Annotated in this window: 112 protein-coding genes, 6 tRNA genes and 1 pseudogene (2 of these 119 only partly in view); 39 read left to right on the forward strand and 80 right to left on the reverse strand. The window is 65.1% G+C overall.

Going from position 1 to position 110,746, the window contains the following annotated elements; translation table 11 throughout:
* The 6 genes from radA to hpnC form a co-directional block, all read right to left on the reverse strand.
* A protein-coding gene (gene radA, locus DK842_RS21870) for a DNA repair protein RadA (RefSeq protein WP_114063386.1) crosses the window boundary here: on the reverse strand, nt 1-529 show its 5' end (the start). 833 nt of this gene lie to the left of the window's left edge; 529 of the gene's 1,362 nt are visible here — the first part of the coding sequence; it begins with the start codon at nt 527-529; its stop codon lies off the left edge, out of view.
* Nucleotides 530-602: 73 nt separating this feature from the next.
* Nucleotides 603-1,136, reverse strand: coding sequence for a hypothetical protein (locus DK842_RS21875; protein WP_114063387.1), 534 nt, complete (start codon nt 1,134-1,136; stop codon nt 603-605).
* Nucleotides 1,137-1,150: 14 nt separating this feature from the next.
* Nucleotides 1,151-1,912 carry an SDR family oxidoreductase gene (locus DK842_RS21880; RefSeq protein WP_114063388.1) on the reverse strand — a complete coding sequence of 254 codons (762 nt, stop codon included), beginning with the start codon at nt 1,910-1,912 and terminating at the stop codon, nt 1,151-1,153.
* The gene (gene hpnE / locus DK842_RS21885; RefSeq protein ID WP_168194956.1) at nt 1,909-3,180 is read right to left on the reverse strand and encodes a hydroxysqualene dehydroxylase HpnE; all 1,272 of its coding nucleotides are present in this window, start codon (nt 3,178-3,180) and stop codon (nt 1,909-1,911) included. Before hpnE ends, DK842_RS21880 begins: the two co-directional genes overlap by 4 nt.
* Nucleotides 3,177-4,022, reverse strand: coding sequence for a presqualene diphosphate synthase HpnD (hpnD, locus tag DK842_RS21890; protein ID WP_114063390.1), 846 nt, complete (start codon nt 4,020-4,022; stop codon nt 3,177-3,179). Before hpnD ends, hpnE begins: the two co-directional genes overlap by 4 nt.
* A 64-nt stretch (nt 4,023-4,086) precedes the next feature.
* A complete protein-coding gene (gene hpnC / locus DK842_RS21895; protein WP_114063391.1) occupies nt 4,087-4,899 on the reverse strand; it encodes a squalene synthase HpnC in 813 nt (270 codons plus the stop codon).
* A 204-nt stretch (nt 4,900-5,103) separates the two neighbouring features.
* Here hpnC and DK842_RS21900 point away from each other — a divergent pair.
* Nucleotides 5,104-5,179, forward strand: a tRNA-Ala gene (locus DK842_RS21900).
* Nucleotides 5,180-5,322: 143 nt separating this feature from the next.
* On the opposite strand, the gene DK842_RS21905 is transcribed toward DK842_RS21900, so the two are convergent.
* From DK842_RS21905 to DK842_RS21920, 4 genes are all read right to left on the reverse strand, one after another.
* Entirely contained in the window at nt 5,323-7,365 is a 2,043-nt protein-coding gene (locus DK842_RS21905; RefSeq protein WP_114063392.1) for a restriction endonuclease, read from the reverse strand.
* An 86-nt stretch (nt 7,366-7,451) separates the two neighbouring features.
* Nucleotides 7,452-8,219 carry an amino acid ABC transporter ATP-binding protein gene (locus DK842_RS21910; RefSeq protein ID WP_114063393.1) on the reverse strand — a complete coding sequence of 256 codons (768 nt, stop codon included), beginning with the start codon at nt 8,217-8,219 and terminating at the stop codon, nt 7,452-7,454.
* Entirely contained in the window at nt 8,216-8,896 is a 681-nt protein-coding gene (locus tag DK842_RS21915; RefSeq protein ID WP_114063394.1) for an amino acid ABC transporter permease, read from the reverse strand. Before DK842_RS21915 ends, DK842_RS21910 begins: the two co-directional genes overlap by 4 nt.
* 14 nt (nt 8,897-8,910) lie before the next feature.
* Nucleotides 8,911-9,675 (reverse strand): amino acid ABC transporter substrate-binding protein, encoded by a 765-nt coding sequence (locus tag DK842_RS21920; protein WP_114063395.1) that lies wholly within the window; start codon nt 9,673-9,675, stop codon nt 8,911-8,913.
* 302 nt (nt 9,676-9,977) lie between these two features.
* On the opposite strand from DK842_RS21920, the gene DK842_RS21925 reads away from it, so the two are divergent.
* From DK842_RS21925 to DK842_RS21945, 5 genes are all read left to right on the forward strand, one after another.
* Nucleotides 9,978-10,053: transfer RNA gene (locus DK842_RS21925), tRNA-Ala, on the forward strand.
* Between the two features lie 8 nt (nt 10,054-10,061).
* Nucleotides 10,062-10,137, forward strand: a tRNA-Glu gene (locus DK842_RS21930).
* A gap of 11 nt (nt 10,138-10,148) precedes the next feature.
* Nucleotides 10,149-10,224, forward strand: a tRNA-Ala gene (locus DK842_RS21935).
* Nucleotides 10,225-10,243: 19 nt separating this feature from the next.
* Nucleotides 10,244-10,319 (forward strand) — tRNA-Glu (locus DK842_RS21940).
* A 7-nt stretch (nt 10,320-10,326) separates the two neighbouring features.
* Nucleotides 10,327-10,402: transfer RNA gene (locus DK842_RS21945), tRNA-Ala, on the forward strand.
* 119 nt (nt 10,403-10,521) lie between these two features.
* On the opposite strand, the gene flgJ is transcribed toward DK842_RS21945, so the two are convergent.
* From flgJ to DK842_RS22035, 18 genes are all read right to left on the reverse strand, one after another.
* Nucleotides 10,522-11,172 (reverse strand): flagellar assembly peptidoglycan hydrolase FlgJ, encoded by a 651-nt coding sequence (gene flgJ, locus DK842_RS21950; RefSeq protein ID WP_232538555.1) that lies wholly within the window; start codon nt 11,170-11,172, stop codon nt 10,522-10,524.
* Nucleotides 11,173-11,212: 40 nt separating this feature from the next.
* The gene (gene flgN / locus DK842_RS21955) at nt 11,213-11,638 is read right to left on the reverse strand and encodes a flagellar export chaperone FlgN (protein ID WP_114063397.1); all 426 of its coding nucleotides are present in this window, start codon (nt 11,636-11,638) and stop codon (nt 11,213-11,215) included.
* A complete protein-coding gene (gene flgM, locus DK842_RS21960; RefSeq protein ID WP_114063398.1) occupies nt 11,638-11,901 on the reverse strand; it encodes a flagellar biosynthesis anti-sigma factor FlgM in 264 nt (87 codons plus the stop codon). The genes flgN and flgM overlap by 1 nt, the downstream gene beginning before the upstream one ends.
* A 119-nt stretch (nt 11,902-12,020) precedes the next feature.
* Nucleotides 12,021-12,710, reverse strand: coding sequence for a Crp/Fnr family transcriptional regulator (locus DK842_RS21965; protein WP_114063399.1), 690 nt, complete (start codon nt 12,708-12,710; stop codon nt 12,021-12,023).
* A 218-nt stretch (nt 12,711-12,928) separates the two neighbouring features.
* A complete protein-coding gene (locus tag DK842_RS21970; protein WP_114063400.1) occupies nt 12,929-13,915 on the reverse strand; it encodes a flagellar motor protein MotB in 987 nt (328 codons plus the stop codon).
* A gap of 3 nt (nt 13,916-13,918) precedes the next feature.
* Entirely contained in the window at nt 13,919-14,785 is an 867-nt protein-coding gene (motA, locus tag DK842_RS21975; RefSeq protein ID WP_114063401.1) for a flagellar motor stator protein MotA, read from the reverse strand.
* A gap of 16 nt (nt 14,786-14,801) precedes the next feature.
* Nucleotides 14,802-15,497, reverse strand: coding sequence for a FliA/WhiG family RNA polymerase sigma factor (locus tag DK842_RS21980; RefSeq protein WP_114063402.1), 696 nt, complete (start codon nt 15,495-15,497; stop codon nt 14,802-14,804).
* 4 nt (nt 15,498-15,501) lie between these two features.
* Nucleotides 15,502-15,939, reverse strand: a complete 438-nt coding sequence (locus DK842_RS21985) for a flagellar basal body-associated FliL family protein (RefSeq protein WP_114063403.1) — start codon at nt 15,937-15,939, stop codon at nt 15,502-15,504.
* 18 nt (nt 15,940-15,957) lie between these two features.
* Entirely contained in the window at nt 15,958-16,953 is a 996-nt protein-coding gene (locus DK842_RS21990) for a flagellar hook-length control protein FliK (protein ID WP_232538556.1), read from the reverse strand.
* Entirely contained in the window at nt 16,950-17,237 is a 288-nt protein-coding gene (locus tag DK842_RS21995) for a hypothetical protein (protein WP_114063405.1), read from the reverse strand. Before DK842_RS21995 ends, DK842_RS21990 begins: the two co-directional genes overlap by 4 nt.
* Entirely contained in the window at nt 17,224-17,616 is a 393-nt protein-coding gene (fliS, locus tag DK842_RS22000) for a flagellar export chaperone FliS (protein ID WP_114063406.1), read from the reverse strand. Before fliS ends, DK842_RS21995 begins: the two co-directional genes overlap by 14 nt.
* A gap of 25 nt (nt 17,617-17,641) precedes the next feature.
* Complete coding sequence (gene fliD, locus DK842_RS22005) at nt 17,642-19,003, reverse strand: flagellar filament capping protein FliD (RefSeq protein WP_114063407.1); 1,362 nt, start codon at nt 19,001-19,003, stop codon at nt 17,642-17,644.
* An 86-nt stretch (nt 19,004-19,089) separates the two neighbouring features.
* On the reverse strand, nt 19,090-19,521 hold the full coding sequence (gene fliJ / locus DK842_RS22010; RefSeq protein WP_114063408.1) for a flagellar export protein FliJ: 432 nt from the start codon (nt 19,519-19,521) through the stop codon (nt 19,090-19,092).
* A complete protein-coding gene (fliI, locus tag DK842_RS22015) occupies nt 19,518-20,831 on the reverse strand; it encodes a flagellar protein export ATPase FliI (protein WP_114063409.1) in 1,314 nt (437 codons plus the stop codon). The genes fliJ and fliI overlap by 4 nt, the downstream gene beginning before the upstream one ends.
* A 3-nt stretch (nt 20,832-20,834) precedes the next feature.
* Nucleotides 20,835-21,506 (reverse strand): flagellar assembly protein FliH, encoded by a 672-nt coding sequence (fliH, locus tag DK842_RS22020; protein ID WP_114063410.1) that lies wholly within the window; start codon nt 21,504-21,506, stop codon nt 20,835-20,837.
* On the reverse strand, nt 21,503-22,561 hold the full coding sequence (locus tag DK842_RS22025) for a flagellar motor switch protein FliG (protein WP_232538557.1): 1,059 nt from the start codon (nt 22,559-22,561) through the stop codon (nt 21,503-21,505). The genes fliH and DK842_RS22025 overlap by 4 nt, the downstream gene beginning before the upstream one ends.
* Nucleotides 22,545-24,218, reverse strand: coding sequence for a flagellar basal-body MS-ring/collar protein FliF (gene fliF, locus DK842_RS22030; RefSeq protein WP_232538558.1), 1,674 nt, complete (start codon nt 24,216-24,218; stop codon nt 22,545-22,547). Before fliF ends, DK842_RS22025 begins: the two co-directional genes overlap by 17 nt.
* 13 nt (nt 24,219-24,231) lie before the next feature.
* Nucleotides 24,232-24,570, reverse strand: a complete 339-nt coding sequence (locus tag DK842_RS22035; protein WP_114063412.1) for a flagellar hook-basal body complex protein FliE — start codon at nt 24,568-24,570, stop codon at nt 24,232-24,234.
* Nucleotides 24,571-24,797: 227 nt separating this feature from the next.
* Here DK842_RS22035 and DK842_RS22040 point away from each other — a divergent pair, with 227 nt between their 5' ends.
* The 8 genes from DK842_RS22040 to DK842_RS22075 all read left to right on the forward strand — a co-directional run bounded on the left by DK842_RS22040 (nt 24,798) and on the right by DK842_RS22075 (nt 32,207).
* A complete protein-coding gene (locus DK842_RS22040) occupies nt 24,798-25,640 on the forward strand; it encodes a FliM/FliN family flagellar motor C-terminal domain-containing protein (protein WP_114063413.1) in 843 nt (280 codons plus the stop codon).
* Nucleotides 25,641-25,654: 14 nt separating this feature from the next.
* Nucleotides 25,655-25,999 (forward strand): flagellar motor switch protein FliN, encoded by a 345-nt coding sequence (gene fliN, locus DK842_RS22045; protein ID WP_114063414.1) that lies wholly within the window; start codon nt 25,655-25,657, stop codon nt 25,997-25,999.
* Nucleotides 25,999-26,745: a flagellar type III secretion system pore protein FliP gene (gene fliP / locus DK842_RS22050; protein WP_114063415.1), complete on the forward strand. Its 747-nt coding sequence runs from the start codon at nt 25,999-26,001 to the stop codon at nt 26,743-26,745. Before fliN ends, fliP begins: the two co-directional genes overlap by 1 nt.
* 13 nt (nt 26,746-26,758) lie before the next feature.
* Entirely contained in the window at nt 26,759-27,031 is a 273-nt protein-coding gene (gene fliQ, locus DK842_RS22055; protein WP_043576093.1) for a flagellar biosynthesis protein FliQ, read from the forward strand.
* Between the two features lie 2 nt (nt 27,032-27,033).
* The gene (gene fliR / locus DK842_RS22060) at nt 27,034-27,813 is read left to right on the forward strand and encodes a flagellar biosynthetic protein FliR (RefSeq protein ID WP_114063416.1); all 780 of its coding nucleotides are present in this window, start codon (nt 27,034-27,036) and stop codon (nt 27,811-27,813) included.
* On the forward strand, nt 27,806-28,945 hold the full coding sequence (flhB, locus tag DK842_RS22065; protein WP_114063417.1) for a flagellar type III secretion system protein FlhB: 1,140 nt from the start codon (nt 27,806-27,808) through the stop codon (nt 28,943-28,945). Before fliR ends, flhB begins: the two co-directional genes overlap by 8 nt.
* Nucleotides 28,942-31,032 carry a flagellar biosynthesis protein FlhA gene (locus DK842_RS22070; protein WP_114063418.1) on the forward strand — a complete coding sequence of 697 codons (2,091 nt, stop codon included), beginning with the start codon at nt 28,942-28,944 and terminating at the stop codon, nt 31,030-31,032. Before flhB ends, DK842_RS22070 begins: the two co-directional genes overlap by 4 nt.
* 311 nt (nt 31,033-31,343) lie before the next feature.
* Nucleotides 31,344-32,207, forward strand: coding sequence for a helix-turn-helix domain-containing protein (locus DK842_RS22075; protein WP_114063419.1), 864 nt, complete (start codon nt 31,344-31,346; stop codon nt 32,205-32,207).
* Nucleotides 32,208-32,284: 77 nt separating this feature from the next.
* On the opposite strand, the gene DK842_RS24175 is transcribed toward DK842_RS22075, so the two are convergent.
* The 3 genes from DK842_RS24175 to DK842_RS23500 all read right to left on the reverse strand — a co-directional run bounded on the left by DK842_RS24175 (nt 32,285) and on the right by DK842_RS23500 (nt 35,854).
* Nucleotides 32,285-34,000: an ATP-binding response regulator gene (locus DK842_RS24175; RefSeq protein ID WP_145964119.1), complete on the reverse strand. Its 1,716-nt coding sequence runs from the start codon at nt 33,998-34,000 to the stop codon at nt 32,285-32,287.
* Between the two features lie 11 nt (nt 34,001-34,011).
* Nucleotides 34,012-34,500: an oxidoreductase gene (locus DK842_RS22085; protein ID WP_114063421.1), complete on the reverse strand. Its 489-nt coding sequence runs from the start codon at nt 34,498-34,500 to the stop codon at nt 34,012-34,014.
* Between the two features lie 199 nt (nt 34,501-34,699).
* Nucleotides 34,700-35,854 carry a flagellin N-terminal helical domain-containing protein gene (locus tag DK842_RS23500; protein WP_114063422.1) on the reverse strand — a complete coding sequence of 385 codons (1,155 nt, stop codon included), beginning with the start codon at nt 35,852-35,854 and terminating at the stop codon, nt 34,700-34,702.
* Nucleotides 35,855-36,042: 188 nt separating this feature from the next.
* On the opposite strand from DK842_RS23500, the gene DK842_RS22095 reads away from it, so the two are divergent.
* From DK842_RS22095 to DK842_RS22105, 3 genes are all read left to right on the forward strand, one after another.
* Complete coding sequence (locus DK842_RS22095) at nt 36,043-37,308, forward strand: S10 family serine carboxypeptidase-like protein (RefSeq protein ID WP_114063423.1); 1,266 nt, start codon at nt 36,043-36,045, stop codon at nt 37,306-37,308.
* A 57-nt stretch (nt 37,309-37,365) separates the two neighbouring features.
* A complete protein-coding gene (locus tag DK842_RS22100) occupies nt 37,366-38,760 on the forward strand; it encodes a CoA transferase (RefSeq protein ID WP_114063424.1) in 1,395 nt (464 codons plus the stop codon).
* A 67-nt stretch (nt 38,761-38,827) separates the two neighbouring features.
* On the forward strand, nt 38,828-40,021 hold the full coding sequence (locus tag DK842_RS22105; RefSeq protein ID WP_168194957.1) for an MFS transporter: 1,194 nt from the start codon (nt 38,828-38,830) through the stop codon (nt 40,019-40,021).
* A 12-nt stretch (nt 40,022-40,033) separates the two neighbouring features.
* Here DK842_RS22105 and DK842_RS22110 read toward each other — a convergent pair whose 3' ends face one another.
* From DK842_RS22110 to rbsK, 6 genes are all read right to left on the reverse strand, one after another.
* Nucleotides 40,034-41,050, reverse strand: a complete 1,017-nt coding sequence (locus DK842_RS22110; protein ID WP_114063426.1) for a substrate-binding domain-containing protein — start codon at nt 41,048-41,050, stop codon at nt 40,034-40,036.
* 98 nt (nt 41,051-41,148) lie between these two features.
* Entirely contained in the window at nt 41,149-42,084 is a 936-nt protein-coding gene (gene rbsB, locus DK842_RS22115; RefSeq protein WP_114063427.1) for a ribose ABC transporter substrate-binding protein RbsB, read from the reverse strand.
* 58 nt (nt 42,085-42,142) lie between these two features.
* Entirely contained in the window at nt 42,143-43,081 is a 939-nt protein-coding gene (locus DK842_RS22120; RefSeq protein ID WP_114063428.1) for an ABC transporter permease, read from the reverse strand.
* Entirely contained in the window at nt 43,078-44,586 is a 1,509-nt protein-coding gene (locus DK842_RS22125) for a sugar ABC transporter ATP-binding protein (protein ID WP_114063429.1), read from the reverse strand. Before DK842_RS22125 ends, DK842_RS22120 begins: the two co-directional genes overlap by 4 nt.
* A gap of 11 nt (nt 44,587-44,597) precedes the next feature.
* Nucleotides 44,598-44,996 carry a D-ribose pyranase gene (gene rbsD, locus DK842_RS22130; protein WP_114063430.1) on the reverse strand — a complete coding sequence of 133 codons (399 nt, stop codon included), beginning with the start codon at nt 44,994-44,996 and terminating at the stop codon, nt 44,598-44,600.
* Nucleotides 44,993-45,883 (reverse strand): ribokinase, encoded by an 891-nt coding sequence (gene rbsK, locus DK842_RS22135; RefSeq protein WP_114063431.1) that lies wholly within the window; start codon nt 45,881-45,883, stop codon nt 44,993-44,995. Before rbsK ends, rbsD begins: the two co-directional genes overlap by 4 nt.
* Before the next feature lie 285 nt (nt 45,884-46,168).
* Between rbsK and DK842_RS22140 the strand changes: the two genes are divergently transcribed.
* Nucleotides 46,169-46,918 carry an MgtC/SapB family protein gene (locus tag DK842_RS22140; protein WP_168194958.1) on the forward strand — a complete coding sequence of 250 codons (750 nt, stop codon included), beginning with the start codon at nt 46,169-46,171 and terminating at the stop codon, nt 46,916-46,918.
* Between the two features lie 38 nt (nt 46,919-46,956).
* On the opposite strand, the gene zapE is transcribed toward DK842_RS22140, so the two are convergent.
* The 9 genes from zapE to DK842_RS22185 form a co-directional block, all read right to left on the reverse strand.
* Complete coding sequence (zapE, locus tag DK842_RS22145; RefSeq protein WP_114063433.1) at nt 46,957-48,120, reverse strand: cell division protein ZapE; 1,164 nt, start codon at nt 48,118-48,120, stop codon at nt 46,957-46,959.
* 89 nt (nt 48,121-48,209) lie between these two features.
* Nucleotides 48,210-48,971, reverse strand: coding sequence for a substrate-binding periplasmic protein (locus tag DK842_RS22150; RefSeq protein ID WP_145964120.1), 762 nt, complete (start codon nt 48,969-48,971; stop codon nt 48,210-48,212).
* A 67-nt stretch (nt 48,972-49,038) separates the two neighbouring features.
* On the reverse strand, nt 49,039-49,650 hold the full coding sequence (gene yfcF, locus DK842_RS22155) for a glutathione transferase (RefSeq protein ID WP_114063435.1): 612 nt from the start codon (nt 49,648-49,650) through the stop codon (nt 49,039-49,041).
* Between the two features lie 164 nt (nt 49,651-49,814).
* Entirely contained in the window at nt 49,815-50,699 is an 885-nt protein-coding gene (gene cysM / locus DK842_RS22160) for a cysteine synthase CysM (RefSeq protein WP_114063436.1), read from the reverse strand.
* 138 nt (nt 50,700-50,837) lie between these two features.
* On the reverse strand, nt 50,838-52,472 hold the full coding sequence (locus DK842_RS22165) for a lactate permease LctP family transporter (RefSeq protein ID WP_114063437.1): 1,635 nt from the start codon (nt 52,470-52,472) through the stop codon (nt 50,838-50,840).
* Nucleotides 52,473-52,598: 126 nt separating this feature from the next.
* Complete coding sequence (locus DK842_RS22170; RefSeq protein WP_114063438.1) at nt 52,599-55,415, reverse strand: FAD-binding and (Fe-S)-binding domain-containing protein; 2,817 nt, start codon at nt 55,413-55,415, stop codon at nt 52,599-52,601.
* On the reverse strand, nt 55,412-56,869 hold the full coding sequence (locus tag DK842_RS22175) for a LutB/LldF family L-lactate oxidation iron-sulfur protein (RefSeq protein WP_114063439.1): 1,458 nt from the start codon (nt 56,867-56,869) through the stop codon (nt 55,412-55,414). Before DK842_RS22175 ends, DK842_RS22170 begins: the two co-directional genes overlap by 4 nt.
* Nucleotides 56,866-57,564, reverse strand: a complete 699-nt coding sequence (locus tag DK842_RS22180; RefSeq protein WP_114063440.1) for a LutC/YkgG family protein — start codon at nt 57,562-57,564, stop codon at nt 56,866-56,868. Before DK842_RS22180 ends, DK842_RS22175 begins: the two co-directional genes overlap by 4 nt.
* Complete coding sequence (locus DK842_RS22185) at nt 57,561-58,304, reverse strand: (Fe-S)-binding protein (protein WP_114063441.1); 744 nt, start codon at nt 58,302-58,304, stop codon at nt 57,561-57,563. The genes DK842_RS22180 and DK842_RS22185 overlap by 4 nt, the downstream gene beginning before the upstream one ends.
* 546 nt (nt 58,305-58,850) lie before the next feature.
* On the opposite strand from DK842_RS22185, the gene DK842_RS22190 reads away from it, so the two are divergent.
* From DK842_RS22190 to DK842_RS22205, 4 genes are all read left to right on the forward strand, one after another.
* Nucleotides 58,851-59,201 (forward strand): ArsR/SmtB family transcription factor, encoded by a 351-nt coding sequence (locus DK842_RS22190; protein ID WP_114063850.1) that lies wholly within the window; start codon nt 58,851-58,853, stop codon nt 59,199-59,201.
* The gene (locus tag DK842_RS22195; protein ID WP_114063442.1) at nt 59,198-59,611 is read left to right on the forward strand and encodes an arsenate reductase ArsC; all 414 of its coding nucleotides are present in this window, start codon (nt 59,198-59,200) and stop codon (nt 59,609-59,611) included. The genes DK842_RS22190 and DK842_RS22195 overlap by 4 nt, the downstream gene beginning before the upstream one ends.
* A 9-nt stretch (nt 59,612-59,620) precedes the next feature.
* A complete protein-coding gene (gene arsB / locus DK842_RS22200) occupies nt 59,621-60,688 on the forward strand; it encodes an ACR3 family arsenite efflux transporter (protein ID WP_198414597.1) in 1,068 nt (355 codons plus the stop codon).
* A gap of 328 nt (nt 60,689-61,016) precedes the next feature.
* Nucleotides 61,017-61,517, forward strand: coding sequence for a hypothetical protein (locus DK842_RS22205; protein ID WP_114072696.1), 501 nt, complete (start codon nt 61,017-61,019; stop codon nt 61,515-61,517).
* Nucleotides 61,518-61,607: 90 nt separating this feature from the next.
* Here the strand turns inward: DK842_RS22205 and DK842_RS22210 are convergent, their stop codons facing one another.
* The 5 genes from DK842_RS22210 to DK842_RS22220 all read right to left on the reverse strand — a co-directional run bounded on the left by DK842_RS22210 (nt 61,608) and on the right by DK842_RS22220 (nt 65,177).
* On the reverse strand, nt 61,608-62,561 hold the full coding sequence (locus tag DK842_RS22210; RefSeq protein ID WP_114063444.1) for a chemotaxis protein: 954 nt from the start codon (nt 62,559-62,561) through the stop codon (nt 61,608-61,610).
* Nucleotides 62,562-63,283: 722 nt separating this feature from the next.
* Nucleotides 63,284-63,586, reverse strand: coding sequence for a hypothetical protein (locus DK842_RS23215; RefSeq protein WP_145964121.1), 303 nt, complete (start codon nt 63,584-63,586; stop codon nt 63,284-63,286).
* A 14-nt stretch (nt 63,587-63,600) separates the two neighbouring features.
* Nucleotides 63,601-64,110, reverse strand: a complete 510-nt coding sequence (locus tag DK842_RS23220; RefSeq protein WP_145964122.1) for a hypothetical protein — start codon at nt 64,108-64,110, stop codon at nt 63,601-63,603.
* 344 nt (nt 64,111-64,454) lie between these two features.
* Nucleotides 64,455-64,775: a hypothetical protein gene (locus DK842_RS23225; protein WP_145964123.1), complete on the reverse strand. Its 321-nt coding sequence runs from the start codon at nt 64,773-64,775 to the stop codon at nt 64,455-64,457.
* Between the two features lie 36 nt (nt 64,776-64,811).
* A complete protein-coding gene (locus DK842_RS22220; RefSeq protein ID WP_114063446.1) occupies nt 64,812-65,177 on the reverse strand; it encodes a hypothetical protein in 366 nt (121 codons plus the stop codon).
* A 129-nt stretch (nt 65,178-65,306) separates the two neighbouring features.
* Here DK842_RS22220 and DK842_RS22225 point away from each other — a divergent pair.
* Nucleotides 65,307-66,259, forward strand: a pseudogene (locus tag DK842_RS22225) (IS5 family transposase).
* Nucleotides 66,260-66,496: 237 nt separating this feature from the next.
* A complete protein-coding gene (locus DK842_RS22230) occupies nt 66,497-67,267 on the forward strand; it encodes an FCD domain-containing protein (RefSeq protein WP_114063447.1) in 771 nt (256 codons plus the stop codon).
* Between the two features lie 53 nt (nt 67,268-67,320).
* Here DK842_RS22230 and rfaD read toward each other — a convergent pair whose 3' ends face one another.
* The 10 genes from rfaD to cmk form a co-directional block, all read right to left on the reverse strand.
* Complete coding sequence (gene rfaD / locus DK842_RS22235) at nt 67,321-68,322, reverse strand: ADP-glyceromanno-heptose 6-epimerase (RefSeq protein WP_114063852.1); 1,002 nt, start codon at nt 68,320-68,322, stop codon at nt 67,321-67,323.
* Nucleotides 68,323-68,369: 47 nt separating this feature from the next.
* The gene (locus DK842_RS22240; RefSeq protein ID WP_114063448.1) at nt 68,370-68,960 is read right to left on the reverse strand and encodes a DUF924 family protein; all 591 of its coding nucleotides are present in this window, start codon (nt 68,958-68,960) and stop codon (nt 68,370-68,372) included.
* Nucleotides 68,961-68,984: 24 nt separating this feature from the next.
* Nucleotides 68,985-69,947 (reverse strand): D-glycero-beta-D-manno-heptose-7-phosphate kinase, encoded by a 963-nt coding sequence (gene rfaE1, locus DK842_RS22245; RefSeq protein ID WP_269779783.1) that lies wholly within the window; start codon nt 69,945-69,947, stop codon nt 68,985-68,987.
* Between the two features lie 8 nt (nt 69,948-69,955).
* Nucleotides 69,956-71,275 carry a UDP-glucose dehydrogenase family protein gene (locus DK842_RS22250; protein WP_114063449.1) on the reverse strand — a complete coding sequence of 440 codons (1,320 nt, stop codon included), beginning with the start codon at nt 71,273-71,275 and terminating at the stop codon, nt 69,956-69,958.
* Complete coding sequence (gene pyrF, locus DK842_RS22255) at nt 71,272-72,015, reverse strand: orotidine-5'-phosphate decarboxylase (protein ID WP_114063450.1); 744 nt, start codon at nt 72,013-72,015, stop codon at nt 71,272-71,274. Before pyrF ends, DK842_RS22250 begins: the two co-directional genes overlap by 4 nt.
* Nucleotides 72,016-72,086: 71 nt before the next feature.
* Nucleotides 72,087-73,250 (reverse strand): lipopolysaccharide assembly protein LapB, encoded by a 1,164-nt coding sequence (lapB, locus tag DK842_RS22260; RefSeq protein ID WP_114063451.1) that lies wholly within the window; start codon nt 73,248-73,250, stop codon nt 72,087-72,089.
* Between the two features lie 51 nt (nt 73,251-73,301).
* On the reverse strand, nt 73,302-73,595 hold the full coding sequence (locus DK842_RS22265) for a LapA family protein (RefSeq protein WP_114063452.1): 294 nt from the start codon (nt 73,593-73,595) through the stop codon (nt 73,302-73,304).
* 135 nt (nt 73,596-73,730) lie between these two features.
* Entirely contained in the window at nt 73,731-74,045 is a 315-nt protein-coding gene (locus tag DK842_RS22270; protein WP_114063453.1) for an integration host factor subunit beta, read from the reverse strand.
* Between the two features lie 7 nt (nt 74,046-74,052).
* Nucleotides 74,053-75,744, reverse strand: a complete 1,692-nt coding sequence (gene rpsA / locus DK842_RS22275) for a 30S ribosomal protein S1 (RefSeq protein WP_114063454.1) — start codon at nt 75,742-75,744, stop codon at nt 74,053-74,055.
* A 94-nt stretch (nt 75,745-75,838) separates the two neighbouring features.
* Nucleotides 75,839-76,507, reverse strand: a complete 669-nt coding sequence (gene cmk / locus DK842_RS22280; protein ID WP_114063455.1) for a (d)CMP kinase — start codon at nt 76,505-76,507, stop codon at nt 75,839-75,841.
* Between the two features lie 206 nt (nt 76,508-76,713).
* On the opposite strand from cmk, the gene aroA reads away from it, so the two are divergent.
* The 3 genes from aroA (at nt 76,714) to DK842_RS22295 (ending at nt 79,165) form a co-directional block, all read left to right on the forward strand.
* A complete protein-coding gene (gene aroA, locus DK842_RS22285; RefSeq protein ID WP_114063456.1) occupies nt 76,714-78,003 on the forward strand; it encodes a 3-phosphoshikimate 1-carboxyvinyltransferase in 1,290 nt (429 codons plus the stop codon).
* Between the two features lie 64 nt (nt 78,004-78,067).
* Entirely contained in the window at nt 78,068-78,487 is a 420-nt protein-coding gene (locus DK842_RS22290; protein ID WP_114063457.1) for a pyrophosphohydrolase domain-containing protein, read from the forward strand.
* Nucleotides 78,488-78,619: 132 nt separating this feature from the next.
* Entirely contained in the window at nt 78,620-79,165 is a 546-nt protein-coding gene (locus DK842_RS22295; RefSeq protein ID WP_114063458.1) for a cytochrome b, read from the forward strand.
* A gap of 1 nt (nt 79,166) precedes the next feature.
* On the opposite strand, the gene DK842_RS22300 is transcribed toward DK842_RS22295, so the two are convergent.
* Nucleotides 79,167-80,153 carry a LacI family DNA-binding transcriptional regulator gene (locus DK842_RS22300; protein WP_114063854.1) on the reverse strand — a complete coding sequence of 329 codons (987 nt, stop codon included), beginning with the start codon at nt 80,151-80,153 and terminating at the stop codon, nt 79,167-79,169.
* 189 nt (nt 80,154-80,342) lie between these two features.
* Between DK842_RS22300 and ptsP the strand changes: the two genes are divergently transcribed.
* The 5 genes from ptsP to DK842_RS22325 all read left to right on the forward strand — a co-directional run bounded on the left by ptsP (nt 80,343) and on the right by DK842_RS22325 (nt 88,796).
* Nucleotides 80,343-82,844, forward strand: a complete 2,502-nt coding sequence (gene ptsP / locus DK842_RS22305) for a phosphoenolpyruvate--protein phosphotransferase (RefSeq protein ID WP_114063459.1) — start codon at nt 80,343-80,345, stop codon at nt 82,842-82,844.
* Nucleotides 82,841-83,797 (forward strand): 1-phosphofructokinase, encoded by a 957-nt coding sequence (gene pfkB / locus DK842_RS22310; RefSeq protein WP_114063460.1) that lies wholly within the window; start codon nt 82,841-82,843, stop codon nt 83,795-83,797. Before ptsP ends, pfkB begins: the two co-directional genes overlap by 4 nt.
* 31 nt (nt 83,798-83,828) lie before the next feature.
* The gene (locus DK842_RS22315; protein ID WP_114063461.1) at nt 83,829-85,493 is read left to right on the forward strand and encodes a PTS fructose transporter subunit IIC; all 1,665 of its coding nucleotides are present in this window, start codon (nt 83,829-83,831) and stop codon (nt 85,491-85,493) included.
* A 179-nt stretch (nt 85,494-85,672) separates the two neighbouring features.
* Nucleotides 85,673-87,550 carry an NAD(P)-binding protein gene (locus DK842_RS22320; protein ID WP_114063462.1) on the forward strand — a complete coding sequence of 626 codons (1,878 nt, stop codon included), beginning with the start codon at nt 85,673-85,675 and terminating at the stop codon, nt 87,548-87,550.
* Nucleotides 87,551-87,563: 13 nt separating this feature from the next.
* Complete coding sequence (locus tag DK842_RS22325) at nt 87,564-88,796, forward strand: cytochrome c (RefSeq protein WP_114063463.1); 1,233 nt, start codon at nt 87,564-87,566, stop codon at nt 88,794-88,796.
* Between the two features lie 168 nt (nt 88,797-88,964).
* On the opposite strand, the gene DK842_RS22330 is transcribed toward DK842_RS22325, so the two are convergent.
* The 5 genes from DK842_RS22330 to DK842_RS22350 form a co-directional block, all read right to left on the reverse strand.
* Nucleotides 88,965-89,600 carry a glutathione S-transferase gene (locus DK842_RS22330; RefSeq protein WP_114063464.1) on the reverse strand — a complete coding sequence of 212 codons (636 nt, stop codon included), beginning with the start codon at nt 89,598-89,600 and terminating at the stop codon, nt 88,965-88,967.
* A gap of 146 nt (nt 89,601-89,746) precedes the next feature.
* Nucleotides 89,747-90,163, reverse strand: coding sequence for a GFA family protein (locus DK842_RS22335; protein WP_114063465.1), 417 nt, complete (start codon nt 90,161-90,163; stop codon nt 89,747-89,749).
* A gap of 63 nt (nt 90,164-90,226) precedes the next feature.
* Nucleotides 90,227-90,676, reverse strand: a complete 450-nt coding sequence (locus DK842_RS22340; protein ID WP_114063466.1) for a hypothetical protein — start codon at nt 90,674-90,676, stop codon at nt 90,227-90,229.
* Nucleotides 90,677-90,714: 38 nt separating this feature from the next.
* Entirely contained in the window at nt 90,715-91,608 is an 894-nt protein-coding gene (locus DK842_RS22345; protein WP_114063467.1) for a LysR family transcriptional regulator, read from the reverse strand.
* A gap of 146 nt (nt 91,609-91,754) precedes the next feature.
* Nucleotides 91,755-92,540, reverse strand: a complete 786-nt coding sequence (locus DK842_RS22350) for an enoyl-CoA hydratase (RefSeq protein WP_114063468.1) — start codon at nt 92,538-92,540, stop codon at nt 91,755-91,757.
* Between the two features lie 353 nt (nt 92,541-92,893).
* On the opposite strand from DK842_RS22350, the gene DK842_RS22355 reads away from it, so the two are divergent.
* Nucleotides 92,894-93,571, forward strand: coding sequence for a sulfite exporter TauE/SafE family protein (locus DK842_RS22355; RefSeq protein ID WP_114063469.1), 678 nt, complete (start codon nt 92,894-92,896; stop codon nt 93,569-93,571).
* On the opposite strand, the gene DK842_RS22360 is transcribed toward DK842_RS22355, so the two are convergent.
* The 6 genes from DK842_RS22360 to DK842_RS22385 are packed head-to-tail and all read right to left on the reverse strand — an operon-like array spanning nt 93,552 to nt 97,637.
* Nucleotides 93,552-94,454, reverse strand: coding sequence for a metal ABC transporter substrate-binding protein (locus DK842_RS22360; RefSeq protein ID WP_114063470.1), 903 nt, complete (start codon nt 94,452-94,454; stop codon nt 93,552-93,554). The two genes, DK842_RS22355 and DK842_RS22360, sit on opposite strands and share 20 nt — an antisense overlap.
* Before the next feature lie 20 nt (nt 94,455-94,474).
* On the reverse strand, nt 94,475-95,350 hold the full coding sequence (locus DK842_RS22365; RefSeq protein WP_114063471.1) for a metal ABC transporter permease: 876 nt from the start codon (nt 95,348-95,350) through the stop codon (nt 94,475-94,477).
* Nucleotides 95,350-96,093, reverse strand: coding sequence for a metal ABC transporter ATP-binding protein (locus DK842_RS22370; RefSeq protein ID WP_114063472.1), 744 nt, complete (start codon nt 96,091-96,093; stop codon nt 95,350-95,352). The genes DK842_RS22365 and DK842_RS22370 overlap by 1 nt, the downstream gene beginning before the upstream one ends.
* Nucleotides 96,090-96,275 carry a hypothetical protein gene (locus DK842_RS22375; RefSeq protein WP_114063473.1) on the reverse strand — a complete coding sequence of 62 codons (186 nt, stop codon included), beginning with the start codon at nt 96,273-96,275 and terminating at the stop codon, nt 96,090-96,092. Before DK842_RS22375 ends, DK842_RS22370 begins: the two co-directional genes overlap by 4 nt.
* Nucleotides 96,272-97,189 (reverse strand): CobW family GTP-binding protein, encoded by a 918-nt coding sequence (locus DK842_RS22380; RefSeq protein WP_114063474.1) that lies wholly within the window; start codon nt 97,187-97,189, stop codon nt 96,272-96,274. Before DK842_RS22380 ends, DK842_RS22375 begins: the two co-directional genes overlap by 4 nt.
* 13 nt (nt 97,190-97,202) lie before the next feature.
* Nucleotides 97,203-97,637, reverse strand: coding sequence for a Fur family transcriptional regulator (locus tag DK842_RS22385; protein WP_114063475.1), 435 nt, complete (start codon nt 97,635-97,637; stop codon nt 97,203-97,205).
* 151 nt (nt 97,638-97,788) lie between these two features.
* Here DK842_RS22385 and DK842_RS22390 point away from each other — a divergent pair, with 151 nt between their 5' ends.
* Together DK842_RS22390 and DK842_RS22395 are read left to right on the forward strand one after the other, a co-directional pair.
* Nucleotides 97,789-98,217, forward strand: a complete 429-nt coding sequence (locus DK842_RS22390; RefSeq protein ID WP_114063476.1) for a c-type cytochrome — start codon at nt 97,789-97,791, stop codon at nt 98,215-98,217.
* A gap of 114 nt (nt 98,218-98,331) precedes the next feature.
* Nucleotides 98,332-98,772 (forward strand): c-type cytochrome, encoded by a 441-nt coding sequence (locus DK842_RS22395; RefSeq protein WP_232538559.1) that lies wholly within the window; start codon nt 98,332-98,334, stop codon nt 98,770-98,772.
* A 134-nt stretch (nt 98,773-98,906) separates the two neighbouring features.
* On the opposite strand, the gene DK842_RS22400 is transcribed toward DK842_RS22395, so the two are convergent.
* Entirely contained in the window at nt 98,907-100,211 is a 1,305-nt protein-coding gene (locus tag DK842_RS22400) for an ATP-binding protein (RefSeq protein ID WP_114063477.1), read from the reverse strand.
* A complete protein-coding gene (locus DK842_RS22405) occupies nt 100,208-100,873 on the reverse strand; it encodes a response regulator (RefSeq protein ID WP_114063478.1) in 666 nt (221 codons plus the stop codon). The genes DK842_RS22400 and DK842_RS22405 overlap by 4 nt, the downstream gene beginning before the upstream one ends.
* 109 nt (nt 100,874-100,982) lie before the next feature.
* Between DK842_RS22405 and dsbD the strand changes: the two genes are divergently transcribed.
* The 3 genes from dsbD to dsbG are packed head-to-tail and all read left to right on the forward strand — an operon-like array spanning nt 100,983 to nt 104,346.
* Complete coding sequence (dsbD, locus tag DK842_RS22410) at nt 100,983-102,755, forward strand: protein-disulfide reductase DsbD (RefSeq protein WP_114063479.1); 1,773 nt, start codon at nt 100,983-100,985, stop codon at nt 102,753-102,755.
* Nucleotides 102,752-103,588: a TlpA disulfide reductase family protein gene (locus DK842_RS22415; RefSeq protein WP_198414599.1), complete on the forward strand. Its 837-nt coding sequence runs from the start codon at nt 102,752-102,754 to the stop codon at nt 103,586-103,588. Before dsbD ends, DK842_RS22415 begins: the two co-directional genes overlap by 4 nt.
* Nucleotides 103,585-104,346: a thiol:disulfide interchange protein DsbG gene (dsbG, locus tag DK842_RS22420; protein WP_114063480.1), complete on the forward strand. Its 762-nt coding sequence runs from the start codon at nt 103,585-103,587 to the stop codon at nt 104,344-104,346. The genes DK842_RS22415 and dsbG overlap by 4 nt, the downstream gene beginning before the upstream one ends.
* Before the next feature lie 135 nt (nt 104,347-104,481).
* Here the strand turns inward: dsbG and DK842_RS22425 are convergent, their stop codons facing one another.
* Nucleotides 104,482-105,138, reverse strand: coding sequence for a cytochrome b/b6 domain-containing protein (locus DK842_RS22425; RefSeq protein WP_114063481.1), 657 nt, complete (start codon nt 105,136-105,138; stop codon nt 104,482-104,484).
* Between the two features lie 227 nt (nt 105,139-105,365).
* On the opposite strand from DK842_RS22425, the gene tyrS reads away from it, so the two are divergent.
* Nucleotides 105,366-106,640, forward strand: a complete 1,275-nt coding sequence (gene tyrS, locus DK842_RS22430; protein WP_114063482.1) for a tyrosine--tRNA ligase — start codon at nt 105,366-105,368, stop codon at nt 106,638-106,640.
* Between the two features lie 54 nt (nt 106,641-106,694).
* Here tyrS and DK842_RS22435 read toward each other — a convergent pair whose 3' ends face one another.
* The 4 genes from DK842_RS22435 to dnaX all read right to left on the reverse strand — a co-directional run.
* Complete coding sequence (locus DK842_RS22435) at nt 106,695-107,513, reverse strand: class I SAM-dependent methyltransferase (RefSeq protein ID WP_114063483.1); 819 nt, start codon at nt 107,511-107,513, stop codon at nt 106,695-106,697.
* A 255-nt stretch (nt 107,514-107,768) separates the two neighbouring features.
* A complete protein-coding gene (gene recR / locus DK842_RS22440) occupies nt 107,769-108,365 on the reverse strand; it encodes a recombination mediator RecR (protein ID WP_114063484.1) in 597 nt (198 codons plus the stop codon).
* A 321-nt stretch (nt 108,366-108,686) separates the two neighbouring features.
* Nucleotides 108,687-109,025, reverse strand: a complete 339-nt coding sequence (locus tag DK842_RS22445) for a YbaB/EbfC family nucleoid-associated protein (protein WP_114063485.1) — start codon at nt 109,023-109,025, stop codon at nt 108,687-108,689.
* Nucleotides 109,026-109,030: 5 nt separating this feature from the next.
* Nucleotides 109,031-110,746 carry the 3' portion of a DNA polymerase III subunit gamma/tau gene (gene dnaX, locus DK842_RS22450; protein ID WP_114063486.1) on the reverse strand. Its footprint extends 222 nt past the window's final position, so 1,716 of the gene's 1,938 nt are visible here — the last part of the coding sequence; the start codon falls outside the window, past its right edge; its stop codon occupies nt 109,031-109,033.

A 110,746-nucleotide genomic window follows, 5' to 3' on the forward strand; every position in this document is an offset into this window, starting at 1 on the left:
ACAGGGTCTGGATCGAGTCGATCACCACCACGTCCGGCTGCTCGCGTTTCAGCGTGGCCAGGATGTTCTCGATGCAGATCTCGGCCAGCAGGTCGACGTTGCTGGTATCCAGCGCCAGCCTCGAGGCGCGCAGCGCGATCTGCTGCGCCGATTCCTCGCCGGACACATACAATACCTTGCGGTTTTGCCCGATCTGCGACAGCGCCTGCAACAGCAGCGTGGACTTACCGATGCCGGGGTCGCCGCCGATCAGCACCACCGCGCCGCGGACGATGCCGCCGCCCAGCACGCGGTCCAGCTCGTCGATGCCGGACGGATCGCGCGGGGTTTCCTCGGTCTGCACCTCGGACAGCTTCTGCACCTTGGTGACGTTAGCCGCCCAGGACTGGAAGCGCGGGCCGGCCGCCGCCGGCGCGGCCACCGCCTCCACCAGCGTGTTCCAGGCGTTGCAATGCGGGCATTGGCCCTGCCATTTGGGCGACTGTCCGCCGCACTCGGTGCAGCTGAATACGGTTTTGTTCTTGGCCATCAGGGGATGAGTCGGGAAAAAGCGAATGCGGAAGGATAACAGGACAGCGGCGAAGCGGCAGTCAAAAAACGCCTCAGCCCGGGTTGTGGCCCGAGTCGGACTTGTTCAGTTCCTGGATGATGTTGAGCAGGCGCTTCTGGTCCTCGCCTGCCGGCGGCGCGGAACTGCTCTTGCTATGCTGGCCGCTCCGTATCGCCTTCAGCACGGCCTCCACCTGCGGATCGTTCTTGGCGGCCCGGTCCGCGTCCTCGCTGCTCATCAGATCCGGCATGCCGGCTTGCTTCGCCGACGAAGAGGCGCCGCTGGCGGCATGCTTGCCCGCCATGGCCGGAGCCGGCGCGGAAGCCGCCGGCGCGGCCTCCGGCAAGGGCTCCATCGTGTCCAGCTTGTTCTTCGCCATGTACTCGTTCATCTCGCGCCAGCCGGCGTAAATGAAGGCCTTGTCGGCATTCGGGTTGCGCTGGTAGCACGCCTCCAGTGAACGCCCTGTCTGGCGGCAGGCGGCGCCTATCGCCTTGTCGGAATCCTTGCTCAGCCCGGTCACGCTGTTCACGTAATTGCAGCCGCCCAGCAACAGCGCGCAGGCCAACAGCAGCAGTCTCTTCATGCCCTCTCCCGGTTTCAGCCGCGCGGCTTGCGCAGGTCCAGCTCCAGCACTTCCCCGCTGCGGCCGCGGCTGTCTTCGCCCAGCCAGTACAGGAAATGCGGCATCAAGTCGGCCAAGTCGCCGCGCTCGCTCTTGTCCTCGCCCGGATGGGTGCGGTTGCGTTGCGGCGAATTGACCGCTCCCGGCAACAACAGGTTGACGCGCAGATGGGGGAACATCTCCCACTCGTCCGCCGCCACCTTGGTCAGGTACGGCAGCCCGGCGTTGGACGCGCCGAAACCGCCCCAGTAGGCCGTCGGATGCAACGCGTGATGCTCGCCGACGAACAGCACCGACGCGTCCGGCGCGTCCTTCAGCAGCGGCAGGCAGGCGCGGGTCAGCGCGAACGGCGCCACGGTATTGATCCGGTACTGGTTCATCCATTCTTCGATGGTCTGATTGGTCAACGGCGACAGCGCGTAAAAATGCGAGGCGCAGTGAACGATGCCGTCCAGACGATCGAACTCGCGTTTGATGGTCAGCGCCAGCTGGTTGAATTCATTCTCGCCCGCATTCAACAAATCCAGCGGCACCGCCGCCGGCTCCGGCCCGCCGGCCGCCACGATTTCATCGTAGACCTTCTCCAGCCCCTTGACGCTGCGCGACAGCAACACAACAGTGGCGCCGTGGCGGGCGAAGGTCAGCGCGGTTTCCCGGCCTATGCCCTGGGAGGCGCCGGTGATCAGGATCACGCGCCCTGCCAGCGCGTCTTGAGCAAACTCGGTCTTCATCGTCATGGTTCTATTCCTAAGTCTTGCAATACCGCCGCGGCCGCGGCCGCGCCGCTGCGCGCCGCGCCCTCCAGCGTGGCCGGGTACTCGGGGTGCGTCCAATCCCCGGCCAGATAAATCCCTTTGAGCGCCGAACGCGCCGCCGGCCTGTCCAGGCCGACCTCGCTGGCGAAAGTCGCGCGTTTTTCCACAACCACCCGCCGCTGAACGGGATCGGGCAAATGCGGCGCGACGCGGCGCGCGTCCGCCAGCGCCCGCGCCGCCAACTCTCCGGCGTCCGGCAACTCCGTCGGCGCGCTGAGCACCGCCGCCACCAGACCGGCCTCGCCGGCCAGCGCCTCGCGATCGAACAGCCAATCCATGCCGCCGCCGCTGACGCCCAGCATGGGCGCGGGCAGCCGCGGCGAAACGTCGAAGCGCAAGTAGACTGTGGCGATCGGCCAATAACGGAACGCCGCCAGCGCCGGCTTCAAGTCCGGCGCGTCCAGCAATTCCGCCGCATGGTAGGGCGCGACGGCGCTTATCACCGCATCATACCCTTCATCGTCCACCTTCGGCCCGTCCTCGCGCGAAACAATCCGCCCCGCGCGGCAGCCGGCTCGCAGCCGGGCGCCCCTTTCCGACAGCCAGCGCCAGGCCGGCTCGGGAAACAACGCGGACAGGCCTGCCGCCGGCAACAACAAATCGCTGTCCTCGCGCCGACCGCCCAGGCTGTCGCGCAAGGTCGCAGCCAACACCCGCATCGACGCCGACTCCGGCGGCGTATTCAGCGCGGACAGGGCCATGGGCCGCCAGAAGTCGTCGCGCAGCCTGCGGCTCTGGCCTTGCTCCGCCAACCACTCGGCCACGCTGCAATCGCGCGCCAACCGATAGCCTGCGCGCCGCAAGCCGTCCAGCGCGCGCGCCAGCCGCCACTTGTCTCGCCATCCGAGCCCCCGCGCCGCCAGCAAGCCAGCCGCCAGGTGCAGCGGCGCCGGCAGCCGGGGGCAATCCAGGCTCAAGCCCCCCTCCCGCCGCCATTGCAGCGGCCTGCGCAACAACAGTTGATCGGGATCGGCGCCGACAATCCGCATCAGGCGCAGGCATTCTGCATACGCGCCGAGCAGGATGTGCTGACCATTGTCAAACCTGCTCTCTCCGCGCCCGCTGCAACGCGCGCGGCCGCCGGGTTCGCGCCCGGCCTCATAGACGGTGACATCGGCATGCTCCGCCAGTTCCACCGCCGCGGCGAGCCCGGCCCAGCCGGCGCCCACCACCGCCACCCTGGGTCTCACGGCTTGTAGCCGAAAGTCCAGGTTTTCCAGGCCAGCCACAGCTTGCGGCCGGTTCCCAGCGACAGGCGCTGGTTCAGCACCTTGGCCGGACCATCCTGCTGGATTTCCCGCAGCGTGGCGCGGTAGATGGCCGCCATCAGGAGCCCCGGACGCTGCGATTTGCGGTCCGCCGCCGGCAGCAGCTCCCAGGCTTTGCGGTAATGCTCGTGCGCGCGCTCGATCTGGAACGCCATCAACCCCTTGAAGGCGTCGCTTTCCTCGTAATGGAGAATGTCCATCGCCGGGCAGTTGAAACGCTGCAGCTCGTCCATCGGCAGGTAAATGCGATCGCGGCGGGCGTCTTCGCCCACATCGCGGATGATGTTGGTCAGCTGGAAGGCGATGCCCAACTCGTGCGCGTACTCCAGCGTGCGCTCGTCGGTGTAGCCGAAGATGCGCGCCGCCAGTTTGCCCACCACGCCGGCCGCCCGGTGGCAATACAGCAGCAAATCCTGGAAGCGCTGGTAGCGGACCATGCCCAGATCCATCTCCATGCCATCGACGATCTCCTCCAGCTCCGATTGCGGCAGCTGAAACGCCGGCAAATGCGGCAACAGCGCCTGCATCACCGGGTGATCGGCCTCCCCGCGATAGGCGCGCTGCACTTGGCCGCGCCACCAGGCCAGCTTGGCCTGGGCCACTCCCAGGTCATGGCATTCATCCACAGCGTCGTCCACCTCGCGGCAAAACGCGTATAGCGCGGTGATCGCGCGCCGCCGCTCTTCCGGCAGAAAACGGAAACTGTGATAGAAGCTGGAGCCGCTGGCCGCGGCCTTGTCCTCGCAATACTGATCGGGCGTCACGCGCCTCTCCCCTGCTGTCGCCCGCCCGCTTGGCGGAAAGGCTCGTTTTCAGCGCCGCGCCGGCTCATTTGGCCCGGCACGCCCGCCACATCATATATATCCAATCGCCAGCGCCCAGCGCGGGCCGCTGTCCGAACACGTCGCCGCCTGACGCGTGCAGCTTGTGCAAAATACGGTCGCCGCCCATCACGATCAGCCTCAGTTCCAACCCCAGCCGGCCGCGCAGCGTTCTTCCCAGCGGCGCGCCAGCCTGCAGCATCTTGCGCGTCCGCTCCACTTGGAACAGCATCAGCGCCCGCCACTTGGCGTCGGCGCGGCCGGCTGCGATCTGCGCCTCATCCACGCCGAAGCGCGCCAAATCCTCTTGCGGCAGGTAAACCCTGCCCTTGCCCCAATCCACCGCCGCATCCTGCCAAAAGTTGATCAGTTGCAAGGCGGTGCAGATGCCGTCGGCCTGCGCCAGGCTGCGCGGATCGGTCTCGCCGTACAACGCCAGCATCAGCCTGCCCACCGGATTGGCCGAACGGCGGCAGTAGTCGACCAGCTCGCCGAAGCTCTGGTAGCGCGTCTTGACCACATCCTGGCGGAAAGCGGACAGCAAGTCGCGCATCGGCTGCAGCGGCAACGCATGCGCTGCGACGGCCGCGGCAAGCGGGGCCATCAGCGCGATTCGCGTCGGCTCGCCAGCCGCGATGCGGTCCAGGTCCGCCTCTATGCGATCCAGCTCGGCCAAGCGCTCGGCGGGGGCCGCGTCGCCCTCGTCGGCCACGTCGTCCGCGTAGCGGGCGAAACGGTAGATGGCGTGCACCGCGCGCCGCATCCGGCGCGGCAACAACAAGGAGCCCACCGGGAAATTCTCGTAATGGCCGACCGACATCGCGCCCTCCTGCGCATCCGGGCCGCCGATTATACCCGACGCCTCCCCGCAGCGTCCCGCGCGCTGACATCGACATGCGACTATGTCCTAAAGCATTCCAACAAGCCTTGCCCGGCAATTTTCACTTTTTTCATCGCAAGGTGTTTACAATCGACAAAAACGCGAATAGAATGCTCAGCACTGTGAACGCAGCGACGGACCAACGGGGGTATAGCTCAGCTGGGAGAGCGCTTGCATGGCATGCAAGAGGTCAGCGGTTCGATCCCGCTTATCTCCACCAACCGACTGCTTCACAATGAAACCAGCCCGCTCGCGCGGGCTTTTTTCATTGCGCTCCGCCATCCGGGCCGCCGGAGAATTCGAGACTGCCCGCCAGCGCCCATCCGCGCAAAAAAGCCGGACCTCGGCCGGCTTTTCCATCCATCAAGACCGGCTCAGCCACAAGCCGCCCAAAGACGCGCCACCGCCGCCGCTCTTGGCCGCCTCGGCCAGCCTGGCCTCGTAAGCCTCCCTCACCCCTGCCGGCACGCCGCGGACCGGCGTGGCCGATTCGGCCAAACGCTCGCGCAATGCGCCGCCCAGAGCATCGGCAAATGCTTCGCGCGCAGCCCCGTCCGCCACCGCCTCGGCCTGCCGCGACAAATCCTCCGGCAGCCGCAAACGCGCGAGCCTGGCCTGAAAAGCCGGCAAGTTCTCAGACGTCAAACGCTCCAGCATCGGCAGCAGATCCTTCTTCAGCATATCCTCTGCCACCTGCTCGACAAATCGCTGGCCATCCAGGCGCCGCAAGGCGATCGACTCCTGAATGAAACCCGAAGCATCGCTCTCGGCCAGATCAGGATGCCGCATGGCAAGACCCGCCCGGAGCATGGTGCGGTTGTCGTTGGTGAAATTATTCTCGCCATTGCCGACATAGGCCGGCATCAGGCCGGACAAGGCAGCGGATGCCGCCTTTACCGTGCCCAGCTGCGGCGACACTACCACGGAAGCCACTTCGGCGCCCACCTGGTTTTCCACTTCCCGCACGACGCCGCGGGAGCTTGTCTTGGCGAAATAATCGCGGGCGGCGAGAAAATCCCTCACCAGGCTGCCCAGCACATCCCAATCCGCGCGCGCGCCGCCCTCCGGCCGCATGGCCAGCAGCCCGGCCTCGATTTCCGCCGCGGACGCCCCTCCCAGCAGCATATTCGACAACGCCTCGCCCCCCGCTCCAGGCAAACGGTCCAATTGGCCCAGGATGCGTTCGGCGGCATGATCCAGATAGGTATGCTGCACCCGGCCCGCCAGTTGCGCCACCGCGGCGCCGACGACAACCAAGCCGCCATCGCTGTTCGCGCCACGACTCTGCAGGCCGAGGACGGTGCGGAAAGGCTGGTCGCTGTAAACCTGGTCATAATCGTAAACCGGCTCCAGCTGCGATGCGATTTCACCCAGCATGGTGCCGGCGCTGCCCGGCTTGTTGATGTCCTGCCCCAGCGCGTAGACGTAGTAGTCGGCCTGCAAGCGTTGCGCAGCCTGCGATACGCCGCCTCCCGGCGCGGTATAGCTCAGACTCATCCCGCCAGCCTCCGCCGGCGAGATCTCCAAGGCATCCACTTTATGCAGCGCAGTGCCAGCCAACTCCGGCGCGAATTTCAGCTGATTGCCATCCAGCAGCACTGGCGCGGTGGTGCGCACAAACCAAGCCACCTTGGCGCCCAGCTCGCCCGCGCGCTCCACTGCATCGATGCCGGCATTGGGCCCATGGACCACCACGGTTTTTCCGGCGAAACGGGATGGATCCGCGTCGCTGGCGCGCATGAACTCGTCCAGATCCATCACCTTGCCGCGCAAGGCCTCCGGCTGGGTCAGACGAATATTGCCCAGGCGCTTTTCCGCCTCAGTTTGCGGCGCGGCCTGATTCCAGATGCTGGTATGCGGCCCCGCGCCCGCGCCCAGCACGACTTGGCGGCTATCCAGCACTCTGCCGTCGTCCAGCGTCAGGCGGAAGCAGCCGTCGTCGAGACGGCTGATGTCTTTCACCTGCGCCTCCAGGCGCTCGGCGCCCAGCGACTCCAGCCTGCCGATCTGCCGGCCATTGCCGGCGGCGAATTCGCCGCGATCGGCATAGCCGGGGTCGTAAGCCGGCGCGCGCTCGCCCCACTGCCCGATGATTTCGCTCTGATGGTTGATGTAGCCTTGACCGCGCACCGACGGCGACCACGCGTCCTCGATGCCGATCACGCTGACCTTGCCCAGCAACGGCTGATCGTCCTCGCCCCCTTCGAAGCGGCCCGACATTTCATTGGCGAGATAGGCGATGCTGCTGCCCGCGCCGATGAAAGTCACCTCGCGCAAGCGGTGTGGATCCAGCCCAAAGCCGGCATCCCCCACCTTTCCGCTTTCCGCCGCGCCTTGCGCGCGGCCTGACTGCTGCGCGGAGCCGGCCGAACCTGCCGGAAGATGCAGTCTATGTCCGATGAGCATTTTCTTCTCCCTGTGTTGATACGGTCGTTTTACCTATCGGCCCCACCGGGAAATATAAAAATTTGCTCATCCATACCGTCAACAGCTCAAATCTGCACCAGATCCCTGGCGCCCGCCGTCAGCGTGGAAACATACTCCGCCGTGCGCGCCTCGCGCGGCGCGCCGAATATCTGCGCGGCGGAGCCCGCCTCGACCACGCGGCCGTTTTCCAGAAACACCACGTCGCGGGCGACGCTGGAAGCCAGACGCAGATCGTGCGTGGCCATCAGCATGGTGACGCCGTCGGCGGCCAGCTGGCGCAACACCGCCACCACTTCCGCGGCCAACTCCGGGTCCAGCGCCGACGTCGGCTCGTCGCACAGCAAGAGCTGCGGCGACGGCGCCAGCGCGCGGGCGATCGCCACCCGCTGCTGCTGTCCGCCGGACAGCGTGGACGGCCAGGCGTCGGCCTTATGCGCCATGCCCACCTTGTCCAGCAACTCGCGCGCCCGCGCCTCCGCCTTGTCCCGCGGCCAGCGCTGCACGGTCAGCAGTCCTTCCATCACGTTCTGCAGCACGGTCTGATGCGGAAACAGCTGGAAGCTCTGGAACACCATGCCGGTGACGCGGCGCACGCGCAGGATGGCGTCGCGGGACAACTTCCTGCCGGGTTCGAAACGCAAGGTCTCGCCGGCCAGCTGCAGCTCGCCGGCATCCGGCGTCTCCAGCAGATTGGCGCAGCGCAGCAGCGTGCTCTTGCCGCTGCCGGACGGGCCGATCAGCGCAGTGACGCCGCCCTCGGCCAGCTCCAGGCCGACATCATGCAGCACGGTCTGCCCGCCGAAGGATTTGACGATACGACTCAGCTTGATCATGACGCGACCCCTACCGGCGCCACGTGCCGGTCAAAACGTTTTTCCAACCGTTCCTGCAGCCAGGTCAATACGGTGCTCAACAACAGATAGATCAGCGCGGTCTCCAGATACAGCAGCAGCGGCTCGTAAGTGGTGGCCGCGATGCGCTGCGCCGCCTGGAACATTTCAGGCACCGTCAGCACCGCCGCCAGCGAAGTGTCCTTCACCAGCGAGATGAAGGAGTTGGCCAGCGGCGGCACCGCCACCCTGCCCGCCTGCGGCAGGATGGTGCGGCGCATCGCCTGCGACCAGCTCATGCCCAGCGAATACGCCGCCTCCCATTGAGCCTTCGGCACCGACGAAATCGCGGCGCGTATTACTTCCGAGGTGTAGGCGCCTACGCTGAGCACGAAGCCGAGCAGCGCCGCCGGGAACGGATCGAACACGATGCCGACCCGCGGCAAGCCGTAAAAGATCACGAACAGCTGCACCAGCAGCGGCGTGCCGCGCACCAGCCAGGAATAGCCGCGCACCAGCAAAACCAGCGGGCGCGGCCCGAACAGCCGGACCAAGGCCACCGCCAGGCCCAGCGCCAGGCCGCCGGCGAAAGACAACAGCGTCAGCGGCACGGTGAATACCAGGCCTGCATACAAAAGGGACGGCAGCGAATCCGCCATCAACTGCAACCACGGGGGCATTGCCGCTCCTCAACTCAGCGCGACACGTCCGCGCCGAAATACTTGCGCGAAATCTTCTGATAGGTGCCGTCGGCCTTGATCGAGGCCAGCGCCTTGTCGATGGCGGCCTTCAGCTCCGGGTTGCCCTTGCGCAGCAGCACGCCGGACGCGTCGCCGTTAGCCTCGGTGGCGGCCACTTTCAGGCGGGACTTGGGCTGCTTCTTCTTGAAGTCCAGGAAGGACAAGCTGTCGTTGATGGTGGTCTCCACCCGGCCGGACTCCAGCAACGCGACTGATTCATTGAAACCCTGGGTCGGAACGATCTCGGCGCCGTAGCGCTGCGCCAGCTTGCCGAAGTTGCTGGTCAGGGTGTTGGCCGACTTGCGGCCCTTCAGGTCCTCGAAACGCTTGATGTCGCGGTTGTCGTCGCGGACGATCAGCACCGCCTTGGAGACGATGTAGGGAACGGAGAAGTCGTATTTGACCTTGCGCGCGTCGGTGATCGCCACCTCGTTGATCACCACGTCGTAGCGCTTGACGTCCAGGCCGGCGATCAGGCCGTCCCACTTGCCTTCGACGAATTGCGGCTTGACGCCCAGCTTGGCGGCGATCGCCTGGCCTATCTCCACGTCGAAGCCGGTCAGGCCGCCCGCGGCGTCATGATAGGTGAAGGGCGCGTAAGTGCCCTCGGTGCCGATCTTCAGCACGCCGGCCTTGCGGATGTCGGCCAGATCGTCGGCATGAGCCACGGCACCGGCCGCGGCAAAAATCAGCGCGAACGCTGCGTTCAGTTTCTTCACTTTCGATTCTCCAAAATACGGCATCCCAGCCGGAATATCGGCCAGCCACTGAGACACCATATCAGTCGAAAATTAGAACACTAAGTAATATTATTTTACTTTATTATTCCATTTAGCAATTAAAATACCCAAAATGCCTTTCCATTGCGCCGCAAACAACGGAACGGCCAATCAAAACGGGTAAAACCTGCATTTTTCCAAAATATTTTCACAAACCGCTTGCACGGCCAAATTGGTCAAGGTATAGTTCGCCTCCTGTCGAGACCGAACGGTCGGCGCGAAAGCGAAATCGATGGATATGTGGGGGTATAGCTCAGCTGGGAGAGCGCTTGCATGGCATGCAAGAGGTCAGCGGTTCGATCCCGCTTACCTCCACCAACAATTCAGTCCCCATCGTCTAGAGGCCTAGGACACCGCCCTTTCACGGCGATAACCGGGGTTCGACTCCCCGTGGGGACGCCATAGTTTCATGTGGGGGTATAGCTCAGCTGGGAGAGCGCTTGCATGGCATGCAAGAGGTCAGCGGTTCGATCCCGCTTACCTCCACCACAATACAATTCAGAAGTAAGTCCCTATCGTCTAGAGGCCTAGGACACTGCCCTTTCACGGCGGCAACCGGGGTTCGAATCCCCGTGGGGACGCCAGCATACTGGGGGTATAGCTCAGCTGGGAGAGCGCTTGCATGGCATGCAAGAGGTCAGCGGTTCGATCCCGCTTACCTCCACCAGTTAAAAAGCCGAAATCTTATGATTTCGGCTTTTTTCTTTTTATTTATCAAAATTACACCAAAATAGAAATTGGCGCCGCAGCGCCAACCACTCCGCGGCTCACCGCCGCAAGCCGGACCTAGCGCGCGCCCCGGCGAAACAGCCGCGCCACGCCCGCCAGTTTGGACGCGTAGTCCGGGTCCGTGGCATAGCCGCCCCGCGCCAACGCCGAGGCGAAAGCCTCCGCGTCGCCGCCCACACCCAACGCCGCCCGGTAGCGAGGATTCGACGCCAGCAGGTTCGCGTAGTCGTCGAACGCCGCCCGGTAATCGGGATACGCGCGAAACGACTCTACCCGACTCTGCTTCTGGCCATGAATGAACTCGGTAGTCATCGCCGCCGCCGCGTCGCCTCGCCAGCGCGAATCAGCCTTGATGCCGAACAGATTGTGGCTATTGCTTCCATCGCCGCGCACCAGCGGCTTGCGCCCCCAACCCGACTCCAGCGCGGCATGCGCCAGAATGACATCCGGCGCCACGCCCAGGCGCGCCGCCGCAGCCTGCGCATGCGGCAGCATTTCCTCCACGAAAGCCTGCTTGTCTTTCGGCGCGAAGGCAGCATCGATCGCTCCCCCTCCCAGCTGCTGGCGAACCCGCCAGGCCTCCGGAGACAAGGCAGGAACCGCGCCCGCCTCGCCATTGGCGATATAACGCTCCACTTCGGAGCGCACGCCGGCGAATTGTTCGGCAAAACCAGCGCCGTCGGACGGCAAGTCCAGCGGCAAAGCCACTCTGTTCGCCCCCCAGCCCGCAGCCGGCGCGCCATCCATGTCACTGCGCCGCGTAAACATCGCTCTCGCCTTCCAATACCCGCAGCAACAGTTGCCTGCGCTCCTGCAGCAATTCGCCATTGCGCAAATTGCGTTCGCGGCAAGCATCTATCAGTCCGCGCAGCCGCCTCACATGCGCATCGCCCTGCTCGCGCAAGGGTGCCGGCAAAGCGCCGATCACGGCATCCACGGATCGCTCGGAGCCTGCCGGCAACAAGGCGTCGACCAGCCCCTGGCGCTCGCGCCGGCTGCCCTCCAGCCTGTCGCACAACCCGGATATCTCCGCCGCGCACGCCTCCAAACCGGCGGCATCATGTCCCAGCGCGGCGCGGAACTGTCTTTCCAGCAGATCGACAAGCTTGGGATAGTCGGACAAATCGCCGCCTATCGTGGCGAACAGCCGCCGATACAAGGCCTTTGTGTCCATCAACGTCCGCCGTGATATTGATCGATCAGCCCGGCCAGCCGTTGCGCGTCGAAACGCACCTCGCCGCGAGCCAGCGCTGCGCGGACCGCCTCCACCTTGGCCTGGTCGATTTCCGGCATCGCCTGCAGCGAAGCCGCCAGCGGAGCCTCCGCCGGAGAGAGCGCCCTGGAGGCAGGCCGCGGCGCATCGCCCGCCACCGGAGCCTCAGCCTTGCCTGCGGCCGCCTTGTCGCCGCGCCAGGTGCTAAGAGAGGAAATCTGCATCTATCTGCCTACTGACTATATGGGTGTGATACCGTTACTAGGCGACGTCGCGCCGCCAAACTTAAACCGGGAAAACAAAAAAGCCGCGCAACCAACGTCGCGCGGCCTCCCGGGGCGGATCAGAAATTCTCCGGCAACATCTTCAAGACGATGATGCGCCGATTTTCCAAACGGATGTAATGGCCGTAGATCAACTCCTTCAGGATACGCGCCACCATCTCGCGCGAGGAGCCGATCTGGTCGGCGATTTCCTGCTGGGTCAACTGCTTGCGCAGAATCAGCACGCCATCCTGCTCGATCAGCATCTGATTGATCAGGATGCGCACCCGGCCGTAGACGTCCAGCAGCGCCAGATTGCGCGCCAGCATGGTCATGTGCCGCACCAGCGAAACCAGGTAGCGCATGATGTGGCCGCGCACCTGCTCACATCCGGGCAGACCGTCTTCGCTGTCGAAAAACCGCTTGAGCGCCTCGCGGGAAAAACTCAGCAGCACACTGTCCTCGTCCGCCACCGCATTGCTGCCGCGCTCGCCGCAGTCCACAAACGACTCCATGCCCAGCAACTGGCCGGGCATGAGCATCTGCAGCACATATTTCTTGCCGCCCGGCTCGGACACATAAACCTGCATGCAGCCGCCCAGCAGCAAACCTACCGAATCGGACTCGTCTGCCTCCTCGTACCAGGATTCGCCCTTCGCCAAACGCACGGTTTCCGAATACTCCAGAACCCGGTCCAGCGCCTCGTCGTCTTCCAAATGACCAAATAGCGGCGTCTGCCGCAACATCTGCCTTACTTGCTCTTGATTCATCTCGGTAACACGTCCCCGACTTATCAGCACGCCAAACCACCAAAGAATGCTGTAGTCATTAATTATTGTTTGCTGTATGAGATATGACTCATACAGGCGACATTGTTATCAAAGGTGGGGAAATTGTAAATATTTTGGTTAAAATTTATGTGAAAAAAGCACAGAAAAAATCTATTGAAACAAAATTTTTTCTGTGCTTAACAAATTTTAACAGCAAATTACTTGATACCGATGGTATTTGATCTCAATTTTTGTAATTCATCGGCATTTGGTAGCGCTAACGCAACACCTGGCGGGGCGCCGCTGGTTTCCGCAGGCGCGCCGAACATCGACACCACCGCCTCGGCCTGGCCGGAAGTCAGCACCAGCAGCTCTATCCGGCGATTGGCGGCCGCCAGGGGATGCCGCTTGTCCAACGGCGCCCGTTCGGCCATGCCGACCACTTGCAGCACCGAATCGGCGGCCAAGCCGCCCTGCATCATGTGCACCCGGGCAGCCATTGCCCGATTGCTTGACAATGACCAATTTGACATGGCGGCGAACCCTCCCGCGCGATGATATTGCGCGGCATCGGTGTGGCCGACCAACAGCAGACGGTTGTCTATCTCGCCCAGCATCGCGCCCATTTGCTGCAGCAAGCCGCGGAATTTCGGATCGACGATGGCGCTGCCGCGCTCGAACATGCCTTGCTGGTCGGTATCATGCAGCGTCACCCGCAGGCCATACGGCGTCACCACGGTCTGCAAGTTGCTGGAAAGCCCGGCCTCCTTGCTCATCTGCGCCAGTTGCGCAGCCAACTTGCGCAGATCCGCCTCGCTGTCGTAGCGCTTCCTCGGCAACTCCGGCGGCTCGCTGGCGCGCTTGTCGCTGTCGCGCAGAGCCGACTTGCTGGCCGCCTGGCTGCCGGCCTGCCCGGGTATGGGATCGCGCGGGATCAGCGTGCCAGGCGGGTTGCCCATGTGGTCTATCTGCCGGCCATTGCCCTGCAACAACGGGCTGCCGCCGGAAGTGGTCAGCAACTGCTGCAGATTTTCCTGGTCGCGGGCCGCCAGTACCCATAACACCAGGAACAGGCACATCAGCGCCAGCACGAAGTCGGCGAAAGCCACTTTCCAGGCACCGCCATGCCCCTCATCGGATTGCCGGCGAGATACCTTCTTGATCACCGCGCCTTCATGATCGCCCTTGTTCTTCAGGCCGGCCATCGCTTAACCCAGCCCTTCCATCGTATTGATCCAAGACTCCAGCTGCGAAAAGCTGGGCTTGGTGTTCAACTGCACCAGCCGGCGGCCGGCGTCGATCGCCAACAGCGGCGGCTTGCCGGAAACGTGGGTGGTCAGCACCACCTTCACCGATTCAAAATGGGACAGCTCTTCCTTGACCAGCTGATGCATCACGTTGGACAGCGGGTCCAGCACGCCGTAGCAGAAGAAAATGCCGATGAAGGTGCCTACCATCGCCGCCGCCACGCTGTTGGCGATCTCCCCGGCGCTGGCGCCCTGGCTGACGGTGTTCATCGCCATCACGATGCCCAGCACCGCGGCCAGAATGCCGAAGCCGGGCATCGCCTCCGCGATCTTGTGCAAGGATTTGGACGGTTGGTTCAGCTGCTCATGGATCGCATCCAACTCCTGGTCCAGCACGCCTTCCAGCTCGTGGGCATTGATCTTGCCCATCGCCATCAGCCGGAAGTTGTCGACGATGAAGGCCAGCAGCTTGCGGTTTTCCAGCACCAGCGGATAGCGGTTGAACAAGGAACTTTGCTTCGGCGCCTCCACGTGCTGGTCCAGCGCCTTCAGGCCGCGGCTGGCGGTGATCAGCAGCTCGTACATCAGCAACAGCTGCTGGCGCTGGAATTCGGCACCCTGCTTCTTGCGCACCACCACGCGCTTGATCTGGCTGCCCATTTCCTTGAGGACGTGCGGCGGGTTTCCCAGCACGATGGCGCCCAGCGCCGCGCCGCAGATGATCAACAGTTCCACCGGTTGCCAGATCACCGACAGCACGCCGCCGTGCAGCATGAAGCCGCCGAATACGCAAACCAGCACGATCAGAATGCCAAACAATTGCTGCATGGGATGTTTCCTTGCCTCAGGCCGCCATCAGACAGGCCTGCATCTTTTTCAGGGCGCTCTTGTTGATCTGGCAGATGCGGGCCTCGGTCAGCTCCAGCACCGCCGCGATCTCCTTGAGACTCAGTTCGAATTCGTAATACAGCTGGATCACCTGCCGCTCGCGCTCGTTGAGCGCGGTCAGCGCGCGCGCCAGCTCGCTTTGCCGCTCCAGCCGGGATTCCGGCGACCCCTCCGCCGCCAACTCCATGCCGGAGGCCACCAGCTCGTCGAAGCTGGCCATCGCCTCGGCGTTCTCGGCCAGCAACGCTTCGCGGTAGGCGTCCGCATCCAGCCCCAGCAAGGCCATCGCTTCCGCCTCGGAAGGCTCGCGCCTCAGCTTGCGCCGCAGTTCGCGCAAGCCGTCGCGGACTCGATGAGCTTCCTGCCTCACCGAGCGAGGCCGCCAGTCCAGCCGTCGCAACTCGTCCAGGATGGCGCCGCGGATGCGCAGCATGGCGAAGCCGGCAAAGCGCTCGTCCGGCTCGCCGCCGTAGCGGCGCAGGCAATCGAGCAGCGCCATCAGCCCGATCTGCTCCATGTCCTCGCGATCGAACACGCCGCCGGCCTGGCTGGCCAGCTGGCGAGCGGCGCGCTTGACCAGCGGCGCGTAGGCCGCCAGGTGACGCCCCTCGTCGGCCGCCTGGCAGGGAAGCTCGTAGCTCTCGGCGTACATCGGCTTATTCGATGATCAGCTTGCTGACCATCACCTCGGTGAATGGCTGCTCGCGCCCCTCGCGCGCATAGTTGGCGCGATAGGAGCGGTCCAGCAGCTTCTGGAAATCGTCGATGTTCAGCGCGTTGGCCCGCTCGCGGGTCAGTTGGGACAGCGCGCGCACCGCCACGCTCTTGAGCAGCGGCAGCTGCTCCTTTACCTTAGCCTCGCTCTCCAGGCTGCTGCGGAACACGAGGTCCACCGCCATGTAGCGCGCGTCGCCGCCGGATTCGCTCTTCAACATCACGATGATCTTGTCCAAGGTGACGAAGCGGTATTCGGCCGGCGGCGGCTTCACCGGCTCCGCCTGCGCCGATTGCTGGTAATACCACCAACCGCCGCCGCCGGCGCCGGCGACCAGGACAGCCACCAGCGCGGCCACGATCAGGGTTCTGCTATTCATCAATCACCTTCCTTCTCGTCAACCCTGATCCAATTGAAAAGCGTCGGCCTGCGCCCACCCTTGCTCGCTCAAGGCGCGCCCTGGCTGCTGCCGCTCCTGCTGCTCGCGCCCCTGGCGGCCGCCCTGTCCATGGCCGGAAGGCAGGCCCTCGCGCACCTCCACCGCCACCTGGGTGTACTGGCGCCCGCCCAGGTCCTGCCGCAATGCCTCGCCTATGCCTTGCAATTGGCGCACCACTTCGCCATGCGAAGCGGTCAGTTCTACCGTCAGCGCGCCGGCATGATGACGCAGGGAGATTTCCAGCGTGCCCAACGACGGCGGATCCAACCGCAACGTGGCTCTGTCCATGTTCTGGCTGGACAAGGCCGGCAACCGTTCACCCAGCGCCGCCTGCAGCTTGCCGCTCCAGCTCTCCGGCTGCGCCGCCGGCAAGGCCAGGCTGAAACTGTCTGCAGGCTTCCCGGCATCGGCCGGGCGCGCCGCCGGCAAGACATCGGCGCCGGGATGAAGCTCCAGAACCCGCGGCGTCGCCAGATCGGCCAGCGGCGCCGGCAATGGCTTGTCCGCGAGCCTGGCCGCAGGCGCGGCATCGGCGATCCGGCCGACATCTGCCGCAGGCGCGTTATCAGCCTCAGGAGACCGGGGCGCCAGCGGCTGGCGCGGCATCAAGGCCTGCCAGGTCTGCGGCTGCAGGGCCGGACTCAGCGCGGCCGCGTCCACCGCTTTGCGCGGCTTGTCGTCCGCATCGCCCTTCTCCGCCGGCGGCTCGCCGTCGGCGGCCAAGGCGGGAACCGCCTGGCGCGAGGCATCCGCCAAGGAAGGCGCAACCGCCTCCAGCGGCGCCTCCGGCAGCGCCTGGCGCGCGCCGGCGTCGGACATCGCATCGGCGAAGCCCGCCGTCGGATCGACATCCATCCACGACAGATCGTCCATCGCCGGGTTGATCGCCGCCTCTCCCTCTCCCGGCGGCGCGGAAGCAAGGGCCGCGGTTTGCGGCGGTGCCACTCTGCTCATGCTTGTTCCCATTCACTGAATTGCGCGTAGGCCAGCCGGCCTTCGCGCTGTTGCCCGATCATGGCGATCTTGCCGCCCAGCGCATCCAGCTCGGCCTGGCTCATCGCCAGCGCCTCCCGGTAAGCGGCAAAAAGCGCCTGCCGGTCATCCGCGTCCAAGCCGCAGCCGGACTGCGTCAAAGCCTGGCGCAAACGCGCGTCGAATGCGGTCAGCGCGTCCCAATCCCCGCGCCGGGCCGCATCGACCACGCTTTGGCACCAGCGCTCGACCTCAGGCCGCGGCATGCTGGTCCCGCACGCCGATCCAGCCGCCCTTGAGCATGACCAGCAGCTTCTCGGCCTCGTCCAGCGGCGCGCCGTCGAGTTCCACGCTGGCCTGATACAGCCGGTGGGCGCAGTAGTCGTACAGCCGCGCCAGGTTGGCCACCACTTCGCCGCCGGCTTCAAAGTCCAGAGCGCTGGACAGGCCATTGAGAATATTGATGCACTTGCTGATGCTCTCGCCCTTCTGCTCGAAGCGCTGGTGCGCCAAGTGGCCGCGCGCGCGGGCAATCTCTTCCAGAAGGCCGTCGAACAGCACCAGCACCAGCTCCACCTGGCTGGCGGCGCCGGTCTGGGCTTCCAGATTGACCGCGTGATAGCTGCGATAGGCTTCGTAATCCACGATCTCGTCCTGCTTTCTTTCAAATTCAGAAGTAATTGGAATTGGCGCCGAACATGCTCATGGTCTGCGTCATCTGGTCCTGCATGCTCTGCAGCTTGGTGAACTGCGCCAGATAGCGGTTGTAGGTCTGCTCGAAATTCTTCTGCAGCGCCTCCTGGCGCCGGGTCAGATCTTTCTGGTTGCGGTCCTCGCTGTCTCGGCGCAGCTTGAGCAAACCGCTGCTGCTGTTCAGCCATTTGTCCAGGTAGTCGGCGCTTTGCTTGAGCGCGCCGTTCTGGTCGGCGCCGTTGAAAAAGCGGTCCAACGCGTCCGGGCTGGCCTTCAACGTTTCGCCCAGTTTCTTGCTGTCCAGCTCCAGCGTGCCCTCGCGGGTGGCCTTGATGCCCAACTGGCCCAGGGTGACGCCATCGTAGGACTGGCGCAGGATGGCGTTGAGCTGGCTCTTCAAGCCGCGGATGCTGGAGTCGTCGGCGAAGGCGCCTGCCTGCTTGCCGCTGCCGCCGGACTGCGACATGTCGGAAATCGCCTTGTAGATCTTGTTGTACCCGTCGATGAAGGACTGGACGTTGGCGGTGGTGTCGCTGTCGCCGCGGCTGACGGAGATTTGCAGCGGCGGATCGGTATCCTTGCTGACCTTGTTGACGGTGAAGCTGACGCCCTGGATGTTGTCGAAGGTGTTGGAGCCCTGCTGTAGCTTGACGCCGTTGGCTTTCCCACCCAGCCAGACCACGGCGTCCTGCGCCTTGCTCAACTCCTTGGGCGCGGACAGGCCGTTCTTCAATCCATCGTCGCTGATGCCGGCCAGGTCCAGCGAAATCGCGTTCTTTTCGCCGCTCTTGCCGGAAGACAGCACCAGTTGGCTGACGCCGTTGTTGTTCAACACCATGGCGTTGACCTTGCCCGAGTTGCCGCTGGCGCGATTGATGGCCAGCGCCAGCTCGCTCGGCGACAACTTGCCGTCATTGTCCCGGTCGGCGCCGTCCAGCGCGACTTCGAACGACTCGCCGCCGCCCAGTTTGACGGTGAACTTGTCTCCCGCCTTGGCGGCGGCTCCCGCCAGGTCGCCCATCAGCAGTTGCTGCGAACTGGCCAGCTGCTCGACGAATACGGTGTAATTGCCCGCTGCGGCGTTGCCTTTAGCTGTGACCGTGGCGGCGCCGTCCGGCGTGGCGGTGGCGTTCATCGCTACCAGGCTCTTCTTGCCGGTCAGCGTGGTCAGGCTGGACTTGTACTCCTGCAACGCCTTCTGCAGCTGGTTCAGCGCGTCGCCTCGCGACTTGGCCGCCTTGGTCTGGCTGTCAATCTGCGCCTGCAGCTTGCTTAACTGGCCGCGCGCCAGGTTCTCAGCCCAGGTGGAAGGGGGCACCGCGTTGAAGTCGATAGCCATCGGTATTCCTTTCGTCCGCTAACAGGTATGTACCCAGCCAAGGCGACCATCGGCGGCCCAGACTGAAACAGCGTGAATATTCACCACTAGCCACACCCCCTGAGCCACGCCTGGCCGGCGGTTTCGTCGGTGCGCTTCTGCTCCGCCCGGCTCTGTTCGGTCCGCCATTCCAGCAGTTTCTCTTCCCGCAACAGCTTCACCTGCTCCTCGCGCCTGCGCGCGTCCTGCAGGCGCAGCCGGCTGACCTCGGCGTCGGCTTGCGCCAGTTGCAGATCCTGCTGTTGCGATTGACGCAAGCCCAGCAAGTGGCTCTTGTAGCCGGCGCAATTGAGCGCCAATGCCGGATGGCCAGCCGTGCCGCTGGCGCCGCTGGCCGCGCTGAGCTGGTCCAGCCGTTCGATATTGCGCCGGTAGCGCTCCTGCAGCCGCCGTTTGGCGGCCAGCTCGGTTTCCAGCCGCTCGCCGTCGCGTTCGCGCAGCCTGAGCAGCAAGTCGAGTTGTCTTATCGGCTGGTTCATGCGGTGGCGAGCTCCTGCAATTGGCGCAAACAATCGGCGTAAGGCGCGGCTTCGCCGGCGCCCTGGCACAGCAGGGCCTCGATGGCAGGCTGCAGCCGCAGCGCGCGATCGGTGGCGGCATCGGCGCCGGGCACGTAGGCGCCCAGCGGCAACAAACCTCGCACCTCCTGGTAGCGGCTCCAGGCGCCGCGCAGCTCCCGCGCGGCGGCGGCGTGCCCGCCGTCGATCAGCTGGCTCATGCAGCGGCTGACCGAGCGGGAAATGTCTATCGCCGGGTAGTGGCCGCGCTCGGCCAGCTCCCGGCTCAATACGATGTGGCCGTCCAGAATGGCGCGGGCGGTATCCACCACCGGGTCTTGCTGGTCGTCGCCCTCGGCCAGCACGGTGTAGATGGCGCTCATGCTGCCTTCGCCGCCTTCGCCGTTGCCGGCGCTTTCGGCCAGGCTGGGCAGCAGGCCGAACACCGACGGCGGATAGCCGCGCGTGGCCGGCGGCTCGCCCAGCGCCAGCGCCACTTCGCGCTGCGCCATCGCGTAACGGGTCAGAGAGTCGACCAATAGCAGCACATTGCGGCCGCGGTCGCGATAATGGGCGGCGATGGTATGGCACAGCTCGGTGGCTTTCAGCCGCATCAGCGGCGACTCGTCGGCCGGCGCCACCACCAGCACCGCCTTGGCCAGCCCTTCCGGCCCCAGCGCATGCTCGACGAACTCGCGCACTTCGCGGCCGCGCTCGCCGATCAGGCCGACGACGACGACCTCCGCCTCGGTATGGCGGGTGATCATGCCCAGCAATACGCTCTTGCCGACGCCGGAGCCGGCGAACAGGCCCACGCGTTGGCCGCGGCCCAGGGTCAGCAGCCCGTTGATGGCGCGCACGCCCACGTCCAGCGGCGTATCGACCGGTTTTTTCTTCAAGGGATTGATTTGCGGCGGATGGGCGGCCAGCGGCGCGTCGCCGCCCAGGCGGCCCTTGTCGTCCAGCGGCTCGCCCAGGCCGTTGACAATGCGCCCCAGCCAGCCGTCCCCTATCATCAGTCCGCCGTTATCCGGCGCGGGCAACACCCGCGCGCCGGTGGCGAGGCCGACCGGCTTCTTGAACGGCATCAGGAAGGACACCTCGCGGCGGAAGCCCACCACCTGCGCCTGCAGCCAGCCGCCGCCGGCGGTTTCCACCAGGCAGCGCTGCCCAGTTTGCAGCGGACACCCCACGCTTTCCAGCAGCAAGCCGCTGACGCCCACCAGCTTGCCGCTGACGGTGGCGACCGGCGCGTCCGGCACCGAGAGCTGGCTGAGCGCCTGGCGCAGCATCGCTTAGCCCTCTTCCGCCGACAGCTGCTCGCGCAGGCTGTCTACGCAATGCTCCAGCCGCTGCTGGCAGCCGGCGTCAGCCTCGAACTCCGCCCCGCGCACCCGGCATTCGCCCGGCGCCAGCGACGGATCGGCGCAGAGCTTCCACTGCGCGGCGCGGTCCGGGGCCAGTTCGCGGATGCGCTGGCACTCTTCCGGATTGAGCAGCACTTCCACGTCGCCCTGCGCGTGAGCGCCCTGCGGCAGCGCCGCCAGCGTTTCCTCCACCAGATCGAGTATCTGCACCGGCTTCAGCGCCAGCTCGCAGCGGATCACCTGGCGCGCTACCTTGGCCACCAGCTCCACCACTTCGTCGCGCTGCGCGGCCTGGTAGTCGCGGCACAGCTTGTTCAGTTGTTCGATGGCCGCCGCTAGCGGCGCCCCCAGCGTTTCCAGCCCGGCCAGCGTCTCGGCGCGCGCGGCGGCGACGCCTTCGGCGCGGCCTTGCTCCAGCCCCGCCAGGTAACCCGCGTCGCGGCCGGCGGCCTCGCCACTGTCGAAGCCTTCGCGGTAGCCGGCGTCCATGCCCTGGCGGAAGCCGTCCGCGGCCGAAGCCTGAACTTCGGCCGCCGCGTCGGGTTCCAGCGGCGCGCCGTCTATCAGCGGCGGAAATCGGAAAGGTCGCCAGTGCTTCACTCGACCACTTCCTCAGGGAACAGCTGCAGGTCGATCTCGCCGGCGTCAGCCAGCTGCTTGACCTGGGCCATGATCTCGCGGCGCGCCTCCTCGACGCGGCTCTTGGGCACTGGCCCGGAGCGGCGCATGGTGGCCTCGAAGTTTTGCGCCTGGCGGCGCGGCATGGTCTGAATGATGGCGTCGCGCACCGCAGGCTCGGCGCCCTTCAACGCGATCGCCCACTGCTCCAGCGGAATGTCCTCGCAAATGCGCATCAACACTTCCTCGGTCTGGCGCGACAGGACGAAGAAGTCGTACATCCTCACCTCGATTTCGTCGACGATCTCCGGATCGTGCGCGCGCAGCAGCTCCATCATCCGGCTGCGGTCGCCCGGCAGACGGTTGATGATGTCGGCGGTCTGCTGCATGCCCTCCACCGCGGTGCTTTGCGTGTGCAGGCTTTCCAGGCAGCGATTGACCAGTTCGTCCAATTCGTTCAACAGTTCGCGGTCCACATCTTTCAAGCGGGCGACATTGACCAGCACGTCGTCGCGGCTGGCTTCCGGCAGCGCCTCCACCACTTGGCCGGCCAGCGCCGGCGGCAGGAAGGCGAGGAACACCGCCTGCATCCGCACGTGCTCGGCGGCGATGCGATCGGCCAGCCACTGCGGCGACACCCATTGCAGCCGCGCCATCTTGGGACGGATGGCGTCGCCGTAGATGGTGTCCAGCACGCTGCCGGCAATGTCGCCTCCCAGCGCCAGCTCCAGCGAACGCTTGAGGAAGCTGCGGCTGGCGCCGTGCACGCCGCTTTGCTCGCGGTACTCGTCGAAGAAGCGCTGCATCGTGGTTTTCACCGCGTCCACCTTGATGCCGCTCATGCCGGACATCGCCTGCGTCACTTGCAGCAGCTCTTCGCGGCTGAGGCAGCGCAGCACGGCGGCGGCGGGCTCCTCGCCCATGCACAACAGCAGCACCGCGGCCTGTTCGATGGCGCTCATCTGGCCGTTGCCGGCGGGAGGAGAAGGCGGAATGTAAGCCGGGAACTCCGGCGCCGGATTATTGTTTGCGTCCATTGTTCTGCACCCATTGCTTGACCACTTCGGCGACGCGCTCCGGCTCCTTGGCAGCCAGGCCCTTCAGGTGTTCCACCATCACGTCCACCGGCGAGCCGGCGGGCGGCAAGTCGTAGTTTTCCAGCAGCGGCACCACCGGGCTGTCTCCCGGCGCGGCGGCCAGGGCAGCCTGGCGCTGGCTCGCCGCCTCGCGCAGCGGACGGTTGTCCAGCAGCGGATCCTCCGGCGTCACGTCCAGCTCGTCCGGCGTGTAATCGCTCAGCTTGCGCTCGGCCAGCTGGCGGGCGAGCTTGAGCAGCGGCCTCGCCAGCAGCAGATAGGCCAACAGCAGCGCCACCGCGTAGCCGGCCCAGCGCGCGCCCTCGAACCAGGTTTCCGGCTGTTCCCAGAAGGGCTCCGCCGGCGCCGGCCGCGCGAAGCTGAGCGCGGACACTGCCAGCGCGTCGCCGCGCTCGGCGTTGATGCCCAGGCCATTGCGCAGCAGCTTGTCGATATTGGCCAGCTCGGCCGGCTGCCATCCCTTGCCGCCGGGTGCGGCGGCCTGGTTCAGCGCCACCGCCACGCTGAGGCGCCGCAGCGTGCCGCGCGCGCGCTTGATATTGGTGATGTTGCGGTCGTAGGCGTATTGACGGGTGACGGCGTTCTTGCTGTTGCCGGCCTTGTCGGCGGCCGGCGACGAGGAGTCGGTATTGACCGGACGGTTGCTCAGCGAGCCCGGCACGCCCAGCGCCATCCGCTCGGTGCTGGTTTCCTCGCGCGAGGCCTCGTTGGTGACCTTGGGCGCCTCCCCGTATTTTTCGCGGGTTTCCTCGACGCGGTCGTTGTCGACGTCGGCGGTGACGCTGACCTTGAAATTCTCAGCGCCCAGCGCCGGCGTCAGCAGATCGCGCGCGTTCTGCAACGCTTCTTCGCGAAAGCGGCGCGCCGCCTCGCTACTGTTGCCAGCCACGCCGCCGTCGCTCAGATCCACATGGGCGGACAGCAGATTGCCGCTCTGGTCCACCAGCGTCACCTGCGACGCATCCAGCGTGGACACGCTGCCTGCCACCAGCTTGACCACGGCGGCGATCTGTTCGCTGGACAGGCGCTGGCCCGGCTTCAGCGTCACCACCACCGAGGCGGAGCCCTTCTCGCTGCCCGCGGTGACGAAAGAGGTGCTGCGCGGCAGCGACAGATGCACCCGCGCCGAGCGCACCGGATCGAGCGCCTGGATGCTCTGCACCAGTTCGCCCTCCAGGCCGCGGCGGAAGCGCACATCCTGCACGAACTGGCTGACGCCCAGCGGATCGTTCTTATCCAACAGCTCCAGACCGGCCGGCAACTGCGCCACCACGCCCTTGGCCGCCAGCTGCATGCGGGCGCGGGCCAGATCGCCGTCCGGCACCAGCACCTGGCCAGTCTGGGGATGCACGCGATACGGTATCTTTTCGGCGTCCAGCACCGCCATCATGTCGGCGCCGCTCACCTTCTCCTGCGCGCCGAACACCGGCTTGTAGCTGGCATCGTCGCGCCATAGCCACAGGGTGGCCACCACGCTCAGGCCGATGGCCAGCAGCACGATGGGCAGCAACGTGCGCCAGGCGTCGGCGGGCAGCAGCTTGCGGCCCGCCATTCTCAGTTGTACCGCGGCCAGGCCGCTGCGCAATTGTTTGACCACAGTCGGCTCCCGCTTACAACTGCATCTTGATCAGATCGTCGACGGCGCCGACCACTTTGTTTCGCACCTGCATCAGCATCGAGAACGACAAGCTCGCCTCCTGGCTCATCAGCATCGCGCCGACCAGGTCGTCGCTCTGGCCGCTGTCCACTTCGGTCATCTTTTCCGAGGCTAGGCGGCTTTGCTGGTCGACATCGCGCACGGCGGAGATCATGGCCTGGCTGAAGCTATGGCCGGCGGACGCGTCCTCTTGCAAAGCGTTGGGCGCGGGGGCGGACTGGCCGAGCTTCGCCATCTCTCCCAGCAGCTGGCTGCGGTCGGCGTGGATCATCACTCCCAGATTGGTGGCCATCGTTCATCCTTAGAAAAGCGGTATCGAAACTATTCAATCCGCCTGCAGCGTTTGTTAAATGCAGGCTGTCGGATTTTAAACTCACCGCTTTAGCATACCGATGGTACTTTTCACATTCCCAGCCGTGAATTTTCCCCCTTTACCGCCGCCGGACAGCCAGTAAGATGCACACTCCCAGCAATCGCCGGAGGCTGCCGCGCAGCCGTCGGCCATGAAACGAAGCCCTGATGCCCAAAGCCAAAATCGTCGCACCGCAGGAAGGCGCCCGCCTGCAGGCATTGGACCTGCGAACCCTGGGCCGCCCGATACACCTGCTGCCGCTGTTTGCCCGCGCCTTGCGGCAGGAACTGGATGACTTTCTCGAACGCGAGCTGAACCGCCGCTATCACGCCGGCTTCCGCATCGACGCGCTGCGCCAGCAGCTGCCCGCAGGTGACGAGCTGCGCTGGCAATGGCACGCGCTTGGGGAGTGGCAGCTGGGCAGCCACTTCGACCGCGGCTTGCTGCTGGGCATACTCGACTACCGCTTCGGCGCGCGCGCCGCGGCGGCTGACGACGCGCTGCCGGCCGAGACCGAAACCGAGCGCCGCCTGGGGCGCACGCTGGCCGAACGGTTGCTGCCGCGCCTGGCCCGCGCCATCTGCCAATTGGGCAGCGCGCCGCAACCGGACGCCGGCGCGCCCGAGCTCATGGGCTTTCCCGCCCAGGCGGCCTGGCAGCTGGAAGTAGACCTCAGCGACGGCGGCGCCAGGCTCGGCACGCTGCGCCTGCGCCTGAGCGCGACCGCCTTCGACTCGCTGTTGCAGAATTTGTCCGGCCAACGGCCTCGCCTTCTCGGCACCCCCGACTGCGCCAACTTCGCCGAGCGCCTGCGCATCCGCCTGGACGCCCGCCTGCTGGAGCAGGAGCTGCCGCTGGGCGCGGTGCTGGACCTGCGCCCCGGCAGCGTGCTGCCCGTCTCCATGCAGCCCAGGGCCGAGGTCTGCGCCCAGCGATCGCCGCTGTTCAACGCCCAGGTGGTGGAACGGCAGGGCAAGCTATGCCTGGCCGGCTTCGCCGACATCGAATAAACCAAGGAACCCGCATGGAACTGAACCAAGATTTCGACCTGGACGGCATTCTGGACGGTCTGGACGCCGAAGCGCCGGCCGCCGTTGAACCGCCCCCTGCGCCGCGCGACATGACGCCCTTCCTGCGCAAGATTCCGGTCAAGCTGACACTGGAAGTGGGCAGCGCCGACATTTCCCTGGCCGACCTGTGCCAGATCGGCGCCGGCTCCGTGGTGGAACTGGACAAGGTGGCCGGAGAACCGCTGGACATCAAAGTCAACGGCACCGTGATCGGCCGCGCCGAGGTGGTGGTGTCGGGCGACAACTACGGCCTGCGCGTGGTGGAGCTGAACGACCTGCAACTGGACAGCCTGGCCTGATGAAACGCTTTCGCGCCTTGCCGCCGCTCGCTCTCGCGGGCCTGCTGCTGGCCCCGCCCGCCTGGGCCGAGCCGCTGAAGCTGTTGTCGGCCAATGCCGGCGGCGCGTCCGTGGACTTCACGATCAAGACCCAGATCCTGATCCTGATGACAGCGCTGGGCCTGCTGCCGGTGCTGGTGCTGATGATGACCAGCTTCACCCGCTTCGTCATCGTGCTGTCGCTGCTCAGGCAGGCGCTGGGCCTGCAGCAGGGCCTGCCCAACCGCCTGGTCACCGGCGTGGCGCTGATCCTGACGCTGCTGGTGATGCGCCCGGTCGGCCTGCAAGTATGGAACGAAGCGATGGTGCCGTTCGATCAGGACAAGATCACCATGCAACAGGCGCTGGAAATCGCGGCCAAGCCGGTCAGCCGCTTCATGCTGGCGCAAACCAACAAGGCCGCGCTGACGCAGGTGGCCCGCCTGTCCGGCGAGGAGAACATCGCCAAGCCGGAGGATCATGCGTTCACCGTCAAGCTGGCCGCCTTCGTGCTGTCCGAGCTGAAAACCGCGTTCCAGATCGGCTGCATGCTGTTCATCCCCTTCCTGGTGATAGACCTGGTGGTGTCCAGCGTGCTGATGGCGATGGGCATGATGATGCTGTCGCCGCTGGTGATCTCGCTGCCGCTTAAGCTGCTGCTATTCGTGCTGGTGGATGGCTGGTCGCTGACCGTCAACACCCTGGTCACTTCGATCCAGGCTTATTAGAAGGACGGAAAGCATGCTGACTCCGGACATCGCGGTCGACATCGTCAACGACAGCCTGCGCGTGGTGGTGACGCTGGTGACGCTCTTGGTGCTGCCCAGCCTGATCGTCGGCGTGGTGGTCAGCCTGATCCAGGCCGCCACCCAGATCAACGAGCAGACGCTGTCCTTCCTGCCTCGGCTGTTGATCGTGCTGTTGACCATCGCGCTGGCCGGCCACTGGATCACCGGCTACCTGATGGATTTCTGCGTCGCCATGTTCCAGCGCGCCGCGAGCCAGGTGGGATAGCGATGCAGGGCCTGTACGCCCAGTTGCTGGACCTGATTCCCGCCGTCTGGTGGCCGTTCTGCCGGCTGATGGCGGCCTTCGCCATCGCGCCCTTCATCGGCGACGCCGTGGTGCCGATGCGCGCTCGCGTCGGCCTGGCGCTGGCGCTGGCCGTCGCCTGCATCCCAGGCATGCCCGCCCATTCGCCCATCGACCCGTTCACGCTGCATGGCGTCGCCGCCAGCGTGGAGCAAGTGGTCATCGGCCTGTTGTTCGGCCTCGCCTTCCAGCTGACTCTCTCCATTCTCGCCTTGCTGGGCTTTTTGCTGTCTTCGCAGATGGCGCTGTCGATGGCCATCATGAACGACCCGGGCAACGGCAACAGTTCGGACGTGGTGTCCAGCCTGCTCTACCTCCTGGCCGCCCTGCTGTTTTTCGCCATGGACGGCCACCTGGTCCTGGTGCAGGTGGTGTACGCCAGTTTCCGCGCCTGGCCGCTGGGCGGCGGCATCCCGCAGGCCTCGCTGCCGGTGCTGGCCGCCAGCGTAGGCTGGGTGATGTCGGCGGCGATGATCCTGGCCTTGCCTGTGGTGTTCGCCACCTTCGTGGTGCAGGCCGGCTTCGGCATGATCAACCGCGTGGCGCCGGCGCTGAACCTGTTTTCCCTGGGCTTTCCGGTGGTGACGCTGTTCGGCCTCTCTACGCTGACCTTGCTGATGCAGGTGCTGCCGCCGCAATACCTGAGCCTGAGCGAGCAAACCCTGCGGCTGTTGAACCGCCTGCTGGAGGTTGGCCATGGCTGAAGGAAAACAGGGCGACAAGACAGAAAAGGCCACCCCACAGCGGCTGCGCAAGGCGCGCGAACAGGGCCAAGTGCCGCGCTCCAAGGACCTGGCCGCCGCGCTGGGCCTGCTGTTGGCGCTGAAGATGATGTTCTGGCTGGCGCCGGGTTGGCTGGATGACTTCCGCCAATTGTTCGCGCTGGCCTTCGCCTCGCTCTCCGGCCAAGGCGCGCTGGAAAACAGCTGGTCCAAGCTGTTCGGCGGCACCTTGCTGCTGCTGCTGAAAATGCTGGCGCCGCTGGCCGTCATTCCCGCCGCCATGCTGCTGCTCAGCCTGTTTCCCGGCGGCTGGGTGTTCGTGCTGAACCAGATCAGCCCCAAGTTCGAGCGGATGAACCCGCTGGCCCACCTGTCGCGCCTGGCCTCGCCCAAACACGCCAGCGAGATCGGCAAGTCCATTGCCAAGGCGCTGATTCTGGGCTGGCTGCTGTACCGGATAGCCCGCGACACCATAGGCGATTTCTTCGCCCTGCACAGCATGCCGCTGCTGCCCACGCTGGCCGGCGCGGCCGATCTCTTGCTGACCAGCCTGCTCAAGCTGGCGGCGGTGTTTTTGCTGTTCGCGCTGGCCGACCTGCCGCTGCAGGTATTCCTGTTCCTGAAGCAACAGCGGATGAGCAAGCAGGAAATCAAGGAAGAGCACAAGAACACCGAAGGCCGCCCCGAAGTGCGCCAGCGCATCCGCCAGTTGCAGCAGCAGATGGCGCAGCGCGGCGTGCGCAAGGCGCTGCCCGGCGCCGACGTGATCATCGTCAACCCCAGCCACTACGCGGTGGCGCTGAAATACGACGAGAACCGCGCCGAGGCGCCGTTCATCGTCGCCAAGGGCGTGGACGAGATGGCCCTTTACATCCGCCAGCTGGCGGACGAACTGAAACTGACGGTGCTGCCGCTGCCGCCCTTGGCGCGCGCGGTGTACCACACCACCCAGGTCAACCAGCAGATCCCCGCGCCGCTGTACCGCGCGGTGGCGCAGGTGCTGACCTATGTCTTGCAACTGAAGGCGTTCCAGGCGGGTAGCCGCCGCAGCCGGCCCACCCTGCCGGACCTGCCTATCCCTCGCGAACTGTCCGACCCCGAGCCCGCATCATGAACTCGCTGACCAAACTGCTTGCCGACATCGGCCGCCATAAGCTCGCCGCCCCGCTGTTCCTGCTCGCCATTCTGGCGATGGTGATGCTGCCCCTGCCGCCCTTGGCGCTGGACATGCTGTTCACTTTCAACATCGTGCTGGCCATCATCGTGATCCTGGTCAGCGTATCGGCGCGGCGGCCGCTGGATTTCTCGGTGTTTCCCACCATCATCCTGGCCACCACGCTGATGCGGCTGTCGCTGAACGTGGCCTCCACCCGCGTGGTGCTGCTGCACGGCCATGAAGGCACGCATGCCGCCGGCCGGGTGATCGAGGCTTTCGGCAACGTGGTGATAGGCGGCAACTTCGTCGTCGGCATGGTGGTGTTCGTCATTCTGATGATCATCAATTTCATGGTGGTGACCAAAGGCGCCGAGCGGATATCGGAAGTATCGGCCCGCTTCACGCTGGACGCGCTGCCGGGCAAGCAGATGGCGATCGACGCCGACCTCAACGCCGGCCTGATCAACCAGGAGCAGGCTCAACAGCGCCGCCGCGACATCGCCACCGAGGCCGACTTCTACGGCGCGATGGACGGTGCGTCCAAGTTCGTCCGCGGCGACGCCATCGCCGGCATTCTGATTCTGATCATCAACCTGTTCGGCGGCGTGGCCATCGGCGCGCTGATGCACGATCTGTCGATGGGAGACGCCTTCCGCCAGTACGCGCTGATGACCATAGGCGACGGCCTGGTGGCGCAAATCCCGGCGTTGCTGCTGTCTTCCGCCGCCGCCATCATCGTCACCCGCATCAACGACGAAGCCGACATGCCGCAACAGGTGAGCAGCCAGATGCTGGCGTCGCCCACCGTGCTGATGAGCGCGGCCGGCATGATGCTGGTGCTGGCCATCATCCCGGGCATGCCGTGGCCCACGTTCCTGGGCTTCGCCGCGTTGTTGGGCTATGTGGCCTGGCGCATGCACGCGCGCCGCCCGGCGCCTCCCAGCGCACCCAACCAGGCGACGGTGAAGTCCGCCTTGCAGGGCGAATCCGAAATCGACCTGGAATGGAGCACCCTGCCCTACGCCGATACGCTGGGCATCATGCTCGGCTACAGGCTGGTGGCGCTGCTTGACGCCGGCCAGGGCGCGCCGCTGGCCAAGCGGGTCAAGGGCGTGCGTCAGACCCTGTCCGAGCAGATGGGACTGCTGCTGCCCACGGTGAATCTGCGCGACGACCTGCGCCTCAAGCCGTCTCAATACGCGATCCAGATTTCCGGCAACACAGTGGCCGAGGCCGAGGTTTACGCCGATCGGCTGATGGCGATTCCCTCGCCCGACGTCTACGGCGAAATGGACGGCATGCCCGGCATCGATCCCGCCTTCGGCATGCCGGTCGTCTGGATCGCCCAGGCCGACAAGAGCAAGGCGCTGGGACTGGGCTACCAGGTGGTGGACTGCGCCAGCGTGATGGCGACCCACCTGAACAAGGTGATGCGCGAAAACGTGGCCGAGCTGTTCCGCCACGACGACGTGGCCGCGCTGGGAGAACGGCTGTCGGCCCTGGCCCCCAAACTGGCGACGGCGCTGGGGCAAGCGCTGACCCCGGTGCAGCAATTGCGCGTGTTCCGCCAGTTGCTGCAGGACAACGTCTCGCTGAAAGACATCGTGCCCATCGCCTCCGCGCTCCTGGAGGCCAGCGACAGCACCAAGGATCCCATCATGCTGGCGGCTGAAGTGCGCTGCGCGCTGAAACGGCAGATCATCCAGTCCATCATCGGCCCGCGCGACGAGATACGCGCCTTCAATCTGTCCGCCGATCTGGAAAACCTGCTGCTCGCCGCGCTCGGCCAGGCGCAGCAGACCGGCAAGCCGCAGTTGGACAGTTTCCCCATCGACCCCAACGTGCTGCAGCAGCTGCAAGCCAACATGCCGGTTGTCCGTGACCAAATGAAACAGCAAGGGCAGCCGCCGGTGCTGCTGGTGATGCCGCAAATCCGCCCTTTGCTGGCGCGCTATGGCCGGCTTTTCGCACCCGGCCTGCATGTGCTCTCCTACAATGAGGTGCCGGAAAACCGGCAAGTCAGCCTGACCGGCACGTTAGGCTGACCCTTTGCGCCTCCCGCGCCGGATGCTTGCCATCCGGCGCGACTCTCCGCTCCCTCCCTCCCCACCCCTCGCTCAGAGGGTCGCACGGCTTTCAATCAATTCAATGCCTTAACCGCCGAGATGGCGAAGACCGCCATTTCGGTTGTCGTTCCGCCATCAAAATGACAATTATATTTTTCGCATGTTGTGAAAATGCAAAAGCATGATTCGCAAAATTAGGAAAAATTGCCTGCATGAGCATTTTTTGCACACATGTCGCGCGCATGGGTGTTAGGATCGCGGATATGAAAATCATGTGACAGGGCATCGCCATGACCACCCCCAAATCCGCCAACGAAATCATCTGCGACAACATCCGCAAACAGCTGGACCAGTTCCGCTGGCCGGAGCCCCAACAAGCCAGCCTGATCGAACAGATCCTGGGCCTGAGCACTTCGCAGGCCTACCGCAAGCTGAACGGCAGCAGTCCGTGGCAATTGGCGCAGGTAGAGCGCCTGGCCCAGTATTTCAACATCCCCGCCTCCAGCCTGCTGGTCGACCACAGCCAACAAGAAGGCCAGACGCCGCCGGACAACGAACTGACGCCCGCCATCCTGCATCTGAACAACCAGAGCGGCGAGGCGCACTGCTGGATACAGCTGGGCGAGCAGCTGGCGGACGACTCCTGCGCGCCGCTGTTCCTGGCCAAGCGCCTCCACGATTGCTGGCACGTGTTTCCCGGCACCCAGTTCGACGGCGAAGACGGCTACGAAGTGGGCTACCTGACGATACGCCCGCCCAAGCGCGCCAACGCCAAGCGTCTGCTGGTGGCCGTGCTGGACGACAAGGATGCCGACCTGCTGTCCGCCATCCTGGTGCAGCAAGGCCTGTTCGCCCTGCCCTACCAGCAGCCCCAGGCGCTGCTTCAGGCGCTGGAGCGAGAAGACTTCGACGCCTTCGTGCTGGATTGGGTATTGGGCGAGCCCACCAGTTGCATGGAAGTGATCGAGACCATACGCCGCCGCTCCGCCACCGTGCCCATCGTGGTGCTGACCGGCTACGCGCTGGAGCACGAAAGCGAATTGTCGCGCGCGCTGCAGACCCACGGCGTCTACTACATCGGCAAGCCGGCGCCGGGCTCCATCCTGGCCCTGCAGATCAAGAACATGGTCACCAATGCGCTGGAACACGCCTGACTCTTTCCACCGCAATGAAAACAGGCTCCCAACTGGGAGCCTGTTTTTTTTTTGGGGGGGGGATAAAGCCGCGCAATCTATGGCAAAGGCAGGGAGGCCAGCGCGGCGCGCAGCCGCGCGCTGTCGAAAGGCTTGCTCAAGGTGGCGGCGAACCAGCCGGCGCGCGCGTCGTCGAATTCCTCCGGGTCAGCGCTCATCGCCAGCATCAGCGGCCGCTGCGCCTGCTTGCGCGCCAACTCGGCCAGCTGATAGCCGCTGTCGCCGCCCAGCTGCATGTCCAGCAGCAACACGTCGAAACGGCGCTGCAGCAGACAGTCGCTGGCCTGGCTCAGCGTGGCGGCGCACGCCACCTGATAACCATCCTGGCTGAGCAGCTCCGCCACCGTCGCGCGGATTTCGTCATCGTCTTCCACCACCAGCACGCTGCGGCTCCGCTCCGCCTCGCCAACCTGGCGCAGTGGCAGCCTCACGGTGAACAAGGACCCCGCGCCAACCGCGCTCTCCATTTCAATGCTGCCGCCAAACAGGCGCACTAGCTCCTTGACGATGGACAGGCCCAGGCCGCTGCTGCCCGGACGGCGATTGCGGCCCTGGCTGAACGGCTGGAAAATGCGCTGCCTGTCCTCGTCGGCGATGCCGATGCCCGTGTCTCTGACTTCGATCCACAACTCGGCATGATCGCTCTCCACGCCCCGGGCCTTCAGCGTGACGCCGCCTTGGTCGGTGTAGCGTATCGCATTGGACACCAGGTTGCCGACGATCTGGCGCAGCCTCGTCTCGTCCAGCAGCGCCATCTCCGGCAGCGTCTCCTCCTCGTAGCGCAGCGCCAAGCCCTTGGCGTCGGCCAGCGGCTGCATCACATCGATCACCGCGCGCAGCGCGGCGGACAGTTTCACTCGTCCCGGATTCAGCCGCAGTTGCATGTTCTTGATCGCGGAAATGTCCATGATGTCGTGCACCTGGCTGGTCAGCTGCGCCATGCCCGCCTTCATCCGCTTCAGCGCCAGCTGCGCCGCAGGCTGAGGCGCCACCGCCGGCTCCACCAGCTCCATGCACATCTGCATCGATTGCAAGGGCGAGCGGATTTCGTGGCCCAGGGTGCCGAGGAAAGTGGTGCGATCCAGCTCCAGCGCCACCGTCGCCTGGTGCGCCGCGCGCTCCTGCTCCAGCAGCGACTGGCGCACTTCCGCCAGCTCCTTCACCTCGCGGAAGCGCATCAGCACCAGCAGCACGCCGGCGATGCCGCCGCACAGCACCAGTTGCAGCATCAGCATTTGCGAGCGCTGGCTGGCCAGCGCCTTGGTCCGCGCCACCCGGGCGGACACTTCCGCTTCGCGGCTTTGCACCGCGAAATTGGCCAGCACCGGCCTGAGCGCATCGATGCGCACCACCATGCGCCGCGCCCAATCCGGCGTGATCCGCAGCCAGTTCCTGTCATGCATCAGCGGCCCCAGCGCGGCCACCAGCGCCTCGAAGCCCGGCACCCTCCGCAACTGGCGGTGCACCAGCACGCTGTCCGGCGCCTCGAACACCTGATAGCGGCTTTGCAGCAGCTGGAACTGGATGCCGGGATCGAAACCGGTGGGTTCCCCGGCGTAGCCGATCAGTTCGGCGCGGGTTTTCTCCAGCTCGATGTGCAGCTGGGCCACGGTCCAGTACAGCTGTTCGCTCTTGCCGCCGTCTATCAGCGCCTGGCTGGCGCGGTCCAGGCGGTAGAAATTCCAGCCGGCGGCCAACAGCAGCACCAGCAGCGACAAAATCAGCCACCACGGCGCCTGCACGTAGCGCCTCATGCCGCCCAGCCTCACATCACCTCCATCGCTTCCACCTGCCACACCAGCTTGGCGTCCAGGGGCGGTCCCTTGTCGGCGTCCGGCATGACTTGCAGCGGGTACATCAGCCACAAGGGGCCGTAGTGGGCGACATCGAACGGCTTGTTGTCGATGCGCCGCGCCAGCACCACGCTCTGCTTGGCCAGCTCGTCCACCGAGATGTCGTAGCGGTAATAATTGATCGCCAGCACCCTCACCATCGCGCCCTTGGCCTCCACCTTGGCCAGGATGTCGCGCACCAGCGGGCCGCTGAAACGCACCGACGGCGTCCAACTGGTGGAGGTGGTGAAACTGACTTGCTTCAGCTTGGCCAGATCGCTGTCGCGGAACTGGTAAACGCCGCGCTTGGCGTCGGTGAAACGGCCGATCTTGCCCGACACCGTCAACACCACCGGATCGCCGCCCGCCAGCGCGGGCACGCTCAGGCAGAGGCCTACCAAGCAGCACAGGGCCTTACGCATAGCCATCCTCGAATCGCAAATAAAAAACGGCCAATTATATTCGCCGCAAGCCCGCCGCAACCAGTGCCGCGCGCAGAAAACCGGTTTGCCGCCAATATTTCGCAACCATTTCGCCCCCCAGAGAAAGGGGAAAAAAACAAAAAAGCCAGTGGCGGGCCACTGGCTTGCATCGCCGCGGCCCGAAGGCCGCATGCCGATGTTACTGCAGCAGGGACATGGCCATGCTGCTCATGCCGCCGCTTTGCTTCAGCATGGAGGTGCTGGCTTGCATCAGCATCTGCTTGGCGGTCATGTTGGCGCTTTCGTTGGCGTAGTCGGTGTCCATGATGCGACCCTTGGCTGCCTGCGTGTTGTTGTTCACGTTGGACAGGTTGTTGATCACGTGGTCCAGACGGTTGGCGTTGGCGCCCAGCGCGGAGCGCACGGTGCCGACGGCGTCCAGCGCCGCATTGATCGAGGTAATGGTATCCGTCTTGCCCACCTCATCCGAATTGCCGGCCGCAGAAGCGGAAGCGAAGCCTTCTACGGCCTTATCCAGGTCGGCTTGCAGAGCAAGTTTCTTGGTTGCGTCGGTTTCACCATCCCAAGCGGCTTTGGCTGCCGTCAGAACATCATTCGCAGCTTTCAGATCTTTTTGAGTCGCCGGATCGATAGAGCCTTGCGCAGTCACCATCGCTTCAATGGCTGACTTATATTCTGCGTTCTTAGTTGCGTCCAAAGCCAATTCGGCCTTGGCACCATCAACAACCAGTTTCTTGGCTGCAACCAGCTTGGCAGTAGCTGCCGGGCCTGCGGCCGGACCGCCTTCTTTTTCGTACTGAGTCGATACTTTGCCCAAAGCATTGTCCAGGCTGGTCATCTCGCCAGTCAGGCTCAGCTTCATCGACTCATCCGCGCCGGCACCGATTTGGAAGCTCAGAGCCTTGGTCAGCTTACCGCCTTGCAACAGCTTCTCGCCGCCGAAGGAGGTGTTCTTCATAATGTTGGTCAATTCCTTACCCAGCTGATTGAACTCAGCTTGCATTGCTTTCTTGTCATCGGCGGTGGTGGTTGCGTTGGAACCTTCGGTGCCCAGGTCCTTCATCCGTTGCAGGATGTTGGTCACTTCGTTCAGCGCGCCTTCGGCGGTCTGCAGCATGGAGATGCCGTTCTGGGCGTTCTTCATGGCGACGGTCATGCCGCGGCTTTGCGCGTCCAGACGGGTGGCGATCTGCAGGCCGGCGGCGTCGTCCATCGCGGAGTTGATGCGCAGGCCGGTGCCCAGGCGGGTCATGGAGGTGGACAGCGCCGTTTGGGTGCTGTTCATGTTGGACTTGGTGTTCAGTGCCGCGATATTGGTGTGCAGGCTCAGCATGGGAGTGCTCCGTCGGTTTGGTTGTTGAGCGGCATCGCTGCCGTTACCCCAGCAAGGCGGCGGCGCGGCGCGGGAACTTAAATATCAATCGAATGTGAAAAATCACATCATCTTTATCAAGCGAATTTCTTCATCTCCGCTGTCTATACTCAGACATCACCGTCCTGCCACGCCGCGCGGCCCCCCTCATGAACGTGCAATCGAATCCCTTCCTGTTCGAAAGCGCCATCCTCAGCCACCTGCCCGGCTTCGGCGCGGTTCGGACCACCCAGCTCGCCGGCTATCTGTCGGTGGGCGACGCGGCCGGCGGCTGGCTGTATTTCTGGTTCAGCGAAGCCGGCGGCCAGCCAGAGCAAGCGCCGTTGCTGGTATGGGTCAACGGCGAGTCGACCCGCAGCGCCATGGACGCGCTCTTCGACGAGCACGGCCCCTATCTGCTGGATCCTTCCGGCCGCGTGTACCCCAACCCGTTCAGCTGGCACCACCATGTCAACTACCTGATCATCGATCAGCCGCTGGGCCAGGGACTGTCCTTCGCCACCCATGCGCGCTACCTGCCGGAAACCCATGACGAAGCCAGCCTGCAGCTGTACCACGCGCTGCAGGAGTTCCTGCTGCGCTGGCCGCGCTACCGGGAACGGGATTGCTATCTGTTTGGCAGCGGCTCGACCGCCCATACGCTGGCGCGCCTGGCCCACCGCATCCTGGACGGCAACGGCAGCGGCCAGCCGCAGATCGAACTCAAGGGGCTGGGGCTGGGCAACGCGCTGCTGGCGCCGGAAATCCAATTGCCCAGCCACATCGAATACGCGCATCAACACCGGCTGATCAATCTGAGCGAGAAAAACCGGGCGCTGGAGCGGCTGGAACAATACCGCCACGCCCTCGCCTCGCCAAACAGCCTGCAACGCCAGCTGGCCAGCGGCGTCGCCATCGGCATCGAGCGCTTCATCCAGCAATGCTGCGGCCGCGATCTCCGGGACATACGCCATCCGCCTGCAAAACCGTCCCGCCTGCTGGATGAATACTTGAAAAAACCGCCGGTGCAACAAGCGCTGCGCCTGGATGCCCGCGCCGACGGAGTGCCGCCGGCCTTGCCCATCCAGCTAGGCGAAGCCGCGTGGCTGGAGAGTTCGTCCCATCTGTTCCCGCCGCTGCTGGACCAGCTGAAAGTCCTGTTCTTCCATGGCGAGTGCTCGCTGGAGGGGAATTACCTCGGGCTGGACGCCTGGCTCAACACCCTGTCGTGGACGCAGGCGGATAATTTCCGCCTGCAAAAGCGCGTGGCCTGGCGCCCCTACGGCATGGCGGCAGGCCTGATTCGCCGCCATGGCGACCTCTCGCAAATCATCATCCAGAATGCCGGCCTGAGAGCGACTCGCGACCAACCCGCCGCAGTGCAGGCTATGCTGCGGGATTTCCTTGCCTGCGACTACGTCAAACATGACATTTGAGTTGACCATCCGGCGCGGCGACGGTGTAATTAGCCATCGTCTACACGGAAGCCATCCATGTCGAAACATTCCCCACGCGCGGCCGAACAGCTCTGGCAGGCCTGCGGCTTGGATGCCGCCGCGCTGTCGCGCCTGGCGCTGCCCTCCTCGCGTCCCATCCTGCCCTCGTCCTTCGACATCGCCGCCGCGGCGCAAGCCGGCATCGGCGCTTGCGCGCTGGCCGCCGCCGAGCTCTGGCGCCAGCGGGGCGGCGAGGCCCAAACCGTGCGCGTGGACGCCGGCCACGCCGCTGCGGAATTCCGCAGCGAGCATTATTTCCGGGTCGATGGCGAGCTGCCCGCCGACCCTTGGGACAAGATCGCTGGCCTCTATCGTTGCGGCGACGGCCGCTGGGCGCGCATCCACACCAACTTCGCCCATCACTGCCAGGGCGTGCTGGGGCTATTGGGCTGCGACTACGATAAAAGCGCGGTGGCCGCCGCGCTGGCCTCCTGGTCCGCCCTCGACTTCGAACACGCCGCCGCCGAACGCGGCCTGGTCGTCGCCGCTTTGCGCGGCTTCGACGAATGGGACGCCCATCCCCAAGGACAAGCGGTCGCGGCGCTGCCGCCGCTGACGCTCACCCGGCTGGACGACGCCCCGCCCTTGCGGATGGGCGACGCGGACAGGCCGCTGGACGGCGTGCGCGCGCTGGACCTGACCCGCATCATCGCCGGCCCGGTGGCCGGGCGGGCGCTGGCCGCCCACGGCGCCGACGTGCTGCGCGTCACCTCGCCCAGGCTGCCCACCATCCCCACGCTGGACATCGACACCGGCCGCGGCAAACGCAATGTCCAGCTGGACCTGCTCGACGCCGGCAGCCGGGAAATCCTGCGCAGCCTGCTGGCCGACGCCCATGTCTTCATCCAGGGCTATCGCCCCGGCGGCCTGGCCAAGCTGGGCTTCTCGCCCGTGGACGCCGCCAGGCTGCGACCCGGCATCGTCTACGTCAGCCTCAGCGCCTACGGTAAAGCCGGCCCCTGGGCCGGCAGGCGCGGGTTCGATTCGCTGACCCAGGCCGCCAGCGGCTTCAATCTGGCCGAGGCGGCTGCCGGCGGGGGCGAACAGCCGCGCGCGCTGCCCGCCCAAGCGCTGGACCACGGCGCCGGCTATCTGGCCGCGCTGGGGGCGATCGCCGCCCTGCTGCGCCAGCGGCGGGAAGGCGGCAGCTGGCATGTGGAGGTGTCGCTGGCCCAGGCCGGCCACTGGCTGCGCGGCCTGGGCCGGGTGGAGAACGCCATGGAACTGCCGCTGCCGTCGCTGGATGACGTCCGCCCCTGGCTGGAGGAGAGCGATTCCGGCTTCGGCCGCCTGCTGGCGGTGAGCCATGCCGCGCGGATGGAAAAAACGCCGGCGCGCTGGGAGCGGCCGGCCATGCCGCTGGATAGCCATGCGCCGTCCTGGACTGGCTGAAATGACAGGTTCATCTCCGCGCCGCCGCGTTGAAACTGGCGGTTTTCCCATGCATGGCGAGGATTGGATGAAAACCAACAAGTACCTGATCGAGGCGTTGCTGTTCGCCAGCTATGTGCTGTTCGGCATGAGTTGGGCCGGCGGCAGCGCTTTCATTCCGCAGATCATGCGCGAGCTGGGCCTGCACGATCTGGCCGCCGGCTCCCACATCAGCAACGCGGTGGCCGCCGCCAAGCTGCTGGGCACCTTTGTCGCGGCCGGCATCCTGTCCCGGCTGATGGCGAAGAAGGCGGTGGCGCTGGCGATGGCGCTGATGGCGGTGGGCGCGCTGACGCCCTTCGTCCACAGCTATCCCTGGCTGCTGCTGGTGCGTTTCCTGATGGGACTGGGCGGCGCGCTGATCATCGTCTATTTCGCGCCCATCGTGATGCAATGGTTCGAGCCCGGCGAGCGTCCCTTCGTCAACGGCCTGAACTCGGTCGCCTTCAATGTCGGCACCGCCGCCATCCTGTTCGGCCTGCCGGCCATGCTGGGCTGGTTCCGGGACTGGCAGACCACGCTGCTGGCCATCTCGCTGGGCAGCGTGGCCTGCCTGGGGCTGTGGCTGGTCTTCGGCGCCGACGGCGCGCAAGAGAAGAAACCTGCAGCCGACGGAACGCGCCACACGCTGGGCCAGGGGCTGAAAGAGCGCTTCAACTGGCTGCTGGCCTTCACCTACAGCGGCACGCTGTCCTTCTACGTGATCCTGTTCAGCTTCTATCAGAACGCCGGCATCCAGCAGGCCAAATTCGTGGTGCTGGCCGGTTTGGCCGGCACCGTGGCCGGCATCTGGCTAGCCCGTAAAATGACGCGTCGGCTGCCGTTGCTGCGCGTCTCCGGCCTGCTGCAGTTGCTGGCGGTGATGGGCTTGCACGCGCAAGTATGGGGGTGGAGCGATGATGCCGGACTGGTCACCGCTTCGGCGCTGGCCGCGGGCTTCTTCATTTTCCTGCCCATCACCAGCCTGGTGACGCTGGCGCAAGAACAAGCCGGCATGACGCCTGAGAAAGTGGCGGTCACCTTCAGCCTGTTCTGGTTCCTCAGCTACCTGCTGGCCACAGTGTCGCCTTATCTGTTTGGCTTGCTGGTGGACCTGCGACATGGCGACTACGGCCTGGCGATGGCCTTCGCCACGCTGCTGTCGTCCACCTTCCTGCTGGGTTCGCTGCTGATGCGCGAAACGCGCGAGCCCGCCGCCCGCCAGGCCGCGCAATCCGCCTGAGGCCGCCAGCCGCTAGACGGCCAGCCTGCGCAGATTGAGGCTGGCCGGCACCCGGATGTCGCGCTCGGCCAACGCCACGCCCTGCAACAACGCCAACGCCTGGCTCAGGCTGGCTTCGGCCAGCGCGCGGCTATCCTGGCGTATGGCGTCCACCGCCAGCGGCAGGCAATCCAGCAGCGGATGATCATCGAAAGTCAGCAGAAATTGCGGCGCCTCGCGCATTCGGTGGCGTTCGCGGATGAAAGACAACACTCCCTCCAACAGCGTGATGGACGCGGTGAACAGCGCGCGCGGGTAGCGGCCGTTCCCGGCATGCCAGTCGGCCATCATCCGGTAGCCGGACTCTCGCTGGAAATCGCGCTCTGCCACCCAGTCCGCGCCCTCGGCCAGCCCCGCGGCCGCCAAGGACTGGCGATAGCCCGCCAAGCGCTCGCGACTGGCCGACAGCGCCGGCTGGCCGCCAAAATACGCCAACTCGTCCACGCCCGCCGCCAGCACCGGCGCCAACAGCCGCGCCACGCTGTCGCCCGCGTCGGTGACCGCCGACGGGATGCCGCTGCCAGGGATATGGCGGTCGGCGAACACCAAGGGCAGCCTGCCGGTCCAGGCCTGGTAGCGGCCGGCGTCTGCGCCGCACGGCACCACGATCATGGCATCCACCTGGCGCGCGGCCAGTTGGCCGATGCCGGCGCTCTCTCGCTCCAGGTCTTCGTCGCTGGTCACCATCAGCAACTGGTAGCCGCGCTCGCGGCAGCCGTTCTCCAACGCCTGCGCCAGCGCCGCGTGGGTGGTGTTGGTCAGGTCCGGCACCACCAGGCCTATGCTGCTGCTGCGCCGGCTGCGCAAGCTGCGCGCCTGCTGGGAAGGCTTGAAATGATGCTCGCGCGCAGCCTTCTCCACTTTCTCCACCGTGGCCGGAGAGATGCGGTAACGTTCGGCATGGCCGTTCAGCACCATGCTGGCGGTAGTGCGCGATACGCCGGCCAGCGCGGCGATGTCGTCTATGGTCAGGCGTTTGAAGCTGCTCATGGTCGATAGCGGGATCGATGATGCGGAAATGATAAACGCAATATGGCAAAGCGGGGCCGCGCGCGCCCGGCGCCGGCCCCGCTCGGCTCAGCCCTGGATTATTGATGAACCAGGTTCAGCGGCACCGGGATGAACTTGTCGACCTGCTGGCCGTCCGCCAGTTTCTTGGCGGTCTGCACGCCGTACTGGCCGATCAACGCCGGCTGCTGCTGCACGGTGGCGGCCAACGCGCCGGACTTGACTGCGGCCACCGCGTCCGGGGTGGCGTCAAAGCCCACCACCACCACATTCTTCAGGCCGGCGGCCTGGATCGCCTTCACCGCGCCCAGCGCCATTTCGTCGTTATGCGCGAACACGCCTTGGATGTCCTTGTTGCCCTGGATGATGTTCTCCATCACCGACAGGCCCTTGGCGCGGTCGAAATCGGCCGGCTGCTTGGCCAGCAGCTTGACACCCTCCTTCTTGTCCACCACCTGGTGGAAGCCCTCGCCGCGCTCGCGGGCGGCAGAAGAGCCGGCAATGCCTTCCAGCTCGACGATGCGGCCCTTGTCCCCCAGCTTCTCCAGCAGGAACTTGCCTGCCATCACGCCGCCGGCGATGTTGTCGGACGCGATGTGGGCGCTGACTTCGGCGCCGTTGACGCTGCGGTCCAGCGACACCACCTTGATGCCCTTGGACGTCGCCTCCTTCACCACGTTGGCCACCGCGGACGAGTCGGTCGGGTTGATCAGGATCACGCTGACCTTCTTCTGGATCAGGTCCTCCACGCTGGCTTGCTGCTTGGCCGGATCGTCCTGCGCGTCGACGGTGATCAGATTCACGCCCTGTTTCTTGGCTTCAGCCGCCGCGCCGTCGCGCAGCTCGACGAAGAACGGGTTGTTGAGCGTGGACACCGCCAGGCCGACAGTGATCTTGCCATCGGCCGCCGCGGCGCTGGCGTCGCCGGCCGGCGCGCTGCCCGGACCCTGCTTGGAGCAGGCGGCGATGCCGAAGGCCAGGATGCCGGCCACGAGCGGGGTAAGAATGCGTTTCATGCTGATGCTCCCTGAGAAATGGTTAATGCACTGCATTGGGCGGCGCGCGCCGCCATCGTCACTTCTTGTTGCTGCGATCCAGCAATACCGCCAGCAGAATCACCGCGCCCTTGATCACCTGCTGGTAGAACGAAGACACGCCCAGCAGATTCAAGCCGTTGTTCAGCACGCCGATCAGCAGCGCGCCGATCAGGGTGCCGAAAATCCAGCCTCGGCCGCCGCTGAGGCTGGTGCCGCCCAGCACCACCGCGGCGATCGCGTCCAGCTCGTAGCCGGTGCCGGCCGTCGGCTGCGCCGAATTGAGGCGCGAGGTCAGCACCACGCCGGCCATCGCCGCCATCGAGCCGGAAGCGGTGTACACCCACAGCTTGACCCGGTCCACCTTGACGCCGGACAGCCGCGCCGCCTCCTCGTTGCCGCCGGTGGCGTACAGGTGGCGGCCGAACACGGTCTTTTTGAGCAGGAACCAGAAGCCGGCGAACAGGATCAGCATCCACGCCACCGGCACCGGCACCAGGCCGGCGATGTAGCCGCCGCCCAGCATCGAGAACAGCTCGCTGTCGAAGCCGGTGATCGGGCTGCCGTTGGAAAACACCAGCGCCAGGCCGCGCAGGATGGTCATCGACGCCAGCGTGGCGATGAACGGCGCCACCTTGCCCTTGCTGATCACCAGGCCGTTGAACAAACCCATCGCCGCGCCGGCCAGGATGCCCAGCAGCGTGGCCAGCATCGGATCGACCCCGGCTTGCAGCAAGCTGGCGGTCAGCACCGAAGACAGCGCCAGGATGGAGCCGACCGACAAGTCGATGCCGCCCAGCAGGATCACCAGCGTCATGCCGAAGGCGATCAGCGCGTTGATCGACACCTGCCGCATCACATTCAGCAGGTTGTTGACGGTGAGAAAGTCCGGGCTCATCACGGACAGGCCGACGGCCACCAGCACCAGGGCGATGAAGGGGCCTAGGCGTTGCAGATTGGCTTTCTGTTGCGGGGTCATGCTTGCTTCCTGGTTTCGATGTCAACGGCCCCGCCGGTCGCGGCGGCCATCAGGGTTTCCTGGCTGCAGCCGGCGGCGTCGAAGATGCCGGCCTGGCGGCCCTCGTGCAGCACCAGGATGCGGTTGCTCAGCGCCAGCACTTCCGGCAGCTCGGACGACACCATCACGATGGCGGCGCCGGCGGCGGCCAACTGGTTGACGATGTGGTAGATCTCGGCCTTGCCGCCGACGTCGACGCCGCGCGTCGGCTCGTCCAGCAGCAGCACCTTGGGCGGATTCGCCAGCCATTTGGCGAACACCACTTTCTGCTGATTGCCCCCGGACAGCGATTTGACGTCCAGCTCGGCGTCGCGGGTGCGGATGCGCAGCTGCTCTATCAAGCCGTCCACCGCCCGCTTCTCGTCGCCGGCGCTCACCACGCCCAGCCGGGCATAGCGGTCCAGATGCACCAGCGTCGCGTTCTCGCGCAGCGACATGCCCAGCACCAGGCCCTTGCTCTTGCGGTCTTCCGGCACGAAGCCCAGGCCGGCGGCGATGGCGTCGCCCGGCGCGGCCACCTTCAATTCCTCGCCGTCCAGCGCCACGCGGCCGGCGGTGCGGCGCTTGGCGCCGAACAGCGTCTTCAGGATGTCGCTGCGGCCGGAGCCCATCAGCCCGGCGATGCCCAGCACCTCGCCGGCGCGCACCTCGAAACTGATGCCGGCGATCATGTTCTCATCGGCGAGGTTTTCCACCTTCAGCCGCACCGTGCCCGGAACGGCTTCGCGCTTGGGATAGCGGTCGCCGATCTCGCGGCCCACCATCATCCGCACCACCTCGTCGAAATCGGTGCGGGCGATTTCGCGCTCGCCGACGAAATAGCCGTCGCGCAGCACGCTGATCTTGTCGCACACCCGGAAGATCTCCTCCATCCGGTGCGAAACGTAGACGATGGCCACGCCGTTTTCCTTCAGCTGGGCCATCAGGCCGAACAGCGTGTCGATCTCGCGCTCGGTCAGCGCCGCCGTCGGCTCGTCCATGATCAGCACGCGGGCATTCAGCGCCAGCGCTTTGGCGATCTCCACCATCTGCTGCTGGCCGATGGACAAACCGCCGGCCTCGGCGTCGGGATCGATGCCGCCGACGCCCAGCGCCGCCAGCTGCGCCTTCGCCTCACGGCGCATGCGGCCATAATCGATCAGGCCGAAGCGCGACGGCTCGCGGCCGAGAAACAGGTTTTCCATCACCGACAGCTGCGGGATCAGGTTCAATTCCTGGTGGATGATGGCGATGCCGGCCGCCTCCGCCGCCGCGGTATCGCGCAGCTCGGCCTTGCGGCCATCCAGCAGGATGTCGCCGGCGTCGGCGCGGTGCACGCCGCTGAGTATCTTCATCAACGTGGATTTGCCAGCGCCGTTCTCGCCCATCAGCGCGTGGATCTCGCCGCCGCGCAGCGTGAAATCGACATTTTCCAGCACCTTGACCGGCCCGAAAGCCTTGCTGATGCCGCGCATGGTCACTTGCATGGTCCGGCTCCTCAGAAGATCACGCCGGAATGCAGGATCACGTTGGCGTACGGGGTGCATTCGCCAGTGCGGATCACCGCGCGCGCCGCCTGGCAACGCTGCTTGAATTCCTCGTGGCTGACGAAATCCAGCGCCGCGCCGGCCTGCGCCATCTCTTCGGCCTTGTCCTGCACCGCCTGGTTGTGCAGGCGGCACTCGATGGCGAACACCGCCCGCTCGCACTGGAAATCGGCCAGGACGCTGTCCAGCGTCTCAATGAAGCTAGGCTGGCCCAATTTCAGCGACAGGTCCACGCACTCGACGCCGGGCGGAATGGGCAGGCCGCAATCGGCGATCACCAGGCTGTCCGTATGGCCCATGGTGGCCAGGATGCGAGCGATGTCGCGGTTCAAATGGCCATGTTTCTTCATCCCTCGCTCTCCAGAAAAGCTTCCAGTTCCGCCAGCGTGGGCATGCCGCCCTGCGCGCCGGGACGGGTGACGGCCAGCGCGCCGGCCGCGTTGGCGCGGCGCACCGCTTCTTCCAGGCCCAGCGGCAAGAAGGTCGCCAGCGCGCCGTTGAAGGTGTCGCCGGCGCCGGTGCTGTCCACCGCCTTCACCTTGAAGCCCGGCTGGTGGCGCAACTGGCCGCGCGCCAGCGCGAAATAGGCACCGTGCTTGCCGTGCGTCATCACCAGCTTGCCGGGACGTTCGGCCAAGAGCGCGCGCCAGTCGGCGTCCGGCTGGGCCAGCATGGTCAGGAATTCATGTTCGTTGGGCGTCAGCAGCGCGACCCGCTGCAACAGCTCTTCCGGCAGCGGCACCGCCGGCGCGGGGTTCAACAGCAGCGCCTTCTTGTGGCGGGCCGCCAGTTCGGCGGCGCGGCGCACCGTCGCCAGCGGAATTTCCAACTGGGTCAGCACCACGTCGGCTTCGATGAAAGCCTGCTCGGCGGCGTCCAGATGCGCGGGCGTCAGCTTGTGATTGGCCCCCGGCGCCACCAGGATGGCGTTGTCGCCGCCGCTGACCGTGATGGCGGCGATGCCGGTGGGTCCGTCCACGGTCGCCATCCGGCTGCAATCCACGCCTTCGCGCTCCAGGTGGGCGCGCAAGTCGCGGCCGAAAGCGTCATCGCCGACGCAGCCCAAGAGCGCCACCTCCGCGCCCAGGCGGACGGCGGCCACGGCCTGGTTGGCACCCTTGCCGCCCGGATAGGTGGCGAAGCCATCGCCCAGCAGCGTCTCGCCCAGCTTAGGCATGCGCTTGGCGGACACCACCAGGTCCATATTGATACTGCCGACAACCAGCACCCGAGTCATGCGCTCTCCCTATGTACCTTTGCTACACAGCATGCTTGCAATACATGCTAAAACGTAATCAGCACCGATTTATAGCAGAACTTTCAAACCAATTGGAAGAGCTGCAGCAAAAAATGTAGTCGCCAGACTACATATTTTTACGTGAAGATATTATTTGCCACACGCCATTTTCCATTCCGCCATGGGCGTTGCCGCCCGGCTATGCCATCATTGCCGCTTTCACGGGAGCGGCGCATCAAGAGAGGCGCCGTCTCGCCGATGCATGGTCGAAACACAGGAGGACGCATGGTCTGGGACGGGCAGGAATTGCTGGCGATGTACTGGAGCGACGCCAAATGGCAGATCAACCTGCTGGTGACCGCCCACATGCTGGGCGGCTTGCTGCTGGGGAGCCTGCTAGGCTACGAGCGCTGGTACAACGGCCGCGCCGCCGGCATGCGCACCTATGGCCTGGTGTGCATGGCGTCGTCCGCCGCGATCAGCATCATCGGCTATTCCGGCTACTGGTACGGCGGGCACTCCGCCGACATCATGCACGGCGACATGACGCGGGTGGCGCAGGGCGTGCTGACCGGCATCGGCTTTCTCGGCGCCGGCATGATCATGAAGGAAGGCTTGAGCATCAGCGGCCTGACTTCGGCCGCATCGGTCTGGATGTCTTCAGTGATCGGGATACTGATAGGCGTGGGCTTTTACGCCGCCGCCGTCGCGCTCACGCTGACCTGCATGGGCTTCGTCACCGTAGTCAACCGCGTCGAAAACGTGTTGCCGCGCCGGGTCAGCCTGTTCGTCACGCTGAGGCTGGCGCGCGAGCACAGCTGGACGGTGGAGTCGCTGGCACGCCGGCTGGAGCCCACCGGCCTCAAGCTGCACGAGGAAAGCATCAGCATCCAGGCGGACCAGGCAGGCACGCGCTGGAGTTTTCTGATCTCGGCCCAGGACCGCCGCACTTTCATCAGCGTGGTGGACCTGGCGCGCGACATCATGGCATCCGACCACATCCTGGAGCTGGACCTGCAGCCGGCGCGCAATTAAAGCGCCGCCGACAAGACTTGGCAGAAAAGCGGCGCCGTTTACAGCGCCACGCCAGGCGGCGGCTGGTCGTGGCTTTGCGCCATCGACTGGTGCGGCAGCTCCAGATAGCTCTTGGTCTGCATCTCCGCCAGCCGGCTGGCGGTGCGGAAGAATTCGCCGGACTGCAGGCCTTCGGTGTAGATCTCTTCCGGCGGCGCGTCGGCCGAGGCGATCAGCTTGACGCGGTTGTCGTAGAACACGTCCACCAGCCAAGTGAAGCGCCGGGCGATGGACGCCTGCTTGGCGCTGAGCCTGGGAATGCCGGACACGAACACCGTGTGGTACTCGCTGGCGATTTCCAGATAGTCGGTCTGCGCGCGCGGGCCGTCGCACAGGGCCATGAAATCGAACCAGGCCACGCCCGGCGATAACCGCTTCACCGCGATCTCCCGCTCCAGCACGGCGATGGTCTTCTGCTTCAGTTCCGCGCCGGTGCTCACCCGCTGGAACAGCTGCTCCATCCGCCGCTCGCAAGCCTCGTCCGCCGGCACCATGAACAAGGGCTCTCGCGTCAGCTCGCGCAGCCGGTAATCATGGCCGCCGTCCACGTTGAGCACGTCCAGCTCCCGCTTGATCAACTCAATGGTGGGCAGGAAATTCTGCCGCTGCAGGCCGCCCGGATACAAACCGTCTGGCTCGTAATTGGACGTGGTCACCACCACCACGCCGCGCTCGACCAATGCCGCCAGCAGCCGGCCCAGTATCATCGCGTCGGCGATGTCCGACACATGGAACTCGTCGAAACACAGCAGCCGCGTCGCCTTGGCGATCTGATCGGCATAGGCCAGCAGCGGGTCCTTGCCGCCGGCGAACTTGCGCAGCTCGCGGTGGGTTTCCGCCATGAAATGGTGGAAGTGGATGCGCCGTTTGCGGCGGTAAGGCACGCAGGCGTAAAAGGCGTCCATCAGGAAACTCTTGCCGCGCCCCACGCCGCCCCAGAAGTACAAGCCGCGCGGCACCTCGGGACTTCTCAGGCTGCGGCCTAGGAAGCGGTTGCGCTTGGTCTTGAAATCCACCAGTTGATGCCACAGCCGGTCCAGTCGCTCGATGGCGGCGGCCTGCGCCGCGTCGTGGATGAAACCCGGCTTCTCGCTGGCCTGCTGATACCAGCCCTTGGGGCTGCAATGGACGTTCTCGTCCGGAGAGAATACGTGTTGCGACATGGTTATGCTTGTTCTGCGCTGCGTTTGACGCCGCCAGGGCGGCAAGGGAATGCTTGAATGATAACCGCTTTGCCCGCGCCGCGCCGCATTCAGCGGCAAGACGCCAGCCGCATGCCGTAGGACGAGGCCAGCCGGGACAGCTCGCCGTCCTTGCACATCTCGTCCAGCGCGCGGTTGAACTCCTCCACCATGCCAGGCTTCAGCCGGCTGCGGGTGAAACCGTACAGGTAGGCCAGCTGCTTCACCTCGGCCAGCTGGCGCACATTGGACAGCGTGTCCTGGCGTATCCAGTAGCGGGCGACGTCGTCATTGGAAAACGCCACCGCCTCGGCGCCGTAACGCCCGGCCGACAACTTGCGCAGCACGGTTTCCGGATCCAGCTCCACGGTCATGTTGACGCCGGCCACGCCGGCCACCAGCTTCTCGCAATTGGTCTGCGACAGCGACGGTCCATATACCGCCACATTGCGCCGGGCCAGGTCGGAGGGCTGCCGGTAACGCAGCCCGTTGCCGCTTAATGCATATAGACCATAGCTGCTGGTCAACACCGGCTTGGTCAGTTCCATCACCGCGCGCCGCTCCGGCGCGTCCTGCGCCAGCACCAGGCCATCCGCCCCGCCCTGGCTGATGGTCAGCAACGCCCGCTTCCAGACCATGATCTGCACATTGCAGTTCCAGCCCAGCCGCGCGCAAGCGCGCTGCAGGATGACCACCAGCGCGCCATCCGGCTTGCCGGACGAATCCTGAGTGATGAAGGGGGGAAACAGCTGGGTGACGAAGTACAAATCTCGAGAGGCCGCGCCGGCTTGCATGCCGACGCAGGCCAGCAACAGGACGGCCAATCGTTTCAAGCCCGTTCTCGCTGCGTTCACATCGTCCCCTTCCCCTCCCGTTTACCGCAGTATAGGCGGGCGCGCCTCAGCGGGCTTGCCTGGCGCGCCAGGCCGCCATCGACGGCCTATGCCATTGCGCATCGGCATAGGCGGCCAAGTTCGGCGGCAGCTCCTCTGCCGTCAAACGCTTCAGCAGCAGCGCCAGCTCGGCGTCCACGACGCACCAGTCGCCGAACAAATTGCCGCCGCCGGCCGGCGCCACCGCCTCGGCCACCGCGATCAGCTTGTCCGCCGCCTTGCGCGCCGCCTCGCCCAGCGGCAAAGCCGGCTTGCGGCCGAACACCGTCTCGGTGCTGCGCTCATCGCGCAGCGGCAGCAGGTCGCTGCGCAGCCAGGCCTGCAGCTGGCGGGCGCGGGCGCGGGCTTTGAGGTCCGCCGGCAAAACGCGCGCGCTGTCGGGATAGGCTTCTTCCAAGTATTCGATGATGGCCGACGATTCGCTCAGGCGAAAGCCTCCATCCGCCAGCATGGGCACGCGGGAGGTCAATGATTGGGCGCGGTAGGATGGTTCGAACTGCTCGCCGCCGGCGAGATCGCGGGTGAAAACCTCGAAGGGCAGCTCCTTCTCGGTCAGCGCGATGAAGACGGCCATCGCGTAGGGGCTGAAGAAATCCTGATCGACGTGGAGCTGCAGCATGGCGTTTGAATCCTGGAGGAAAATGCCATGCTATTGGCAATGCGGCGCCCAAGCAAGGCCGCCGCCGCAAACGGAGCGTCAAGGCATGCGCGACGCTGGGGTTCCGAGCGGGCGTCCCGCACCGACAGCCGCCGCATCCACTCCCCGCGCGACACCGCTCATGCTCAGCCGAACAAGCCGGTGGACAAATAGCGGTCGCCTCGGTCGCAGACCACGGACACGATCACGACGTCCTTCAACTGCGCGTCCAGCCTCAAGGCCACCGCCAGCGCGCCGCCGGACGACGGCCCGGCCAGAATGCCCTCGCGCCGCGCCAGCAGCCGGGCGGTGTCTTCCGCCTCCTGCTGGCCCACATGTTGAATCTCGTCGACGCGGGAGAAGTCGCAGATTTTGGGCACGTATGGATCTTCCCACTTGCGGATGCCGGCGATCTGGCTGCCCGGCTCCGGATGGACGCCGACGATGCGGATGGCCGGATTCTTTTCCTTCAGGAAGCGGCCGGTGCCCATGATGGTGCCGGTAGTGCCCATGCTGGACACGAAATGGGTGATGCGGCCGCCAGTCTGCTCCCAGATTTCGGGACCGGTGGTCTCGTAATGGGCCTGCGGATTATCCGGGTTGGAGAACTGGTCCAGGATGCGCCCCTCGCCCGCGGCCTCCATGCTGCGCGCCAGGTCTATCGCCGCCGGCATCGAGCCCGCCGCCGGCGTCAGGATCACCTCCGCCCCGTAGGCGCGCATCGCCTGCACCCGCTCGGCGCTGGAGTTTTCCGGCATGATCAGCACCATGCGGTAGCCCATCATCGCCGCCGCCATCGCCAGCGCGATGCCGGTATTGCCGCTGGTGGGTTCGATCAACGTGTCGCCGGGCCGGATCTCGCCGCGCTGCTCGGCGCGCCGGATCATGGACAAGGCGGGCCGATCCTTGACCGAGCCGGCCGGATTATTGCCCTCCAGCTTCAGCAGCACCACATTGCCGTTGTCGGACGGCAAGCGTTTGAGGCGAACCAGCGGCGTGCCGCCGACGAAATCTTCCAGATGTTTATACACAGAACGTCTCCCAGAACTGGCCACATTATATCGATTGGCTATCAGCAGATGCGAAATCGTTATTTCTAATCTAATAACCATCGGTAATCGGACAGTCTGCGCGAGCGACGGCGCCTGTCGCCGCCCGGGGAGGCGGCGTCAGCCCATGTACGCCATCAGCCAGGTCATCGCGCCGACGAAGCTGCAAAAGATCAAGCTGTGCTTCAAGGTGAGGCGGAACAGGTCCGCCTCCTTGCCTATCAGCCCCACCGCCGCGCAAGCGACGGCGATGGACTGCGGGGAGATCATCTTGCCGGTGACGCCGCCCGTGGTGTTGGCCGCCACCAGCAGCACGTCCGACACGCCCAGCTGGTGCGCGGTGGCGGCCTGCAAGGCGGAGAACAAGGCGTTGGACGAAGTGTCCGAGCCGGTCAGGAACACGCCCAGCCAGCCCAGGAAGGGCGAGAAGAACGGGAAGGCTTGGCCGGTATTGGCCAGACACAGCGCCAGCGTGCTGGACATGCCGGAATAATTGGCGACAAAGGCAAAGGCCAGCACCATGCCGATGGACAGGATGGGCCGGCGCAGCTCGACCAGGGTCTCGCCAAACGCGCGCGCGCCGTCCGCCGGGCGGAACTTTAGCAGCGCCATGGACAGCAAGGCGGACAGGAAGATGGCGCTGCCGACGGCGGACACGATGTCCAGCTTGTACAAGGCCTCGTACGGCGTGTCATGCGCTACGATCGGCGCAGTCTTCAGCACCAGCTTGTCCAGCCCCGGCACGTGCAGCTTCCAGATCGTCCCCTCCAGCGTGCCGCCCTTGATGAACAAGGCCTTGAACGGTTTGACGCTCCACACCGTCACCAGCGCGGTCAAGATCAGGAAAGGGCTCCAGGCGCGCGCGATCTGTCCCAGGCTGAAGCCGCTCGCCTGCCGGGCTGACGGCGCGCGGCGGCCGTTGAAAGTGAAGATCTCGCTGGGCTGCCACGTTTTCAGAAACAACGTCAGGCAGATCAGGCTGACCAGGGCCGAAGTGATGTCCGGCAACTCCGGTCCGATGTAGTTGGACGTGAAAAACTGGGTGACGGCGAACGACACCCCGGCCACCAGGATGGCCGGCCAGGTCTGGCGCACGCCCTTGAGGCCGTCCATCATCATGACCAGCCAGAACGGCACGATCACCGACAGGATGGGCAGCTGATGGCCGGCCTTGGCGCCGATCAGGAACGGGTCCAGTCCCGTCACCTGCCCGGCCACGATGATCGGTATCCCCATCGCGCCGAAGGCCACCGGCGCGGTATTGGCGATCAGGCACAACCCGGCCGCGTATAAGGGATTGAAGCCCAGCCCCACCAGCAAGGCGGCGGTGATCGCCACCGGCGCGCCGAAACCGGCCGCGCCTTCCAGAAAGGCGCCAAAGGAGAAACCTACCAGCAGCATCTGCAGCCGCTGGTCCTCGGTCACCGACAACACCGAAGCGCGGATGATGTCGAACTGGCCGGTCTTGACCGTGATCTTGTACAGGAACACCGCGGCGATGATGATCCAGGCGATGGGCCACAAGCCGTAGCCGAAGCCGAAAGCGGCCGCCGCCAGCGCCATCTTGGCCGGCATGCCGTAAAACAATATGGCCACCGCCAGCGCGATCAGCACGGTCAGCGTGCCGGCGATGTGGCCCTTCAATCGCAGCACCGCCAGCGCAACGAAGAAAAAAGCGATGGGCAACGCGGCCATCAAGGCCGACAGCACGGGGCCGCCGGCGGGAAAGTACTGTTGGGTCCAGATGCCTTGCATGTGAAGCTTCTCCTCATTCCTGGTTTCGCAGGCGCAGCCGCTCCCCTGCCGAGGAACGGGATCGTTTCGGCATGGCAGGACTGGCTTGCGTTTCTTGGGTTTACATCAGCGTTGAAAAGGCGGCCTTCATGGCGGACCGCTTGGGTTGGTGCAGAAATCCAGCAGCGCCTCGATGCTGGCGTAGGGAATCCCGCCATGCTCGGTCAGGCCGATCTGGCAGGTGCGGCTCATCGACACGCCATGGCGGCAGGTTTCCGGTAGCGCCGGCTTCAATCGTCTCAGGCTGTGGGCGTTCAATTCCGGCATGGTGAAACCCTTGTCGCCGGCGAAGCCGCAGCAGGCGATGTCCGGCACGGTCAGCTCGTCGCAGCAACTGGCGGCCAGCCGCTTCAGACTATCCGCCGCGCCCATCGCCGTCGCGCTGCACGGGATATGCAGCGCCAGTTGCGGCAGCCGCCGGACGATGCTCAGCCGCGGCAGAACTTTTTCCGCCAGAAAACCGGCGGCGTCGAACAGTTGCAAGCGCGGGTCCAACAAGCCCTCGGCCTGCGCCTGCTTGACGCGGGCCGCGCACGGACTGTTGTCGAGATAAACCGGATGGCGGCCATCGCCGCTCGCTTGCAGCAAGGCATGGTTCAAGGACACCTGGCTGAAGGCCAAAGCGCCGGCCGCGTTGGCCGAGGCGAAAGGCTGGCCGCAGCACAGGCCCTCATGGCCGGACGGATAGACTGGCGCGAAACCGGCGCGGCGCAACAGGCTCACGGCATGGGCGGCGACGGACTCCCCGCCCTCGCCCTCCGCCAGCGCGCGGTTGACGCAGCTGATGAACAGCGCCACCGGCTCGCCCTCCCCTCCCGTCTCGCGCAGCGGCGCGGCGGCGCGCGGCAAGCTAGCCGGAACCAATGGAATGATCTTGCGCTCGCCCGGCTGGCGGCGCGTCAATGCGTTCAAGCGCTGCGTTCCCGCCAGATGCGCCAGCTTCAAACCGGTCCTCGCCGCCGCCGTCATCCATCGCATATGCCGCGCGGCGAAGCCGGCCAGCGCCGGACGCTTGCTTGGGCCTTGCAGCTTCTTCATCAGCAGGCCGGTGTTGATGCCCACAGGGCAGCGCGTGGCGCACATGCCGGTGGCGGCGCAGGTATCGATGGCGCGGTAGCGGTAGCCGGCCTTCAAGGCCGCCAGCTCCGCCGCGCCGCCGCCGTCGCGCTCCAGCTGGCGGATGCGCCGCCAGGTGACGATGCGTTGGCGCGGACTCAGCGTCAGCCCGTGCGAGGGACAGGCCGGCTCGCAGAAGCCGCATTCGGTGCAGCGGTCCACCAAATCATCCGCCGCCGGCATCGGCTTCAGGTTTTCCAGATGCAGCCTGTCGTTGTCGGTGATGATCACGCCGGGATTGAGCAGGCCGTCCGGGTCGAACAAGGCCTTGATGCGGCGCATGATATGCCAGGCCGCGTCGCCCCACTCCTGGCGCACAAAGGGCGCCACATTGCGGCCGGTGCCGTGCTCGGCCTTCAGCGAGCCGTCGTACTCGCCGGCCACCAGATCGCTGACGTCTTGCATGAAAGCGTCGTAGCGCGCCACCTCGGCCGGGCTTTCGAAGCCGGGCGCGAACACGAAGTGCAGATTGCCGTCCAGCGCATGGCCGAACAGCAGCGCCTCGTGGTAACCATGCTTGTCGAACAACGCGCTCAGCCTGGCCACGCCGTCCGCCAGTTGCGGAGCAGGGAAGGCAACGTCCTCTATCACCACCGTGGTCCCCGTCGGCCGCGCCGCCCCCACCGCCGGGAACAGGCCCTTGCGCAAGGCCCAGTAGGTTTCGCACTCGCGCGCGTCGCGGCTGAAGCCGCTGGAGACTTTGGGCTGGAAACCAGCCAGCAGCGCATCGATCTGGGCCGAGCATGCGTCCAGCCTGGCCTCGCTTTCCGCCCGCAGTTCGATCAGCAAACAGGCGCTGTCCGGCCCCACCGGCCGATGCAGGAAATCCGGCAGTCCCGGCTTGCCCTGCACCGCGCGCAGGCTGCGGCTGTCTATCAGCTCCACCGCCGACACGCCGCCGGCATCTCGCGCCGCGCTCAGCGCCGATACCGCGTGGCAACAGGACGCCAGATCGTCGAACCACACCAGCGCCGAGGCCTTGTGCGGATGCTCGATCACGGTATGGAAGGTAATCTCGGAAATGAAGCCCAGCGTGCCTTCGGAGCCGATCATCAAGTGCGCCAGCATGTCCACCGGATCGTCAAAGTCCAGCAAGGCGTTGATGCCGTAGCCGGTGGTGTTTTTCAGCCGGTATTTGCGGCGCACCCGCTCCGCCAGCTGCGGATCGCCGGCCAGCTCGCGCGACAGCTGCGCCAAGCCATCGAGCAGATCGGCGTGCGATTCGCGGAAGGCCGCCACGCTGGCCGCGTCGGCGGTATCCAGCATGGCGCCATCCAACAGCAACACCCGCAGCGAATGCAGGGTGTGGTAGCTGTTGTCGCGGGTGCCGCAGCACATGCCGCTGGAGTTGTTGGCGGCGATGCCGCCTATCTTGGCGGTGTTGATCGACGCCGGATCGGGGCCGATCTTGTGGCCAAACGGCGCCAGCATCGCGTTGGCGTGCGAGCCAATCATGCCGGGCTTGAGACGGATGCGCGCGCCGCCGTCCAATACTTGACCATGGTTGAAGCCGTCGCCCAGCAGAACCAGCACCGAATCGCTGACCGCCTGGCCGGACAGGCTGGTGCCGGCGGCGCGGAAGGTGACGGCGACGCGGTGCAATCTGGCCAGCCGCAGCAGCGCGGCCACTTCCGCCTCGCTGTCCACCTTGGCGACGATCTGCGGCCGCAGGCGGTAAAAACTGGCGTCGGTGCCGTAGGCTAGGGTGGACAACGGGTCCGTGTAGATGCGCTTGTCCCGCATGACGCGGCGCAGGTCTTGCAGAAACGCTTGATGGGCCGGACTCATGCGGACCTCCCCTTGTTCGCTTCGCGTTCGCGGAGCAGCTCGTGCAGCGTCTTGGCCGCCGGCGTCAGCGGCAGGTGGTTCTGCGTCCATCCCAGCTGGTTCTTGGGCGCGTGCTGGCGCAAACGCGTGGCCGCCCAGCCGAACAGCCGATATAGGTTCGGTGAGGCATGAACCAGCCGCCAGCCCTTCCAGGCCAGGCGCTCCGCGCCGCCGGCCGCCGCGCCCTGACCGCGCAGCGGGTGCGCCACGCGTTCATCGGCCGGCCGCTGGCTTTCCTCGCGCAGCCGCATCAGCATCTCCGGAATCGGAATCCGCACCGGACATACCTCGCCGCAAGCGCCGCACAGGCTGGACGCGGTCGGCAGGTCGCGGGTGTTTTCCAGCCCCATCAGATGCGGCGAGATGATTTCGCCTATCGGTCCCGGATACGTCGTGCCGTAAGCGTGGCCGCCGATGCGGGTGTAGACCGGACAATGGTTCATGCAGGCGCCGCAGCGTATGCATTGCAATGTCTTGCGCAGCTGCTCGTCGGCGTAGGCCTGGCTGCGGCCGTTGTCCAGCAGCACCAGATGCACTTCGCGCGGGCCATCCTTCTCGCCTGCACCGCGTGGACCGCTGATCATATTGAAGTAGGTGGTGATGGGCTGGCCGATGGCGGAGCGGGTCAGCAGGCTGTACAGCGGCGCCACATCCTCCAGCTTTTCCACCACCTTTTCGATGCCGGTGATGGCGATGTGAACGTCCGGCACCGTGGTGCACATGCGGCCGTTGCCTTCGTTTTCCACCAGGCACAAGGTGCCGGTTTCGGCCACTGCGAAGTTGACGCCGGACAGGCCGACATCGGCATCCAGAAACTTGCGGCGCAGCACGCGGCGGCCGATCTGGATCAACGCGTCCACGTCCTCGGTGTAGGGCGTGTCCGGCAGCTGCTCGTGGAACAGCTGGGCGATATCCTGCTTGGTCTTGTGGATGGCCGGCATGATGATGTGGGTGGGTTTCTCGCCCGCCAGCTGGACGATGTACTCGCCCATATCGCTCTCAACCGCCTCCACGCCCTGATCGGCCAGGTAATGGTTGAGCTCGATCTCCTCGCTGACCATGGACTTGCCTTTGACCATCAGCTTGCCGCGCCGAGCTTCGACAATGCCGTGGATGATGCGGTTGGCCTCCTCCGCCGTTTCCGCCCAATGCACTTTCACGCCGTTTGCCGTGAGCTTGTCTTCCAGCTGTTCCAGCAGCTCCGGCAGCCGGGACAAACAGCGCTGGCGTATGCCCTCGCCCAGCGTGCGCAGCGCGGACAGCTCCGCCTCGTCCGGAAATGCCGCCAGCCGCTTGGCCATCAGGAAGTCCATCGATCCGCGCAGGCTTTGCCGCAGCTTGTCGTCACTCAGCGCCAGCCGCGCGTTGTCCTTGAAGGCGCGCGACGGGTAGACGGTGATCTTCTGCTCATTCATCTCGCCTCTCCTTCCACATCATGGATGGCGATATGCGGCGGCAGCACGGCCAACACCAACAGCTCGCGCGGGCCGTGCGCGCCGTAGGCCAGCGTTTGCTGGATGTCCGCGGTCTTGGACGGCCCGGAGATCAGCAGCGCGTTGGTGGGCATGCCGGCAGACCAATTCTCGCCCTTCATCGCCGAATAGAAATCCGGGTACAAGGTCGCGGCGTCGAACAAGGCGATGTGCAAGGGCGGCACCAGGCTCATGGTGCGCGGCTCTGCCTCGTCCGGCCACAATACCAGCGTGCCGGTGGCGGCGATGCCGCAGCGGACCGACGTGAAACCGGCGGCGATGTCGAACAACTCCGCCTTCCAGCCATCCACCTCGCGTTCGAACCAGACGATGCGCGGCGCGCCCGCCCTGCCCTCAAGGCATTGCGCCAGCCTGCGGCCATGCGGCGTGTCGGACAACAGGATGGAATCTTGCGGATGCGCGGCCAGCCAGCCGGCCAGCGCCGCGTCCCACTCGGCCCCGCGCGTCCACAGGATGTCGGTTTTCACCGCGCGCATCATCGCCGCCCAATGGCGCAAGCGGGCGATTTCATCGTCCTGGCTGGCAAAGCGCTGGAAATGGCTGGCCAGGTCCGGGCGCGAAAACGCCTGCCGTGGCGCGGCGCGCAGCCTCTGCAAGATGGAAGCTCGGGCGCTCATCGCTTGCCTCCGGTGCGCTCCAGCAGAAAGCTGGCCAGATGCCGGCCCTGGAAGCCGCTGCCGCACTGGCCCAGCTTGCCGTTGATATTGAGCAGGCAGCCGCCGTCGGCGGTAACGAATTCCACCGCGCCGCTGTCCTGCAGGGACTGGGCCTTGTCCGCCACCATCGCGCCGGCGATGTCCGGATGCTTGATGGAGAAAGTGCCGCCAAAGCCGCAGCATTCGGACTCATGGTCATGCGCCACGCGCTCGACGTTCTGCAGCCGGTCCACCAGCGCCCAACTGCTCTTGTGCACATTCATCTCTCGCCGCGCCGAGCAGGAGGTATGCACCGCCACCTTGACCGGCGCGCCCTGGTCTTGCGGCCGCCAGTCCAGGTGATTGAGCAGGAAATCGGAAAATTCCACCACTCGCGCGGCGATGGCGCAGGCCGCCATTTCATCCGCCTCGCCGGCGAATAGTCGCGGCCAATGATGCTGGATCATGCCGCCGCAGGAACCTGACGGCACCACGATGTGCCAGTCTTCCGGAAAACAGGCCAGCTGCGCGCGCGCCACGGCCAGCGCTTCCTTGGGATGGCCGCTGGTATAGGCCGGCTGGCCGCAGCAGCTTTGGGCCTGGGGGAAATGCACCCGCACGCCCAGGCCTTCCAGCAGGGCGATGGCGTCTAGGCCAGCTTCCGGCAGGAACAGGTCGAGCAGACAGGTGCCGAACAGGTAAACGTCGGCAGGCGTCTTCATGGCTTCCTTTGTAAATTGGTAAGACCAATTTTCTTATAAAAACCACTTTAGAGTGAATGCTTGAAGCCGTCAATATGACAGGCGCGCCCAAAGCGCACAGAAGCGCCTCTGTCATCACCCGTTCCCGCCTTCGCCCATGAGGCAAGCGGAATCGCGCCGAAACTAGCCTTGTGGTTTTTTGGAGAACGCGGGAGGCGAACAAAGAAAGAGGATGCGCTAACGCGGTCTGGCGGACCTCGCGGAACCAAGCCCCCCGGACAAGCTGCAACCACGTTGCGCGGCTTGCATCGGCCGGCCCAGCCTCAGACTCTTAGCTGGAGTGGCTTAGACCCGCTAACAAAACCTATATTTTGCGCAGTGGCGCACATGGAAGATCAGCAACTTACAAGCGACCGCCTGAGGTTTTGTTAGCCACTCTTAGCCGAGCCAAGGCGGCGAGCGATCATCCCCGACGCTCCCAGCGATATCGGCTTTTTCATGCGCGCCGCGGAATCGCTCGCGCATCGCGCTCTGGCATTCAATCAATATTTCCATAATAATGGAAATATGGAAACCTTAACCGCCGCCGAACGCCTGGCCGCCCTGGGGCATGAGTCCAGGCTGTCCATCTACCGCCTGCTGGTCGAAGCCGGCCCGAACGGGCTGATCGCCAGCGCCATCGCCGAGACGCTGGGCCTGCCCGCCGCCACGCTGTCCTTCCACCTGTCGCATCTGAGCCGGGTGGGCCTGGTCAAGGGCGAGCGCGAGAGCCGCTTCATCCGTTATTCAGCCGAATACGGCGCGATGGACGCGCTGATCGGCTTTCTGACCCGCAACTGCTGCCAAGGCGAGCCCTGCCTGCCGCAAACCGCCTGCCGCGCGCCGCAGCCATCCGATGACGGAGACAAACAACCATGAGCCAACTGAAAACCGTGCTGGTGCTGTGCACCGGCAATTCCTGCCGCTCGCAGATGGGCGAAGCCATCCTCAATCACGAACTGGCCGGCCTGGCCCGCGCTCTCTCCGCCGGCACCGCGCCGCAGCCCAAGGTGGCCGACGGCGCGATAGCGGCGCTGCGCCTCATCGGCCTGCCCACCGAGGGCCTGCATCCCAAGGATGTGGAAGCCGTGATGAACGAGGATATCGATCTGGTGGTCAGCGTTTGCGACAAGGCCAGGGAAAGCTGCCCGGTGTTTCCGCGCCCGGTCAAGCGCATCCACGTCGGTTTTCATGATCCGCACGGCGAGCCGCTGGACAGCTTCATCCGCGTGCGCGACGACATCCGCGAGCGGCTGGTTCCCGCCGTGCGCGCGGCCCTGGATATTTGAGGAGAACGCATGAGCACGCAGCACAACACGGCAGTCCCGTCCGCCGCGCGCGGTCCCGCCATGGGCTTGTTCGAACGCTATCTGACGGTATGGGTGCTATTGTGCATCGCGGCCGGCATCGCCGCGGGCCAATGGGTGCCCAGCCTGTTCCACGCCATAGGCCGGCTGGAAATCGCCCGCGTCAATCTGCCGGTGGGCCTGCTGATCTGGGTGATGATCATCCCGATGCTGGTGAAGGTGGACTTCGGCGCGCTGCATGAGGTGAGACAGCATGTGCGCGGCATCGCCGTCACCCTGTTCGTCAACTGGCTGGTCAAGCCGTTTTCCATGGCGCTGCTGGGCTGGCTGTTCATCCGCCAGCTGTTCGCGCCCTGGCTGCCGGCGGAGCAGCTGGACAGCTATATCGCCGGCCTGATCCTGCTGGCCGCCGCGCCCTGCACCGCCATGGTCTTCGTCTGGAGCCGGCTCACTAACGGCGACCCGCTGTTCACGCTGTCCCAGGTGGCGCTGAACGACGCCATCATGCTGCTCGCCTTCGCGCCCTTGGTCGGCCTGCTGCTGGGCATCTCGGCCATCGTCGTGCCCTGGGACACGCTGCTGGCTTCGGTCCTGCTCTACATCCTGATTCCGGTGGTCCTGGCCCAGCTCTGGCGCAAGATGCTGCTCGCCAAAGGCCAGACCGCCTTCGACGCCGCCATGGCCAAGATCGGCCCGTGGTCGATGGCCGCGCTATTGGCGACCTTGGTGCTGCTGTTCGCCTTCCAGGGCGAGGCCATCCTGCGCCAGCCGCTGGTGATCGCGCTGTTGGCCGTGCCCATCCTGATCCAGGTGTTTTTCAACTCGGCGCTGGCTTACTGGCTGAACAAGAAGGCTGGTGAGAAACATAGCGTGGCCTGCCCGTCGGCGTTGATAGGCGCGTCCAACTTCTTCGAGCTGGCCGTCGCCGCCGCCATCAGCCTGTTCGGCTTCCACTCCGGCGCGGCGCTCGCCACCGTGGTGGGCGTGCTGATCGAGGTGCCGGCCATGCTGCTGGTGGTCAAAGCGGTGAATGCCAGCAAGACATGGTATGAAACTTGATACGCGGCAGGCATTCCGCATGCCGCAGCCGCTCCGCCCGGCCCCTTCCGCCTGCCGACAGAATACGCGCCAGGCCGGGGCATTCTTTCCGATGTGCGCATCCGATCATCCCAGAACCGTTTCTTGACGCCCCCTCTTTGCCGCCTCTCCCATTTTGTCGACTTCCGCCTCAGCGCGCTCCTCACTTTCCTCTTATTTACCAAAGACATGAAAACACATATGGAATATTCAAATTGCGAATTAATTGCCATTAATGTACGATCACACGCTTAAAACTTATGGGATATCAGCTCCCATGCGCACATTCAAATACAAACTAGAGACAATCATGAAATCATTTCTCGCCATCGTGATGACAGCATTCATGCTTACCGCTTGCCAAGGCAGCAACCCCGCACAGGAAGAGTTGCTCTCGTATCTGAACAAGGACATCAAGCCCTTGGCCGGCATCGAAGAAGAGGTGATTGGCGAATACAACAGCGTCAGCGGCGACAACTATCAGGACGACGAAGTGATGCACGACAAATTGGTCAACGTCATCCGCCCGAAATACGCCTCGTTCCTGACCGCGCTCGAGAAAATCAAGCCCGCCACGCCTGAAGTTCGGGCGCTTCACGAACAATATATCGATGCCGCAACCGAGCAATCCCATGCCATGGACGAAATCGTCACGGCACTGGAAGAGCAGGACTCCAGCAAAATGAATGCCGCAAATCAGAAACTGGACAGCGCCCGCAAAAAATTCCGTGAATTCAACAACAAGCTTGAAGACACCGCCAAGCAACTGGACGTCGAACTGGGCGCCGACAAGAAAGACAAGGCCGCCTGAACAAGCGTCGCGGAAACATCCGGATCATGAACAGAACGGGAACCTCGCGGTTCCCGTTTTTCTGGTCCTGCGGCAGCCGATAACCGCCGGTTACGGCGCCTTATCCAGCAACAGCATTTCACGCAGCTTGCTGGCCAGTTTTTGCGGCTCGTCCTTGGATACGTAGGCGTCCACCCCCACCGACTCGCCCAGTTTCTTGTTGGCCATGCCGGACAACGAAGAATGCATCAGCACCGGGATGCCGACGAAACGGGCGTCGTCCTTGATCATCTTGGTCAGCATGTAGCCATCCATCTCCGGCATTTCCACATCGGTCAGGATCAAGTGCAGCACCTGATTCAGCTTGTGGCCGGCCGCCTCCGCTTGCTGCGCCATCTTCTGCAAGTCCTCCCAGCCGCGCATGCCGTTGATGGCCGAGGTATATCGGATATGCATCGCCTCCAGCGTGCGCTCGATCTGTTTGCGCGCCACCGCGCTGTCGTCGGCGAAGAAGATGTGCCTGTCCTCCTTCACCGGTTCGATGGAGATGTAGTTCTGCGTGTCGTCCGACAGACAGGTTTCGGCCAGCACCTTCTCCACATCCATCATCATCACCAGCGTGCCGTTCTCCAGTTCGGTCACCGCAGTGACCAGGCCCGCCATGCGGTTGGTGATCATGTCCGGCGGCACCCGCATCGACGACCAATCCAGCCGCAGAATAGTGTCCACCGTTTCCACCAGGAAGCCTTGGGTATGGCCGTTGTACTCGGTGATGATCATGATTTCGGGCCGCTTGTCGGTGACGATGCCGGTGTATTTTCCCAAATCGATCACCGGCACCAACGCGCCGCGCAGGCTGACCATGCCCTCTACCGAGGCCGGCATCTCCGGCGCGGTGGTGATTTCCGGCGTGCGCATCACCTCGCGCACCTTGAACACATTGATGCCGAACACCTCCTTGCGGCCGGTGCGCTGGTCATCCCCCAGCGAAAACAACAGGATTTCCAGCTTGTTGGTGCCGGCCAGCTTGGTTCGGGCGTCAATTTTTTTCAGCAGGTCGGACATCGCGTAACTCCTTGCAAAAGACAGTATATCTTTATAGCAAAGATCCAAAATTAGCTAGATCAGCCAGCTATGACAAATGAGCATCATCCAATAATACTCACATGCTGCTCTGCCTCGATTGCTTCCCCATCTTGGCCGTGGTCAGCTCCTACACTCAAATAAGCGGGCATAACCCACCAATGCCAACAACATTAAAAATGGAGCGCATTCTTCTTCAGGATAGTTGAAATGCCGGGTAAGCTGATTGGCCGTGAACGTTGGGCTTCACAAGTTTAGACCAACCTTACCGGGCCGACTACGCAAGAGCCGCTTGACGTAAAAGACGGTATTTACAAGCTACGAGATACAGCAGCTCCTCCTCCGCACGCACCATCACCGTCGACATGTTCAGCTCCTGGCTTGCCACGAAATTTGTTAAGAGATGCTTGAACCAAAAGAAAACGGCGCATCGCCATTAAAGGGATGCGCCGTTTATGTAATAGATTGTGCCAGCGCCGTAGCACCGATAACGTTGCACTAGAACCGTAGATTGGGCTAAATGAAGTGGAGCCCAACACTTACCGAGAGAAACCACGACCTCATAAATATTGATCGTTCTATATCTCGGTGAACGTTGGGCTTCGCAAGCTCAGCCCAACCTTACCGGGCTGACTACGCAAGAGCCGCTTGACGTGAAAGACGGTATCTACGGCCCTTCGGTTACCTGACGCCCCAAGCACAGATCATTGACTAGCCCACTTCTGCGCTTCTCTCAATATTACTTTTGCTTCAAAAATTGGGTCATTCGAAGCAGATTCAATTAGATTCAAAGCACTTTCATCCGGAAAAAGCTCGTCAATTTCTTTTATTAATTCAGACGAACCATCCCCATCCAGATATTGAGACAACACAATTGCATACCATGGCCAACTTTCTTCTATCTGATGATTAAGCACAAGCCTTCTCAATGCCTGCAACTCCTCAGGCGCAAGGGAAGTAACAAACTCAGCAATGACTCCTGCCAATGTTCTTATTTCGGCACTCATATATTTATCTCCATTTACGGATGATGAGTAAGTGAATAGTTAATCCATGAGTTTCGTGAAGAAAGCTGCTCCATGAAATAATCACTCATCCAAATTTTCTTTGCCGCCAAATCAACCGGTGGCAGCAGAGAACCGTCAGCAATACCAGCCATGTAGGACGCACCGATTGCTGCTTTCTCCCCATCAATGAAAAGCACTGAATTGACCGGATCGCCAAATACATGTGGTGGTGGGTTATCAAATATGATTGACGCCGTCCTTGCAGGGGAGACAGCCCTAAATTCCGTAACTCCAGAGCCAAGCGCAGTTGCCACATCACTAGGCGAGAGATTTCCGCCCAAGGGATGATTATGGGTAAATTTATTACCCTCCAATAACCGATAGTCCCTAGCCGCACTTAGGCGTATTTCGGCTCCATTGACCAAGCCCGCACACATTACACCGGGTATCTGGCCACTTTGGCTATCAACAATAAAACCGACCTCTCGAGAAGAGCCTGCAAATCTTCCCTCAATACTCTCCAATGTTGTAACCGCCGTGTTTTAAACACCAAACCTTCCCACAAAAGGCTTGGTCCGATTCAACTATACGATCAGGTTAATTTCTGAGTGCTGATTGATAAACTGCTCTTGGTCCTCGTCAGCAATAAGAGGCTGTGCCTCAGCAGGAACTCTCGTCCTAGAAAGGCGAATACCATTCATGCACGATCGACACCAAATCAATTTCCAGCCGAATTCACTATCAGAAAAGCCAAAGTACTGATAAGAAAGGCCGATGGAATTACAAGCCGGGCATGAGCACTGAGCATATTCAGCATCGCTAGCCGGCAAACATTTCACCCAATCTAGGTAAGTAAAATTATTGACCATTATTCAAACCCCGCAAGTCGCCCTGCTTTGTTATTCTGGTAGTACTGCCAAAAACTGTCTTCAATGCCATGCGCAGCATTTTCATTTAGCCGAAGCTCTTGATTCAAACGTAAAGGATCATCTGCAAATCGATTCGGATGGCCATACAAATAAATTTGCATCGTGTGGGTCCGTTCATGACCAATCGTTTTCACAAGCTGTTCTGTATTTGTGAATGCATCCGGATAAAGATCAATCGCCCCATTCGGATGTGTATATCCGTATAGATCTTTACCGACAAGTTCAGGATCTCGAATAATGCGAACTTTGACGCCTTGCAAACCACCCCCTCCCTCTAATGCAGTCCGTAGGTTGGGCTAAATAAAATGAAGCCCAACGTTTACCGAGAAAGCCCACGACCCCATAAATATTGATCGCCACATATCGCGGTGAACGTTGGGCCTCGCAAGCTCAGCCCAACCTACGAGCTGGAACTTGATGAAGTTAGCCGTAGCCTGACGATCCGAGGCCAGATCTCTTCCCGGCACGCTCAGGCGTAAAGACGAGCCTGAGGTCCAAGCAGCATTTTCGAGCTGGCCATCGTAGTTCTCTGCGTACAGGTCAGCCTGCGTCGTCGACTGCAACACATCGCTCGATACAGATAGGCTCGGGTTGATCTTTCCGGACGCGACCAGGTCGTTGTACAGCGATTCCGAGAACCGGCCCTGTGCAGATTGGGCCATCAAATTTTCCAAGAAGCTAACTAAGTGGGCTAAAGCATAAATCTCTAGGGAAGGTCTGAACAAGTCCCCAACCTTCCCGCAAACTACTTCCACCCCAGCCTGACTCAGGACGCTACCATGCGACAGCAGATGACCTTCACCGATCTTGAGCTCGCCGCCAAGAAGAAGCGCACCCGCCGCGAAATCTTTTGGCCGAGATGGATCAGGTCATGCCTTGGCCGCAACTGGAAGCCGTCATCGCTCCGGTTTACCCCAAGCCCGGCAACGGTCGCCGCCCCTACCCGTTGTCCGCCATGCTGCGCGCCTACTGCCTGCAGCACTGGTACAGCCTGTCCGATCCCGCCATGGAAGAAAGCCTGCACGAGATCGCCTCCATGCGCCAGTTCGCCGGCCTCTCCCTGGATGCCATCCCGAACGAAACCACCTTGCTGAACTTCCGCCATCTGCTGGAGAAGCACCAGCTGACCCACGCCCTGTTTGCCGCCATCCACCAGCATCTCTCCGATAAAGGGCGGATGTTGAAGCAAGGCACCATCGTCGATGCCACCCTGATCCACGCGCCCAGCTCCACCCAAAACGCCCTGGGCGAACGCGATCCGGATAGGCATCAAACCAAGAAGGGCAATCAGTGGTTCTTCGGCATGAAGGCCCATATCGGGATCGATGCCCAGTCCGGCCTGGTGCATCACGTGGCCGGCACCGCTGCCAATGTGGCGGATGTCACGATGGTCGATCAGTTGCTGCACGGCGAGGAAGTCGATGTGTTTGGCGATGCCGGCTTTACTGGCGCGCACAAGCGAGTCGAACACCAATCGCGGGCAGTGCGCTGGTGGATTGCCATGCGGCCCGGTCAGCGCCAAGCGCTGACGGATTCAGCTGACGACCGGCAGATCCAGCTGGTCGAAACGGTCAAAGCCAAGATTCGGGCCAAAGTTGAGCATCCCTTCCGGGTCATCAAGCAGCAGTTTGACTACCTGAAAACACGCTACCGGGGCTTGAAGAAGAACACCGCGCAACTGATGACGTTGTTCGGGCTGGCCAACATCTGGCTGGCGCGAAAGGTCTTGCTGGCGGGGAGCTGAAAGGGCGGACGGCCGGGTATCCGGTCATTCTGGTGGTTGCCGGACTGAAATCGGTGGCCCTACTGCAGCCAAAGCATCTGCGAGAAATTGCATTTCTGTTTGCTCGGCAGGTTGTTCAGACCTTCCCTAACGTTTTTTAATCATGATGAAACCAATTCCGCAAGTCAGGGAAATCGGCATCAGACAGCACCCTGCATGTTATGCTCAATTATTTGGTCAGACCAACCACTCTTCTGCATGGCTTATCCCAAAGTGACCCTGCCCAAACTGTCCGACATGATCGTGCAGCAACTGGAAAAACGCATACTCGACGGCGTGCTCAAACCCGGCGACCGGTTGCCGCCGGAGCGGCAGCTGGCCGAGGAGTTCGGCGTCTCACGCCCCTCGCTGCGCGAGGCGATCCAGCAACTCACCTCGCGCGGCCTACTATCCAGCCGCCAGGGCGGCGGCACCTGGGTGACCAACCGGCTGGAGACGGCGTTTTCCGATCCTTGGGAAAAACTGCTGAACCAGCACGAGGAACTGCACGGCGACCTGCTGGAGTTCCGCCGCGTGCTGGAGGGCACAGTGGCGCGCTGCGCCGCCAGCCGCGCCACGCCGGCCGACCTAGAACGTCTGCAACGGTGCGTGGACAGGTTGCAGCAGGCTTACCGCGGCGGCGATCTGGCCGAGCAAGCTCAGGCTGACGTGGAATTCCACCAGGCGGTGGCGGAGGCTTCGCACAACGTGCTGTTCGCTCATCTGTCCGGCAGCCTGCTGGCCATGCTGCAACGCCACGTCAAGGACAACATCGCCAATCTGTTCGCTGTCGGCGAGGTGGCCGAGGCGTTGCGCGAGCAGCACTTGGCGATCTGGCAGGCGATACGCGACCACCAGCCGGACGCGGCGCGGCAGGCCGCGGAGATGCATATAGATTTCGTCGCCGACACGCTGCAGAACCAGCAGCTGATGGCCGAACGCGACGCCCGCGCCCGCTTGCGTCTGGCGCAAGACAGCGCCGGCCGATGACAAAAAAAACGCGCCGCTTCAAGCGGCGCGCTCTCCCTGATGGGACGGGATAATCAGCCCTGGCGGCTGATCAGCCAATCGACATAGCGGTCCACGCCCTCTCCCACCGACAGCATGGCCTCGCCATAGCCCGCCTCGCGCAACCGCGCGATATCGGCCTGGGTGAAGCTCTGGTACTTGCCCTTCAACGCGTCCGGGAAGTCCACGTACTCGACGATGCCCTGCGCGATCATCTCGGCCAGCGTCAGCGCCGGCTTGCCCTCGTGGCGGCGGCACGCGTTGACCGTGGCCTCGGCCACGTCGTTGAACGGCTGGGAGCGGCCGCTGCCCAGGTTGAAGATGCCGCTCTTCTCCGGATGGTCCAAGAAATGCAGGTTGACCTTGACCACGTCCTCCACCGACACGAAATCGCGGCTCTGCATGCCGTCGCCCCAGCCGTCCCAGCCGCCGAACAGCTTGACCTTGCCGTGCTCGCGATACTGGTTGAAGTGATGGAAAGCCACCGAGGCCATGCGGCCCTTGTGCTGTTCGCGCGGGCCGTAGACGTTGAAGTAGCGGAAACCGACCGCCTGCGCGGACAGGCCTTCCTTCATCCGTTGGCGCAGCACCTGGTCGAACAGGAACTTGGAATAGCCGTAGACATTGAGCGGGCCTTCGTACTGGCGCTCTTCCTTGAACACCGTGCCCTTGCCGTAGGTGGCGGCGCTGGACGCGTACAGGAACTGGATTTCCTCGTGCTGGCAATAGTCGAACAACGCCAGCGTGTACTGGTAGTTGTTGTCCATCATGTACTTGCCGTCGTGGTTCATCGTGTCGGAGCACGCGCCCTGGTGCAGGATGGCTGCCAGTTCGCCCTCGTACTCGCCATCCAGCAGCAAGTGCAGGAATTCATGCTTGTCGAGGTAATGGCTGATCTCGCAATCCACCAGATTGTGGAACTTGTCGCCGCTGCTGAGATTGTCGACGGCGATGATGTCGGTAATGCCGCGCTGGTTCAGGCCCTTGACCAGATTGGAACCGATGAAGCCGGCGGCTCCGGTGACGACGATAGTCATGTGTTGATCCTTCATTCTGCTGCGGACCCTCAGGCCCGGATGAAAATTCAGAAACCCGCGCCCGGCTGCGCCAGGTAGGACAGCTCGGCCGGCGTGCTGGCGCGGCCCAGCGCGGCGTTGCGATGCGGAAAACGGCCGAACTCGGCGATCACCCGCTCATGCCGTCGCGCGTAATCAAGATAGTTGGAGCCCGGCAAGGCCGCGTCCAGCGCGGCGAACAACGCCAGCGACCGCCTCTGGTCCGCCATGTCCTCGCTGTGCTCGAACGGCAGGTAGAAGAAAACCCGCGCCACCGGCGGCAGCGTCTGCTCCAGCCCCTGGCCGACAGCCAACCGCGCGCCTTCCCTCGCCATGGCATCGCTGGAAAAAGCGCGGGCTTCGCCGCGGAACAGATTGCGCGGAAATTGGTCGGCCACGATCAGCCAGGCCAGCGCCCCGCGAGCGTCGCCCGCGTCGATCGCCAGTTCGCCCGCCGCCAGCGCCCGCCACTGCGGCAGGAAACGGCGACGGATTTCGGCGTCGAAAGCGTCGTCGCGGCGAAACCAGGCCTCGCGCGGCCGGCTCAAGGCCTCATCGTCGCTGGCGCCGAACCAGAAAGCCAGCACCTCTTCCACTTGCCGCGCCGTCAGATTGGTCATCGCTTCTCCTGCCGGCTCACCGGCTTACAGGGCAAACAGTTCCTGCTGCGAGCACACGGCGGTGCCCAGCTTGGCCACCACCACCCCGGCAGCGGCATTGGCCAGGTTCATCGCCACCGGCAGCGGCTGACCGGCGGCCAGCGCCAGACCCAGCGTGCCGATCACGGTATCGCCTGCGCCGGACACGTCGTAAACCTCGCGCGCCAGCGTGGGCTGATGCAGCGCGCCGTCGGCGCGAAACAGCGTCATGCCCTCTTCGCTGCGGGTCACCAGCAGCGCGTCCAGATTCAGCTCGGCTCGCAACGCCTGCGCCTTGGCCGTCAGGCTGGCTTCATCCTTCCAGCCGCCGGCCACCTGGCGGAACTCGCTGCGATTGGGCGTCAGCAGCGTGGCGCCGGCGTATTTGCTGTAATCGTCTCCCTTGGGATCGATCAGCACCGGCTTGCCGGCGGCGCGGGCCAGCTGGATCATCTCGGCCACATGGGTCAGGCCGCCCTTGCCGTAATCGGACAGGATCACTACGTCGTGGGCGGCGACGATGTCGGCGAACTCTTCCAGCTTGCCGGCCAAAATTTCATGGCTGGGCGCGTCTTCGAAGTCCAGCCGGATCAGCTGCTGCTGTCGCGCCACCACTCTCAGTTTCACCGTGGTGGCGATGTTGGCATCGCGCTTGAACGAGGTGACGATGCCATCAGCCTTCAACAGCCTCTCCAGCGCGTCCGCCGCCTCGTCGTCGCCGACCACCGATAAAATGGTGGCCTTGCCGCCCAGGCCGGCGATATTGCGCGCCACGTTGGCGGCGCCGCCTGCCCGCTCCTCGCTGCGGCCTATCTTGGCCACCGGCACCGGCGCCTCGGGCGAAATGCGCGACACGTCGCCGAACCAGTAGCGGTCCAGCATCACGTCGCCAACCACCAACACCTTGGCCTTGGCCAGGGAAGAAGCCAGCATGGCAGGCTTCAACCCCAGGGTTTGCATCAGACTCATGGCTTACCTCAACGGCCGATGGCGTGGTAATCGAAGCCCTGCTCGCGCAGCCAGGCCGGATCGTACATATTGCGGCCGTCGAAAATCAGCGGCTGCTTCAGACACTGTTTGATCGCATCGAAATCCGGCGCGCGGAACATCTTCCATTCGGTGACGATCAACAAGGCGTCCGCCCCTTGCAACGCTTTCATCATGTCATCGACGAAATCGATGCCGGCAATGCCCGTCATCACCCGCTGCGCCTCGTGGGCGGCCACCGGGTCGAAAGCGGCGATGGTTGCGCCGCGCCGGGTCAGCTCTTCCGCGATCACGCGGCTGGGCGCTTCGCGCATATCGTCGGTATTCGGCTTGAACGCCAGGCCCCACAGCGCAAAGCGGCGGCCGGACAGATCTTCGCCGAACCGGGAAACCACTTTTTCGACCAGACGCAGCTTCTGTACCTCATTGGCCTCTTCCACAGCGGTCAGCACGCGCAGCGTGTGGCCGTTTTCCTTGGCCGTCTGCACCAGCGCCTTGACATCCTTGGGGAAGCAGGAGCCGCCATAACCCACGCCCGGATACAGGAAGTGATAGCCGATGCGAGGATCGGAACCCATGCCCAGACGCACCTGCTCGATGTCGGCGCCCATGGTCTCGGCCAGATTGGCCAGCTCGTTCATGAACGAGATGCGGGTGGCCAGCATGGCGTTTGCCGCGTACTTGGTCAGCTCGGCCGAGCGCACATCCATCAGCAACACGCGCTCGTGGTTGCGCTGGAACGGTTTGTACAAGCGACGCATGATCTCGGCGCCGCGCTCGTCATCAACGCCGATCACCACGCGGTCGGGCCGCATGAAGTCATCGATCGCGGCGCCTTCCTTCAGGAATTCCGGATTCGACACCACGCTGAACGCGATGTCCGCGCCGCGCTGCGCCAACTCGTCGGCGATGGCCGCGCGCACCTTGTCCGCGGTGCCCACCGGCACAGTCGACTTGTCGACCACCACGCGGTAGTCGGTCATATGGCGGGCGATATTGCGCGCCGCGGCCAGCACGTATTGCAGGTCGGCGGAACCGTCCTCGTCGGGCGGGGTGCCTACGGCAATGAACTGCACCTCGCCGAAGGCGACCGACTCGGCCACGTCGGTAGTGAAATGCAGGCGGCCGGCAGCCACGTTGCGCTTCACCATGTCTTCCAGGCCCGGTTCGAAAATGGGGATGCCGCCGCTTTGCAGAATCTCGATCTTGCGCGGGTCCACATCCAGGCAGCAGACGTTGTAGCCGGTCTCGGCCAGGCAGGTGCCGGTCACCAGGCCGACATAGCCCGAGCCAATTACCGTGATTTTCATGATTGTTTACCCAGAAATGCGGAAATGTCTTGATTGATGGCGCGCAGCGCGGCCAGCGGATCCTCGGCGCGGGTGATCGGCCGGCCGATCACCAGATAATCGGCGCCGGCGGCCAATGCGGCGGTCGGCGTCATCACGCGGCGCTGATCGTCGCCGGCGCTGTCGGCCAGGCGGATGCCGGGCGTCACCAGCTTGAAATCGCCGCCCAGCGCCTGCTTCAGCATGGAAGCCTCCTGCGCCGAGCACACCACGCCATCCAGGCCGCAATCGCGTGTCAGCGTGGCCAGGCGCAACACGTGCTCCTGTGGCGGGACATCGATGCCGACCTCGGCCAGATCCGCCGCTTCCATGCTGGTGAGCACCGTCACCGCGATCAGCAGCGGACGCTGGCTGTAAGCGGCCAGCGCCTCGCGCGCGGCCTCCATCATCCGGCGGCCGCCGGAGGCGTGCACATTGACCATCCATACGCCGGACTCGGCAGCGGCCTTGCACGCCTGGGCGACGGTATTGGGAATATCGTGGAATTTCATGTCCAGGAATACCTGGAAGCCGCGCGCGGCCAGCGACTCCACCAGATGGCGGCCGCTGGAGGTGAACAACTCCTTGCCCACTTTCAGCCGGCACTCGGCCGGATCCAGCCGGCTGGCGAACGCCAGCGCGCCGGCCGCGTCGGCGAAGTCCAGCGCCACCACCACTGGCGACGTCTCCAGGCTTCCGCTCTCTGCGATCAAAGGATTCATCGATGCTCCATCATTCTTTGCATTCAGAATGCGCGCCGACGCATGCCGGCCGCGCGATATTCGTTTGGGAGTCAGGTTTCCGAACGATTGGCGGTGAAGCTCTCCCACTCGCCGCACGCTGGACAGTGCCAGAAGAAAGCCCGGGAACGGAAATTGCAGCACTTGCAACGGTGCACGCTCAAACGCTGTGAATGCTTGAGGATCAGCGCGCGCGCCACCTCGGCATCCATCCGCCCTTCCGGCGACAGTTCGTCCATCTGCGCCTCTATCATCCGGTACACGCCGGCCAGGCTGGGGCGGGCATGCACCGCTTCGCGCACGCCTTCCAGCGCCTTGGCCTCGCCATCGTAAGTGGCGATCTTCTGGTACAGGAGATCGGTCAGCTCCAGCTGCGGGAAAGTGCGTTGGTAGCCGCGCAGCAGCGCGATGCCCTCCAGCGGACGCCCCAACTTCTCGTAGGCGTCGCACAGGCGCTCGGCCGCCATCGCCAAGTATTCGTAATTCTGCTTCTCGATGCCCTGCCAGGCGGCGATCGCGGCATCGACATTGCCTTCGGCGAACTCGATGTCGCCAAGAATCAAACTGGCGCGCACGCACTTGCGGTTGGCCAGAATGGCTTCGGCCACGTATTGCCGCGCCAGCTCGTGATGGGACTGGTACAGCTCGCCCTGCGCGAGTTCGCAATAGAACTGCGCCACCTCATGCTGGAAAGAATGCGCGTCGCTGCGCAGTTCGCGCGCGGTATCTATCGCCTTCTTCCAGTCGCGGTCCTGCTGGTAAATGTCCAGCAACTGCCGGCGCGCGGCCAGGCTCATATTGCCGTCCAGCAGCTTCAGCAGGATTTCCTCGGCGCGATCCACCAGGCCCGCCTTGCGGAAGTCCTGCGCCAGTTCATTGCGAACCAGGTCGCGCTGCTCGCTGGGCAAGTCGGACGAATCCAGCATCTGCTGGTGCAGGCGGATGGCGCGGTCGTTCTCGCCGCGCTTGCGGTACAGCTTGCCCAGAATGTGCTGCAACTCCAGCGCCGAGCCCTGTTGGCGCGCCACTTCGGCCAGCGCCTGCGCCGCGACGTCGGTCTTGTCGTCCACCAGCGCGTCCAGGCCACGAAAATAGGAAATCGGCACCGCCTTCGCTTGCTTCAGCACGGCGCGCATGTCCACCCGGGCGGCGAACCAGCCCAATCCGAAAAAGGCTGGAAACAGCAGCAGCCACCACAAATCAAGTTCCAACTGCAATCCTTTCGGAACGATAGAACGGGACCAAGGTCATGCTCCCGGAAGACAAGCTCAATCGGCGACGGCGTCGCTGGGATCGTTGACCACCTTGCCGGCTGGCGGACGGTTGCGCAGCTCTTTCTTCAGCTGCGACAGTTCGCGGCGGGTTCTCAGGTAGAAACTGAAAGTGGCCAGCAGACCGACGGCGGCGCCGACGACGAAGAACAGCAACAGAAAAACAATGAACGGCGCCGACCAGGACTGGCCGAAAAACAGTTTGAATTCGACCGAGTGGCTGTTCTGCACGGTGACGGCCACCAACAGCAGCAGCAGGGCCAATTCGACGATACGCAACAAATATCGCATGGGATCGCTCGATGAGTTTGCCGGAGTGCAATTCTAAACGATAGCCCGCCGCAACCCAAGCCGCGCGAGCGGCGCGGATACGAAAAAAGCGCCGCGGAGGCGGCGCTTCTGGCATGTAGACCGATGAAACTGCGATCAGGCCTGGGTCTGTTCCATAAGGGACAAGTCCACGCGCTCGCGCAGTTCCTTGCCGGCCTTGAAATGAGGCACGTATTTCTCAGGAACCGAGACGCTGGCGCCCGACTTCGGGTTGCGGCCGACGCGCGGCGGACGGTAGTTCAGATCGAAGCTACCGAAACCGCGAATCTCGATCCGGCTTCCTTGAGCCAGGTTGTTGGCCATCGCGTCCAAAATGGTCTTGACGGCCAACTCAGCATCTTTGTAGACCAACTGAGAATTGCGCTCGGCCAGTCTCTCGGACAGCCTCGCGATCAGCTCAGATTTGGTCATGACGCTATTACTCGTTGGAACCGGACAGTTTAGCCTTCAGCAGGGCACCCAGGTTGGTGGTGCCGGCGGAAGCGCTGTCAACGGCCAGGCTCTTCAGAGCGGCGTTATCTTCTTGAGCGTCCTTAGCCTTGATGGACAGGCTGATGTTGCGGGACTTGCGGTCCACGGCAACGATCACAGCCTCGACGGCATCGCCATCCTTCAGGATGGAGCGAGCGTCTTCCACGCGGTCGCGGGACAGTTCGGAAGCGCGCAGGTAGCCTTCAACATCGGCGTCCAGAGCGATGACCGCGCCCTTGGCGTCAACGGACTTGACGGTACCCTTCACCAGAGCGCCCTTGTCGTTCATGGCAACGAAGTTGTTGAACGGGTCGCCTTCCAGCTGCTTGATGCCCAGGGAGATGCGTTCTTTTTCCACGTCGATGGACAGAACAACAGCTTCAACCTCGTCGCCCTTCTTGAACTTGCGCACGGCTTCTTCGCCAGCTTCGTTCCAGGACAGGTCGGACAGGTGAACCAGGCCGTCGATGCCGCCCGGCAGGCCAACGAACACGCCGAAGTCGGTGATGGACTTGATCGCGCCCTTCAGCTTGTCGCCCTTGTGGAAGTTGTCGGCAAACTCGTTCCACGGGTTGGCCAGACACTGCTTCATGCCCAAGGAGATGCGACGACGGTCTTCGTCGATTTCCAGGATCATGACTTCCACTTCGTCGCCAACTTGAACCACCTTGGACGGGTGTACGTTCTTGTTGGTCCAGTCCATTTCGGACACGTGCACCAGGCCTTCGATGCCTTGTTCGATTTCCACGAACGCGCCGTAGTCGGTCAGGTTGGTCACCTTGCCGAACAGGCGGGTGCCGGACGGGTAGCGGCGGGACAGACCCACCCACGGATCTTCGCCCAGTTGCTTCAGACCCAGGGATACGCGGTTCTTCTCTTGGTCGAACTTCAGTACCTTGGCTTCCACTTCGTCGCCCACGGCCAGAACTTCGGACGGGTGCTTCACGCGGCGCCATGCCAGGTCGGTGATGTGCAGCAGGCCATCGATGCCGCCCAGGTCAACGAACGCACCGTAGTCGGTGATGTTCTTGACGATACCCTTGATGACTGCGCCCTCTTTCAGGGTTTCCAGCAGAGCCTTGCGCTCTTCGCCCAGGGTTTCTTCCAGCACGGAGCGGCGGGAAACCACGACGTTGTTGCGCTTGCGATCCAGCTTGATGACCTTGAACTCGATCTGCTTGTTTTCGTACGGGGTGGTGTCTTTCACCGGACGCACGTCAACCAGAGAGCCCGGCAGGAAGGCGCGGATGCCGTTGACCATGACGGTCAGGCCGCCCTTCACCTTGCCGCTGATCATGCCGGACAGGATGGTGCCGGCTTCCAGCGCTTCTTCCAGCTCAACCCAAGCGGCCATGCGCTTGGCTTTTTCGCGGGACAGCTTGGTTTCGCCGAAACCGTTTTCCAGCGCGTCGATCGCGACGGTAACGAAGTCGCCGATGGCGACTTCAACGACGCCTTGGTCGTTCTTGAATTCTTCAGCCGGAATCAGGGACTCGGACTTGAGGCCTGCGTTCACGGTTACAAAGTTGGAATCAACTGCCACGACTTCAGCAGTGATCACTTCGCCCACGCGCATATCGTGCAGGGTGAGGCTTTCCTCGAACAGTTGAGCGAAGTTTTCCATGGAGAGGGTAGTCATCAAGCGTACTCTCGGTTGCAGGCCTTGCGGCTTGCGGGGTTAGGGTTGGAACAAGATCGTTTCCGCAATGCAGCAAAAACGACCATACAAAAAATCAACGGCCGGAAACCTGTTTTTCCTCAAACCACACGAGGACCTTGTCGACCGCCTGGTCTATGGTCAGCTCCGTGGTATCGAGCAAAAAGGCGTCCGGCTCCTGGCGCAGCGGCGCTACCGGCCGGGCGGCATCGCGCGCGTCCCGATCGATAATGTCCTGCATAATCTGAGCGAGGTTAGCAGATTCCCCCTTGCCGATCAACTGCTTATGACGGCGGGACGCTCTTTCCTCGGCGCTGGCGGTCAGAAATACCTTCAGCGTGGCGTCCGGAAACACCACCGACCCCATGTCCCGGCCATCGGTCACCAGGCCCGGACGCGCGCGAAAATCGCGCTGGCGCTGCAATAGCGCGGCGCGCACCGTCGGCAGCGCGCCCACCTTGGACGCGCCGATGCCGATTTCCTCGGCGCGGATGTCCGCGCTGGCGTCGTTGCCTTCCAGCCACACCGCGCCGTCGGAGAACTCCACCGGCAAGGCGGCGGCGGCCTCAGCCAACGCCGGCTCATCGTCCCAGCCTATGCCGCGGCGGCGCGCGAACAGCGCCAGCAGGCGGTACAGCGAGCCCGAGTCCAGATAATGGAAATCCAGGCGCGCGGCCACCAAGGCCGCCACCGTGCCCTTGCCCGAGGCCGAAGGGCCGTCGATGGTAATCACCGGTACTGTCATCGAAATCTGATCCTGTCGCATGCATTCGGCCCGCGGCGCGCCACATACGCCGCCGAGCCGATCAAACCGCGCATTGTAACTCAAGCGACGCGGCCTGGCGCGAGGCCGCGCGGCGCAAGGCGATTGCGCACGGCCTCGTCTGGCGGGTACAGTGTCCCTGACACTTATCAAGCCACGCCATTCCAAAACACAAGCGCGACACCCACATGGAACAACTGCATCTCCCCCCCTGCCCTCGCCTCGCCGGCGCCGTCAAGCTGCCCGGCTCCAAGAGCATTTCCAATCGCACCCTGCTGCTGGCGGCGCTGTCCGGCGGCAGCACCCTGGTCCGCGACCTGCTGGATTCCGACGATATCCGCCACATGCTGAGCGCGTTGAAGTTGCTGGGCGTCAAGGTGGAACAGCAGGGCGACAGCCGCGACTTCCGCGTACAGGGCTGCGGCGGCGCGTTTCCAGTCAAGAACGCAGACTTGTTCCTCGGCAACGCCGGCACCGCCTTCCGCCCGCTGACCGCGGCGCTGGCGCTGATGGGCGGCGATTACCAGCTGTCCGGCGTGCCGCGCATGCACGAACGCCCGATCGGCGACCTGGTCGAGGCGCTGAACGCCGCCGGCGCGCGCATCGAGTACTTAGGCCAGCCCGGCTTTCCGCCGCTGTCCATCTCCCCGGCCGACGTGCGCTGCGCCGGCCCCATCCGGGTGAAGGGCAATGTCTCCAGCCAGTTTCTCACCGCCCTCCTGATGGCGCTGCCGCTGACCGGCGAGACATCCGAGATCGAGGTGGTGGGCGATCTGATTTCCAAGCCCTATATCGAAATCACGCTCAATCTGATGGCGCGATTCGGCGTGCGCGTCGAACGCGACGGCTGGCAGCGCTTCACCATCCCCGGCGGCCAGCACTACATCTCGCCGGGAGAGGTCTATGTCGAAGGCGACGCCTCCAGCGCGTCCTACTTCCTGGCGGCCGGCGCGCTGGCCGGCGGACCGGTGCGGGTGGAAGGGGTGGGCGAGGCCAGCATCCAGGGCGACGTGCGCTTCGCCGAGGCGCTGGAATTGATGGGCGCGACGGTGCGCCGCGGCGACAACTGGATCGAGGCCCGCGCCGAAGGCAGGCTCAAGGCGATCGACCTGGACTGTAACCACATCCCGGACGCGGCGATGACGCTGGCCGTGGCCGCGTTGGCCGCCGACGGCGCCACCACGCTGCGCAACATCGCCAGCTGGCGGGTGAAGGAAACCGACCGTCTGTCGGCGATGGCGACCGAGCTGCGCAAAGTGGGCGCGATCGTGGAGGAAGGACCGGACTACATCCGCGTCACCCCCCCGTCGACGCTGACGCCCAACGCCGAAATCGACACCTACGACGACCACCGCATGGCCATGTGCTTCTCGCTGGTTTCGCTGCTGGGCGCGCCGGTGGTGATCAACGACCCCAAATGCGTGGCCAAAACCTTCCCGGACTATTTCCAGGCGCTGGCCGCGCTGCAGGCGCAATAATCACAATATATTGATGATTTTATCGATAGACTCCACAATATGGACATCACACAGGAGTCTATCGATGAGCGATCTGTTCCAGATGCGCCGCGATTTCATGCGGCGCTTCGACATCCCCTCCCCCACCCATCCGGAATTCCAGCCAGAACAGCTGGCGATGTGGCAGACCATGCTGGACGAAGAGCTGGACGAACTGCGGCAGGCGCTGGCCGATTACCGCGCGCTGCCGGCGCAGCCTCCCGAACAACAGCTGCGCAGCCGCGCCGAACTGACCGCGGAAGCGGTGGACGTGCTCAATGTGGTATGCGGCCTGTTGCTGTCACAGGGCCTGCCGCTGGAAGCGATGTGCGACGCGATACATGACGCCAATCTGCGCAAGTGCGTGGACGGCCGCGTGGTGCGCCGCGCCGACGGCAAGGTGCTGAAGCCGGAAGGCTGGCAGCCGGCGGACAAACAGGGGGTGATCCGCCAGGCCTTGGCGTAAGGCCTAGCCGACGCCATCCGCCGCGCGCGGCTCTCCCGCCGGCATTCCCCTTCTTTTGAAATGGGTTAAGGCCGACTTAAGCTTCAGCGACTAAGCTTGCAACATGTTCCAACCGAAACGAAAGGAGCCGACATGTTGCGCAACACTTCGCGCAGTTACGGCCAAATCGCCCGCGCCCTGCACTGGCTGTGCGCGCTGGCAGTGATCGCCGCCCTGGTCGTCATCGAGCTGAAAGGCAACTTCCCCAAAGGCAGCGCCACCCGCGGCAACTTGAGCTTCGTCCATATCCAGGCCGGGCTGATCGTGCTGCTGCTGGTGCTGCCGCGAATAGCCTGGCGGCTGAGCAATCCGCAACCGGAGATTTCCCCCAAACCCAGCCGCCTCTCAGTCCTGCTGGCCCACGCCGGCCACTGGGCGCTGTACGCGCTGATGCTGGCGCTGCCGCTGCTGGGCATCGCCTTCATTCAGGCCAAAGGCGGCCAGGTCGCCCTGCTCGGCCTGCCCATCCCCGCCTTCATGCCCAATGATCCCGCGCTGGGCAAGGAGCTGAAAAGCATCCATGAACTGCTGGGCAATGTGCTGCTGTGGCTGAGCATCCTGCATGCCGCCGCCGCGGCGGGGCATCACCTGCTCCTCAAGGACGACACCCTCACCCGCATGACCGGCCCGATGCGCTGACTCAGCGCCGGGCCCGGCTGGAGCCGCGCGCGACCAGGCGGCCCGCCAGCACCACTTTGCGCAGCGGCCGATCCGGCTGCTGCAGCCGCTCCAGCAGCATCTCCATCGCCGCGCGGCCTATCTCGTCCACAGGTTGCTCGATCACCGTCATGCCGGGGTCGGCCAGCTCGGTCCAGCTGTCGTTGTCGAACCCGGCCAGCGCCAGCTGGCCCGGCACCGCGACGCCCGCCTCCCGCACCGCCTTCACCGCGCCCAACAACAGCAAGCCGTTGCTGGCGATCAGCGCCTCCGGCGCGTCCGCCTCCCGCAGCCACCCCGCCGCCTCCGCCCGCGCCGCCTCCGCGCTGGGCGCGACGAAGCGCGCCGCCGCCGATAAACCGGCCGCCGCCATGGCCTCGACAAAGCCCGCGTGGCGCTCCGCCCCGGTGCTGCTGGTATTGCCGAACAACCCGCCTATCCGGCGATAACCGGCGCCAAGCAAATGCTCCACCAGTTGCGCCGCCGCCGCCCGGTTGTCCAACAGCACCGCGTCGCAGCGGGCGGATGGCCCGGCGCGGTCTATCATCACCACAGGAAAACCCAGCCCGGCGACGTCCAGCGCTTCCGCGGTGGCGCGGGTGGCGGCGAAGATCACCCCGCTCACCCTCTCCTCCTGCATCAGCCGCAGATACATCGCCTCCTTGTCCGGGTTTTCATCGGTATTGCACAGAATCACCCGCATGCCGGACTGGTAGGCGACATCCTCCACCGCCCGGCTCACCGCGGTGAAGAAGGGATTGCGGATGTCGGACACGATCAGGCCTATGGTGTGCGTGTGCTGGGAACGCAGCCGCCGCGCCGACAAATTGGGCCGGTAGCCGCTCTGGGCGACGGCGGCCTCCACCTTGGCGCGCAGCGCGGCGCTGACCGGGCCGTTGCCCAACACGCGCGACACGGTGGCCACCGAGACGCCGGCCAACTGCGCGACATCCTTAATGCTGGTAGTCATGTTTTTGGAAATCGTTTTCAGTCGATAAACACGATGCTGCACCAGCACATGCGCCGCTGGCAAGCCCAAAATCGCCACATAATTCAATATTTGGCCACAAGTTTGATTTTAACCAGTTCTGTCTGATTGACAGAAAAAATGTAATCGTTTTCAATTCCAGCCATATCGAGTCCACGAACGAGGTAAGCCGTGTCCGACGCCCTGCTCAATCCGCAACTGATACGCCTGGGCTGCCAGCCCGCCAGCAAGGAGGCCGCCATCCGCGAAGCCGGCCGCATGCTGGCCGACGCCGGCTGCATATCCCCCGACTACATAGACAGCCTGCTGCGCCGCGAGGCGGTGGCCAACACCTACCTGGGCAACGGCATCGCCATTCCCCACGGCATGGTGGAAGACCGCGCGCTGGTGCTGCGCACCGGCGTCGCCATCCTGCAGATTCCGGACGGGCTCGAATGGAATCCGGGCCAGCGCACCCACCTGCTGTGCGCGATCGCGGCTCGCTCCGACGACCATCTGGTAATGCTGCGCCAACTGACCCGCCTGCTGCAGGACGAGTCCAGGCTGCTGCCGCTGTTCCTCACCCAGGACAGCGCCGACCTGATCGCCGCGCTGGAGCAGCAAAGCGAAAGCCTGCCGCCGGACGCCGAAGCGCGAGACCTCGAGCACGCCGAGGAGTGGCGGCTGGATTATCCCAACGGCCTGCACGCGCGCCCCGCCGCGCTCTGGGTGGACGCCGCGCGGCGCAGCCCGGCGCAGCTGCAAGTTCGCCACGGCGGCCAGAACGCCGACGCCAAGAACCTGATCGCGCTGCTGCAACTCGGCCTGCGCCAGGGCGACCTCATCTCCGTGTCCGGCCGCGGACCGCAGGCCGAAGACGGCGTGCGCCAGCTCGTCAAGGCCATGCGCGAGGCCAGCCTGGCCGAGCAGACCGCCGCCGCCATCGCCGCCCAGCGCGCCGCGGCCCAGCGGCCTCGCGCCGGTTGGCAACCCGTCGGCGCGCCGATTTCCCTCCCCGGCATCGCCGCCAGCCCCGGCATCGCCATCGGCACCGCGCGCATCCTCGCCGGCGAGGCGCTGCAAGTGCCGGACCGACCGATCAGCCTGGCCGAAGGCGGCGACCGCCTGCACGAAGCGCTGGCCGCCACCCGGCTGCAGCTCGCCCGGCTGGCCGAAACCACCCAGGCCTCGCTCGGCGCCGGAGAAGCCGGCATCTTCCGCGCCCAGGCGGAACTCTTGAACGACACAGACCTGATCACCCTCAGCTGCCAGTTGATGGTGGCCGGCCACGGCGTGGAGTGGGCCTGGCACCAGGCGGTGGAACGGCTGGCGGAAAAAATCTCCGCGCTGGGCAACCCGCTGCTGGCCGCCCGCGCCGCCGACCTGCGCGATGTCGGCCGCCGCGTCTTGTTCCAGCTTGATCCGGCGCTGCAAGGCCATGCGCCGGCCGACTTCGGCCCGGATACCATATTGCTGGCGCCAGACCTCGCGCCATCCGACACCGCCGCGCTGGACCTGTCCCGCGTCAAGGGTCTGGCCACCGCCCACGGCGGCCCCACCGCCCATACCGCCATCCTGGCGCGCACGCTGGGCCTGCCGGCCGTAGTGGCGGCCGGAGCCGCCCTGCTGGACGTGGCCGACGGCAGCCCGGCCATCCTGGACGGCGACGCCGGCCGGCTGTACCTGAACCCCAGCGACGCGGATCTGGAATCCGCCCGCGCCTGGCAGCAACACCAGCGGGAAGACCAGCAGAAGCAGCAGGCGGAGCGCCAGCTGCCGGGCCAGACCGCCGACGGCGCGCGCATCGAGATCGCCGCCAACATCAATCGCCCCGACCAGGCCGCCGCCGCGCTGGAGGCCGGCGCCGAGGGCGTGGGCCTGATGCGCACCGAATTCCTGTTCCTGGAGCGTGACGCCGCGCCGGACGAAGAGGAGCAGCTGAAAACCTATCTGGCGATGCAGCAGGCGCTGCAAGGCAAGCCGCTGATCGTCCGCGCGCTGGACATCGGCGGCGACAAGCAGGTGCCCTACCTGAACCTGCCGCATGAGGACAACCCCTTCCTCGGCATGCGCGGCGCGCGGCTGTTGCTCGCCCGCCGCGAACTGCTGGAGCCGCAGCTGCGCGCGCTTTATCGCGCCGCCAAGGCCGGCAGGCCCCTGTCCATCATGTTCCCGATGATCAGCTCGCTGAAGGAGATCACCCGGCTCAAAGGCCTGTGCGAAAGCGTGCGCAAGGAGCTGGGCGCGCCCGCCGTGCCGATCGGCATCATGGTGGAAGTGCCCGCCGCCGCGCTGCTGGCCGACCAACTCGCCCCTTATGTCGATTTCTTCTCCATCGGCACCAATGACCTGACCCAGTACGCGCTGGCCATGGACCGCCAGCACCCCGAGCTGGCAGCCGAGGCCGACAGCCTGCACCCGGCCGTATTGCGGCTGATCCGGCAGACCGTGCAGGGCGCGGCGGCGCACCAGCGCTGGGTGGGCGTGTGCGGCGGCATCGCCGGCGACCCGCAAGGCGCGGCGGTGCTGGCCGGCCTCGGCGTCAACGAGCTGTCGATGAGCCCGCACGACATCGCGTCGGTGAAAGCCATGCTGCGCCGCCACAGCCGCGCCAAGCTGCAAGGCCTGGCAGAACAAGCGCTGGCCTGCGACAGCGCCGACGAAGTGCGGCAACTGCTGGAGGACCTGGCATGAGCGGCGCGATACACACCGTCACCGCCAATCCGGCGCTGGACCAGACCGTCACCCTGGACGCGCTGATCCCCGGCAGCGTCCATCTGGCGCGCGCCGCCACGGTCAACGCCGGCGGCAAGGGCGTCAATGTGGCCAGTTGCCTGGCAGACTGGGGCCTGCCGGCCCACGCCCACGGCCTGCTGGGCCGCGACAACTGCGGCCCCTTCGAGCAGCTGTTCGCCGCCAAGCGCATAACCGACCGCATGCTGCGAGTAGCCGGCGCCTGCCGGGTCAACATCAAGCTGGCCGATCTCGCCAGCGGCGACACCACCGACGTCAACCTGCCCGGCCCCGAAACCGGCGAAGCCGAATTGGCGTCGCTGACGGCCGGACTCCGCGACGTCGGCGCCGGCGACCTGGCGGTGCTGGCCGGCAGCCTGCCCCCCGGCATGCCGCGCGACGCGCTGGCGCGGCTATGCGCCCAGTTGAAGCGGCAAGGCGCCTGGGTGCTGATGGACAGCAGCGGCTCGCCGCTGGCCGCCGCGCTGGCCAATCCGCCGGCGGCGCTGCCCGACTGCGTGAAGCCCAACCGCGAGGAGCTGGCGCAATGGGCCGGCCGCGAGCTGCCCGGCCTGGACGACGTGGCGCGCTGCGCGCGCGGCCTGCAGCGGATGGGGGTCGGCCGGGTGGTGGTGTCGCTGGGCGAACAGGGCGCGCTGCTGGTGGACGGCGACGCGGCGCTGCTGGCCAGCCTGCCGCCGCAGCGGCCGCTGAGCACAGTAGGCGCCGGCGACGCGCTGGTGGCGGGCCTGACCGCCGCCCGCCGCCAGGAGCTGAACGCCGCGGACAGCCTGCGGCTGGCGATGGCCTTCGCCGCCGCCAAGCTGCAACGCGTCGGCCCCCACCTGCCGCCAGAGCCGCAAATACGCGAACTGGCCGCCGCCGTCAGCCTGCAAACCCTGGCCGCGGCCTGAGCCGCGCCCACTTTCCAGACAGGGGAAACACATGAGCATCGTCGCCATCATCCGCGCGGGAGAGCGCAGCACCCAGGCCAGACTGGCAGCCGAAGCGCTGCGCCAGGCCGCCAAGCAACAAGGCAAGCGGATAGACATCGAAATAGACGGCCAGCCGGCGCTGAGCGCGGACGCCGTCCAGGCCGCCGGCCAGATCCTGCTGGTGGACTGTCCCGACGACAGCCGCGCCGGACAACGGCCCGTCCGCCATGCCACGCTGGACGCGGTATTGGCCGACCCGGCCGCGCAGCTGGACAACGCGGCGGCGGCCGAGCGCGCGCTCAGCATCGTCGCCATCACCGGCTGCCCCACCGGCATCGCCCACACCTTCATGGCCGCCGAGGGACTGGCGCAGGGCGCCAAGGCGCTGGGCCACGTCATCAAGGTGGAAACCCAGGGCTCCGTCGGCGCGCAAAACGCGCTGACCGACGCTGAGATCGCCGCCGCCGACCTGGTCATCATCGCCGCAGACACTCAGGTGCAGCTGGACCGCTTCGCCGGCAAGCGGCTGTTCAAGAGCGGCACCAAGGCCGCCATCGGCGACGGCAAGGCGCTGGTCCGCCGCGCGCAAGCCGAAGCGCAGCCCTGGACCGCCGCCCGCGAGCCATCGTCCCGGGCCGCTGCTGCGGAAAAGGCCAAGGACGGCCCCTACCGCCACCTGATGACCGGCGTCTCCTTCATGCTGCCCTTCGTCACCGCCGGCGGCATCCTGATCGCGCTCGCCTTCGCCCTGGGCGGCATCTACGCCTTCGACGACGCGCACAAGGGCACGCTGGCCTGGTCGCTGTTCCAGATCGGCGCCAAATCCGCCTTCGCGCTGATGGTGCCCATCCTGGCCGGCTACATCGCCTATTCCATCGCCGACCGCCCCGGCATCGCCCCCGGCATGGTGGGCGGCATGCTGGCCGCCAGCTTGGGATCGGGCTTTCTCGGCGGCATCGCCGCCGGCTTCATCGCCGGCTACGGCACCCGCGAACTGAACCGCCGCATCCAGCTGGGCCAGCACCTTGACGGCCTGAAGCCGGTGTTGATCCTGCCGGTGCTGGGCTCGCTGCTGGTGGGCCTCTTGATGATCTACGTGGTGGGCGAACCGGTAGCGGCGCTGCTGGCCGCGCTGACCGAGGCGCTGAAAGGCATGCAGGGCAGCAGCGCGCTGGCCCTGGGCGCGCTCCTGGGCGCGATGATGGCCTTCGACATGGGCGGCCCGGTCAACAAGGCGGCCTACGCCTTCGCCACCGGCCTGATCGCCAGCCAGGTATACACGCCGATGGCGGCGGTGATGGCGGCGGGCATGACGCCGCCGCTGGGCATCGCGCTGGCCACCCGCCTGTTCCGCGACCGCTTCACCGCCGACGAGCACGAAGCCGGCAAGGCCGCCGCAGTGTTGGGCCTCGCCTTCATCAGCGAGGGCGCGATACCGTTCGCCGCCCGCGATCCGCTGCGGGTGATCCCGGCGCTGATGGCCGGCTCCGCCCTGGCCGGCGCCGTCTCCATGACCATGGGCGTAGAGCTGAAAGTGCCGCACGGCGGCGTGTTCGTGCTGCCCATCCCCAACGCGGTGGAACACCTGCCCAGCTATCTGGCGGCGCTGGCGGCCGGCACCCTGGCCACCGCGCTGGCATTGGGCGCGCTGAAGAAGAAGATCGTCCCAGCCTGACCCTGATCGCTCCCCACCCCCAAGGCCCGGCCATGCCGGGCCTTTTCTTTTCTTTCATTGCGCCGAATCCCATTTCATCGGCATAAAAAATAACTATATTTACAATTTGTTATAATGCGGGCCTCAGACAGCACGCAGAGGCTGCTGGTTCATTCCAACAAAACAACACAGGAAAAGCCATGTCCATTACCCGTCGAGACTTTCTCAATGGTTTCGCGCTGACCGTGGCTGCCGGGCTCACACCGCTGGAAATCCTCCGTGCCGCACCCCGACAGATCAGCGCCAGCTACTACCCTCCCTCTCTCACCGGCCTGCGCGGCAACCATGACGGCTCGTTCGAGAACGCGCACAAGCTGGGCCGCGCCCATCACGCCGTCAACCTGGGCGGCGCCAAGGTGGAAGAGCGCTACGATCTGGTGGTGGTAGGCGGCGGCATCAGCGGCCTGGCGGCCGCGCATTACTACCGCAAGAAGCATCCGCAAGCCAAGGTGCTGATTCTGGACAACCACGACGACTTCGGCGGCCACGCCAAACGCAATGAGTTCAAGGTGGGCGAGCGCCTGGTGCTGGGCTACGGCGGCACCGAGTCGCTGCAATCGCCCAAGCACGTGTTCAGCAAGGAAGCGCTGGCGCTGATGAAGGAACTGACCGTCGACATCGACGGCCTGGCCAGCCATTTCCACCGCAACTTCTACCCCGACCTCAAGCTGTCGCGCGGCGTGTTCTTCAACAAGGAAGACTTCGGCGTCGACAAGACCGTGGGCGGCGACCCCTATCTGCAAGTGGCGGACGACATCGATCCCAAGCGCCTGAACGCGCGCCCGATCCGCGACTTCATCAACGACTTCCCGATGTCGAAGAAAGACCGCGACGCGCTGATCGCCCTGCACACCAGCACCCGCGACTACCTGGGCGACATGCCCAAGAGCAAGCGCGAAGCCTATCTGGCCAAGATCAGTTACAGCGCCTACCTGTCGCGCCACGTCGGCCTCAGCGCCACCGCGATCCGCTTCTTCCAGTCGCGCAGCAACGACTTCCAGGCGGTGGGCATCGACGGCCTGCCGGCGCTGGACGCGCGCAATCTGGACCTGCCGGGCTTCCACGGCGTGGCCGGTTTGGGCAAGATCAGCGCCGAGGCGGAAGCCGAACTGCGCGACCCGTACATCTACCACTTCCCGGACGGCAACGCGTCCATCGCCCGCCTGCTGGTGCGCAAGATGATTCCGCAGGCCGCGCCGGGCAAGGATATGAACGACATCGTGCTGGCCCGCTTCGACTACGGCAAGCTGGACCTGCCGGAAAACCCGGTGCGGCTGCGCCTGAACAGCACCGTGGTGCGCGTGGAAAACGCCCAGGGTCCGGTGGACGTGGGCTATCTGGACAAAAGCGGCAAGCTGCGCCGCGTGCAAGGCCGCCACGTGGTGATGGCCTGTTACAACATGATGATTCCGCACATCATGCCGGAGCTGCAGGATGACCAGAAACAGGCGCTGGCGCTGAACGTGAAGGCCCCGCTGGTCTACACCAAGGTGGTGTTGAAGAACTGGGAAAGCTTCATGAAGCTGGGCGTGCACGAACTGTACTGTCCGTCCATGCCGTACAGCCGCATCAAGCTGGACTACCCGGTGGACCTGGGCGGCTACCAGCATCCGCGCAAGCCGTCCGAGCCGATGTGCCTGCACATGGTCTACGTGCCCACCATCGCCGGCTCCAACCTGGACCCGCGCACCCAGTGGCGGATGGGCCGCGCCAAACTGCTGGCCATGCCGTTCGCCGAGCATGAAGGCATGATCCGCGGCCAGCTGCAGCGCATCCTCGGCCCCGCCGGCTTCGACCACAACCGCGACATCGCCGCCATCACGGTGAATCGCTGGTCGCACGGCTATTCCTACTTTCTCAACTCGATGTACGACGACGAAGAAGAGTCCAAGCGCATCATCGCCGCCGCCCGCCGTCCGGCCGGCAACGTGACGATCGCCAACTCCGACTCCGACTGGAACCCGTACACCCACGCCGCCATCGACCAGGCATGGCGCGCCGTAAACGAGCTGAAATAACAGGACACCCGTGATGAAACTGATGACAACCCTGGGCCTCGCGGCCCTGCTGGCCGGCGCAGCCTCCCTCGCCCACGCCCATATCGACACCGACGGCGTGCGCCGCGGCGCCTATCTCGCCCGCGTGTCCGATTGCATCGCCTGCCACAGCGCGCCCGGCGGCAAGGAAAATGCCGGCGGGCTGCCGATGGACACCCCGGTGGGCAAGATCTACTCCACCAACATCACGCCGGACAAGGAAACCGGCATCGGCGACTACAGCTACGAGGATTTCGCCCGCGCGCTGCGCCGCGGCGTGGCCAAGGAAGGCCATTCGCTATACCCGGCCATGCCCTACACCTCGTTCGCCCGCATCAACGACGACGATATGCGCGACCTGTACGCCTACTTCATGCATGGCGTGGCGCCGGTGAAGCAGGCCAATCGCGACAGCGACATCCCCTGGCCGTTGTCGATGCGCTGGCCGCTGACGCTGTGGCGCTGGATGTTCCACGACGACAGCCGCTACCAGCCTGACGCGGCCAAGAGCGTCGAATGGAATCGCGGCGCCTACCTGGTGCAAGGCATGGCCCACTGCGGCACCTGCCACACCCCGCGCGGCGCGGCCTTCCAGGAAGTGGCGCTGAGCGAGAAGAAACCCGGCTATCTGACCGGCGCGCTGCTGGCCGGCTGGTACGCCGGCAATCTGACCGGCGATGCGCGCGAAGGCCTGGGCGGCTGGTCGGTCGACGAGCTGTCGCAATACCTGCAGACCGGCCGCAACCGCCACACCGCGGCCTTCGGCCCGATGGCGGAAGTGGTGCACTACAGCAGCCAGCACATCAACGCCGCCGACCTGTCGGCGATCGCCGTCTACCTGAAGAGCCTGCCGAGCGCGGGCGCGGCCGACCCCGCGCCGGTGCGCACCGGCGCCGCGCTGTTCTTCGAAAACTGCGCCACCTGCCACCAGGCCAACGGCCAGGGACATGACAAGGTGGTGCCGGCGCTGGCCGGCAGCTCGGCGGTGATGGCGCGCGACGCCACCTCGCTGATCCGCGTGGTGCTGGAAGGCGGCGTCAACGCCCGCACCCATCATCTGGCCTGGGAATACAGCATGCCGGGCTACGCCCAGCAGATGAGCGACCAGGAAGTGGCCGACGTGCTCACCTATATGCGCCAGAGCTGGGGCAACGCCGCCAGTCCGGTGGCGGCCGGCGACGTGGCCAAGGTGCGCGGCATCGTAACCGACGGCGCGCATCAGCAGTAACGCCATCAAGCGCCAATGACGCCGCCGCCTTTCACAATGCGGCGGCGTTTTATTTTGCCCTTGTCTCAGGACGCAGTCAGCGTGAACGCATCGCGGCGCCTCACGACATGGCCCCGGGCCATTGAAATCGAGCCGTAGCTTTCGGTTGCACGCGCGGGCGATGGCGCATTAAAACCGGACCGGATACGCGCCATCGCCATACGGCGCCGCCCGGAACGCGTCCAGCGCCTCAGCCTGGGCGGAGAGGGCGGCCAACGCCGGATACTCATCTTCCGGCACGATGTCAGCCGTCATCCTCCTGCTGAAGCGCCAGGCGACGGCAGTGCTCAGCCAGGCCTGATCAATGGTCCCGCCGCCAATGTCCGGCACGCCGGATGCCAGCTCCCGCTCCAGTTCGTCGTAAGCGGCCAGCAACTGGCTGCTGATCCGCTCCAGCCAAGGCTGGTAGCGCGCGTCTTCAGGGCGCAACTTGCGCTCGTAAACGATCTGCACGCTCTTCTCGCACGCCGCCAGCGCCAGCCCGGTCACCCGCAGGCTGCGCAGCAAACGTTGCGGATCGGACGGCAGCAGGCTGCGCCCCGGCGCGATCGACTCCGCGTACTGCAGGATCAAAGTGGAATCCATCAGCGCCGTGCCGTCGTCGCAGATCAGCGTGGGAGCCTTGACCACCGGATTGATCTGCCGGAAACGGTCGAATGCGCTGAACACCGACAAGGGCTGGTGCTCGAATGGAAGGTCCAGCAACTGCAGGGAAACCGCGACGCGGCGGACATAGGGGGAATCCAACATCCCGATCAGCTTCATGGCGCTTCTCCATCATGGGCAAAATCAGTTGAAGGCGGCCACAACCCTCCTCGCAGCGGCGGCCCAGGCTTGCCGGCTGCCTGCCGGCGGCCAGATCGGCCAGCACCTCGGCCGGCAAGGCCTCCAGCCGGACAAGGGGAAGGCGATCAGACGAAGCGGACATCGGGAATCCAGTTGCGGGCGCGCCGCGCCAGCCTCTCCGCTTCGCTCTCGCCATCGAACGATACGTCGGCCGCATCGCCGAGCGGCAGGCCAGGCGTCTCGAAGGCGTTGACGCTGACCACGGCGCGCAAGCGGCCGCCGATCTCGCTGGTGACCAGCGGCGCGGCGCCGCAATCGGAACAGATGTGGAAGTCGGCGGTGCGGGTGCCGAAACGATAATGCGATACGCGCTGCGGATCGCGCAGCGTCACCTCCAGCCTGCCGGCGGGAGAGGCGGTCCAGACGCCGCCATGCTTGCGGCAGAAGCCGCAGCCGCAACGACGAGCGGGGATCGCCGCGCCGTCGGGCCAGTCGAGCTGGAAGGAAATATTGCCGCAGTGACAGGCGCCATGGATTCTCATCGCACGCTTTCCGCTGATGCCCGCGTCCGGGCGGATGCGGTCAGCATACCATGCGCCCGCGGATCAGGTTTGCCGCAGCACGCGCCTCATATCACGGGCGGCCTTCAGCGGAATGCCGGAAAAGTTGGTGGCGGCGAAATGCCCGGCCTGACGCGACGCTGTCGACAAGGCGGCGCCGGAAGCGCAGCCCACTTCCAGCGCCTGGCGCACTGCGGCGATCGGCGCGTCGTCAGGCCACTGCCGAGCGATGTTGCGCCCCATCTCGGTCCACAGCTTCTCGACGGCCAGCAACAAACCTCGCTGGATGTCGGCCTGAGCCTGCCAGATAGACGCGCCGGCCAGCAAGCCGCCGTCTATCCGCCGCTCCACCTCGCGCTCGGACAGCGGAAAACCGGGCATGAGCGACGACAACCAACAGCTGCAAGCCTCCTGTTGCGCATCCATCCAGCGGCGCTGTCCTTGCTCCATCGCGCCGCGATACGTCTCCATCGCACCGACTATCCAGCTGGCCATGCGGCCTCCTCGCGAAACGGCGCTCAAGCGCCTTGTAGTCAAGCCTGGGGACCAGGCAGCCCCCAGACATCCCGCAACGTCCTCAATAGCGTCTCCAGCACCGGATCGCCCGCCCGATCTGCCGGGTAGACGAACTGCAGCTCGGCGCGCTTGCCTACGCCAGGCACCAGCCAGACGCGACCGCTCTTTTCCCAGGCGATCGCCTCTTCCTCGCGCACCAGCGCCGCGCCTACGCCGGCGGCAACCAGCTCCAAGATCACCGACAAATGGTCGCTCTCCGCCACCTTTTTAGGCGAGATATTGAGTTCTCGCCACAACTCGGAGGTGATCTTGGACAGGCTGGAAAACTGCGAGATGCCCACCCAGGGCAGCTTGCCCAGATCTTTCAACCGGCCCTCCGCCATCTGCCCGGCCCAGGCCGCCGGCAACGCGATGCGGAAATTCAGCGTCTGCAAGGGCACGGTGACGACGTTCATGTACGGGTTTTTGCCCAGATAAAAACCCGCATCCAGCTCTTTCTTGCGCACCAGATTGAGCACATCCACTGACACGCCATGGGTCAACTGCACCTCCAGCAAAGGGTGCGCGTCCACCAACGCCGCCACCCAAGGCCCCAGCCTCAGGATGTCCGGCATCAGCGTCACGCCTATCCGAGCCTGCCCGGACAATTGACCTTTCAGGTGTTTGGCGTGATTGATGATGCCGCGCGCGGCCGCCAGCACCCCCTGCGCCTGAGGCAACAGTTCCTGGCCGGTTCGGGTCAGGCTGACGCCGCCCGCGCTGCGCTCGAACAGCGGCATTCCCACCTCCTCCTCCAGCGCCTTGATCTGGGCGGTCACCGCCGGCTGCGACAAATGCAGCAGCTCGGCCGCCTGGGTCAGATGGCCTTGCTGGGCGACAGTGACGAAGGTGCGCAACTGATAGATTTCCATGCTCTCCCCTGCGACGCCGGCTCGCGCGGCCGGATATGCCAAATGACGGCTAGGCTAACACGGCGAGCCCGCCCAAAACAAAGCCGCCTGCGGCAAAGTGCGGGCAGGCGGCCATGATCATGTCGGCTCAGGAAACGGGGGATGGCTCAATCGTCGTCGTCCCGCGCCCAGCTGGGCGCGCGCTTGGCCAGGAAGGCGGCCACCCCGTCCAGTTGCTCCGAGCCGCCCACCAGGCCCAGCGTCGCCGCGCGTTCGCGCTTCAGGTGCTCGTCCAGGCTGAGATTGGGGCTGTCCTCGATCAGCTTGCGGGCGACGGCTACCGCCGCCGGGCTTTGTCCCGCCACCTTGTTAGCCAGGCTGACCGCGACGATCTTGGCGAAACCCTGGTCCACCACTTCCTCGATCAGGCCTATCTTCAGCGCCTGCTCGGCCGACACCACCTCGCCGCCCAGGATGATGCGCTTGGCCCAGGACACGCCCACCTTGTCGGCCAGCGTCTTGGTGCCGCCCGCGGCCGGTATCAGGCCGACCTTGGCTTCAGGCAGGCCCAGCTTGGCGCCGCGCTCGGCGATGATGTAGTCGCAGACCAGCGCGCATTCCAGCCCGCCGCCCAGCGCGAAGCCGTTGACGGCCGCCACCGTGACGCCGCGATAGCCGCGTATCGCCTGCAGCGCATTGGCGAAAGCCTGCAGCAGAGCGTCCGCGGCGGCCTTGTCACCCGCCGCGAACTGCTTCAAATCCGCTCCGGCGGAAAAAAACGCGTCGCCGGCGCCGGTTATCACCACCGAACGCACGGCATCATCCGCATTCAACGCCTGCAGCGTCGCCGTCAGCTCATTCAGGCTGTCGGTCGTCAGCAAATTGGCAGGCAGGTTGGAAAGCGTGATGATGGCCGATTTGCCCAGCCGTTCGAGTGTCAGATACCTGGCCATATTGTGTTCCTCACTGTATCCCCATTCCTTTCATTCAGCAGCCCAGACCGGACCGCTCCGCCTCTGTGGGCGGAGCGCTCCCATTTCCGGCCCGGCTCCGGGCCGGACCGCGTCCGCCATGCCGGCGGCGCAGTCCTGTTGTCGCGCCCAAACTGACATTTTCTTTGCAAACTGTCCTTTTGGCCAGTAGGCGAAACAATTATCTTCAACCTTTTTTGTAGAATGACTGTTTCAACAATGCCAAAAAGAATCGAACAATGCGCCGCAAACCCCGCCGTCAAGCCAAATCGGCGCGCTACAGCCGTTTCGTCATGCCCTCTGTTACCATAGAGCTTTCCTGAACCGCTTGCGGCATGATTGAGACAAATTTCTGGATTCTGTTCCTCGCCGGCCTGCTGGGCGGCGGACACTGCGTGGGCATGTGCGGCGGCATCGTCGCCGCCCTCACCCTGCATCAGCCGGCCGGCGGCGCCCGCTGGCGGGTTCTGGCCGGCTACAATCTGGGCCGCATCGCCAGCTACGCGCTGATCGGCGCGTTGCTCGGCGGCCTGGCGGCGGGCGGGCTCAGCCTGGCATCCACCCACGCCTGGCAGCTGGCGCTGGCGGCGCTGGCCGACCTGATGCTGATCGCGATGGGCCTCTATCTGGCGGGATTCGCCCAAGCCGTCGCCGCGCTGGAAAAACTGGGACAGCCGGTATGGAGGCGGGTTCAACCGCTGGTGGGCAGGCTGTTGCCGGTGCGCTCCGCCAGCGGCGCCGTCGCGGTGGGCGCGGCATGGGGCTGGCTGCCCTGTGGCCTGGTCTACAGCGCCTCCATCTCGGCGCTGGCCAGCGGCTCCGCCTGGCATGGCGCCGGCCTGATGCTGGCCTTTGGCCTGGGCACCTTGCCCAACCTGCTGCTGATGGGCGTGTTCGCCGACGGCCTCCGCCGCTGGATGCAAAAACGCCCAGTCCGGCTGGCAGCCGGGCTGGGCGTGGCGGGAATCGGCGCCTGGAAGCTGGTTCAGCTCCTCAGCGGAACGATTTCATGATGGTGTCGACATTGTAGCGCATCAGCTGCAAATAGCTGGCGGCCGGACCGCTCGGGCCTGACAGCGCGTCGGCGTACAGCTTGCCCCCCACTTGCACCTTGGCTTCGGCCGACAATTGCTTCAGCAGCCGCGCGTCGGTCATGTTTTCCATGAACACCGCCTTGACGCCTTCTTTCCTCACCTGGCGCGTCAGCTGCGCCACGCCTTTGGCCGATGCCTCGGCCTCGGTGCTCACGCCCTGGATCGCCAGCACTTTCAGCTGGTAACGCTCGCCCAGATAGCCGAAGGCGTCGTGCGAAGTCAGCATCTTGCGCTTGGCCGCCGGCACCGAGGAAAACTGCTGCTTCGCCCAGTCGTCCACCGCCTTCACCTTGGCGGCATAGTCGGCCGCGCGGCGCTGGTACTCGGCCTTGCCGGCCGGGTCGGCCTGGATCAAACCGGCGCTGATGTTCTTGATATAGGTCTGCACCCTCGCCGGATCATGCCAGGCATGCGGATCGACGTCGCCGTGGTCATGGCCGTGAGCGTGGTCATGCTCGGCATGCTCTTCTTCCGGCGCCTGGCGGGTCTTGATGCCCTTGGACGCCACCACGGTCACGCCGCGGAAGTTGGCCGCCTTGTCCAGCCGGGTCATCCACCCTTCCAGCCCAAGGCCGTTGGTGACCAGCACCTTCGCGGCGGAAACCTTCTTGATGTCGGCCGGCGACGGCTGGAACACGTGCGCGTCCTGATCCGGCCCCACTAGCGACACCACTTCGACGCGATCGCCGCCGATCTCGCGGGCCATGTCGGCGATGATGCTGAAGCTGGCCACCACCGGCACCTTGGCCAGCGCCAGCGCCGGCATGCCCAGCAACAGCAAGGCGGCTAGAGTTTTCTTCATGAGGCTTCCCCTTAGTCGGTTCAAGATTCCAGATGCCGCGCGCGGATATAGCGCGGCAGCGCTCCGCCCACCGGCGCGAACAGCAAAGACAGCAGATAGACCAGGCCGGCCAGCAAGATGATGGCGGGACCGGACGGCAACTCGAAGTGATAGGACAGCAACAGCCCGCCCAGGCCGCTGAGGAAGGCGATGCCCACCGCCAGCGCCAGCATGGCCTCGATGCGCTCGGTCCACAGCCGCGAGGTGATCGCCGGCAGCATCATCAGGCCAACCGCCATCAGCGTCCCCAGCGACTGGAAGCCGGCCACCAGGTTCAGCACCACCAGCATCAGGAACAACAGATGCCACCAGGCGCCGCGCGCGCCCACCGCGCGCAGGTAGACCGGGTCCAGGCTCTCCAGCAGCAGCGGCCGGTAGATGACGGCCAGCGTCAGCAGCGTCGCCGTGGCCACGCCCGATACCAGGTACAGCGCAGCGTCGTCCACCGCCAGCACCGAGCCGAACAGGATATGCATCAGGTCGACGTTGCTGCCGCCCCTCGACACCAGCAACACCCCCAGAGACAAGGACAGCAGATAAAAGGCGGCGAAGCTGGCATCTTCCTTGATGCTGGTGAAGCGGGTGGCCAGCCCGGCCAGCAACGCCACCAGCACGCCGGCGACGAAGCCGCCCAAGCTCATCGCCGGCAGGCTGAGGCCGGCGAACATGAAGCCGACGGCGGCGCCCGGCAGCACCGCGTGGCTCATCGCATCGCCCATCAGGCTCATGCGGCGCATCACCAGGAACAGGCCGATGGGACCGGAGCCCAGCGCCAACGCCAGGCAGCCGGCCAGCGCGCGGCGCATGAAGGCGAATTCGACGAAGGGAGAAACCAGAAGATCGTACAAGTGTTGCATCAGGCGTTTGCTCCATCCAGGCCGCAAACCGGCGCCTGGGCCTGCCAGTGGGCGGCGGTGTCCACCGCGCGCCGCAAGTTGTCATCGGTCAGCACCGCGGCGCTGTCGCCCCAGGCGATCACCTCGCGCGCCATCAGCAGCGTGCGCGGGAAATGCGCCCTCACCTGCAGCGCATCGTGCAGCACCGCGATCACCGTGCGCTTCTCGCGCCGCCACTGCGCCACCAGGCCCAACAGATCCTCGGTGGTCTTGGCGTCCACCGCGTTGAAGGGCTCGTCCAGCAGGATCACCCGCGCGTCCTGCACCAGAATGCGGGCGAACAGCACGCGCTGGAATTGGCCGCTGGACAAAGCGGCGATCGGCCGCAGCGCGAAGTCGGCCAGACCCACCTGCTCCAGCGCCTCGATGGCGCGGGCCATGCCGTCGCGTCCCACCCGGCCGAAGGGGCCGCTCTGGTGCCACAGGCCGGTGCCGACCAGCTCCAGCACGCTGACCGGCATGCTGCGGTCTATCTCCGCCTGCTGCGGCAGGTAGGCGATGTCGGCGCGGCGATGGCCATTGAGGTCCACGCTGCCGGAATCGGGCGTCAGCGCGCCTATCATGGCCTTCAGCAAGGTGCTTTTCCCGGCGCCGTTGGGACCGAAGATGGCGGTGGCGTCGCCGTCGGCGAAGCGGCCGCTGATGTGGTGCACCGCCGGATGCCGCTGGTAGGACACCGTCAGATTGTTCAGGGCGATGCTCATGCCAGCTCCCGCAATGCCCACCACACCAGCAGCCACAGGCCGGCCAGCGGCAACAGCGTCAGCGCGACGCGCTGGCCGGCCGACATGGCCAGCAGGCTCAACGGCGGGCGCAGATTGGCGGCGGTCACATGGCGGTGCGGCTCATGCGCATGGTGGTGATCGTGAGAATGCGTGTCGCTCATTCCAGACACTCCTTCAGCCAGGCTTCCACCGCTGCGGCGTCGAATTCGGGCGCGATCAACTCGAAGCGGCTGTCGCGGCGCCAGGACACCTGGGCGGCGCCCCACTGCCCGGCCGCCCAGTTCAGCCATACCCAGCTGTCCAACACGCGGAACACGCCCTTGGCGCGCGTCAGGCCCGGCACTTTCTTGGGCAGGTCGTCGAACAGCCGGGTCAGCCGCTCGCCGTCGAAATTCAGTTCCGGCTCGAAGGTCCAGCCGGCCGATTGCCACGCGCTGGCGTTGTCGGGCAAAACAGCCGGACGGTAGCGCGGCTTGGCCGCCAGCTCGGCGTCCAGCCAGGACACGTCCAATTGGCCGTCCTTCACCTCTCCGACCAGCGACTTGGGCGGAAACAGCGCCGCCGCCTGCGCGCGGAAGGCTTCCATGGTCGGGATGTCGGCGGTGTCTATCTTGTTGGCCACCAGCACGTCGGCGATCGAGATCTGGTCGCGATATAAGGGCTGGCGGTGGTAATCAGGCTGGATGAACTGGCGCGGGTCCACCAGCGTCAGCACCGCGGCCACTTCCAGCGCCTCGCCCAAGGGCTTGGCGCGCAACTCGTCTATCACGCCGGCGGCATGGGCCAGGCCGCTGGCTTCGATCAGCAGGCGGTCCGGCTTCTCGCGGCGCAGCAGCGTGGCCACGGTGGCGGTCATCTGCGGGCCCGCCACGCAGCACAGGCAGCCGCCGGCGATCTCCGCCACCGCCAGCTCGTCGTTGAGCAGCGCGGCGCCGTCTATGCCGACTTCGCCGAATTCGTTGACGATCACCGCCCATTTTTCATGCTGCGGGCGGTTGGCGATCAAATGGCGCAGCGCGGTGGTCTTGCCCACGCCCAGAAAGCCGGTAAACAGGTTGACTTTGGTCTTGTTCATGATTTCTTCAGATTCAGGCGGCGCAGGACTGGCAGCGTCCGGCCAGCACCAGGTTTTGCGGACTGAGCGCGAAGCCGGCGGCCTGCGCCATTTCGCGCAGGCTGGCCAGTCCTCCGGCGGCGTCCACCTCGTTGACGCGGCCGCATTGCTCGCATACCAGGATCAGGCTCTCATGCTGGCAATCGAAGTGATCGCAAACGATGAAGCCGTTGAGCGCGTCCACCTTGTGCAAGAGGCCGTGCTCCACCAGAAAGTCCAGCGCGCGGTAGACGGTGGGCGGCGCGGCGCTGCCGCGCTGCTGCTGCAGGTCGGCCAGCACCTGGTAGGCCTTGACCACGCCGCGGCGGCTCAACACCAGCGCCAGCACCTGGCGGCGCAGCTCGGTCAATTTGCTGCCCCGCGCGGCGCAATGGCGCTCGGCGGCGGCGAGATAAGCGGAGGAATCCATTTGGGTTGGCCATCGGCCGGCTGAGTGACGATGCGAATGTTACTGTATAACATCACATCCATTCAACCATTTACACATTGCGGGTTTTGGCGAAGAGCATGCCGTGATACGCTGCCCACGCCGCCTTTCATGCCAAACAAGGAGAGTTTTGATGAAAAAGATGTTGATGGCTTCGCTGGCGCTGGCATTCGCCGCCCAAGCCTTCGCCGCCGACCCGGTCAGCCAGCGCAAGGAAGCGTTCAAACAATACAAGCCGGTAGTCGGCCAAATGGGCAAGGTCGTGAAGGGCGACGCGCCCTACGACAAGGATGCATTCGCCAAGCTGGCCTCCAAACTGGAACAGCTGTCGCAACAGCCCTGGCAGTACTTCCCCGCCGGCAGCGGCGCAGGCAAGACCGACGCCAAGCCGGAAATCTGGAGCAAGCCAGCCGACTGGCAAAAAGCCGTCGACAATCACAAGGCCGCCACCGCCAAGCTGAAGCAAGTGGCGCTGACCGGCGACCTGGCCGCGATCAAGGCCCAGTTCGGCGCGACCCAGCAAACCTGTAAAGCCTGCCACAAGGACTTCCGCAAGGATTGATCGTCCCGGGGCCGCCCACCCGGCCCCAATTCCCGCCGTCATCGATATAATCGGCGTTCGGCGCCGCGAACCTGCCGCGGCACTCCCGCCCACCGCCATCGAATTCGAGACGACATGAACAAGATACTGACCGCGCTGCTGCTGGCAGCCATCGCCATTCCCGCCGCCCAGGCCGACACCCCCGCCGAGCTCCGCTCCCAGGCCTTCAAGAAAATGCTGCTGCAATCGTTCGAGCCGATGGGCATGGCGGTGCGCGAACGCGCGCCTTACGACAAGATCAGATTCGAACAGCAGGCGGAAGCGATGAAAACGCTGGCCGCGGAGCCGTTCAAGCATTTCCCGGCGAACAGCATCACCGGCAAGAGCCGCGCCAAGCCAGAGATCTGGAGCCAGCCAGCCAAGTTCCAGGCCGACCGCGACGTCTTTCTGAAATCGGTGGACAACCTCGCCGCCGTCGCCAAAGCCGGCGACCTGGCCGCCATCAAGAAGGCCTACGGCCAGGTGGCGCAAAACTGCAAGACCTGTCACGACGCCTTCCGCGGCCCGGAAAAATAAGCGCGCCGCGCGACGGGAATCAAAAAGCCGGCTACATGCCGGCTTTGTCGTTTGGATCGTTTTTGAGTCTGTTCAAGGTTTTGGAGCGGGGCAACCGCGCGCAACACACCTTGCCCGCCGCCGCTCCGCCAACATCAATCCCGCGCCGGCAAAGTCAATATGACGCACAAACCGCCCGCCTCTTCGGCGCGCAGCGCCAGCCGCCCGCCAAAACGTTCGACGATGGCCGCCACAATCGCCAGCCCCAGGCCGCTGCCGCCATCCGCAGCCTGGCGCGCGCGCCAGAACCGCTGCATCGCCTGCGCCATGGCTTCTGCGGACAAGCCCGGCCCTTGATCGGCCACTTCAAAATGCAGGCAAGCGCCTTCCCTCCAGACGCTCAGCCGCACCAGCGACTCAGGCGGCGAATAGCGCAAAGCGTTGTCCAGCAGATTGCGCAGCGCGGTCACCGCCAGCGCCTGCGGCAACGCCAGCCGCGCCTGCGGCAAAGGACCGACGGCGATGCGCTCCGGCTGCCGCGGCGCGGCGTCGCGCGCGGCCAGGCTCACCACCTCGCTCGCCAAGGCCGGGCGGCCATCCTCCCAATCAAACTCGCCCTCCACCCGCGCCAGGGTCAGCAACTGGCTGAGGGTGTTCTGCAATCTGTCCGCCCCCTCCTCCGCGTTCTCCAAGGCCGTCAACGCATCCCGCCCCTGGGTGATGCGGGCCACTTGCAGATGGGTTTTGATCGCTGTCAGCGGCGTGCGCAGCTCATGCGCGGCATCGCTGGTCAAGCGCCTCTCGCGCGAAAGCGTCTGGCCCATCTTCTCCAGCAGGCCGTTGAGACTGTCCGCCAGGGGCTGCAAATCGCCAGGCAAATGATGAGAGTCCACCGGCTCCAAGGCGTCCGGCGCGCGGCGCGACAGCGCTTGTCGCAGGCGCTCCAGCGGCAGCAGGCCCTGACGCACGCCAAACCACAAGGCGATCAGGCTGCCGGCCAGCGCGGCGATGAAGGGCACGGCCGCGGCCCAGCGCACATTGGCCAACAACGCATCGCGCTCGGCCAGCCTGTCGGCGGTGGTCACCAACAGGCCGTTGGCCTCCACCGTGTAGCTGCGCCAATGCACGCCGCCTATCCGCTGATCAGCGTAGCCCAGCGGCGGGCGGGACGCCCCCACCTTGGGCGCGCCGGGCGTGCGCAGTAAAACCTCGCCGCGCACCGAAACAATCTGACAGGCGATGCCGGCGTGGATGCCGGCAAAGCTTGGCAATGCCCCCGCGCGCGGCGACGGCAGCTGCGCCATCAAACCGGCCACCATCTGCGCCGACATCGCCAGCCGCTGGTCAAGTGTGCGGTTGAGCTGGCGGTCCAGATCATGCAGGGTCCAGGCCGCCACCCCGCCCCATAACAGGCTGAGCGACACGCCGATCAAAAGCAGCAAACGCAGGCGCAAGCTCATGCTTCGGCCCGCCCGTAGCGATACCCCAATCCACGCACCGTCTCCACGATGTCCGGCCCCAGCTTGCGCCGCAAATGGTGGATGTGGACGTTGAGCGCGTTGCTTTCGATCTCCTCGCTGTAGTCGTACAGCCGGTCTTTGAGCTGCTCCGCGCTGAGGATGCGGTCGCGCGCCTGCATCAGCGCCGCCAGCAGCGCCAGCTCGCGCCGCGCCAGCGACACCGCCTGTCCGTCGAGCCAGGCCTCGCCGCGCAGCGGGTCCAGCCGCAAGGGGCCGTCTTCCATCACATCCACGCTGCGGCCGCCGGCGCGGCGCTGCAAGGCGTGCAAGCGCGCCACCAGCTCGTCCAGGTCAAACGGCTTGAGCAGATAATCATCCGCGCCGGCGCGCAGCCCGGCCACCCGGTCCGCCACGCCGTCGCGGGCGCTGAGCACCAAAATGGGCAAATCCACGCCTTTGGCGCGCAGCCGGGCCAGCAAGCGCATGCCATCCTCGTCCGGCAGCCCCAGGTCCAAAATCATGGCGTCTGCGTCCAGCGTGGCCAACGCCGCCTCGGCCTGCGCCGCCGTGCCCACTCCATCCGCCACCAAGCCATGGGCGCGCAAACCGGCGATGATGCCCAGCGCGATCAACTCATTGTCCTCCACCAGCAATATCCGCATGCCGCCCTCCTTGCCGCCAAGCTTGCGCGCGGCGGATTATCCCATAGTTAACGCCGCCTTAATCCCCCGCCAGCAGGCTTCCCGGCATCCCAACCATGAGGAGATGCCAATGTTGCGCTTAATCTGGAGCCTGTTCCTGCTCGCGCTGGCGTGGGCCGCGCCCGCCGGCGCGCAAACCGATTTTCTGCCGCCGGAGCAAGCGTTCCGGCTTAGCGTGGCCGAACTGGGAGACGGCCAGGTCAAGCTGAGCTGGGACATCAGCGACGGCTACTATCTGTACCGCAAGAACATCAAAGTGGAAGCCGTGCCGGCCGGCGACGCGCCATCGCTGGAAATGCCGGCGGGCCAAATCGTTTCCGACGAATTCTTCGGCGAATCGGAAGTGTACTTCAAGCATCTAGAAGTGCTGGTGCAAGCCAATCAAGCGCGCCAGCTGCGCATAGGCTGGCAAGGCTGCGCCAAGGCCGGCCTGTGCTATCCGCCGCAAAGCCGCGTGATCACGCTGCAAAACCACGCGCCGCCAGCCAGCGCCGCAGCTGACATCGCGCCGGGTACCGCCGCAAGCGACGCCAGCGCGCAGGGCGAGGACCAAGCGCTGGCCGACCGGCTGGCGCAAGCGGGCATCGCCTGGGTGCTGCTGGCCTTTTTCGGCCTGGGCCTGCTGATGACCTTCACCCCCTGCGTGCTGCCTATGGTGCCGATACTCAGCAGCCTGATCGTCGGCAGCGGCGCCAGCCCCAAGCGCGGCTTCGCGCTGGCGCTGGCTTTTGTATTGCCGATGGCGCTGACTTACGCCGCGCTGGGCGCGGCCGCCGCCGCCATGGGGGCCAATCTGCAAGCCGCCCTGCAAACGCCATGGGCGTTAGGCGTGTTCGCAGCCTTGTTCGTCCTGCTGGCGCTGGCGATGTTCGGCGTCTACGAATTGCAGCTGCCCGCCTTCATCCGCGACCGCCTGAACCAAGCCAGCCAGCGCCAGCAAGGCGGCACCCTTGGCGGCGCGGCCGGCATGGGCGTGTTGTCGGCCTTGCTGGTGGGCCCGTGCATGACCGCGCCGCTGGCCGGCGCGCTGTTGTACATCAGCGAAAGCGGCGATGTGCTCAAGGGCAGCCTGGCGCTGCTGGCCATGGGCCTGGGCATGGGCGCGCCGCTGCTGGCGGTGGGCGCGCTGGGGGCCAAGCTGCTGCCGCGTCCTGGCTTGTGGATGAACCGCGTTAAGGCAGCCTTCGGCTTTGTGCTGCTGGCGATGGCCATCTGGTTCCTGGCGCGGGTGCTGCCCGCCGCCGCCGCGTTGGCCTTGTCCGGCGCGTGGCTGTTCGCCCTGGCGGTGTGGCTGTTCAGCATCAGCCATCCCTGGCAAGCCAGCGGCCGGCAATGGTTGCTGCGCGGCAGCGCCGTCTTGCTGGGATTGTGGTCTGCCGCCATGCTGCTGGGCGCGGCCGCCGGCCAAGGCAACCCGCTGCAGCCTTTGGCCTTCTCCCTGTCCTCAAGCGCCGGTGCGCCGGCCTCGGCGATGGATGCCTTCACCACACTGCGCAGCCCCGCCGCCTTGCAGCGGGAACTTGACGCCGCCCGCGCCAAGGGGCAATGGACGCTGGTGGACTACTACGCCGACTGGTGCGTGGCCTGCAAGGAGATCGAGCATGAAGTGTTTGGTGATGCACGCGTGCGACAAGCCTTGGCCGGCATGCGCCTGCTGCGCCCTGACGTCACCGCAGCCAACGACGACAGCAGCCAGCTGATGGCCTCGCGCCAGGTGTTGGGACCGCCCACCCTGCTGCTGATCGGCCCGGACGGCAAGGAGCGCCGCGCGCAGCGCATCATCGGCAAATTGAGCGCCGATGAATTCCTCACCCGTTTGAAACGGGCCAAAGAACAAGGATGACCATGCTGAGCTTCCACTTAGGCCCGCTGGCCATCCCCTCTGCCGCCGCGCTGCTGGGCGGCGCGCTGCTGGCCGCCCATTGCGCGGGCTGGCTGGCCGGCCGCCGCCAGGGCGTCAGCGTGGCCTGCGACCTCAACGACATGCTGCTATGGGGCGCGCTGGCCGCGCGGCTGGGCTTTATCGCCATCTGGTTCGAACCATACCAGGCGCAGCCCTGGAGCATGCTGGACCTGCGCGACGGCGGCTTTTCGCTGTGGGCCGGCGCGCTAGGCTCCTTGGCCTTCGCGCTATGGCGCGGCTGGACGCAGCCCGCCCTGCGCCAGCCGCTCACGGCGGCGCTGCTGGCCGGCGCACTGGTCTACGCATCCGCCCAGGCATGGCTCGCGCGCGAGGACGCGCCGCCGCTCTCCGGCCAAACTCTGCGCAGCTTGTCCGGCGCCCCCGTTTCGCTGCCGGCCTTGGCGCAGGGACATCCCACAGTGGTGAATCTGTGGGCCAGCTGGTGCCCGCCGTGCCGCCGCGAAATGCCTCTCTTGCAGAGCGCCCTGCAAAACGAGCCGGACATCCGCTTCGTCTTCGCCAACCAAGGCGAGGACGCCGCTACGGTCAATCAATACCTGCAAACGGAAGGATTGCGGCTGGGGCATGTGCTGCTCGACCCCAGCAGCGCGCTGGGCGCCGAATACGGCTCCGCCGCGCTGCCCACTACTCTGTTTTTCAATGCGCAAGGCCGCCTGGCCGCCACCCACTTGGGCGAACTCTCCGCCGCCACGCTGGCCAGCAAGCTGGCTGCGCTGCGCGACGCCCCCCATTCCGCAAAGGACACCCGATGACCACCTCCCGCCGAAACTGGCTGCTGCCGCTACTGGCCCTGCCGCTTAGCCTGCCCGCGCTAGCCGCACCGGCCAAACCCTTGCCCGCGCCGCTGCGGGCGCTGGAACAGCAAGGCTATGAAATCCTGGACCGCTTCTCCGCCCCCAGCGGCATGACCGGTTACGCCTCTCTCTACCTGGGCCGGCCGCAAACGATCTACCTCACCGCGGACGGCAAGCAGGCCATTGTCGGCGCCATGCTGGATGGCAAAGGACAAGTCTGGAATCAGGCTGGCTTGGACAAGCAGTTCAGTGAAACGCTCTGGCGGCAACTGGAGAACAGTTTCTGGATCGCCGATGGCGATGGCAAGGCGCCTCGCGTGCTCTACGCTTTCACCGACCCCAATTGCCCTTACTGCAACAAGTTCTGGAATGACGCCCGCCCCTGGGTCGCTGCCGGAAAAGTGCAAATCCGCCATATCATGGTGGGCATCATCAAACCGGACAGCCCCGGCAAGGCGGCGGCCATTCTGGGCGACCGCGACCCGGCAGCCGCTTTCGACCGCCACGAGCGGCAACACGCCAGCGGCGGGGTCAAACCATTGGCCCCTATTCCGCCGGCCATCCAGGCCAAGCTGGACAGCAACCACCGGTTGATGGAGCGCTTCGGCGCGTTCGCCACGCCGATGATTTTCTTCAAGGATGACAAAGGGAAAATGCAGAAGGTGCAGGGCGCGCCGCCTGCCAGCAGCCTGCGGCAAATCCTGGGGCCCCGCTGACAAGCTGAAGTGCAGCGGCGGCGCGCCGCACAACCGACGCGCCGCCTCGATGGCAGCCTCATGCCGTTTACCTGGCAATCGGCACGCAAGCGAAAGCCGTTTTCAACGACACGCCGCAGACTATGCGGCTAGAACTTACCGCAGCAGCGCGAAATACAAGCCGCCGGCCGACAGCAACAGCGCAGCCAAGGCCAGCGCGCCGTGCGCAAAACGCAGGCTAGGCTTCTCACCGGCCATTTTCTTGTAGCCAGTGAGCATCGGCCCCACCAGATTCTGCTTCTTCACCACCCGGTAGACGACGATGGCGGCGATGTGCAGCGCCACCAGGCCCAACAGGCCGTTGAACAGCAGCTTGTGGATGCCGGTTGCGGATTCGGCCAGGCCGCTGTCGAGATGCTTGGCCAACGGGCCGTCGTACAGATAGCTGTCCACGTCGGCGGCGAACAAGCCAGTCAGCACCTGCGCGGCCAGCGCCAGCAGCATGAGCACCACCATCCAGCCGCCCATCGGATTGTGGCCCGGCGCCTCATGCTCCGGCAATTCACCGCGCAGATAGCGCAGGATGGCTTTCGGACCGCGCACGAAGCTGGCAAAACGCGCGGTTTGGCTGCCGATCACGCCCCAGATCAGACGGAACACCAGCAGCGACGCCAGCGCGACGCCGCAATAGATATGGTATTGCAGCCATTCGCCGCCCTGCTCCGCGCAGTACCACATGGCGCAGAACAATCCCACCAGCGTCCAGTGGAACAAACGAGTGGGGACATCCCATACCTTGACCTGCTGCGACATCGATTCTTTCCTTTCCTGATTTCCCGCCCGACATTTTGCCGCAATGCGGCATCCGGGCAAACCCGCCCATGCTCTCGGTGTGGCCATTCTACGCCTGGAGGCGCAATTCGCTCCATTTTCGGTTAAGATGGGCGTTTTTCCCGGCGACGCGAAGCGGCGTCGGAACCGCATCCCCTGACGGCCCCGCAACGGGCCGTTGTTTTCTACCGTGTTGGAGACCCAGTCAAATGACGCAAACCGCCCTTCTTCAGGATCTGGAGGCCCGCGGCCTCATCGCGCAAACCACCGACATGGCCGCGCTGCAAGAACTGCTGAACAAGGAATCGGTTACGCTTTATTGCGGCTTCGACCCGACGGCGGACAGCCTGCACCTCGGCCATCTGGTGCCGGTTCTCATGCTCAAGCGCTTCCAGCAGGCCGGCCACCGCCCGGTGGCCCTGGTCGGCGGCGCTACCGGCATGATCGGCGACCCGAGCTTCAAGGCCACCGAACGCAAACTGAACACCCCGGACATCATCGAAGGCTGGGTGGATAAAATCCGCAAGCAGGTGGAGCCCTTCCTGTCCTTCGAAGGCGGCAACGCCGCCATCATGGCCAACAACTACGACTGGTTCGGCCAGATGGGCGCGCTGGAGTTCCTGCGCGACATCGGCAAGCATTTCTCGGTCAACGCCATGATCAAGAAGGAAGCCGTGCAACAGCGCATCGCCCGCGAAGACCAGGGCATCTCGTTCACCGAATTCTCCTACAGCCTGCTGCAGGGCTATGACTTCGCCGAACTGTATCGCCGCCACGGCTGCAAGCTGCAGATCGGCGGCTCCGACCAGTGGGGCAACATCACCGCCGGCACCGACCTGACCCGCCGCATCCATCAGGCCCAGGTGTACGGCCTGACGCTGCCCTTGATCACCAAGGCCGACGGCACCAAGTTCGGCAAGAGCGAAGGCAACGCGGTCTGGCTGGACGCGAGCAAAACCTCGCCTTACGCCTTCTACCAGTTCTGGCTTTCCACCGCCGACGCCGACGTGTACAAGTTCCTGCGTTACTTCACCTTCCTGTCCGTGGACGAGATCGCCGCCATCGAAGAGGCCGACAAGACCCGCGAGGGCAAGCCGGAAGGCCAGCGCATCCTGGCCGAGCAAGTGACCGCGCTGGTGCACGGCAAGGCCGCGCTGGAAGCGGCGCAGCGCATCACCCACAGCCTGTTCAGCAACGATCTGTCCAGCCTGACCGCCGACGACTTCGCCCAGCTGGCGCAGGACGGCCTGCCGACCATCCAGCTGGACAAGCGCGCCAGCGGCCTGATCGACGCGCTGGCCGCCGGCGGCCTGGCCAAGTCCAAGAGCGAGGCGCGCACCTTCATCCAGAGCGGCGCGGTCAGCGTCAACGGCATCAAGGTGGACAGCCTGGAGCACGCCATCGGCGACGACGAGCGCCTGTTCGGCCAATACTCGCTGCTCAAGCGCGGCAAGAAGCTGTACGCGCTGGTGGATTGGCAGTAATAAGCCCTCCTGGACAAAACAGCCCGGCAAGCAAGCTTGCCGGGCTGTTTTCATTCATGCCGCGGAAGGAATGCAAACCGGCCTTATCGCCCACGTGGCCATGAAAGCGGGCAGGTAGCGCTCAATCAGGAAGCGCGGCCGCGGCTGCCAGGCCTCATGAAAGCCGGCGATCAGAAACCCGGCCGCGGTTTGCCCGCCCAACAATTCTCCCAGGCCATGACCGAACACCAGCGCCTCGCCCCTCGTTCGCTTCGCCTCCAGCTCGGCTTCGGACAAATGCTCGAGGTCGGAGTATGGAGTAACGAAGCGCGGCCGGATCAGGCCTTGCTCCAGCAACGCCGGATCGCGGTCGGCGACGAACACCGCCGGGTTGTAAAAGCTGGCCAACAGGCCTCCTCCCGGCCTCAGCACGCGATGGCACTCGCGCCATACCGGCGCCACCTCCGTCACATACAGATTGGAGATCGGGTGGAACACGCAATCGAAGCTGGCGTCGGCGAAGCGCGACAAGTCGCGCATGTCCCCCTGCTCCAACCGCAGCGCCAGCCCCTCGCGCTCGGCCACCTCGCGGTCGCGCGCCAACTGCTCGGCCGACGCGTCCAGCACCGTCACCCGCGCGCCGGCGGCGGCGAGCAGCGGCCCCTGCTGGCCGCCGCCGGACGCCAGGCACAGGATGTCCAGATCGCGCGCATCGTCGAGCCAGCCCGCCGGCAACGGGTCCGGCGTCAGTCTGGCCAGCACGCGTCCCTGCCTGGCTTCGGCGATCGCTGCGGCATCCACCGGCCGCGACCACTCGCAATCGGCGCGTGCCTGCTGGTCCCAGGCGGCCTGGTTGTAATGAAAAACATCAATTTGTTGAACGGCATCGGGCATCTTGACCTCCGCGGGAAAAAGGGAAAGCAATGCCGACGCGCGCGCTGCGCGGAACCGTCCCATCAGACCCGAACGGGACGGTAAGAATTCGGAACGGATTGTCGAAAACAAGCGATGCGCACGCTCGCACGCGCCGGACGGCGGAACGAATCGGGGAAGGCATCACTTGTTCATGTCGACAAGACTCCTGCGAAGGAAAACGGGGAAAGGAAGCGGCCATTTTAATGAACCGCCGATGACGGCGCAATATCGAGTCTACACGCCCCTGCGCTCGTACACCGCCTGCGCCAGGGTGCCCAGGTCGACATACTCCAGCTCGCCGCCCGCCGGCATGCCGCGGGCGATGCGGGTAACCGCCAGGCCGCGCCCCTTGAACAGCTCGCTCAGCATATGGGCGGTGACTTCGCCTTCGGCGGTGAAGTTGGTGGCGATCACGATCTCGCCCACCTGTCCGTCCAGCGCGCGCGTCAGCAGCTTGTCCAGGTTCAGGTCCTTGGGACCAATATTGTCCAATGGCGAGATCCGGCCCATCAGCACGAAATACAGGCCCTCGAAGCATTTGGCCTGCTCCAGCATCATCAGGTCGGCCGGCATCTCGACGATGCACAACTGATCCTGGCGGCGGCTCTCGTCAGCGCAGATCGGGCACAGCTCGGACTCGCTGAAAGTATTGCAGCGCTGGCAATGCGTCAGCCGGGTCAACGCCACGTCCAGCGCGCGCGCCAGCTTGTCGGCGCCCTTCTTGTCCCGCTGCAGCAGGTGGAAAGCCATGCGCTGGGCGGTTTTCGGGCCCACGCCGGGCAAAACTTTCAAGGCGGAGATCAATTGCTCCAGCGCGGGAGGGTTCTTCATCGACACGGCATCAACCTGGGAAAATCGGCCTTGCGGCCGTGAACGGAAATCTTGGCATGCCAGCGGCAACGCAGGCGCGGCCAGTCATGCCGCCAGGCGAACACCGCAGGAGTCAACGCCCGGCACGGCGGCGGCCGCCGCCAGCGCGGCGTGAAAGCCACCCGGCCCACCGGCAGGCCGCCAGAGAAAGAGCGCGTCGCCGGCGCCGCCCGGACTGAGCGCATCCGCCCACGCCCGCTCTTGCAGGCAAGACAAAGACTGCGCAAGGCGAAATGCCCGAACACGGCGGCGGCGAAAAAGGCCCGTCGCCGGGCCCTGGAATCAGAAGGGGAGCTTCATCCCGGCCGGAAGGTTCAGGCCGTTGGTGAAGCCCGACATCCGCTCCTGAGTGGTGGACTCGACCTTGCGCACGGCGTCGTTGAACGCGGCGGCGATCAGGTCTTCCAGCATTTCCTTGTCTTCCTTGGCGTCGTCCAGCACGCTGTCGTCGATGGCGACGCGCTTGACATCGTGAGAGCAGGTCATCACCACCTTGACCATGCCGGCGCCGGACTGGCCTTCCACTTCCACGCGGGCCAGTTCTTCCTGGGCCTTTTTCATGTTTTCCTGCATTTGCTGGGCCTGTTTCATCAGGCCGGCGATACCAGCTTTACCGAACATCGCGGTCACTCCTGTAAGGGTTGAATGGTCTCGATGAGCAGCGTGGCGCCGAATTCGCGCACCATTTGCTGCACCACCGGATCGTTTTGCAAACACTCGCGGGCGGCGGCCAATTGCTCCTGGCGCAGCCGGGCTCCAGTCATGGCCGGGGTTTCCATCCCCAACTCCTCCACCGTCACCGCGAGCTCCACCGCATGGCCGAAGCATTCGGCCAGCGCGGCTTTGAGTTTGTCCTGATAATCGCGTCCGCTCATGTGGCGGAAGCTTTCCGGCACCGCCAGTTCCAAGCGGTCCTGGCTCCAGCGCTTCAGCACGGCATTGTACGCCAGCATGCGCGCCGCGCCGAGCTTGACGCCCAGCTCGGCCACCAGCCGCTGCCAATCGCCATCAAATCGGTACTCCGTCGCCTCGTTCTCCAGCGGCGGCTGCATCGCATAGTCCGGCAGCGCGTCGTCGTCGGACCACGGCGCGTCGACGATCTCCTCCTCGTCGCGCTCGTCCTCCGCCTCCTGAACAGCGGCCTCGGGTGCGGACGCAACCTGAACCGGCGCCGGCTGCAAATGCGGCTCAGGCTGGATTTCCGGCTTGGGCTGCGCCAGCGGAGTCGACTCCGCCGCAACCCGCTGCGGCCGGGGCGCGGGCTCGGGTTCCGGCTCGGCGGCCGGTGCGGGCTCCGCTGCCCGGGGCTTGCCTTGCGGCTGCGAGCCTAGGCCGGCCGCCTGCAGCGCGCGCGCCGCGGGCGACAGTCCGCGCTCGACAGGAGCCGAGGCGCTGGCGGCCAACGCGGCGGCGGCCGCCGCCGGGCGAGGCTGTGCAAGCGCGGCCGGACGCGCGGGCGCGGCGCTTTCCGTCGGCGCGACGGCAGGATGGAAGGCCAGCATGCGCAGCAGCGCCATATTGAAGCCGGCGTGCTCGTCCGGCGCCAGCGCCAGATCCTTGCGGCCGTGGATGGCGATCTGATAGTAAAGCTGCACGTCCTGCGGCGCGATGGCGTCGGCCAGCGCCAGCAACGTGTCGCGCTCCGGTTCGTCGGCGGCCAGCGCCGTCGGCACCGTCTGCGCCAGCGCCAGCTGTTGCAGCAGCACGGCCAGTTCGGACAAGGCAGCGTCGAAACTGACGCCGCGCTCGGCCAAGCCGTCGGCCTCTGCCATCAGCGCCGGACCATCGGCCGCGGCCAGAGCCTGCAGCAGAGTAAACAGGTAGCGGCGGTCCACCGCGCCCAGCATGGCGCGCACGCCGTCCTCCTTGACCTCGCCCAGGCCATAGGCGATGGCCTGGTCCAGCAACGACTGCGCGTCGCGCATCGAGCCGGACGCGGCGCGTCCCAGCAGCGCCAGCGCCGGCGCCTCGTAATGGATGCCTTCTATGTCCAGCATGTGCGCCAGGTGGCTGGACACCTGCTGCGGCGTCATATTGCGCAAGGAAAACTGCAGGCAACGCGACAGCACCGTCACCGGCACTTTCTGCGGGTCGGTAGTGGCCAGGATGAACTTGACGTGGCCTGGCGGCTCTTCCAGCGTCTTCAGCATCGCGTTGAAGGCGCTCTTGGAGAGCATGTGCACTTCGTCGATGATGTAAACCTTGAAGCGCCCCATGGTCGGCGCGTATTGGGCGTTTTCCAGCACTTCGCGGATATTGTCGATGCCGGTGTTGGACGCGGCGTCGATTTCCAGCAGATCGACGAAGCGTCCGCTGTCGATCTGGCGGCAGGCCTGGCATTC

Origin of the sequence: Chromobacterium phragmitis (genome assembly GCF_003325475.1) — a bacterium.
GTDB classification, from domain to species: domain Bacteria; phylum Pseudomonadota; class Gammaproteobacteria; order Burkholderiales; family Chromobacteriaceae; genus Chromobacterium; species Chromobacterium phragmitis.

Bases quoted from the DNA above. Each gene is read 5' to 3' on its own strand.
- DK842_RS22390 (WP_114063476.1), top strand. From the start codon at position 97,789: ATGAAAAAGATGTTGATGGCTTCGCTGGCGCTGGCATTCGCCGCCCAA.
- DK842_RS22205 (WP_114072696.1), top strand. From the start codon at position 61,017: ATGAAATCATTTCTCGCCATCGTGATGACAGCATTCATGCTTACCGCT.
- DK842_RS22165 (WP_114063437.1), bottom strand. From the start codon at position 52,472: ATGCAAGGCATCTGGACCCAACAGTACTTTCCCGCCGGCGGCCCCGTG.
- DK842_RS22295 (WP_114063458.1), top strand. From the start codon at position 78,620: ATGTTGCGCAACACTTCGCGCAGTTACGGCCAAATCGCCCGCGCCCTG.
- DK842_RS22220 (WP_114063446.1), bottom strand. From the start codon at position 65,177: ATGGCCCAATCTGCACAGGGCCGGTTCTCGGAATCGCTGTACAACGAC.
- DK842_RS22240 (WP_114063448.1), bottom strand. From the start codon at position 68,960: ATGACCAATCTGACGGCGCGGCAAGTGGAAGAGGTGCTGGCTTTCTGG.
- DK842_RS22340 (WP_114063466.1), bottom strand. From the start codon at position 90,676: ATGGCCAGCTGGATAGTCGGTGCGATGGAGACGTATCGCGGCGCGATG.
- DK842_RS22400 (WP_114063477.1), bottom strand. From the start codon at position 100,211: ATGAGCTTGCGCCTGCGTTTGCTGCTTTTGATCGGCGTGTCGCTCAGC.
- DK842_RS22445 (WP_114063485.1), bottom strand. From the start codon at position 109,025: ATGTTCGGTAAAGCTGGTATCGCCGGCCTGATGAAACAGGCCCAGCAA.
- DK842_RS22110 (WP_114063426.1), bottom strand. From the start codon at position 41,050: ATGAGCAGCTTCAAACGCCTGACCATAGACGACATCGCCGCGCTGGCC.
- DK842_RS22100 (WP_114063424.1), top strand. From the start codon at position 37,366: ATGTCGAAACATTCCCCACGCGCGGCCGAACAGCTCTGGCAGGCCTGC.
- rpsA (WP_114063454.1), bottom strand. From the start codon at position 75,744: ATGACTACCCTCTCCATGGAAAACTTCGCTCAACTGTTCGAGGAAAGC.
- DK842_RS22405 (WP_114063478.1), bottom strand. From the start codon at position 100,873: ATGCGGATATTGCTGGTGGAGGACAATGAGTTGATCGCGCTGGGCATC.
- DK842_RS21995 (WP_114063405.1), bottom strand. From the start codon at position 17,237: ATGCCGCGGCCTGAGGTCGAGCGCTGGTGCCAAAGCGTGGTCGATGCG.
- fliR (WP_114063416.1), top strand. From the start codon at position 27,034: ATGCAGGGCCTGTACGCCCAGTTGCTGGACCTGATTCCCGCCGTCTGG.
- rfaD (WP_114063852.1), bottom strand. From the start codon at position 68,322: ATGACTATCGTCGTCACCGGAGCCGCCGGCTTCATCGGTTCCAATCTG.
- fliQ (WP_043576093.1), top strand. From the start codon at position 26,759: ATGCTGACTCCGGACATCGCGGTCGACATCGTCAACGACAGCCTGCGC.
- DK842_RS22180 (WP_114063440.1), bottom strand. From the start codon at position 57,564: ATGAGCGCCCGAGCTTCCATCTTGCAGAGGCTGCGCGCCGCGCCACGG.
- rbsD (WP_114063430.1), bottom strand. From the start codon at position 44,996: ATGAAGAAACATGGCCATTTGAACCGCGACATCGCTCGCATCCTGGCC.
- DK842_RS22425 (WP_114063481.1), bottom strand. From the start codon at position 105,138: ATGTCGCAGCAGGTCAAGGTATGGGATGTCCCCACTCGTTTGTTCCAC.
- DK842_RS21965 (WP_114063399.1), bottom strand. From the start codon at position 12,710: ATGAATCAAGAGCAAGTAAGGCAGATGTTGCGGCAGACGCCGCTATTT.
- DK842_RS22040 (WP_114063413.1), top strand. From the start codon at position 24,798: ATGCCCAAAGCCAAAATCGTCGCACCGCAGGAAGGCGCCCGCCTGCAG.
- DK842_RS24175 (WP_145964119.1), bottom strand. From the start codon at position 34,000: ATGAGGCGCTACGTGCAGGCGCCGTGGTGGCTGATTTTGTCGCTGCTG.
- DK842_RS22085 (WP_114063421.1), bottom strand. From the start codon at position 34,500: ATGCGTAAGGCCCTGTGCTGCTTGGTAGGCCTCTGCCTGAGCGTGCCC.
- DK842_RS22320 (WP_114063462.1), top strand. From the start codon at position 85,673: ATGTCCATTACCCGTCGAGACTTTCTCAATGGTTTCGCGCTGACCGTG.
- rfaE1 (WP_269779783.1), bottom strand. From the start codon at position 69,947: ATGAGTCTGATGCAAACCCTGGGGTTGAAGCCTGCCATGCTGGCTTCT.
- DK842_RS22290 (WP_114063457.1), top strand. From the start codon at position 78,068: ATGAGCGATCTGTTCCAGATGCGCCGCGATTTCATGCGGCGCTTCGAC.
- cmk (WP_114063455.1), bottom strand. From the start codon at position 76,507: ATGACAGTACCGGTGATTACCATCGACGGCCCTTCGGCCTCGGGCAAG.
- DK842_RS22335 (WP_114063465.1), bottom strand. From the start codon at position 90,163: ATGAGAATCCATGGCGCCTGTCACTGCGGCAATATTTCCTTCCAGCTC.
- DK842_RS22075 (WP_114063419.1), top strand. From the start codon at position 31,344: ATGACCACCCCCAAATCCGCCAACGAAATCATCTGCGACAACATCCGC.
- DK842_RS21905 (WP_114063392.1), bottom strand. From the start codon at position 7,365: ATGCTCATCGGACATAGACTGCATCTTCCGGCAGGTTCGGCCGGCTCC.
- DK842_RS22250 (WP_114063449.1), bottom strand. From the start codon at position 71,275: ATGAAAATCACGGTAATTGGCTCGGGCTATGTCGGCCTGGTGACCGGC.
- flhB (WP_114063417.1), top strand. From the start codon at position 27,806: ATGGCTGAAGGAAAACAGGGCGACAAGACAGAAAAGGCCACCCCACAG.
- DK842_RS22270 (WP_114063453.1), bottom strand. From the start codon at position 74,045: ATGACCAAATCTGAGCTGATCGCGAGGCTGTCCGAGAGACTGGCCGAG.
- DK842_RS22395 (WP_232538559.1), top strand. From the start codon at position 98,332: ATGAACAAGATACTGACCGCGCTGCTGCTGGCAGCCATCGCCATTCCC.
- pfkB (WP_114063460.1), top strand. From the start codon at position 82,841: ATGAGCGGCGCGATACACACCGTCACCGCCAATCCGGCGCTGGACCAG.
- DK842_RS22070 (WP_114063418.1), top strand. From the start codon at position 28,942: ATGAACTCGCTGACCAAACTGCTTGCCGACATCGGCCGCCATAAGCTC.
- DK842_RS22105 (WP_168194957.1), top strand. From the start codon at position 38,828: ATGAAAACCAACAAGTACCTGATCGAGGCGTTGCTGTTCGCCAGCTAT.
- fliN (WP_114063414.1), top strand. From the start codon at position 25,655: ATGGAACTGAACCAAGATTTCGACCTGGACGGCATTCTGGACGGTCTG.
- DK842_RS22210 (WP_114063444.1), bottom strand. From the start codon at position 62,561: ATGTCCGACCTGCTGAAAAAAATTGACGCCCGAACCAAGCTGGCCGGC.
- DK842_RS22375 (WP_114063473.1), bottom strand. From the start codon at position 96,275: ATGAGCGACACGCATTCTCACGATCACCACCATGCGCATGAGCCGCAC.
- DK842_RS22350 (WP_114063468.1), bottom strand. From the start codon at position 92,540: ATGGCCAGGTATCTGACACTCGAACGGCTGGGCAAATCGGCCATCATC.
- DK842_RS22175 (WP_114063439.1), bottom strand. From the start codon at position 56,869: ATGAATGAGCAGAAGATCACCGTCTACCCGTCGCGCGCCTTCAAGGAC.
- DK842_RS21880 (WP_114063388.1), bottom strand. From the start codon at position 1,912: ATGACGATGAAGACCGAGTTTGCTCAAGACGCGCTGGCAGGGCGCGTG.
- rbsB (WP_114063427.1), bottom strand. From the start codon at position 42,084: ATGAAACGCATTCTTACCCCGCTCGTGGCCGGCATCCTGGCCTTCGGC.
- DK842_RS22365 (WP_114063471.1), bottom strand. From the start codon at position 95,350: ATGCAACACTTGTACGATCTTCTGGTTTCTCCCTTCGTCGAATTCGCC.
- fliJ (WP_114063408.1), bottom strand. From the start codon at position 19,521: ATGAACCAGCCGATAAGACAACTCGACTTGCTGCTCAGGCTGCGCGAA.
- recR (WP_114063484.1), bottom strand. From the start codon at position 108,365: ATGAAGAACCCTCCCGCGCTGGAGCAATTGATCTCCGCCTTGAAAGTT.
- DK842_RS22370 (WP_114063472.1), bottom strand. From the start codon at position 96,093: ATGAGCATCGCCCTGAACAATCTGACGGTGTCCTACCAGCGGCATCCG.
- DK842_RS22095 (WP_114063423.1), top strand. From the start codon at position 36,043: ATGAACGTGCAATCGAATCCCTTCCTGTTCGAAAGCGCCATCCTCAGC.
- DK842_RS22125 (WP_114063429.1), bottom strand. From the start codon at position 44,586: ATGCAAGTGACCATGCGCGGCATCAGCAAGGCTTTCGGGCCGGTCAAG.
- DK842_RS22435 (WP_114063483.1), bottom strand. From the start codon at position 107,513: ATGCCCGATGCCGTTCAACAAATTGATGTTTTTCATTACAACCAGGCC.
- flgM (WP_114063398.1), bottom strand. From the start codon at position 11,901: ATGCAGATTTCCTCTCTTAGCACCTGGCGCGGCGACAAGGCGGCCGCA.
- pyrF (WP_114063450.1), bottom strand. From the start codon at position 72,015: ATGAATCCTTTGATCGCAGAGAGCGGAAGCCTGGAGACGTCGCCAGTG.
- DK842_RS23215 (WP_145964121.1), bottom strand. From the start codon at position 63,586: ATGAGTGCCGAAATAAGAACATTGGCAGGAGTCATTGCTGAGTTTGTT.
- motA (WP_114063401.1), bottom strand. From the start codon at position 14,785: ATGCAGCAATTGTTTGGCATTCTGATCGTGCTGGTTTGCGTATTCGGC.
- DK842_RS22345 (WP_114063467.1), bottom strand. From the start codon at position 91,608: ATGGAAATCTATCAGTTGCGCACCTTCGTCACTGTCGCCCAGCAAGGC.
- hpnC (WP_114063391.1), bottom strand. From the start codon at position 4,899: ATGTCGGTCGGCCATTACGAGAATTTCCCGGTGGGCTCCTTGTTGTTG.
- DK842_RS22330 (WP_114063464.1), bottom strand. From the start codon at position 89,600: ATGAAGCTGATCGGGATGTTGGATTCCCCCTATGTCCGCCGCGTCGCG.
- DK842_RS22170 (WP_114063438.1), bottom strand. From the start codon at position 55,415: ATGAGTCCGGCCCATCAAGCGTTTCTGCAAGACCTGCGCCGCGTCATG.
- DK842_RS21910 (WP_114063393.1), bottom strand. From the start codon at position 8,219: ATGATCAAGCTGAGTCGTATCGTCAAATCCTTCGGCGGGCAGACCGTG.
- DK842_RS21990 (WP_232538556.1), bottom strand. From the start codon at position 16,953: ATGAGCAGAGTGGCACCGCCGCAAACCGCGGCCCTTGCTTCCGCGCCG.
- aroA (WP_114063456.1), top strand. From the start codon at position 76,714: ATGGAACAACTGCATCTCCCCCCCTGCCCTCGCCTCGCCGGCGCCGTC.
- tyrS (WP_114063482.1), top strand. From the start codon at position 105,366: ATGACGCAAACCGCCCTTCTTCAGGATCTGGAGGCCCGCGGCCTCATC.
- yfcF (WP_114063435.1), bottom strand. From the start codon at position 49,650: ATGCTGCAGCTCCACGTCGATCAGGATTTCTTCAGCCCCTACGCGATG.
- DK842_RS22415 (WP_198414599.1), top strand. From the start codon at position 102,752: ATGACCATGCTGAGCTTCCACTTAGGCCCGCTGGCCATCCCCTCTGCC.
- DK842_RS22385 (WP_114063475.1), bottom strand. From the start codon at position 97,637: ATGGATTCCTCCGCTTATCTCGCCGCCGCCGAGCGCCATTGCGCCGCG.
- DK842_RS21970 (WP_114063400.1), bottom strand. From the start codon at position 13,915: ATGGCCGGCCTGAAGAACAAGGGCGATCATGAAGGCGCGGTGATCAAG.
- DK842_RS22380 (WP_114063474.1), bottom strand. From the start codon at position 97,189: ATGAACAAGACCAAAGTCAACCTGTTTACCGGCTTTCTGGGCGTGGGC.
- fliP (WP_114063415.1), top strand. From the start codon at position 25,999: ATGAAACGCTTTCGCGCCTTGCCGCCGCTCGCTCTCGCGGGCCTGCTG.
- DK842_RS22355 (WP_114063469.1), top strand. From the start codon at position 92,894: ATGATTGAGACAAATTTCTGGATTCTGTTCCTCGCCGGCCTGCTGGGC.
- zapE (WP_114063433.1), bottom strand. From the start codon at position 48,120: ATGTCGCAACACGTATTCTCTCCGGACGAGAACGTCCATTGCAGCCCC.
- fliI (WP_114063409.1), bottom strand. From the start codon at position 20,831: ATGCTGCGCCAGGCGCTCAGCCAGCTCTCGGTGCCGGACGCGCCGGTC.
- rbsK (WP_114063431.1), bottom strand. From the start codon at position 45,883: ATGACTCGGGTGCTGGTTGTCGGCAGTATCAATATGGACCTGGTGGTG.
- DK842_RS22315 (WP_114063461.1), top strand. From the start codon at position 83,829: ATGAGCATCGTCGCCATCATCCGCGCGGGAGAGCGCAGCACCCAGGCC.
- DK842_RS22185 (WP_114063441.1), bottom strand. From the start codon at position 58,304: ATGAAGACGCCTGCCGACGTTTACCTGTTCGGCACCTGTCTGCTCGAC.
- DK842_RS22140 (WP_168194958.1), top strand. From the start codon at position 46,169: ATGGTCTGGGACGGGCAGGAATTGCTGGCGATGTACTGGAGCGACGCC.
- DK842_RS22360 (WP_114063470.1), bottom strand. From the start codon at position 94,454: ATGAAGAAAACTCTAGCCGCCTTGCTGTTGCTGGGCATGCCGGCGCTG.
- DK842_RS22120 (WP_114063428.1), bottom strand. From the start codon at position 43,081: ATGACCCCGCAACAGAAAGCCAATCTGCAACGCCTAGGCCCCTTCATC.
- dsbG (WP_114063480.1), top strand. From the start codon at position 103,585: ATGACCACCTCCCGCCGAAACTGGCTGCTGCCGCTACTGGCCCTGCCG.
- arsB (WP_198414597.1), top strand. From the start codon at position 59,621: ATGAGCACGCAGCACAACACGGCAGTCCCGTCCGCCGCGCGCGGTCCC.
- DK842_RS22035 (WP_114063412.1), bottom strand. From the start codon at position 24,570: ATGGCCACCAATCTGGGAGTGATGATCCACGCCGACCGCAGCCAGCTG.
- DK842_RS22265 (WP_114063452.1), bottom strand. From the start codon at position 73,595: ATGCGATATTTGTTGCGTATCGTCGAATTGGCCCTGCTGCTGCTGTTG.
- DK842_RS21980 (WP_114063402.1), bottom strand. From the start codon at position 15,497: ATGTACGCCGAGAGCTACGAGCTTCCCTGCCAGGCGGCCGACGAGGGG.
- DK842_RS23500 (WP_114063422.1), bottom strand. From the start codon at position 35,854: ATGCTGAGCCTGCACACCAATATCGCGGCACTGAACACCAAGTCCAAC.
- DK842_RS22025 (WP_232538557.1), bottom strand. From the start codon at position 22,561: ATGGACGCAAACAATAATCCGGCGCCGGAGTTCCCGGCTTACATTCCG.
- flgN (WP_114063397.1), bottom strand. From the start codon at position 11,638: ATGGACACAAAGGCCTTGTATCGGCGGCTGTTCGCCACGATAGGCGGC.
- DK842_RS21915 (WP_114063394.1), bottom strand. From the start codon at position 8,896: ATGCCCCCGTGGTTGCAGTTGATGGCGGATTCGCTGCCGTCCCTTTTG.
- DK842_RS22325 (WP_114063463.1), top strand. From the start codon at position 87,564: ATGAAACTGATGACAACCCTGGGCCTCGCGGCCCTGCTGGCCGGCGCA.
- dsbD (WP_114063479.1), top strand. From the start codon at position 100,983: ATGTTGCGCTTAATCTGGAGCCTGTTCCTGCTCGCGCTGGCGTGGGCC.
- DK842_RS21875 (WP_114063387.1), bottom strand. From the start codon at position 1,136: ATGAAGAGACTGCTGCTGTTGGCCTGCGCGCTGTTGCTGGGCGGCTGC.
- DK842_RS22230 (WP_114063447.1), top strand. From the start codon at position 66,497: ATGGCTTATCCCAAAGTGACCCTGCCCAAACTGTCCGACATGATCGTG.
- DK842_RS22300 (WP_114063854.1), bottom strand. From the start codon at position 80,153: ATGACTACCAGCATTAAGGATGTCGCGCAGTTGGCCGGCGTCTCGGTG.
- DK842_RS21985 (WP_114063403.1), bottom strand. From the start codon at position 15,939: ATGAATAGCAGAACCCTGATCGTGGCCGCGCTGGTGGCTGTCCTGGTC.
- fliD (WP_114063407.1), bottom strand. From the start codon at position 19,003: ATGGCTATCGACTTCAACGCGGTGCCCCCTTCCACCTGGGCTGAGAAC.
- DK842_RS22190 (WP_114063850.1), top strand. From the start codon at position 58,851: ATGGAAACCTTAACCGCCGCCGAACGCCTGGCCGCCCTGGGGCATGAG.
- DK842_RS22195 (WP_114063442.1), top strand. From the start codon at position 59,198: ATGAGCCAACTGAAAACCGTGCTGGTGCTGTGCACCGGCAATTCCTGC.